Genomic DNA, 88,250 nt, shown 5'->3' with positions numbered 1-88,250 from the left:
TCAACATCCGTGAATATCGCGTCACGGGCCCGGCGCGGCTGCCGCGGCTGGCGGTGGAGGAGGCGGTGTATCCGTATCTCGGGCCGGGGCGTTCGGCGGATGATGTGGAGGCGGCGCGGGTGGCCTTGGAAAAGGCGTATCACGACCGCGGTTTCCAGACGGTTTCGGTGGTGGTGCCGCAGCAGGATCCGCGGCGCGGGGTGATCCGGCTGGAGGTGGCGGAGGCGAGGGTGGGGCGCCTGCGGGTCAATGGCGCGCGGTTTTTCCTGCCGAGCCGGATCAAGGCGGACGCTCCGTCGCTGGCGGAGGGGAACGTGCCGGACATGAAGCGGGTGGAGAAGGAGATCGTGGCGCTCAACCGTCTGGCGGACCGCCGGGTGACGCCGGAGCTGCGCGCGGGGGTGGTGCCGGGGACGGTGGACATCGATCTGAACGTGGAGGACAAGAATCCGCTGCATGGTTCGCTGGAGCTCAACAACCGTTACAGTTCGAACACGACGCCGCTGCGGTTGAACGGGTCGCTGAGCCATGGCAATCTCTACCAGCTGGGGCATACGGGTGGTTTCAATTTCCAGGTGGCCCCGGAAAACACGGATGACGCGAAGGTGTTCTCGGGTTATTATCTGGCGCGGGTTTCGGACAGCGTGAGCCTGATGCTGCAGGGCACCAAGCAGGACAGCGATGTGGCCATCGTCGGCGGCTCGGCGAGCATCGGCCGCGGCCACACGGTGAGCCTGCAGGCGCTCATCGACCTGCCGTCACAGGACAAGTTTTACCAGACGCTGTCGCTGGGCCTCGACTACAAGCATTTCTCCGACGAGGTCGTTTCCCTGGGGAAGAAACAGTTCACCATCGATGAAACCGCCATCGAGTATTGGCCGCTTTCGGCGAATTACGGGGCGACGTGGCTGGCGGAGAAGGCGTTCACGGAGGCGAATACCTCGCTGAACCTGCACCTGCGGGGCATCGGCAGCGGGGAGAGGGATTATGCGAACAAGCGTTACAACGCGGACGGGAGTTATGTGTTCCTGCGCGGGGATGTGGCGCACACGCGCGATCTGCGGGATGATTCGCAGCTTTTCGGCAAGGTGCAGTACCAGCTGGCGGACAAGCCGCTGGTGAACAACGAGCAGATCTCCGGCGGCGGCCTGGGGACGGTGCGGGGTTACCTGGAGGCGACGTCGCTGGGTGACAACGGTGTCTTCGGCACGGTGGAGTACCGCACGCGGCCGCTCACCGGCGGGTCCGAAGCGAAGCCTGGGACGACGCCCAACGAGTGGCGGTTCCATGGTTTCGTGGATGCGGGGCTGGTGGGGATTTATGACCCGCTGCCGGGCCAGCGGAAGCGTTTCGGTCTGGCCAGCGCGGGCGCTGGGACGCGCTTCAAGTTCGCGGATCATTACAACGGCTCGGTGGACCTGGCCGTGCCTTTCATCAGCCAGACGGACACGGAGTCCGGAGACGTCCGGGTGACCTTCCGTGGCTGGGCGGACTTCTGACCACCCCTTGCCCGCATCCGCCGACCTCCTTCATTTTCCTCATTTTTCCCACATGAAACATCCCGCCCTCATTCTCCCCGTTTCGCTTCTGCTCGCCCATGCAGGCATCGCCGCCGGCGATGCCGGAGCCGCGTGGTGGAACCCCGCCTGGACGAAGCGCCAGACGCTCACGCTCGACACCTCGGGTGACGCCGCGGCTCTTCCCGGATCGCCCGGCACGGCCACGGTGCTGGTGCGTTTGTCGGACGGGAACTTCCCGTTCGCCAGCGCCCGCGAGGATGGCAGCGACCTGCGCTTCATCGCCGCGGACGGGAAGACGGCGCTCAGCCACCAGATCGAGAGTTATGACAACCTGCTCAACGAGGCGTTCGTGTGGGTGAAGGTGCCGGACATCGGGGCGTCGGGGAAGACGACGATCCATCTTTATTCCGGCAATCCGGCGCCGGACGCCGGCCCGAAGGCGGCCGAGGCGTATGACGCGGACACGGCGCTGGTCTGGCACTTCGCCGGACGTGGCGCGGCCCCGGCCGACACCACGGGGAACAACAACAGCGCGACGGCCCCGGCGACCACGGCGGAGGGCTCGCTCATCGGCAACGGCCTGCGCCTGCTGGCCACGCCGGTGACGCTGCCCCAGTCGCCGTCGCTCGAGTGGAAGGCCGGCCAGGCGCTGACGCTCTCCACCTGGATCAAGCCCGCCGCGCTGCAGGACAACGCGGTCCTGCTCAGCCGTGGCGAGGGTGCGTCCTCTTTCCAGCTCCTGCTCAACCAGGGGGTGCCGGTGATCAGGCTCGGCACGCAGGCCAGCGCCGCCGGAGCGCCTGTCGCGGCGAATACCTGGAGCCACCTTGCGCTCGTCGCGGATGGCGCGAAGCTGCAGCTTTTCGTCAACGGCGCGCCGTATGCCACGCTTGCCGCCGGCCTTCCCGCGCTGGCGGCGCCGATCACGCTCGGCGCGGAGAACTCCGGGTTCGCCGGCGAGGTCGACGAGTTCACGCTCTCCACCACCGCGCGTTCCGAGGCGTGGATCAAGCTGGCCGCGGTGAACCAGGGTTCCACGGACGCGGCCCAGCGGACCGTGGTGCTGGGAGCCGGCGAGGGCGGCGAGGGCGGCGAGGGCGGCGGCGAGCAGAGCCACCTCATGGAGCACCTCTCGCTGTTCGGCGACATCGCCAACAACATGATGTTCGACGGCTGGATCGCCATCGGCGTGTGCGCCATCATGATCGTCATCGGCTGGACGGTGGCCGTCCGGAAATTCCTTTATCTCAACTCGATTGAAAAAGGCACCAAGGTCTTCCTCGAGCGATGGAAGCACCTGTCCACCGACCTGACCGCGCTCGACCACGGCGACCGGTCCAGCATCAGCACGCTCGGCGGCAAGACCGGCGAGGACGAGCAGCACCTCATCGAGAGGTCGCCGCTCTACCACATCTACCAGATCGGTTCCGAGGAGATCCGCCACCGCCTCGACAAGGGCGACGCCCGCGGGCAGGGGCTCAACGGCCGCTCCATCCAGGCCATCCGCGCCAGTCTGGACGCGGGGCTGGTGCATGAGAGCCACCGCCTTTCCGACGGCCTGGTCTACCTGACCATCAGCATCGCCGGTGGTCCGTATGTCGGCCTGCTCGGCACCGTGGTGGGTGTGATGATCACCTTCGCGATCATCGCGAAGTCCGGCGAGGTGAACGTGAACTCGATCGCGCCGGGCATCGCCTCCGCGCTGCTGGCCACCGTGGTGGGCCTGGTGGTGGCCATCCCCGCGCTGTTCATCTACAGCTACCTGAACGGGCGGATCAAGAACTCGCTGGGCCTCATGCAGGTCTTCATCGACGAGTTCGTCGCCAAGATGGCCGAGTTCCACAGCCCCGCCGCCGGCGCGGACACCAACGGAGGTTCTTCTCACTGAGGACAGGTCCCATAGGACCCATGGGACCTATATCCTCCTCTTACCATCAACCATCAACTTCCAACCCTCAACCTCTTCCATGGCCTCCGCCGACGACAAAAGCTACGACGACATCAACGTCACCCCGATGGTGGACCTCTATCTGGTGCTGCTGCTCATCTTCATCATCATGACCACGGCGGGCGTGCAGGGGGTGAAGGTGAACCTGCCGAGCGCGAGCAAGGCGTCCTCGCCCAAGCTGGAGGCGCCCAAGACGCAGGCCATCACCATCGACAACCAGGGCAACATCAAGCTCAACACGTTCACCGTCACGCTGGCGGACCTGGAGACCAAGCTCGCCGCCATCAAGGCCGCCACGCCGGAGGTGCCCGTCGTCGTCCGCGGCGACCGCGCCAGCCAGTACCAGGGCGTCATGGACGTGCTCGACGTGCTCGGCCGCGTGGGCATCACCCAGATCGGCCTGGCCACCCAGCCGCCGAAGTAGAAGCACTGAATCACAAGCATTGAATTCGAAACGAAGAACAGGCCTCCGCCTTCTTCCTCCAACTCTCAACCATCAACCATCCACTCTCCACTTCCTCCCACATGTCCCCACGCCCGCCATTCCCGCCGCCCGCGCGCAAGCCGTCCAAGCACCGCTTGCTGATCGGCATCATGCTCGCCGTCGTGCTGGTGGGGGGGCTCTTCTCCTTTTTGCTCAACGGTGGGAAAAACACGCGCAAGGCCGTGCCGCGCCAGGAAGTGGTCACCATCACGCTGCCACCGCCGCCGCCGCCACCGCCGCCGCCGCCGCCACCGAAGGTCGAGCCCCCGCCACAGGAGGACAAGCCGGAGGAGGAGCTCGTCGAGGAACAGCCCGTCGACCTGACGCCGCCGGACGAACCGGCGGAGGCCCCGCCGTCCGAAGACCTCGGCACCAACATCACCGGCGGCAACGGTCCCGACATGGGGCTCACCGCCGGCGGGGGCGGCGGCCGCGCCGGAGGCGGCAAGGGCGGCCTCGGCGGCGGGAACAAGTACGCCCGCTACTCGCTCTCCGCCAAGACCTCCATCGAGAACGCCCTGAGGAACGACCCGGTCACCCGCAAGGCCGTCATCAGCGGACTGACCCTCGAGTTCTGGCCCGGCGCCGACGGCACCATCACCCGCGCCCGCATCATCGGCTCCTCCGCCGGTTCGGATCTCGACCAGGCCGTCAGGCGCGTCCTCACCGGCCTGCAAACACCGCCCGCGGCCAGCGCCGCCGAAATGCCACCCTCCGTCAAAATCCGCATCAAAGCCCGCAAGCCCGGCAACTGACACCTTTTCCCGTTCCCCATGTCTTCCATCCGCCCCATCGCCGCCACCCTTTTGCTCGCCCTCGGCACCCCGCTCCACGCGCAGGAACCCGACATCGGCAGCGCGCCCGCCAACCCCTCCGAAGACGTGCCAGCTACGGAAACTCCCGTACTTCCACCCGGAGCCGCGGAGGAGCAGCCCGCCGCCCCCTCCACCAACGTCACCGTCAACCTCATCGCCCGGCTCGTGGAAAAAGGCATCCTCGGCAAGGAGGAGGCCGCCGCCATGATCCAACAGGCCGAGGCCGAGGCACAGCAGGCGCTGCAAGCCCAGCAGGCCGCCGCGGCCGCCGCCGACATCGCCGCGCTGCCGCCCGAGCCCACCGCCGACGAGATGCGCGTCAGCTACATCCCCGAGGTGGTGAAGAACAACATGCGCGACGAGATCAAGCAGGAGCTCCTCGCCGAGGCCCGCGAACAGAAATGGAGCGAGAAACGCTACCCGGAATGGACCGATAAATTCCGCCCCTTCGGCGACCTGCGCGGCCGTTACGAAGGAGTCTATTTCGGCGAGGGCAACGACAACACCGGCGCCTTCCCCAACTTCAACGCCATCAACACCGGATCGCCCTTCGACACCTCCGGCACCCAGTTCTCCCCGCAATACAACGTCGACCAGGACCGCGAGCGCACCCGCCTGCGCGCCCGCGTCGGCACCGACATCATGCTCGGGGACGGCTTCAACGGCGGCCTGCGCGTCGCCACCGGCGACACCAACAGCCCGACCTCGCCCAACCAGACGCTCGGCGGCTCCGGCGGGAATTTTTCCAAATACGCCATCTGGCTCGACCGCGCCTTCCTCAGCTACGACGCCGGTCCGGGCGATGGCGAGGAGCTCGTCTTCCTGATGGGCCGTTTCGACAACCCCTTCCTCTCCAGCGAAGTCCAGTGGGACGACGACCTCGGCTTCGACGGCCTCGCCGTGCGCGGGAAAGTCAGGCTCAACGACAAGGCCGGCACCTTCTTCACCGCCGGCTACTTCCCCGTCTACAACACCGACTTCAACTTCGCCTCCAACCAGCCCTCCAAGTTCGAAAGCACCGACAAGTGGCTCACCGGCGCGCAGATCGGCATCGACTGGAAGATCACCGACGACCTCACCGCCAGGTTCGGCATCGCCTACTACGACTTCAGCAACATCTCGGGCAAGCTGTCCGACCCCTACACCCCGCTCACCGCCAGCGACGCCGGCAGCACCGACGGCACCCGGCCCGGCTTCGCCCAGCGCGGCAACACCTACATGGCCCTGCGCGACATCGTCCCCACCGCGGCCAACGACTTCGGCACCAAATACCAATACCAGTACTACGGCCTCGCCTCCGAATTCCGCAACCTCACCATCACCGGCAAGCTCGAATACGACGCCTACGACCCCGTCCGCCTCGCCCTCGCCGGAGAAGTCACCAAGAACATCGCCTTCGACAACGGCGCCATCGGCAAAAAGGCCGTCAACAACCGCGGTCCCGGCTCCGCCGGCAAGGCCGGCGAGTTCGAAGGCGGAGACACCGCCTGGAACCTCGCCTTCACCGTCGGCAAGCCCGCCATGGAACAATTCGGCGACTGGCAGGCCGGCTTCGGCTACCGCTACGTCGAGAGCGACGCGGTCGTCGACGGCTTCACCGACTCCGACTTCGGCGGCGGAGGCACCAACGTCCAGGGCTTCCTGCTCGGCGGCAGCATGGCCGTCAGCCCCGCCGTGCGCGTCGGCCTCAAATGGATGAGCAGCGACGAGATCATCGGCTCCCCGCTGAGCACCGACACCCTGCAGTTCGACATCAACGCCAAGTTCTAACAACCGGTCATGAAACTCCTCAAAGCCATCCTCCTCCTCGGCGCCGCGCTGCCCTCGCTCCTCCACGCCGCCGAAGAACCCGATCCGGGCCTCAAGCTGCGCGAGCAGCTCCGCGCCGTCACCCTCCAGCTGCGCACCGCCCAGACCGAGGGAGCCAACGCCCAGGCCGCCGCCGCCGCCGCCGACCAGAAATCCAAGGACCTCGCCGCGAAGATCGAGACGCTCGAGAAACGCGGCGCCGCCCTCGAAAAGAAAGCCCTCGCCGACAAGACCGCGTCCGAGCAATCCACCGCCGCGCTTGAAAAGAAGGTCGCCGACCGCGACGCCAGCCTCGCCCAGCACAAGGAAGCCCTCCTCAAATGGAAGGACGGCTACGAAAAAGCCGCCGCCACCGCCACCGCGAAGGAACAGGAACGCGCCCGCCTCGCCGGAGAACTCACCGCCGCGAAAAACACCCTCGCCGACCGCGAGCGCAAGAACATCGCCCTCTTCAACACCGCCACCGAGATCCTCGACAAGTTCGAGAACTACTCCCTCGGCAAGGCCCTCGCCGCGCGCGAGCCGTTCATCGGCACCACCCGCGTCAAGGTCGAGAACCTCGTCCAGGGCTACAAGGACCGGATCCTCGACAACCGCATCGCCGCCCCCGCCGCCGGCAAGGCCCCGTGACCGTGACATGCCGGAAAGCATATCTTAAAAACATATCATTAAAAGATGACATAAAGATGACAAAAACATGATGAAGGTGATCCAAGGCCGCCCCCGGCGGCGGATCATCCGAGTTATGGAAAGACAGGGCGCGCGCTCCCCCGCCGGAGCCCGCGCTCTTCCCGCCGGAAACAGGGAAAACCATCACACCCCGCCACCCGCCATCCGGCGGAAGCCCCTCCGCCGATCACCGGCCATAAGTCACCCGGCCACCGGCCACCCGGCACCCCTCCAACCACCGCCGCCCGACGGCACCCACTCTCCACCGCACCCCGGCCCACCAGCATGAAACCCCGCCGCCACCACCGCGCCACCGGCCTCTTCGGCACCACCTTCAAATACGGCGTCCCCGTCTTCATCGGCTTCACCTTCGCCATCACCGGGCTCACCGCGGACGCCGGAGACATCCTGCGGGGAGGCAGCCCGCGCTCCGGGAAATCCGCGCGCGCCACCGCCGGCGCGCCCACCCCCGCCGCCACCGACGCCGCGCGCGCCAGCGCGAAAGACACCCTCGCGCGCACCACCCGGACCCTCGCCGCCGTCCGCAACCTTCAGAACGCCGCGCGCGACGCCGCCATCCGCAACGGCGCCAACAACCTCGGCAAGAACCCCAACCGCCCCACCGTCACCCTGCCCAACGTCCCCAACGGCCTCGGCGCCGGCGGGCTCGACCTCGGCACCGTCACCGGCGCGCACAACCCCGTGCAGGCCGTCAAGGACGGCAGGACCACCGTCACCATCAAGCAGACCACCCAGCAGGCGCTGCTCGGATGGAAGACGATGAACGTCGGCAAGAAAACCACGCTGAACTTCGACCAGAAAGCCGGCGGGGCGGACGCGGGCAAATGGATCGCCTTCAACAAGATCACCGACCCCAGCGGCAACCCGACGCAGATCCTCGGCAACATCAAGGCGGACGGCCAGGTGTACATCATCAACCCGAACGGGATCATCTTCGGCGGCGGCAGCCAGGTCAACGCGCGGGCGCTGACGGCGTCGAGCCTTCCGATCAACGACAACCTCATCGGCCGCGGCCTGCTCAACAACCCGGATCGCGAATTTCTGTTCAACGCCCTCAACGCCGGACTTGCGGCCAACACCAGGGTGGGAGACGTGACGGTGCAGAAGGGGGCGAAGATCACCACCTCCGTTTCCGCGGATGGAAACGGAGGACGCATCATGATCGTCGGCGCGAATGTCACGAACAGCGGAACCCTCTCCAGCGCGGCCGGCCAGACGATCCTTGCCGCCGGATTACAGGTCGGTGTGAACGCTCACGACAGCAAGGATCCCAGCCTGCGCGGACTGGATGTTTATGTCGGGGCGGTGGCGGACACCACCTCGTCACTGACTCCATACGCGGGCACCGTCATCAACGACGGCATCATCGAGATCGCACGTGGCAGCACCTGGCTTACGGGGAAAAACGTCAACCAGCTTGGAGTCATCAACAGCACCACATCGGTTTCGCTCAACGGACGGATCGATCTCATTGCCAGCTATGATGCGGTTTCAAACAAAGGGACCGCATCCGCCGCCGCCATACCATTCCTGTACCGTTCCACCGGCAGCGTCACGCTGGGTGAGGGGAGCATCACCCAGATCCTGCCCGAGTATGACAGCAAGGCGACGACCGTCGGCACCGAACTCGCGCTGCGTTCCCAGATCAACCTGCGGGGCAGGACCATTCATCTGGCGAGCGGCTCCACCCTCCTCGCGCCAAACGCCGTGGTATCACTGCACGCGGGAAACTGGGTTTACGCGCCGTCGTTGTTCACTTCCACCTTCGTCTCCTCCGGTGGCCAGGTCTATCTTGACCAGGACTCCGTCATCGACCTCGCAGGAACAAAAAACGTTTCCGTCTCCGTCACCCAGAATCTCCTGACGTTGGAACTGCGTGGTTCGGAACTCGCGCCGGCTCCCTTGCAGCGTGATGGGAAGCTGCGCGGCCAGACCATCACCGTGGATATCGGGGAGAGAGGGAACTTCGAAGGGCGGGACTGGATCGGCACCCCTCTGGCGGATGTGTCCGGCTATGTGGGACTGGTGGAGCGGACCGTCGGACAGCTGACCACGGCAGGCGGCACTCTGGACATCTCCGCGGGAGGCTCGGTGGTGGTGCGGGAAAACGCGTCCATCGATGTCTCGGGCGGCTGGACGAACTTCGAAGGAGGAGTGGTGAAAACCACCCAGGTGGTCAGCGGAGGCAGGATCGTGGACATCGCGGATGCCCGTCCGGACCAACCCTATCAAGGCATCTACGACGGTACCAACACCGTGACGAACGCCAAGTGGGGGGTATCGAAAACATTCAGCCACGCTCTTGCTCCGTCCGGCGCGCACTACCGCGAGGGATACACCCAGGGCGCGGACGCCGGGAAGATTTCCATCAGCGCCCCGTCCATGGCGCTTGATGGCAAGCTCACCGGCAAAAGCTACAACGGTCCCACCCAGTCCCGCGATACGCCGACCTCCAGCAGCCTGCCGCTGTCCGGTTCGTTGACACTGAATTTCCGCGGGCAGGATCCGGCGCACATCGGGTTTCCCGTCAATTTCCCATCTCCTCCGAAGATCGTTTTCGGAAATCCGGTCGACCAGGCACCCGCGGCCGACTTCACGGTGGACGCCAATGGAAACCCGCTGGAACTCGAGGCGGACCGCAAGGAGAACGTCCATCTTTCCACCGGGCTCACCTCGGTCGACGGCTTCGGGAGGCTGACCATCCGCAACGAGGGCGGCAGCATCATCGTGCCGGAGAAGATCAATCTCGATGCCGGGACCGGCGGCTCGGTTTCATTCACCGCGGGAAACATCGAGATCAACGGCAGCGTGACCGCGGCCAGCGGCACGCTTTCTTTCAACGCGCTGAACCTTTCACCGTATGACGTGGCATTGCGCCTGCCGGACGATCCGTTGCCACTGCCGAACCCCGGTCGCGGGATCTTCACCCTCGGTGCGAACGCCCGGCTGAGCACGGCGGGGCTGGTCACGGACGACCGCTTCCTTAAAATCGGAGAAGCTCTGACCCCTGCCTCGCCGGATGGTGGAAAAATCACCATCTCCGCGTTTTCCGCCGATCTGAACGAGGGCGCGGTCGTGGACGTATCAGGCGGCTACGCCATGACTTCCTCCGGCAGCGGGAGATATGGAAACGGTGGCAGCATCGCGGTCAAAACCGGCCAGGATCTCACCCTGCCGACAGTGCTCGGCGGCAATCTGAAACTCGGAGCCACCCTCCTCGGCTACTCCGGTGCCAAGGCGGGCGCGCTTTCCCTGCAGGCCCCCCAGGTGCAGATCGGCGGCACCACCACCAATCCGGACACGCTGCTGTTGGATCCGGAGTTTTTCAACCAAGGAGGCTTCGGGGACTTCACGCTCACCGGACTTGGAGTGCAGTCGGATACCTCGGTTCCCGCCGTTCATGTGACGGAGGGCACCGTGATCCGCCCTGTCGCGAAGAGTTTTCAGGTGAATCCGACGGGTGGAAAGCTGACGCTTGATGTGATCCAGGAAGTGGTGGGCGAACGTCCGGCGGTGAGTGTCAGGCTGGCGGCACCCGGCGTGAGCGAAGGCGGGGGACTTCTGGTGAGGGGCAGCGTGCTGGTGGACGAGGGAGCGGTCATCGATACGGATCCCGGAGCGACCATCTCCCTCACGGGAAACACCGTCACCGTGCTGGGCAAACTCCATACGGCGGGCGGCAACATCGTGGTTGGCGGTGGGAGCAACACGGCAAACATCTTCGGCGATACCACCAAGGCACGGACCACGACCTACCTCGGCTCGAAGAGTGTATTGTCCACCGCAGGCACTGTCGTTCTGACACCGGATGCCTATGGCCGACGGACCGGCAAGGTGCTTTCCGGAGGAAACATCACGCTCACCGGCAACATCGCGGCCGCGACGGGTAGCGTGCTGGACGTGTCCGGAGCCAGCGGAAAACTCGACATCCCCGTGGCGTCCTCCGCCCCGGGGGCGAGCGCTCCCGTGCCGACCAACAGCGGTCTGACCCTCTCGCCGGAAATCCTCGCCACCGTGAGGACTCAGGTGGACAGCAACGGCGGAAACATCACGTTGAGCGGTGGGCAAATGTTGTTCTCCGATGCGACACTGCTTGGCAACGCGGGCGGCAAGACCGCGCTCGGCGGATCACTCAAGGTTTCCTCCGGCAGGTTCTACGCTCTGGGAGAGGTCCCGCTGCCGACAGACGCCAGCCTCGTGGTTTCACAGACGGGTTTGAACATCGATCCCGACCTGCCGGACAACAGCTCCGCCATCGGCCTCACCGTTTCTCCGGGGCGTCTTTCACGCGGATATTTTTCGGTTGATTCCTTCACCAACGGAGGATTCGACTCCCTGGCGCTTGACGGCGTCGTGGAGTTCAAGGGCAAGGTGGACATCGCCGCGCGCGGCCAGATCAGCGTGGCGAACGGCGGGATATTGTATGCCGATTCCGATGTCAGTCTGACGGCGTCCCATGTGAAACTCGGGCGTCCCATGTCGGTGCCTGTTCCGGTGGGAACCCAGTTGAGCCCGTTCCAATTGAACGGTCTGGCCTACGCGGTGGCCCCTACTTTCGGAACGGGAAAACTGAGTGTGAAGGCGGACGTCATCGACGTCGGGGATCTGGTCCTGCGCGGCATCGGTCAGGCCGGACTCACTGCGGCGGACGGCGATATCCGTGGCTACGGCACGTTCACCATCGCGGGGGACCTCACGCTCAAGGCCGGGCAGATCCATCCGGTCACCGCGAGCGATTTCAATATCTTCGCCTATGACTATCAAAACGGTGGTTTGCGGAGAGGCTCCGTCACCATCCAGAGTTCCGGTACCCGGAACCTGCCCCTCTCCGCGGGGGGGAATCTCCGGATTATGGCCTCCGAGATCGTCCAGGGCGGTGTGCTCCGCGCGCCCTTCGGCACGATCACACTCGGTTGGGATGGCACCGGCACCGCTCCGAAGGACCTGCTGACAGGAAACGCGCTGGCGGTTCCCGTGACGAAACACCTCACTCTCTCCTCCGGCAGCACCACCTCTGTTTCCGCGGTGGACCCGGCGACAGGGAAGGGGATTGTGATTCCGTATGGTATCAATACGGATGGAAACTCATGGATCGATCCCCGGGGAGTGGACATCACGGCGTCGGGACTGCCGGAACGGAACATCGTGCTCGCGGGCGAGGATGTTTCCACGTTGACCGGCTCTGTCATCGATGTGCGCGGCGGAGGAGATCTCCACGCCTACCGCTGGGTGCAGGGATTGGGAGGGCCGACGGATATCCTCGCTTCCAACACCAGCTTCGCTATCATTCCGGGCTACGACTCAAGCGTCGCGCCGATCGCGGATTTCAACGCCGCCGCCGGTGGGGGCTATGCGAACGGCACGCTCAAGGCGGGCGATAGGATCTATCTGAACGGCAGCAAGTCGCTGCCCGCCGGATATTATACGCTTTTGCCCGCCAGATACGCGCTGCTGCCGGGAGCGGTGCTCGTTTCACCTTCCACGAACAACGGCGCGGGATCGATCGAGATGCCGGACAAGTCCAGCGTGGTGTCCGGTTACCGTTACAACGACCTGAACAGCGACCGGGAGATCCCCACGCTCTCCACCCGTTTCGAGGTGGCGACCTCCAAGGTCGTCCGGGCCCGGGCGGAATATGAAGACTACCTGTCGAACTCCTTCCTCGTGGAGAGCGCGGTGAAACTCAACAAGGACATCCCGCTGCTGGCGAAGGACTCCGGTTCGATCCTCTTCAAATCCTCCGGCTCCATGACGCTGCTGGGTTCGGTGGCATCGGCATCTGTCACGGGTGGCCGCGGTGCTTCGGTGGATATCAGCACCGCGAGGGATATCGTGATTTCCAACGGTTCCGTTCCCGCCGCGGCGGGCGTGGTCGCATTGGATGCGAACGCCCTGAACGCCTTCGGCGCTGAAAGCCTTCTCATCGGAGGATATCGGACGAAGTCGGCAAGTGGCACGAAGGTGACCTCGGTCACCGGGAATCTGGTGATCGACAACAAGGGCACGTCCCTTTCCGCGAACGACGTGATCCTCGTATCCAACGACGATCTGACATTGAAAGACGGGGCACGGGTGGAAGCCTCGGATGTATCGCGCCGGGCGGCGGTTCCTCTGTCGATCACCGGCAACGGCACGCTGCTGCGCGTCACTTCGTCGGATTCGGCATCGGTCAGCCGCACCGGTTCCACCAGCTCCGCGCAGCCCCAGCTCACATTGGGCGAGAATGTCTCCATCTCCGGTGGCTCCCTCATCCTCGATTCCTCCGCAGGCATGGAACTTTCCACCACGGCGGACCTTGACGCCGCTTCCTATGCGGTGAACAGCGGCCGCATCAGTCTGCAGCTCGACGGCTCCGGAAACCTTGGCGGTGTGGACGGACTGGTCCTCTCCGGCGGGACGCTCGCGGATCTTCAAAAGGGAAAATCACTCTCGCTGCTCAGCTATTCATCCATCGACATCTACGGGACCGGGAGGATCGGCTCCGAAGGACTCTCTCAGCTCACGCTCAGCGCCGGCTCTGTCCGTGGGTTCAACCAGAATGACGGCAGTGTTTCCTTCAACGCCGAGAACATCCTTTTGAACAATTCCGCGAATTCCGCTGCTTCCGCGGCATCCGCTCCGTCGGGGGGGACCTTGGAATTCAACGCCGCCACCATCCGTCTCGGGGCTGGCGAGCTCGCGATCCGCCAGTATGACGAGGTGGTGCTGGACGCTTCCCGAAATGTGCTCGGCTCGGGCACGGGCGGCCTGACGGTTCAGAAATCCCTCTCCATCCATACTCCGCTGCTTGCGGGACTGGCGGGTGCCAAGCGCACCATCACCGCGGGAGGGAAAATAGACCTTACCAGCTCCGGTGACGCCACGTTCACGGGTGATCCCGGCTCGTCACTCTCTCTCAAGGGTTCGAGCATCAATGTGGACACCGCCATCTTCCTGCCGAGTGGTTCACTGGAGCTGCTCGCCACCAGTGGCGATGTGACGGTCTCCGGCCATCTCGATGTCTCCGGCGTGAGGCAGGATTTCAGGGATGTCAGCAGATATACGAATGCTGGAAGCATCAAGCTCGCATCGGAGACGGGAGACGTGGTCCTGACCGAGGGATCCACCGTGAACGTGGCGGCCCACGCAGGTGGTGGAAATGCCGGCATCCTCCAGATTTCCACTCCGGCAGGCCGGTTTGTTTCCGATGGCAGCTTGTCCGGCAAGGGTGGGAAAAATGGCTCGAACGGCGTGTTCGAACTGGATGTGAAAAATCTGGCATCCGTATCCGCATTGAGCGACTCGCTCACCTCCGCCTCCCTCACCGGCAGTCAGAGAATCCGGGTGAGAAATGGAAGCGTGCTCATCGACGGCATCGTCAAGGCTCTGGATTTCTCGCTCTCCGCCGACCAGGGATCGATCACCGTGACCGGAACGGTGGACGCGTCCGGAGACACGGGAGGCTCCGTGCGGCTCACGGCGAACAATGATGTGATCCTGGCCGATGGCTCGACCATCACGGTGGCGGGCAAGGATTTCTCCGCCGCCGGCAAAGGCGGTTCCGTCACTCTCGAAGCCGGTTCACAGCGCAACGGGGTGGCGGGCGCCGGTTCCGTGGATATCCGCACGGGCTCGGTCATCGATCTGTCCGTTGCTTCGAAGGTGGCGGGGGACGCGGTCACCCTGGGCAGCAGCGCGTCCGAAGGGAAATTCAGTGGCAAGCTGCACATCCGCGCTCCGCAGATTTCCGGTAACAAGGACATCGCGGTGGGCGCGCTCAACGGCACCATCATCGATGCTTCAAGCATTCTAGTGGAAGGTTACCGCATCTACGATCTCACCTCCGGCGGAGGCGCGATCACGACGGCGGTGAGAAACGGCATCCACACGGACGCGCAGTCATTCCTCGGCGCCGCCGGCACGGGCAATGCGAATTACACCGCCATGACCAACCGGCTGCTGGCGAACAACGGCGGCCTCGGGTCGGTGTTTGTTCTCGCCCCCGGTGTGGAAATCATCAACCGCACCGGAGACCTCACGCTGGGAAGTTCCACCACCTCGGTGGCGAATGACTGGGACCTCGCCACGTTCCGTTACGGCGCGAAGAGCGCGGCGGGTGTGCTCACCCTGCGGGCCGCCGGAAGCCTGAATTTCTTCAGCGCGCTCAGCGATGGTTTCACTGTCAGCACCACTCTCCCTGCGAACAATGCCACGCGGCTGTGGCTGGCCAGGCCCACCACGCAGAACGCCCTGTTGCCTGTCAACATGCAGTCGTGGTCCTACCGCCTCGCCGCGGGTGCGGACCAGACGGCGGCGGACTTCAGCGAGGTGCTTGGCGTGAACGCGCTCGGAACAAACGCCGGATTCCTCAAGCTCGGAAACAACCGCACGAACACCGCGACCACCTCGGGCACCGGCGCCACCACAAGCAGCGCCATCGCGAACACCGCCACAGCCACCTCGAACGGTTACCAGGTCATCCGGACCGGCAGTGGTGACATCGAGATCCATGCGGGCCGCAGCGTGCAGCTTCTGAACCAGTTCGCCACCATCTACACCGCAGGCACACGCGTGGCGGATCCCACGCTCGGCGGCACGTTCGATCTTCCGAGTCTCAGCCAGAACGGCATCGACTCCAGCCTTGGAGCGGTGCAGCAGTCGAACCCCGCGGCCTACACCATCGCCGGGGGGAATGTCTCGATCTTCGCCGGCCAGAACATCGAACACCTCACCCGCAACAGCGCGAACGAACTGGTCGCGGATTCCCAGCTCCAGCTTCCCAACAACTGGCTTTACAAGCGCGGTTATGTCGATCCCCTCACCGGCGAGTTCGGCACCAACCGCTGGGGAGAATCCGCATCCACGACATGGTGGGTGGATTTCACCAACTTCTTCCAAGGCGTCGGCGCGTTGGGCGGAGGGGACGTGACCATGGTCGCGGGCAACAATATCAGCAACGTGGACGCGGTGATCCCCACGAACATGAGGTCGACCGGCTTCACCGACGCCACCCGCACCCACAAGACGACTCCGGGAAATGCGACCTATCTTGAAACGGGAGGCGGAAACCTCACCGTCCGCGCCGCCAACGACATCGACGCGGGTGTTTATTATGTGGAGCGCGGCCATGGCGAACTCACCGCGGGCGGGAGCATCCATACCAACGCCACCCGATCCGCTGTCGCCAACGGCGTGACCGGCAACGCATACACCCAGCTTCCGACGACGCTCTTCCTTGGCAAGGGTGGCTTCGATGTCAGCGCGAGCGGTGACGTGCTGATGGGACCGGTGGCGAATCCGTTCCTGATGCCCGGCGGCTTGAACAACAGTTTCTGGCAGAAAACCTATTTCTCCACCTACGGGGAGGACAGCCAGGTGAATATCTCCTCCCTCGGTGGCGATGTCACGCTGCGGCTCCACACGACGATACCCGGTCAAACGCAGGGAGTCGCGGACCACTTCCTGCAACTGTGGATCACCAACAAACAACTGCTGTCCACCAATTCCGCCGCCAACGCGAAACCGTGGCTCCGCCTGAGTGAAAACCAGACCAGCCCTTTCAGAACGCTCGTCTCGCTGGCTCCGGGAACCGTGCGGACCACCTCCTTCAACGGAGACGTGAACCTGGTGGGGGATCTCACACTGTCGCCCTCGTCCAAAGGCACCGTGGAAATGCTGGCCTCCGGTTCCATCAACGCGCTCCAGCCGAACGGAATCTCCACCGTGAAAGGAGTGGTTTCCCAGATATGGGGGGCTGCGACCATCAATCTCTCGGATGCCGACCCGACATCCATTCCCGGATACCGTTCGCCGTTCGCGTATCATGTCATCGCCGGGGACAACCCGAACGCCGCCAGCGTCACCAGCACCGAGAGCGATTTCCTCGGCTTCATCGACGATCTCTTCGAGGAATCCGGAGGAACCAACGCCGTGTCGGAAACCAAGCAGGCGCTGCATTCTCCCGGACTGCTTCACCGCGACGACACCACCCCCACGCGCCTGTATGCGCTGGGAGGAGACATCTCGGGTCTCACCTTGTTCTCGCCGAAGGCGGCGCGGGTGCTTGCCGGGCAGGACATCCAGGACGTTTCCCTTTACATTCAGAATCTCCGGTCGGGCGATGCCAGCATCGTCAGCAGCGGGAGAAACATCATCCTTTCGAACTCCAACAGCCCGCTCCGCATCGCCGCAAGCAGCATCGGAAACGCCACGAACTTCGACAGCAGCCCGCTCGCCGGAGACATCCAGGTCAGCGGCCCGGGAACGCTGCAGGTGCTTGCGGGAGGCAACCTTGACCTGGGAACGGTTCCGGGCAGCAGCGATGGCACGGGTGTCGGGATCACCAGTATCGGCAATGCGAGGAATCCCTACCTGCCATTCGAAGGAGCGAACCTTGTCGTTGGAGCGGGAATGGGCGAGGCAGGCAGCCTGGCGACGGGCAAGCTGAATTTCGCCGAATTCATCGAAAAATACGTCATCACGGAAAAGGGCGCGAAGTATCTGAAACAGATCGCCCCGGGAGTCGATTTCCAGGCACAGCCGGAAGAAGAACAGGCCCGGCTGGCGCTGGAGGTCTTCTATCAGATCCTGCGTGATGCCGGTCGCGACTACGCGAAAACCCGCAACTACAAGGCTGCCAAGCTCGCGATCAAGGTGCTCTTCGGCGATGACAGCTATGCCGGAGAAATCCTCTCCAGGGGACGCGACATCCGCACGGCCAGCGGCGGAAACATCGACATCATCACCCCCGGTGGTGGTGTGGCGCTTGCGGAGACCGCCATCGGAAATCCCTTGTCGCCACCCGGCATCATCACCGCCAGCGGAGGAAATATTTCCATCTTCGCACGGAATGACATCAGCATCGGCATCGGGCGTATCTTCACACTGCGCGGGGGGGATGAGATCCTGTGGTCGTCGAAGGGCGACATCGCCGCGGGATCTTCTTCGAAGACCGTCAAGTCCGCGCCACCCACACGCATCCTCATCGATCCCCAGAGCGCCGCAGTGCAGACCGACCTTGCCGGACTTGCAACAGGCGGGGGCATCGGCGTGCTCGCCACTGTCGCGGGAGTCAAACCCGGGAACGTCGATCTCATCGCGCCGGAAGGCACGGTGGACGCCGGTGATGCGGGCATCCGCGTCAGCGGAAACCTCAACATCGCGGCGAACCAGGTGCTGAACGCGGGCAACATCTCCGTCAGCGGCAACAGCGCGGGAGCGGCGGCACCCGCCGTATCTTCTCCTAGCATCAGCGGTCTGACCGCCGCCTCGAACTCCACCGCCGCAACCAACGCAACCACAACCGGAACCGCTGCGAACGAGGCGCGCAACCAGGAAACCACAGAGGTGGTGGAAACCCCGTCGATCATCTCGGTGGAGATCATCGGCTACGGCAGCGGAAGCGCTGGGGAAAGCGATGCGGACAAGGAGGATGAGGAAGAAAAGGAATCCGGGGAGTGAACATCCGGGGCGGGACACGCCGCCTTCCTGATCCGGGTGCGCCGGAGGCTTTTTGTTGGTTTCATGATGGGACCGGCTGACGGGCCTGGGTGCGTCTTTCACGAAGGCCTTGCGGATGGTTGAAAAAATGGCGGGATTTTTTCGTCAGGTTCGGAGAGTATCCGGAATAGAAGAGCGATGAGCACCACACCCGAGCACGACCCCCCCTTCCGGGAGAGCGGCGTTCTCGCGGCGGAAATCGAGGAGTTGCGCCCGGCCCTGATGGCATACGTCATGTCACTTCTGGCGGACCGGGACGCGTGTGACGATGTGGTGCAGGAAACCTGCCTGTTTCTCTGGAACCGCCGTGAGGAATTCGAGCCGGGGACGAATTTCAAGGCGTGGGCCTTCAAGGCGGCGTGGTTCAAGGTGCTCACCCACCGGCGCGAGGCGCAGCGGCGGAAGGTCGTCAGTTTCTCAGAGGAAGCGCTGGAGCGTATCTCCAAGGCGGCCGAACAGTTTGCGGACGATGTGGATCACCGGCTCGCGGCGCTCCGCGACTGTGTGTCCGGCCTTTCTTCGGACAATCAACGGCTGCTGAGATTGAAATATCTCGACCGCATTTCCTTGACCGACCATGCGAAGAGCCGCGGCCTCAAGCCGAACCAGATTCAAAAAAGCCTGTCGCGGATACGGATCGCCCTCCGTCACTGCGTCGAAACCCGTCTTGCCTCCAGTTATGAATAGCCGCCCGCCCCAGTCAGAATTCCGGAATTTGGTCGATCGTCTGCACGACGGTCCGCCGTTGTCCGGGCAGGAGATGGCCCGGCTGGAGGAGTTCCTGCTGGATGACGACGCGATGGCCTATTATCTGGCGGTGAGCCAGCAGGAGGCGCTGCTGCCTTCGGCAATTCCCGCATCCTATCTGTCACCGGTAGAACGGCCTGGGGAAAGGGGGCTTCCCCGCTTCGTCTGGATCGCGGGTTCGGTCGCGGCGGCGTGTCTTGTTTTTTTCGCAGGTCTGGGTTTTGGACGCCGTCTTGAGAAACCGCAGGGAAGGACCGCCGGTTCTCCGGCTCCCGTCGTGACTCCTGCCGACATGTCCCCGGCGCGGATCACCGGCATGGTAGGGGTGGAATGGAGGGACGAGGGCGGGCATCCGCACATCGATCTGAACGCGGGATCGAACGAGATTTCCATCAAGTCCGGCCTGGTGGAGGTCACCTACTCCAGCGGGGTGCTCGTCACCTTGGAGGGACCCGCTGTGTTTCGTGTGGACGGTTACGAATCCGCGACGCTGGAGAGCGGCAAGCTCTATACCACCGTTCCTCCCGGGGCGGAGGGATTCAAGGTCCACTATTCCGGTGGCACGGTGGAGGATCTGGGCACGGAGTTTGCCATGGATATCCACCCCGACGGTAGCACGGAGGTGGGTGTGTTTCTGGGGAAGGTGAAACTGCATTCATCCGGCCGGGAATCGATCATGCTCTTCGAAAACCAATCCCTCGTGCAGTCGCCGGACGCGGCGGAGCCTCTCCAGCCGGTGCCGCTCGACCGGCAGAAGTTCGTAGACCGCCTGCCGGCCCGGGATTTCCGCTGGGAGGTGAACTCACCAGAGGCGAAGGAAGTCTCCTTCGACGTCACCCACCTCGTTTGGAAGCCTGCCAAATACCGGGCGATCTTCAAGTGGATCAACGGACCGGATGCGGTGGTTCTGAAAAACGTGAGGCTCTGCTGCGATTCCAAGGTCGTGGCTTCCGACGATCACCCGGGAAGCACCGGCATCCTGAGATTTGTTTCCGACAACATCTACACGCTGGACATCGGTCCGGAGGATTACATCCGGGGGAACTGGACGGTGGTGGCCGAGATCGGCACCATGGATCGTGAAGGCGGGAGGTTGGTCGAGTCGGCACCGCCGTTCAGCAGCCGTGGCATCCTCCAGTTCGAGGAAGGACTGGTGACCGAGGCCGGTCCGTCGCAGTTCATGGGCCGGTGGTCCTACCGCCATATGGGGGATTCCTTCACCCGGGAATTCCACCCGGACGGATCGGTGTCCTTGGAAAAAAACGGTGTCAGCGAAAAAATCTCCTGGGCGGACAGCCGGTGGACGGTGGAGAGCGGGATTCTCAAGGTGACGCTGCCGAAGAAGGGGCTGGAGGAGCGGCACGTCCTGCGTGATCTGGACACATTGATCTTCAGCAGCAACCCCTACGAGAATGCTGTCAAGTCCTCGGCAGACTGAAATTATCACAAAATAATCGGTCAGCACCTGCGGGGAACGGGAATAAAGGCGTGTCAGACTGATGGCGCGCGTCCGTTGGCAGTGAGCTGCGGACGCTGAAGTCATCGGTCTGGGAAAAACACCCACCCATCGAAGATGAAAAAACACCTCCTGTTTCTCTCCGCCGCCTGCCTCGTGATCCCGGTAACGGCGGAGGCCGCGCTCATTTCCCACTACACCTTTGACGAACTCACCGGAACCACCGCGGTGGACAGCGGACCCGCAGGTGCGGATGGCCTGATCGGCTCGAACGTCACCCGCGGCACGGCGGGCGTGTTCGGCACGGCCTTCACCTTCAACAACGACGCCTCACAGAACGGCATCGTGGACATGGCGGACGCCGCCACCTTCCCCTATCTCGTCGCCAGCCAGGCTGTCACGATCTCGGCCTGGATGAAATGGACGGCCGCGGATGCCCGGGACAGCGCGATTTTCCTCGGAAACAACACCGGTGCGAACCGCTACATCGACGTGGGCACCACTTCGGCCGGCAAGATCTATGGCCGGTCCCGTGATGCCGCGAATTCCGCCACTCCTTTTCCTGATCTGGTGCTTGGCACCAACCTGAACGACGGCAAGTGGCACCATGTCGCCTATACCTCGAATGCGGCGACTGATGTGACCCAGCTTTACATCGACGGTGTCCTGGCCGGGACCACCACCACTCCGGCGTTCACGTTCACCACGTTCAACAACTTCGAGGTCGGTCGCTTGGGACGCAGTTCCCCGACAGATGCCTACTCCGGATCCGTGGACGAACTGAGGATCTACGACTCCATCCTGCCGGCGGAGGATATCGCGCTTCTCGCGGTGCCCGAGCCGGGCTTTTCCGTCCTTTTCGGAGCGGGCGCGGTAGGTTCCCTGCTGCTGCGGCGCAGGAGCTCCAACCGGGCCTCCCTCTGACGATTCTTTCGAGGGCAGGTGACGCGGCACCATCCGGATGAACCGTCGTCCGCCGGGTCATCCTGCCCTCGGCTTTCCCTTTCATCCCTTTTACATGAATTCCGTATTGAAACACCTCGTCGCGTTTTTCGCGATTTCCTTTACCACCCTCCCTGCCGCCACGCCTCAGGAACAGGCGGCCGCCGCCCTCGTCCAACGCATCCTGCCCGCGGAGTCCTCCCGGTTCATCTGTGAAACCGTGCCGCCGGAAGACGGGCGCGATGTTTTCGAAATCGAATCGCGCGACGGCAAGGTCGTCCTGCGCGGGAACAACGGAGGGAGCATCGCCTCCGCCCTGAACTGGTATTTGAAATACCACTGTCATCGCGACGTCTCATGGTGTGGTGACCAGCTTGGCCTGCCGGATCCGCTTCCGGTGGTGCCTGAGAAATTCCGCAAGGTCTCACCCCACACCTACCGCTACGCGTTCAACTATTGCACCTACGGCTATACCATGGCGTTCTGGGATTGGGAGCGCTGGGAGCGTGAGATCGACCTCATGGCCCTGCATGGAATCAACACGCCGCTCATGGCCACCGGGGCGGAGGTGGTCTACAGGAACGTCTATCGGGACCTGGGCATGTCGGCGAAGGACATCGACTCCTTCATCGCCGCTCCGCCGTTTTTGCCGTGGTTCATGATGGGGAACATCGACGGGTGGGGAGGCCCGAACCCGCGGGAATGGTATGACCGCCAGGAAGCTCTCCAGAAGAGGATCATGGCCCGCGCGCTGGAACTCGGGATGAAACCCGTGCTGCCGGCCTTCGGCGGGCACGTGCCCGCCGCCTTCGCCCAGAAATTCCCGAAAGCGAAGGTCGCCAGGCTCAAGAGCTGGAGCGGATTCCCAGGAGTGCATGTCCTTGACCCGGCGGATCCGTTGTTCCGCCAGATCGGTTCGCGTTTCGTGAAGGAGGCCACGAAGCTCTACGGCACCGCCCACCTGTATTCCGCCGACACCTTCAACGAGGTGGATCCACCGACGGATGACCCGGAATATCTCAAGGGAATGACACGGCAGGTCTATCAGGCCATGGCCGACGCTGACCCCGAGGCGGTGTGGTTCATGCAGGGGTGGCTCTTCGTGCACAGCAAGTTCTGGACGAAGCCCCGGATCGACGCGCTGCTGTCCGGTGCGACGGAGGAGCAGATGGTCCTTCTCGATCTTTTCGCCGATGGGAAATCCCAGTGGAAGCGCACCGACGCCTTCGCCGGAAAGCCGTGGCTCTGGTGCATCATCAACAACTGGGGCGGCAAACAGGGAATGTACGGACGTCTCACCGAGGTGGGGGTGAAGATGCCGGAACTGCTGAAAAGCGGCACGGCGGGACGGCTCTCCGGCATCGGCACGCTCAACGAAGGCGGTGAGAACAACCCCATCGTCTACGAGCAGATTTATGAAATGGCGTGGCATGACCAGCCGCTGGATCTGGAGGCGTGGGTGGAGGAGTTCGCATGGGCGCGCTATGGAGTGAAAAACCAAAACGCTCTCGACGCATGGAAGCTGCTCTCCAGCACGCTCTACGACTGCCGGGATCTCCGCCATGGTCCGCAGGGAAATTTCCTCGCCATGCCACCCTTGCTTGCCGAGGGCGGTGGCAGCTTCGTCCGCGGACCGATCTTCTATGACACCGCGAAGATCCGCGAGGCGTTCCGCCTTCTGCTGGCGGCTGCGGACGAGCTGGGGGAGAAGGACACCTACCGCCACGACCTTGTCGATGTGGGGCGTCAGGTGATGTCCGACATTTCCCAGCAACAGTTGCACACGGAACTCAGGGCGGCCTTCAATGCGAAGGATAAGGAGCGGTTCAAGCGCTCCTCGGAAATCTATCTGCAAGCCATCGTCGATTGTGACCGGCTGCTCAGCTCCCACAGGATGTTCCAGTTCGGGCGCTACCTGAAATACCCCGCCTCGGCGGGCGGAACCGCCGCGACGAAAGCCCAGTGGACGAGGAACGCGTGCCGCCTGATCACCTTGTGGGGGGGCGAGGACAACTCATTGTTCGGCTACGCCCAGCGCCAGTATGGCGGACTCATGCGCGACTACAACCTGAGAACCTGGAAACTCTATCTCGACGCCGCTGCCAAGGGATTGCGGGATGGCGGGAAAATGCCCTCCGGTGAGATGGTGCGCGAATTCACCGAAAAATGGATCGCCGAACAGAAGCAATTCCCGGTGGAAGCGGAAGGGGATACGGTGGCCGCGGCCCGCATGATCTGGGAGAAATACGCGGCGAAGGCGACGGCTGTGGCGGGGCCCAAGGCACCGCTGCAGATCAATGACCGGGAGTGAAACCGGAGGATTCCGCGGCATGTCCGCTCCGGGACGTGCTCTGGTAACATGAAATGGGAAAATTTTTTCCGATATCGTGTCAGCATTGTTACGGACCGGGAATTAACTCGTGTCAGATTGATGGCGTGGAATCCGTTTGTCGGCGGATGGCCGCGCCTTCGGTCCTTAAAACCAAAGCGCACGAATGAAAAAAACCATCCAGTTCCTCGTGGTCACCGCCACGCTCACCCTCGGTGTGGCGAAGGCCACTCTCGTTTCCCACTTCACCTTTGACGAAACCAGCGGCACCACCGCGGCCGACAGTGTCGCAGGGGGAACCCCCGGGACGATCGGCACGAATGTCACGCTCGGCGCGGCCGGGAAATTCGGCACGTCCTTCACCTTCAACAACGACGCCACCCAGAACGGCATCGTGGAGATGGGGAATGCGACAGCATTCGCAGCCCTCACCGCCAGCCAGAAGGTGACCGTTTCCGTCTGGTTGAAATGGACCACTCCGGGCGGTCGCGACTGCGCGGTTTTCCTCGGCAATGATACCGGTGCCGCCCGTTACATTGATGTCGGGACGACGTCCGCCGGAGCGGTCTACGGACGCTCGCGGGATGCCGCCACCACCGGCGGCGCCTTCGCGGATATCGCCTTGGGCACGGGATTGAATGACGGCCAATGGCACCATGTCGCCTACACCTCGAACGCCGCGACCGACGTGACCCAGCTTTACATCGATGGCGTGTTGGTCGGTTCCACCAGTTCGCCGGCGTTCACTTTTCCGGCTTTCAACAATTTTGAAATCGGCCGTCTCGGCCGCTCGTCGCCGACCGATGCGTATGCCGGATCGGTGGATGAACTTCGGATCTATGACACCATCCTGTCCGCCAGCGACATCGCCGGGCTCGCGGGGATCGTCACGAATGATCCGATCCTCCAGGTGGAGGACACCAGCTCGTTCATCAACAAGGGCAAGCCACAGGTTCTTTCGATTCCTTTCTCCAATCTGGGGACGGCCCAGACGCTGAGCCTGTCCGGTCCGACACCCATCGCCATCGGTGGGAACAACCCGGAGAATTTCACCGTTGCCTCCTACGACAACAGCCTCGCACCCGGTGCCTCGGGCACGATCCTGCTCAACTTCACCCCGGCATCCTCGGGTTTCCACTACGCGACGCTCACCATCGCTTCCAATGACGCGCTCCACCCCATGAAAGAGGTGTATGTGACGGTAGAGGTGAGGGACCCGGTTGCGCTGGCCGCCCCGACGTCGCTGGATTTCGGCAGTTTCACCACCGTTTCCCAGCCCCAGACCAGGACGCTCACGATTACCAATGACGGGGAGAAAACCGACCTGCAGGTTTATGACGGGGTGGTATCGGGAAGCCTGGCGTTCTCCATAACGAACCAACTGCCGCTCACCATCGCGCCCGGCCAGCAGGCCAATATCACGGTGACATTCGATCCGGCTGGAGCGGAGGGTGGCTTCCAAGGCAGCCTGTCGATCTTCACCGATGGTTATGTCGGAGGTTCCCTGTCCATCCCGCTTTCCGCATCGGTGAAACTGGGCGATCCGAACGCGGCCCTCGTCTCCCACTTCACCTTCGATGATTCCGCCAGTCCCGGCAATGACAGCGGCAGCTACCACAATCATGGCACGCCCGTGGGTGACGCCCGAAACACCTCATCCGCGCGCATCGGCTCCGGCGCCCTGCTTTTGGATGGCGCGGGGGATCTGATCGATCTCGGAACCGCCTCCGGACCGTCCTACACGTCGCAGCTCGTCGATGACGGGGATGGTTTCACCGTTGCCTGCTGGGCGGCTGTCCCTACCACCACCGTTTCGGACCGCGTGCGCTTTTTCTCAAGCTATACCACTGGGACGACCGCCGAGGGCTGGGGTGTGGGCCGCAGGAACGGCTCGAGGGTTCTGGCTGCCACGACTTATGGCAAGGTCGACTATCTCACGCCCGCCAACTCGGCACCCGTGGCGGGAGCGTGGCACCACTATGCCTACGTTTTCCGCCAAGTGCCGGTGAACCGCATCGATTTCTATGTGGATGGTGTCCTGGCGGGCTCCCAGACTTCGAACAACTCCGGTTTCAACGATGCCTCCACCATCGGCTTTGCGATCGGGGCGCTGGGCAGGACCGCGTCGTTCGAAGGATTCGACGGCCGTCTGGACGATCTGCGGATCTACGACAGGGAACTGCAGGCGGCAAACGTTTCCGACCTTTACACCAGCGCTCCGCCGGAGTCCGGCTATGGCGTCTGGGCGGCCGGGTTCGGACTGAATCCCACCGGTGACGGCGCCCGCCTTGCCGATCCCGATGGCGATGGTTTTGCGAACTCCGTGGAATACCTGCTCGGGTCCAATCCGGTTTCCGGTTTGTCTTCGCACCGTCCCGTCGTCACGAGGGGTGGGGGAAATCTCGTCGTCATCCATCGCCGGAAAACCGCGGCTGTCGCGGAAGGATGGGTGGACCAGGTGGAATACTCGGATCTTCTCAACGCGGGTGGCTGGGTCACCGCGGTGAACGGAGTGGGCGGTGTGACGGTCGGCACGGTGGCCATCGATGCCGAGACCGAGGAGGTCACCACCACGATCCCAAGTCCGGGAGACAAACGCTTCGCAAGAGTCAAGGTGATCGCCCCCTGAGACATCGTGGATCTTGCGCTCCCCCATGGCCGCGTCGGTTCCCGGCGCGGCCAACGGGATCAATAAGTCACCACCCGATACGCCCGGGTCACCCCAAGGCCGATCTGAGATCCGCCGCAGCGTTGCGGGCGCTGGCCGGTGGATCGGGCACGAAGGTGAAATCATCATTCATCGCGGGAGAAAGGATGTCGTCGGCGGTGGCGCTGTCGAGCGCGACGGGTGCGGGCTCCTGATGGCTGGCAGCCACCTTGCTTGCGAGGGCCAGGGCGGCCAGGGCGGCAGGGGGTGCTCCGGAGGAACCTTGCAGACCGCGCGGCAGGCTGTTGATGGGTTCCACGTGCGGGATGGTGGCGGCTTCCGGGGTGGCTTTCAGCTCCTCGAATTTCCGCGCGGTTGCGAGCACACGTGTCTCGAGAGAACCAACGGCGCTGTTGTATTGCTCAACGGCATTGCCCAGCGAGCGGCCGACTTTTGAAAAATGCTCGGCAAGTTTGGCAAGGCGTTCGTGCAGAGTACGACCCAGCAGGGAGATCTCGCGGGCGTTCTCGGCGATGGATTCCTGTCTCCAGCCGTAGGAAACCGCCCGCAGCAGGGCGATGAGCGTGGTGGGGGTGGCGAGAATGACACCTTGGTCCACGCCGCGTTCGATGAGACCGGGATCGCTTTGCAGGGCGGCGGCGAAGAAGGATTCGCTTGGCAGGAACAGCACGGTGAACTCCGGCGTCTGGGCGAACTGCGCGGCATAGTTTTTCGATGAAAGCTGCTGGATGTGTGTCCTCACCTGGCGGGCGTGGCGGTGCAACGCCTCCTCGCGGGTCACGTCGTCATTCGCCTCAAGCGCGTCCAGGTAGCCATCCATCGGCGTCTTGGAGTCCACGACGATGGTTTTTCCACCGGGCAGGCGGACGACGAGGTCGGGGCGGAGCTTTTTCCCTTCGTCGGTGGTGGCGGTGTGCTGGAGTTCGAAATCGCAATGCTCCTGCATCCCGGCGAGTTCCACCACACGGCGGAGCTGGATTTCCCCCCATTGGCCGCGGCCGGTCGGCTGGCGCAGCGCCTTCACCAGCGAGGCGGTCTCGCGTTGGAGGCCGAGCTGGCCCTCGCCGAGCGCGCGGACCTGCTCGCGGAGTTCCGAATACGCGCCCTCGCGGGATTTCTCGATTTCGCCGATACGCATCTCGAATTTCCCGAGCGACTCGGCCATGGGCTTGACCAGTGTCTCGATCGCGAGCTTGCGCATCTCGATCTCGCCCTTCGCTTCCTCCGTCTGGGTGGCGAGCGATGATTTCGCGAGATGGAGGAACTGCTCGGACGAGGAACGCAGGGCATCGGCGGAGAGGGCCTTGAAGGTGTCCGTGAGCTTGGTTTCCGCCCGCTCGAGGATGGCCTGTTTCTCGGCGGCCGCTTTTATTTCGCTGTCGAGGCGGGCGCGGAGTTCGGTGAGCTGGTTGCGGAAGGTCTGGGCTTCCTGTTCGTTGCGCTGGGCCTCGGAAGTGGAGTTCGCGAGACGTGCTTCGATCTCGGCGGCGCGTCGTTCCTCGGACTTCAGACGCTCGGCGGCGGCGGAGATTCTCCCTGATGCGACAAGACGGGTGAGGATCCAGCCGATGAAAAGTCCGGCAAGAGCGGAAATGATCTGGGGAATGTAGGGAGCGAGTTCGGGTGGCATTGTGGTTTTGTCCTTGCGGGGCGCGGCTGGCTCGGTTTCGTAGAGGCGTCGCCGATTTCATTCGTGCTATCGGATGGTCCGGCGATACGCAAATCAAACTCCTCTAATCATCATGGCACACACACTTCCCGAACTCGGCTACGCCTACGACGCGCTCGAACCCCACATCGACGCGAAGACGATGGAAATCCATCACTCGAAGCACCACCAAGCCTATATCACCAATCTCAACAACGCCATCGCCGGCAAGCCCGAGCTTGAGGCGAAATCGATCTGCGAACTCATCAGCGACCTCGCATCCGTGCCGGAAGACATCCGCGGCGCGGTCCGTAACAACGGCGGTGGTCACGCGAACCACAGCTTCTTCTGGAAAGTCATCGCCCCCGGCGGTGCGAAGGCTCCTTCCGGCGATCTCGCCGCCGCCATTGACAAGGCGTTCGGTTCGTTCGACGCGTTCAAGGAAGCGTTCGCCAAGGCCGGTGCCACCCGTTTCGGCTCCGGCTGGGCATGGCTCGTGAAAAAAGAAGATGGCTCGCTCGCCGTTTCCTCCACCGCGAACCAGGACAGCCCTTGCATGGGCACCGCCGTCGCCGGCACCGAAGGCAAGGCGATCCTCGGTCTGGACGTCTGGGAACACGCCTACTACCTCAACTACCAGAACCGCCGCCCCGACTACATCTCCGCCTTCTGGTCGGTGGTGAACTGGGACGTCGTCGCGGAGAACTTCGCGGCCTGATTTTCCTGGCATTTCCCGAAGCGCGTCCGCCTTATCCGGGGCGGGCGCGTTTTCGTTTTTCCCATTCAAGGAAATCGGTGCTAACCCTTGTCCGTGAGTTCGCCCCAATGTCCAAAAGAGCCGCAAGTCGCCCATGAGGAGATTTCTGACAAGGAGGTGCGCGAACAGGAAATCTTCGAACTGGAAAGCCCCGACCATTCCCTGCTTTCCGGCCCGGATTCCCGCATCCGCGATCTTGCGACGATTTTCCGCGTCGGACTTGATCTCATCCGTGGCTTCCGCGCGCTGCATTTCTCCGGACCGTGCGTCACGATCTTCGGTTCCGCGCGGACGAAACCCGGCAGCCGTTATTACGAAATGGCGCGGAAAATGGGCGAGGCCTGCGCCCGCCTCGGCTTCACCGTGATCAGCGGCGGCGGCCCCGGCATCATGCAGGCGGCGAACCAAGGGGCGTTCGAGGCCGGCGGGCGGTCCATCGGCGTGAACATCGAGCTGCCCTTCGAGCAGTCGTTGAATCCCTACGTGCAAGGTTCCGTCACCATGCGCTACTTCTTCACCCGGAAGGTGGTGCTCATCAAATACTCCTACGCCTTCATCGTGCTCCCCGGCGGGGCGGGCACGCTTGATGAGATGTTCGAGACGATGACGCTCATCCAGACCGGGAAACTGAAGGTTTTCCCCATCGTCCTCATGGGCAAGGATTACTGGCAGCCGCTCATGGACTTCGTCTATCGGATGGCGGAGGAGGGGACCATCAGCCCGGATGATCCCGATCTCATCTTCTTCACCGACGACATCGAGGACGCCACCGCCCACCTCCAGCGCCATGCCGTCCGCCAGTTCGGCCTGCGCAGGAAAAAACAACAGGAACCCATCAAGCTTCTGGGTGAGAAAAAACTCGGCGAAACGTAAGACGCCTTACGAAGAGGTTGCCCTCCGCGCCTCACCTCTCCATCCTCCGCCGCATGAGCTACGCAGAACGTCTCCAGAAGCGGATTGAGAAAACCGGTTCCCGCCTTTGTGTCGGGCTTGACCCGAGGCCGGGCGACGGGGGGGCGGCATTCGCGAAAAATTTCCTCACGCAGGTCATCGAGGAGACCGCGATCTGGGCGGCCGCCTACAAGCCGAACATGGCCTACTTCGAGGCGATGGGCATCGAGGGGATCAAGCTGCTCGAGGATCTGCTCGCCGCCATGCCGTCGGATGTCCCGGTCATTCTGGACGCGAAGCGCAGCGACATCGGCGAAACGCAGAAATACTACGCCCAAGGCTATTTCGCCGGTTGGAACGTGGATGCGGTGACCCTGAACCCGTTCCTGGGCTATGACTCCATCGAGCCGTTCCTCGATTGGGAAGGGAAGGGGATCTACCTGCTCGCCGTCACTTCGAATCCCGGTTCCGCCGATTTCCAGCGGCAGAAGCTCGCGGACGGTCGTTCGGTTTTCGAGCTCGTCACCGCGCTTGGCGATCGTGCGAAGGCGGAAGGCCGTGCCACGGATGTCGGCTATGTCGTCGGCCTGACGAATGCGGCGGATGTTTTGGAAAAGATTCCGGACGCACCGCTTCTCGTCCCCGGTCTTGGCGCGCAGGGCGGGGATCTCGCTTCGCTCGCCGCAGCAGGGCGCTCCGCACCGGATGTCATCAACGTCTCACGGGGCATCCTCTATGCCGCCGACGAGCGTGGTTTCGGCAAGCGCGCGCGCGATTGGGCGGAAAAGATCTCCGCGGCCTACGGAAAATAAACACGAGGTTTTCGATGCAACCCGGCGTCATGTGGGGTAGTATCAGGGGACAGTGCACAGCGAAGAACCGTACTCCATGAAGCCGATGCCCGCCCGGTATTCAGGTCTGCTTCCCCAGAAGGGCTGGCCCGGCCGGAATCTCAGCTTTCTCCGCCACCGCATCGTTCCGGGCATGTTCCGGCGGCGGGATGGAAACGTCCTGGAACCGGTGCTTTCCCCACCGGATTCAGGGAAGGTGAGGGTCACGTGGATCGGACACGCGTCATTCTTCCTCCAGTTCGCCGGACACTCGGTGATCGTGGATCCGAACTGGGCGAAATGGCATGGCCCGGTGAAACGCCAGCGCCATCCGGGACTGGACCTCCACGGGGTGCCGGAGGTGGACCTGGTGCTGGTCACCCACGCCCACTTCGACCACCTGCACAAGCCGAGTCTAAAAATCCTCAAGGCCCGCGAAGGGATCGTCGTGCCACGCGGCAGCGCCACGCTCGTCAGACGGCTCGGATTTCCCGCGACCCACGAGATGAAGATCTGGGACGCGCTGAATTTCACGGAGATGGAAGTCATCCACACGCCGTCGCATCATTGGGGCGCACGCTTCATCCATGACACCCATCGGGACTACGGCGGCTACATCGTCCGTGCGGGCGGGAAGAGCGTCTTCCATTGTGGAGACAGCGCGTATTTCGACGGCTTCACGGAAATCGGCAGACGGTGCGACATCGATATCGCGCTCATGCCCATCGGCGCCTACGGATCCCCCAGCGGCCGAGACGTCCACATGAATCCCGAGGAAGCGGTCCGCGCCTTCGCTGATCTCGGGGCCAAGGCGATGATTCCCATGCACTATGGCACCTTTCCGCTGGGTAACGAGCCGCTTAACGAACCCGTCGAGCGCCTGCTCATGGAAGCGGACCGGCTCGGCATCAGCGACAAGATCATCATTCCCGAAGAAGGTGTTGGCATCGAGTGGTGAAGAAAATTGAGGAACAAATCCGGGAAACGCGTATCCTATCATCATGAACCGCCGCCTCGCCCTCGCATTGCTGTTTCTCATTCCCTCGTTAGCTTCCTGCGAACCCGAAAAAGTCATGTCCGAAACCGACAAACAACCAGCCAAAATGCCCGCAGTCCCCGAGGGTGCGGAAGTCGCCACACTCGGAGCGGGGTGCTTCTGGTGTATCGAGACAGCCTATCGCCAGCTCGACGGCGTCATTTCCTCCACCTCCGGCTACATGGGCGGCAAAACGAAAAATCCCACCTATGAGGAAATCTGCACCGGCGACTCGGGGCATGCCGAGGTGGTTCACGTCGTGTTCGATCCGAAGAAGATCAGCTACGAAAAGGTCCTTGCCTGGTTCTGGGATCTTCACGATCCCACCACGCTCAACCGCCAGGGGAATGACGTTGGAACGCAGTATCGTTCGGCGATCTACTATTACTCCGCCGCGCAGAAGAAGACCGCCGAGGCCTCGAAAACCGCCGCACAGGCGAATTTCAAGGATCCCATCGTCACGGAGATCACCAAGGCCGGCGAGTTCTATCCGGCGGAGAACTACCACCAGAACTATTACAACCAGAACAAGTCGAAAAATCCCTACTGCCGTTTCGTCATCGAGCCCAAGTTGAAGAAACTGAAGCTCGACCACTGAGCGGTATTTGCGGCGGTGGAATGAAGCGGATCGTTCCCTGGGAATTTCGTGGGATTGTTTCAGCTTTCTTGACTTTTTGACTTTTTTCGGGAACTCCTTGGGCCGGTAATGGCAAAACGATCTGTCACAGGAGTGAAGCTCAAGCGTCTGGAGGCCCGCACACGGGCCATCCAGGGGGCCTTCCGGCTCTCGTTCGTGGCCTTCTGTGTGTCGATCGGCTTCGTCGTTGTCGCCACGGCGTTTCCCCAACGCCGGGATCTGGTAAAGCTTGAGGAAAAACTCAAGGAGACCCAGCAACGTGAACGGGCCGCGATTGCCGAGCGCGAGTATCACCAGATCGAATATCGCGCCTTGCGGGAGGATCCCGAATTTTTGGAAATCCACGCCCGCGACCGCCTCGACTATTACCGCCCCGGCGAACGCGTCCTGAAATTCCGCCGCGACTAGGCGACCTGGGGAACTCCGGATCAGGCATGCCGCCGCTCATGGGCAAAAAAAAGACCCCGCCGGTCTTGGCAGGGTCTTTGAAAAGCGCGGTCCGTGTCAGACGATCAATCGTATTTCGGCGTCGAGTGCTGGTGGAAGTAGCCATCACCGGTATACATCTTGCCGCCATAATCAGGCAGCGGGCCGGCATCGGGAGGCAGCGGGATATTGCCGACGACGGAATCTTCAGGCTGGGAATAGGCGATGTTCACCGGAGTGCCCACCTTGACGAGGCGGAAAAATTTCGGGGCGAGATTCTCGTGCATGCGGATGCAGCCGTGGGTGCAGGGCTGGTGCTTCACCCAACCGGTGTGGAAGCCGTAGTTTGGCTTGAATTCGCACCAGTAGGGCATCGGAGTGCCCTTGAATGAGTAGCCGGCCGGCTTTTTGCTGAGCATGGTCTGCACGGTGGTATCGCCCTTGTAGGCGTAGCCGTGGGTGTTCGCGCGATGCTTGTGCTCCTTGTTGAAGATGGTGAAGTTGCCCTTTGGCGTGGGGGTGCTCGGTGTGCCGATCGACACCGGCATGGCGAGCAGGATTTGCGAACCTTCCATGACATAGGTGCGCTGCTTGCTGAGCGACACCTTCACCCGCACGGCGGAGGGGTTGGCGGGCAGTTTGGTTGGGAGGTCATATTGGTGGTAAGCCGCCAGTCCGATGCCTCCGTTTGGAATCCTGGTACAGGAAGTGGAGAACATGGCCGACACGGCGGCGGCCGCGAGGATGAGGGATAGTTTGAGATTCATGGTGTTTTGAATTGCCATGAAGAATCACGAATGCGGGAGAGATTGCAAGCCGGATGGATGAGGATGTGTCCGGTGGTCCATGACCGGCGGGCATCCGCCCCCACTACTGCCGCACCCGTTCCCACGACTCCACCTTGCCGCCTGTGAACCAGACCGAGCCGATGCGGTATGGGACGAAGGCGACGTCCGGGCCGATGCCGTAGCCGTAATGCGAATAAGGGCCGTAGCCATACGGACCGTAACCGTAGGGGCCGTAGCCTGTGAAAAGGTCGGCGGAGTAAACGGGGCGCGAGCCGACGTAGTCCCACCGTTCGGCGGGCCTGCCGTTCCGCGATCCTTCATAGCGCTGCTCCGCATTTCCCCATGCGAGCACGACGGCTTCCGGGGACATGCCGGGTGCGAGTTGTCCCTGCCTTACCAGATCCTGCTGCTTCGGGCTCAGCCTGGCGAACGCCTGGGGATTTTTTTCAATGCGGGTCTGTGGAGTGGACGGCGCGCAGGAGGTGAACGCCCAGCCCGCGAACAACGCGATGAAGATCGGTTTCATGGGACCAAGCTACCCGCAGCCATGCCAGGATGCAATGTTCTGAAACATCATTTTCATTCTCCGCGGAAACGAGCTTGCCAACTGTGAATCCGACGCAGCAATCTTCCCCCGAACGTTGCCCCGATTTAATCCCATGTCAGAACTTCTTGAAGATGATGATCTCACCGCAGCATTGAGAAAATGCCCAGAGTGGGACTACGAAAAAAAATCCATCACCCGCACTGTTGAGTTCGAGGAATTCATGGATGCGATTGATTTTGTCAACGACCTCGCCGAGATCGCCGAGGAAGCCCAGCATCATCCGGACATCACCATCAAGCACACGAAGGTGACGCTCAAGCTCACCACACACGACGCGGGCGGAGTGACGGATCTGGATGTCGAACTCGCCCAGCGGGTGGACAATCTGGTGGACTGATCCGACAGGGAATCCATTTCCACGCAGCACGGTCTCCGCGACCGCGCTGCTTTTTTGTGGCTTGGTCCCTATGTCCTTGCCCGGGGGCGGGATCGCCGGTTTTGTTGGAGGCATGTCCGACACCGCCGCCGCCATTCGATCACGTCCCCGTCAGGTATGCGTTCTGGGAAGCGCGGAACCGGGTTCCCAGGCTTATGAACTGGCCGCCGCCGCAGGAGAGCTTCTCGCAACGCTCGGTATCACGGTGGTCAGCGGTTGCGGCAGTCCGGCCACACGGGTGGCCGCGGAGCGTGCGCTCGGGGCAGGGGGGACGGTGGTCAGCATCGTTCCTTCGGATGACATCGGTTTGGAAGACTGGCCGTGCAGCGTGCTGATTCCCTGCGGCATGGGAGATGCGAGAAATCTTCTGATGGCGCTGGCGGGCGACGCCTGCCTGGTGATCGGCGGTCGCGCGGGGACGATCTCGGAGGTCTGCCTTGCGTGGCTCCATCATCGCCCGCTGCTGCCACTCACGGGTTGCGGCGGATGGTCGGACCAACTTGAGAGGAATCCTCCCGACGAACGAGGGAATTCGCCGATCCTTCCTTGGGGATCGGTGGAGGAACTGCGGACACGGTTGCTCGAACTGGGCTTTGTGGAAGTCTGAGGACGGGATCTGTGATCCACCGGTCCTTATCTGGGAAGCATCAGTTCGTCTTCCTTGAGACCCGTCAGGTTCTCCAGCCCTTTCAGGAGACGGCGGAGGGTGAAGAAGAGGAATATCAGGATGGGCACGCCGATGACGGCGAATCCCCAGCCTGTGATGCTGCCCATGATGGTGTTGTATTTTTCGAGGGCGTCCACCGCGTTCGCATCGAAGCCCCGGAAAAACCATTGTGCGAGGCCGAGGTTCATCAGGGAGCTGAGGAAAAACGAGGTGGCGAAGAGTTTCGTCGCACCCAGCAGGAGCCGGTCATACGCCGGCTGTGCGGAAATCTCCGCGACGCGGTTTTCAATCTTCGGGATGTCGAAGATGGTGTCATTGTAGAGAAACACCCGGATCAGCGGTGAGGCGGTGCGGTGGGAGGTGAGGATGGCGATGCCGAGCACCAGCGGGATGAGCGCCTCCTTGATGCCGAAAAGCAGGCCGGCGTTCGGCTTCACCGTTCCGTCCTTGTTCCAGAGGTAGATGGTCAGGCCCCCGGAAAGAAGCACCGAGATCAAGCCCAGAGCGGAGAACAAGTTGAACTTCCTGGTCTTGATGAATGCCCATATGCCGTATCCCAGCGGCAGCGCGAGCGCGACGGCCATCGCATAGACCGGCCCGATGTGCCACGGACGCGCGACCTTTCCGAGCTTCTCCTGCAGCGCGGGATCCTTGCTCAGGTAGCTGAGAACCAACACCGGGATGACGACGTTGATCAGGATGTTCGCGAGCGGATGTTCTTGCGGTGCTTTTTTGTCGGACATGTTGCTGCCAAGGAGACAAGCAGTCCCGCGTTGCCGTGGAAATGAGAAAAACCGCTGCGAATCCGATTTGAAAGTTTCTCTTGATAACCCGATGGAAACTCCTTCGTTCCCTATGGTTAATTCCATGAAAAAATCCGCCATCCTTCTTTCCGCCGCCTTCCAAGCCGCCTCTTCTCTTTGGGCCGCGCTGCCCGCGCGGGAGGATGTCTTCTCCATTGGCATTTACTCGCCTCCTGAGCACAACCTCGTTTCGCGTGATTTCATTTTTACGGGCCTTCCCGACTATCGGGAAATCGACCGGGCCGCGATGGTAGATTACCCATCCCACAAAACCGCCGCTACCCAGCATGGGGTGATCGTGCTCAAGGACAAGTCGGTGCTGTTCTTCGAAACCCGTTCGCCGGATTACCTGCTGGTCGTGGATTCCGCGAATCGGTCGACGTATTATCGGTTGGCGAAACCGGTCCGCGCGAAGTTGGAGTGCCCGCGGCCGGAGAAGAATCTTGCCGACATGGAGTTTCCCAAGCCGGATGAAATTTTCTGCGTGGCCTTGTTTCCGTGGAATCAAGGCAAGCAGTTCCGCCCGGAAACCCTGGTCCAGACGCTTCCCAAGTTCCGCCTGCTGACAAAAAATGATGTGCCCGACCTAGCCAGTTCGTCACAGATGGGGAATACCGGCCGCATTATTTATACTCCCGCGGAGTGGATGACTCCGGCCGGCCGCGCGGCGGATGTGCTCAATGGAGTGATCGTCATGAAGAACCGGGCGGTTTTGAAGTGGATCACCTGGTCGCCGACGGCCCTCGCTTTCCAGAACCACCGCCAAGGGAGTTACTACGTGATCAGCCGCTGATGAAAAAAGCGGCCTCCGTGAGGAAGCCGCCTTTTCGTGAATCAATAGAATGAATGAGATCAGACGGTTCCGAAGATCGTCTTGCCGGTGGACTTGAGGTCGTCACAGGCTTCCTTCATGCGGGCGCAGAGGCCTTGCTCGCCTTTTTTCAGGTAGGAGCGCGGGTCGTAGTTCTTCTTGTCGCCGACTTCGCCGTCGATCTTGAGCACGCCTTCGATGTTCGCACAGATGTGGGTGACGATCGGGCGGGTGAACGCGTATTGGGTGTCGGTGTCGATGTTCATCTTCACAACGCCGTAGTCGAGGGTCTCCTGGAGGTCCTCGCTGGATGTGCCGGAGCCGCCGTGGAAGACGAGGTCCATTTCGGCTTCAGGGCCGTATTTGTCGGTGACCGCCTTTTGTCCGTCGCGGAGGATGGATGGCTTGAGTTTCACCGCGCCTGGCTTGTAAGAACCGTGAACGTTGCCGAAGGTGGCGGCGAAGAGGAAGCGGCCGATGGGCTTGAGGGCTTCGTAAACCTCCACCATGTCCGCAGGCGTGGTGTAGAGTTTCTCGATAGGAAGGCCGGAGGTGTCGTGGCCGTCTTCCTCACCGCCGACGCAGCCGGCTTCGACTTCCAGGATGATGCCGAGTTCGGCGCACTCCTTGAGGAGGGCTTTGGAGATTTCGAGGTTTTCCTTCAGGTCGACGACGGAGCCGTCGAACATGTGGGATTGGAAAAGAGGGCCCTTGCCTTCGGCGATGCGCTTGCGGGAGGCTTCGAGGAGCGGCTTGAGGAAGCCTTCCACCTTGTTCGGGTGGCAGTGGTCGGTGTGGAGGGCGATGAGCACGTTGTGCTTCTCGGCGAGAAGGTGGCAGGCTTCGGCCAGCACGATGGCGCCGAACGCGGCGTCCTTGACGCCGGTGCCGGAGGCGAACTCGCCGCCACCGGTGGAAACCTGGATGATCCCGTCGGATTTCGCTTCGGAAAACGCCTTGAGCGCGCCGTTGATGGTGGGCAGCGATGTGACGTTGATGGCAGGGTAGGCGTAGCCACCTTTTTGGGCGGCGTCCAGCATGGCGGCGTATTGCTCAGGAGTTGCGATTGGCATGGGGCGGATTCCATAACGAACCCGTACCGGAAGGACAAGCGGGAATACTGGGAAATCCTCGCAACGGGCGGCTTGTGGCTTGCCAACCGATCCTCATCCGGGTTGTTTCTTGACCAGCCCGATGACTCCGTCCGAAACAATCGTCTGTAAGCCCACGCCCTGGTTTCTCCTCCGCGCGGTGGTGATGTTGCTCATGTTCGGGGTTTTTTCCGTGCTGTTCTATAAGGACGGTCTGACCGGTTACCGGAAAAAGAACGAGGTGTTTTATCTCAACAAGACCTTCGAACGCGCCGCCAAGGAGGATTTCTCCAAAATGAACGCCGGCGGCACGCTCACCGCCGCGGAGTGGAAGGCGTATGCGGAGAAGCAGTCCGTCCTGTTTCCGGAAGATCCCTACGTGCTGCCCGCGGATATTAAGCTGCCGATGCCGTGGCCCGCCGTGCTGCACGACTATGAGCGAATGAAGCCGTTGCAATGGAACATCTTGTGGCGCGAGTATTCCAAGGAGCACGGTCTTGCCGCCTCACCGCCGGAAGAGGCTTACACCGCACAGAAAATCCGCGAGCAATGGATCGTCTTCTACATCTGTTCAGCGCTCTCGCTGGTCGCCGCGTTCATCCTTCTCCGCACCCTCCGCCGCACGATTTCCGTGGATGGCGAGGCCGTCACCACCCAGCAGGGCAGGCGCGTGCCGTTCGGGGATTTGAAAAAACTCGACCTTCGCAAGTGGGAGACCAAGGGGCTCGCCTTCATCGATTACGACGGCGCTTCCGGGAAAGGGAGGATCCGCATCGACGGCCTCACCTACGGTGGATTCAAAAAAGAGCAGGACGAGCCGGCCGAACGCCTGATGCAGCGGATCCGGGCACATTTTTCCGGGGAAATCATTGAATACGCCCGCGTCACGGAAAATACCCCGGCTGACGGGGAGACGAAGCCCGGCTGACCGAAATTTCCGCCGCCCGCGCTTTTCCGCCTTCCGATTCGTTTTCGAGGTTGCCAAGTGCCGTCAGCAAGCGATAACCAAGCCCAACGCCAACCCCAACCCTCAACTATAGCAACTCATGTCAGAAAAAAGTATCGAAGCCCGTGTAAAGGACATCATCGTGGACCAACTTGGCGTCAACGCTGATCAAGTCACCCTCGAAGCAAAATTCGTCGAAGATCTCGGCGCCGATTCACTCGACACCGTCGAGCTCGTGATGGCATTCGAAGAGGAGTTCGACATCGAAGTGCCGGACGAAGAAGCTGAGAAGCTCCAGGCTGTCGGTGACGTCGTCACCTACATCACCAGCCAGCAAGCCTGATAGCGGTAGGCGGACGCTTTGTGAAAGGGCGGGCTCCTAGAAAGGTGTCCGCCCTTTTCTTTGCAATTCGCCACAGCCGGGTGACAATTCACCGCACATGCACACACCGGACGACATTCAATACGCGCTGGAAACCACCAAGGTTCTTCACGAGCCGGACCGCCGCATTGATACCTTCGGAGAGACGCGTTTCGAGTTCCAGCTCATCAGCGAGCTCATGGACCGTGCCGGCGAGGTCCGCATCCGCACCGGGGAGGTGGAGGCCATGCGCCCGCGCATCCTCCGGCCCGCGGCCTATAACGAGGTGAAGCTGGAAGGCTTCGACCCGTCCGCCCGGGCGCGGTTCGACAAACTGGTGGAAAAACTCCGGGCCGAGGGCAAGGACCTCGCGTTCCTCCAATATGGTTTCCAGTTCAAGCGTGGGCATGTTCACGAGGAAATCATCCACGACACCCTGGACTCCGTGCGCGAGCGCGTGCTGGAGGACATCCGCAAGACGGGAAATCCCGCCCGCGCCGTCATCGAGGGTGTGGACGACGCGTGGGAAATCTCCATTCTCAAATTCTCCTTCGAAATGATCCTCCGCTCCCATGAGATCAATGCCTTTGATTTCAAGCGCCGCGGACTTATCTGATCTCCCATGAGCCTTTGGACGGTTTTCAAGCTATTCGCCGCGTTGGGTGTCATGGTCGTCATGGCCTTCACGGGAGCCCTGGCCTATCACATCCTCGTCGCGCCGCTTGACGGGCTGTTTGCGAAAATCATCCCGAACCCGGCCGAAGTCATCGGCACGCAGCCGGACGCCGACTTCGCGAAGATGCTTGATTCCACCGAGCTTCCGGACATCGATCCCGGTGAGAAGGCCTTCCAGAAAGCCCATGAGCTGCTCGCTCTCGGCGAGCTCGCCGAAGCCCGCGAAAAGCTCACCGCCATTGTCAACGTTTACCCGACCTCCTCTGCCGCGCCCACCGCCCGGCGCATCGTCGGAGAGATGAACCTTGATGAAATCCTCTCGACCAAGCGGATGGAGGGAAAAAAATCCCACATCGTCAAGAGGGGGAACTCCTTCCTGGGCATCGCCAGCCAATACAAGACCACGCTCGACATGATCATGTTCCTGAATGGCATGATGGAGCTGAAAAACATCCAGCCCGGCGAGGAGCTCATTGTCATGCCGCTCGAGTTCCGCCTGCTCATCGAGCCGCAGCGCAAATCGATCTCCGTTTGGGATGATGGAAAGTTCGTCCGCGAGTATCCCATTCTCCACATGGCCGCTACCCCGCCGGCGAAGGGGAAGACCACCATCGCTTCAAAAGCCGCCGAACTCGACGGCCATCGCGTGCAGCCGCAGTCGAAGGACTACCGGGCTGCCGAAAAGGTCATCCAACTCGCGAAGCCCACCCTCCAGATCCGTGGTGCCAGCGGCGCCGGTGAGGACGCCCCCCGGGGCATCGTCATCCGCTCGCAGGACATGGAGGAGATCAGCCTGCTGACCCGGGTGGGCAACGAGGTGGAGATCCGCTGATGACGAGGCGGTTGGACTTCCCGCGCTTTTCTCCGATCCCACAGTTGAGCTGAGCCGGCGCGGCCGGCTTTCCGCATTACTCCATTTTATCTCTTGCCCCGGGCGGCTGGCCGGGTGGAATAGAGGCGCAATGGCATACCTTGACGAAAACTTTCTGCTCTACTCTCCGACGGCCCGCCGGCTCTTCCATGAAGTTGCGAAGGATCAGCCGATCATCGACTACCACTGTCACCTTTCCCCCCGGGAAATCGCCACCAACCACCGCTGGGCGAACATCTCCGACATCTGGCTCGGTGGAGACCACTACAAGTGGCGTCTCATGCGTGCGAACGGTGTGGACGAGGATCTGATCACGGGTGACTCAACTCCGCGCGAGAAATTCCAGGCGTGGGCTGAGACCGTGCCCTACACGCTGCGCAATCCCATCCACCACTGGACGCACATCGAACTGCAACGCTACTTCGGCATCGACAAGCTGCTGACACCAGCCACCGCGGACGAGATCTGGGACCGCACGAACGCCACCCTCGCGGAGGCGGATTTCTCCACCCACGGGCTGTTGAACAAATTTGATGTGCGGGTGGTGGGAACCACGGATGACCCGGCGGATTCACTTGATGACCACCTGGCCATCGCCGCCTCGGACTTGAAGACACTGGTCGTCCCCACCTTCCGCCCGGACAAGGCGATGCTGGTGGATCGCCCGGACCTGCTCAATCCATGGCTGGCGAAACTCGAGGCCACGGCGAACACCTCCATCGTCCATTTGTCCGACCTCTTGTCCGCGCTACAGAAGCGGCATGACGATTTCCATGAGGCGGGCGCGCGCCTGTCGGACCACGGGATGGATTGCCTGCCTGCCCAGCGTTGCACGGACGAGGAGGCGGCGATGATCTTCGAGCGCGCCCGTTCGGGCAAGGCGGCGTCCGCGGACGAAAAGGAGAAGTTTTCATTCTATCTCATGGTCTTCTTCGGCCAACTGGATGCGGCGAAGGGCTGGACCAAGCAGCTTCATCTTGGAGCGTTCCGGAACATCAATTCGCGCATGGCCGGAAAACTCGGGCCGGACACGGGCTATGACACCATCGGCGACACCCGTCAGGGCGAAGGGCTGGTCTCGTATCTCGACGCGCTGGCCAGCAGCGACTCGCTGCCGAAGATCGTGCTCTACAACCTGAATCCCCGGGACAACTACCTTTTTGCCTGCCTCACCGGAGTCTTCCAGGACGGGACTGTCGCGGGGAAAATCCAGTTCGGTTCCGGCTGGTGGTTCCTCGATCAGAAAAACGGGATGGAACTCCAGCTCGACGCACTTTCCGCGACCGGACTGCTCTCGCGCTTTGTGGGCATGCTGACCGATTCGAGGTCGTTCCTGTCCTTCCCCCGCCACGAATATTTCCGCCGGATCCTTTGCAACCTCATCGGCGGAGAGGCCGACCGGGGAGAACTGCCGGATGACTTCGAGGCGCTTTCGAAACTTGTAGGCGATATCTGTTTCGGAAATGCCAAGAGGCATTTCGGGTTTGATGTCTGATGCATGAAACGAATCCGGGCTGTCATGGCCGGGATCAGGAGGAGCGGCGACAACGTCGCTCCTCCGGCGGAAGAGATGTATACGAAACGGATTCCACTTATTGCGGCGACTCTGGCGGCAGCCGCGTGGTGGTGATGTTGACCTTCAGCGAGCTGCCCACACCGGAAAGCCCGCTGAAGCCGCCGGTCACCGGCATCACCCCGCGCGGGTGATGGCTGACCCCCACGGCGATGTGTCCCGGACCGACGCGCTTGCCAATGGATGGATCGTAGCCGGTCCACCCGTGGTCCGGGAGATAGACTTCCGCCCAGGCGTGGGTCGAGCCGCGGCCGACCTTCGAGTTCGCGCTTTCCAGATAGCCGCTCACGAATCTGGCGGGATAACCGAGCGAGCGGCTGGTCTCGATCATCAGCACGGCCATGTCGCGGCACGAACCGGAAGCGAGGCGCAGCGTTTCAGAAGGGGATTGCACGCCCGTTTCCTCGCGTCTGTTGTAGCGGATGACGCGGTGGATCAGAATGGCAAGATCGTCGAAAATCGCGCTGTTAGTCCCGGGCGAGGGCGCGAGGCCGGTTGAGGAAAACCATTGGCGGAGTTGCCCGGCCTCCGGCGGGTAGATGTATTGGAGATACGGCGTGGCGGCGAGTTGTTCGATGCCGGACACCAGGGAGGGATGGGGAACATAGATCGGCGGAGCCTTTTCAACCGCTGCCGGCGGGACGCTGATGGTGAACTCGCTGTGAATCCGCAATTCGTCCGCCGTTTCCTCGAAGGTCGCGACGGCGATGGAGTTGTCCAGAAGGTCCCTGTGCCAGCGGATCTGGGATGGCGGATTTGTCGTCAGACTCATTGAGTGGAGCCGGATATCGTGTCCCTCGCGCGGTCGTAGCACCAGCCGATGGGTCAGGAAACGGACCGGCTGGGTGTAAGTGTAGCTGGTTTCGTGGATCAGTTGGATCCGCTCCCACGTTTCCGGCGGGGCATTGAAAATTTTCATGGGAAGGTTTTGCTACAGGAGGGCGATCGCCTCACCCGCATTTGCCAGGCTGTCCCGCGTGACAGGGGTGAAAGCCGGATCCAGGCACTCGCACTTCACCACGCTGAGCGTCAGTTCCGGATTGCCGAAGATGGTGCAGACCGCGGTATCCGCCGCATCCCGGCCGGTGGTGATGCGGACGAGTCCGTTGAGGGGAGCCAGGCGGGTGGCATCGAAGATATACCACCATCCGTCGATGAAGACCTCGAAGCAGGCGTGGAAATCCGGCGGCTGCAACTGATAGGCGTAACAGGTGGCGTAGCGGGCCGGGACATTCAGCGCGCGGCAGAAAGCGATGGCGAGGTGGGCGAAATCCCTGCACACGCCTTGCCGCTGGTCCAACGTGTCGATGGAGGATGAGGTTTCCCCGGAGCTCCCGCTCACATAAGCGATGTTCTCATGGATCCAGTCGCTGACAGCGGAGGCGATGGCATAAGGGCTGCCCAGATGGCCGAAAAGTTCCTGGGCTTTTTCCCTGATTCGATCCGACTGGCAGTAACGGCTTGGAAATAAAAAGGGGATCGCATCCGGTGCGAGATCTCCAGGGCTGTCCACATGGAGCGAATCCACCGGGACGATACGCACCGAATTGCTGACGTCCGCTTGGTATGAGACTTTCAAGTTTCCCGGATTCAGGGTTTTCAAGCGGGAGAACCGGTTCATGCCACCCGTCAGGGTGAATTCTTCGATTTCAACAAACGGATCAACTGACAATGCCTCTTTGGCGATATGTTGGCCACCGGTTTCGATGCATTTGACAGCGAAGAGGAAGGTGGCCGGACCGTGGAGCAGGTAGTCGAGTTCGCAGGTGACGTGGAAATTCATGGGAGTCGGGTTGTGGGGAGAATGAGAAACCGGGTGGTGGAACCTGACGGTAGACCTCATGTACAACCGCGGATGAGGAAAAGTCCCAGCAGGACCGGCACCGGAACACCGATCAACCAAAGCAGGATCCATCCCACTTTTCCGGATTGATGTTTGAAATGACGGGCAACCGACGATTTGTGATTGGAGTTTGTTTTCATAACATCAACTGGTTCGCAGGTGATGTGCCATCAGGTGGATAGGTTGTTATCCATTGTCTGACAATGATATGCATGTTTTTTTGACGCGACGCCTACGCAAGAGATGAGCAAGCTGCATCAACGATGGATTGCATAATGCGCGGACCACTTTCATGCGACTGCCTCGGTGGGACGGATCACATGAAAAGCCAGTCTCTCAACCGCGGCCGCCATGGTGGTGACGACATCGTCCGCTCCCGCTTCACGAAGTTGTGAGGTGACTTCCGCGGTCTTTTCTCCCGCGCCCCATAAACCGACGATGATTTTCAATGCAGGGAAACTCGCGCGCAGCTTCGCTGAAAGGTAGCGGGCCTGGCTGCTGGAACTGGGGGCGACCACGGAGATGCAGACCGCGTCTGGCTGGGATTCGCGAACCCAGCCTACCAGCTCCCCGGAAACCATTTTCGCGGAACCATTCTGGGCGGTGTGGCCGCCTTTCCGCAGGAGGTGGCCAAGCATCTCTCCGGCAAGCTGGTCACGATGGGCCCTGACGGGAACGATGCAGACGGCGGCGGTCATTTCCTTTTCCGAATCCCGCAGATCCACCTCATCCCGCATTTCGAGTTCGTTGAGGATGTCGCCCAGTCCGCGTTCGATGAAATCCAATTGCTCGGTCTCCAGAAGTCCCGCCCGATGGTCTGTCTCGGCGGCGGTGATGACGGGGACAAGCACGGAATCGAACAAGGAGGCGGTGGAGTTCGCCTTCAGATAGTGGTCCACCAATTCCATTTCATCGTGCTCCCCGGCACGGTGGAGTCGATGGTAGCATTCCTCCGCAGGAGTGAGCGGTTCTTCATCGCTCAGGATGATGCTGAGAAACGCCAGCCTCGGGATGTGCCGGCCCATTACGACGAGGCAGACGGTCAAGGGGGTGGCCAGTACCAGCCCGACCGGACCCCACAGCCAGGTCCAGACCAGCGCGGCGACGATCAGGGCGATGGGCGTCACCCCCGTGCTCGAACCATACAGCCACGGCTCCATCACATTGTTGCTGAAGAGCTCCAGGCCGATGAAAAGGCCGATGGTCAGCATGGGTGCCATCCATCCGGGGGACACCGCCAGCGACAGAAGGATGGGAAATCCGGCCGCGATCCACGGACCCACATAAGGAATGAAACGCAGGACGGTGGAGAGCGCGCCCCAGAGGATGGCGTTCGGCACTCCGATGAAATACAATCCTATCGCCACCGGGATCCCGTAGGTCACATTCACGACCAACTGCATGAACAGGTATCTCGAGACCCTCGATCCGGCGTCGTCCATCGCCCTCGAGGTCGCGCTGATGCGTCCTTGGCCGATCAAACGGATCATCCGGTTTCGCAGGTCCTCCCGCTGCAGCAGCATGAAGACCAGCAACAACACCACCAGGCCCGCCGTGCCCAACGGGCCTAAAACCGGGGTGACAACCTCCTGCACGAATTCCACCCGCTTGTCCTGGCCGCTCACCACCTCCACCGGCATGGGCGGCTGGTCTTCTTTTTTCAGGGCTTCCGGTTTGAGACGGGTTTCGGAGTTGCCGGATCCTGGGAGGTCTTTTTTCAGCTCCTCCATGGTCTCGGAAATCCTGGTGAACGGACCTTCATTCGGTATTTGAATGGAGCGTAGCTTCGCACGGATGTTTTCCTTATATCCGGGGAGCTGGTTCGCGAGATCCACCGCCTGCCGTGTGAGGACCCAGCCGGCGACTCCGGTGGCGGCGAACATCATCGCCACCACGCTCAGGACGGCTCCGATCCTGCCGATCCATCTCTGGAGCCGGTTCACCAACGGTGTGAGCATGAAGGTCAGCAAGGCGGCCAGCGCGAGCGGCACCAGCAGTTCCCGACCGAAATACAGCGCGGCGATGATGGCCGCGCTGAGCAATACGTTCGAAATGGTTGCCAGAGATTCGGCTGTGGGGACTTTTTTTGTCGGAGGTGTCATGAGAGGGTCAGGATTCGTGTTCGTTCCGTATCACCAGCTCTTGAAGTGTTGAGACATGGTGCAGCACGGCCGGGAGCAGGTCTTCCCGGATGAGCTCCTTGCACTCCGGCCCCACGTTCTCATCCAACAAGGCGTTTTCGTAGTCGTCGCGGTCCGCTTCCTCTCCCTTCAAAAGAGACTCGATGGCGGATCGAGGGCCGAACAGATTGGCAGCTCCCTGCGCGACCGTGGCGACAAGTCCCCAAGCTCCGGAATTTTTTTCCGGCTCACCACTCATGTCCCGGACATTGGCGGAAAGGAGGTTTGCGGAACGGGAGTGATCCTTGCGGATTTGCCTGAGGATTTCGTCCGCATCCGAATGGGTGTATTTGTCGATGACCTGTGTGTAAGTCTCGACGGCCGACAGCTCCCCCCGCAGGAGCCGATTGCAAATGCAAATACAGCGGTCATGGATGTGGGCGGTGTGGTACATGGGTGCTGCGGGATCGAACGGGATTTCCATCGCAGGAAAGGTGCCAAGCAAAAATCGCTTGAATGGAACTAACAGGGTCTATCGAAGTCACTGATTTTGCAACACCGGTTCCGGCTTTCGTTGCGTTTCGCAATGGTTGCCGGGACTGGCTTCCATTCCGGACATCATGAAAAAATGTGCCGAAATGGTTTCTTTTCAATCTTGAAAAAATGCGTAATTATCCCAGTAGAAATACGGCATCTCTTTTTTCAGGTCTCAAAGCGGCTCGGTACGGATTCTGCCTAATTTGATTGACCCCCACCGAGTGAAATATTATCAATCTGATTCAGATACCCCCTTTTTTTAATCATATGAAAATCATCCCAACCGCTTCTCTGGCAGTGATTTCTCTCTTCTTGGGGGCTTGCGATCAAGGCGAGCGCCAAGCGGCGTGGTGGGGCGCTGAAAAGGAACGGGTTGAGCTGGCCCAGCAGGTGGAGCTCGCAAAATACCGGTTTGACCGGTTGCTCGGCTCCGAATTTGAAGATCTTGAGAAGATTCGCGCCGCTACCGAAAAGACGGCGACATTGCGGAGGTCTTTGGAATCCAAGAAGGTTCTGGCTGCCGCGGAGGTGGAATCCCTGCAGGAGCAGTGGGCGGTTTTCCGGAATGACATGATTCACGGCCAGCGCCAGCGGGCCATTGGCAAATCCTTCGATAAAATGGTCCTGGCTTCCGGGCGGAGTTTTGAAAATGTGTCCGTCTCAGCCATCACGGATTCTGGAGTAACAATCCGTCATTCGGATGGCTCCGCGCGACTGCGCTTTCAAGATCTGGACGTAAGGCAGCGTTGGCTTTTCGGACTGGAGGAGGATCTGGCGATCGCGGCTCACCAAAAAGAAGTTCAAAACGCCGCCGAATACGAAAAATGGGTGGATGCCCGCCTTGCTTCCAATATGGAAAAGAAAAAGCAGGAGGCGGACGCCGCGCTAGAGGTGGAACTCGCCGCCAGCCGTGCGAGGACCAACCTGTTGGCGAGCCAGACAGCTTCGGCGGACACCGGTCCGTTTTCCCGGTCATCTTCCGTGGGAGATTCAACCTATTATCGTTCTTCCCGCACCTATCGCTCTTATTCCAGGCCCACTTATTACCGCTCATACAATTACTGTGCGCCGGTGGTCAGCCGCTGCTATTATCCATCCCGAGGAACCATCCGGGTGGGGGCTGGCAGGGCGGCACGCGAGTCGAGCACCCTGAGTGGCAGGCCCTACAATTCTTACGTTCCATGAAATTCCCCATCCGCTCCAGCAGTCTTGCCGTGATTGTCGCCCTTTGCTGCGTATCGTGCAGTGATCCCGCACTTGTCGAAAAACGTGAAAAACAGAAGGCCGAAATCGCCCGTCTGAAAGGTGAGCTCGCGTTGATTACTGAAAAGCTCAAGAGTCTTCCTCCTGATGTTTCGGAACAACTGGCCGAGGCCAAGAAGCTGTCCGAGAAACAGACAGGCGAGGTGACCGCTCTCGAAACGGAGATCGCGGCCCTGGAGACCAAGAAAAAATCCCTCCAGGCCGAGTTCGACACCTACAAGCTGAAATATCAGGTTAAATAACCCCCCAATCTTTAATTCAATACAGATATGTCTTTCAGTGATATGATGTCGAGCGGTCGCGGTCCCGGAGTGATCGGGATGGTGATGGCTCTGGCGGTTTTGCTCGGATTTGGTGTTTTGTTCATGTTTGCCTTCGATGAAGGGTTCCAAGGCGGAGAACTGTCCGACGAGGCGCTCATCGTCCAACAGGGCAAGGAAATCGACAGCTATCGCATGAGCATCGACAAGGGGCAGCAGAAGCTGGACCTGACTCCGCAGCGTTTGAAGGACTCGAAGGAGGTCTCCCGCCTGGGAGTGGAAAGCCAGACTCTCCAGCAGAACATCGTTTCCCTGACGGACAAGGAAAAGGCGACCGAAGCGGAGATCGTCGAAAAGAGAAAAGCATTCGATGCATATAAGGACGAATACCGGGCTTATGTGAGGAGCAAGGCGAAGGGAACGGAGATGGAGCAGCTTGTGACGCAAAAGGGCGTTGTTTATAAAGGCGTCATGATCAGGGACGTGACGGCGATCGGTATTCAGATCCGCCACGAAGAAGGTCAGAAGCGGGTTGATTACGAAGATCTTCCGGCCGACATGCAGGACTATTATCAGTTCGATGCGGCCCAGAAGGAGGCCGAGATCGCGAACGAGGAAACGGTTCGGAAGACCCACAATAAGGACGTGCTGGAGGCGGACAAGCTCGCCGAGATTGAAATGGGCAAGCAGCGTGAGCGTGAAGCCCTGCTCGATAAGGAAAAGAGGCGGCGCCAGATTGCAGGCAAAGAAGCGGATATCAACGCGCTTCAGGCTGAGATCCGTGCGCTCGGCGCCGAAATCGACCGGTTGGCTGGTAAACCGAAAAGCGGCGGTCCTGGTCTCGACAAGACAAAAGCTCTCAACCGTACCATCAAATCGAAGCAGAATCAGATCGCCGCGATTCGCGACGAGATCCGGCTGATGAGGGCATCGCTTTAACTCGTTCTCACAGATGCTATCTTCCGACGAGCATTCGGGGTTGTTCACCTTCATGGTGGGATTGATCGTTCTGGTCATGGCCGCGGTGGGGCTTTCCCTGCTGATGGACCGGCGTTTCCAGTTCTCCAGCGGCGTGGCCGAACTGCGGCGGGAGGTCAAACTCAGCGATGCGGAAATCTCCGAGTTGAAGAACAAGCTGGAAGATGGCAATCAACGGCTGGTCGAGTATGGAACGAAACTCCATGCGGACTCCCGGAGTCATAAGGAACTGACTTCGAAGTGTGACGGTTTGAACCTCCGCCATGCGGAATTGGTGAAAACCCGTGATGAGGCGCTTTCATCCGTGACGGCGCTGGACGGCAGATTTTCCGATTATCGGGCGGATTACCGAACCGCGACATGGCTTGCCGCAGTGGGTGAAAACCTGGGCACGCTGACGCTCCGCAGCGGACGTTCCTACCAGCAGGCCGTCATCCGCCGGGTGACGGATGTTGGTTTGGAAATCAACCATGTGGATGGCATCGCGAGAGTCCAGGGACCCGAGCTGGATCCGAAATTCCAGGATCGTTTCCAATGGAATGACGAGGAACGCCGGTTGCGATTGAAGAAGGAGAGTGAAAACTTCGACGCCCACACGGCAAAGACCGGAACAGAAGCTGAAGCAACTCCTTCCGGCGAGCGTGATGTCCGGCGGGCGAGATTGGCGGAAGAGAATCTCAAGCGAAGCAATCTCCGGCAGAATGTGAGGAATTGGAAAAACAAGGTCAACAAGCTCGTCGCCGACCATGCCGAAGCTTCCTCCCGTTCGAATTACGGCAGCAAATCAGTGCCCGGCAGCCTTGAGACATGGGATGCGAAGGCGAAGAGACTGAGCGCGGAACTCAAGAACGCGCGGGCGGCATTGGCGATGGCGAAGTCGGATTTGGCGATGGTTTCCCCCAATGACACTCTCCTTGCGCCGGAACCGGAGTTCTGACTGTCATTTCGGCAATCCTCGAAAATCCGGATTGCCCTGCCGCGTTGCTTCGCGTGAAGTCCACCCGTGCGATACGAACCGATTTCTCCAGCGTTTTTCATCCGTAACCGCGAAAATCTCCGCGGCCTGCTCAAGCCCAACAGCATGGTCATTCTCCGTGCGAACGATATCTATCCGACCAATGCGGACGGCACGATGGCGTTCAAACAGAACAGCGATCTCTTCTATCTGACCGGCGTCGATCAGGAGGACACCACGCTCGTTCTCATGCCGGATGCGGTGGATCCGAATGAACGGGAAATCCTCTTCGTCAAGGAGACCAGCGAGCTTATCGCCATCTGGGAAGGAGAGAAACTCAACAAGGAGCAGGCCCGTGCCGCCACGGGTGTCGAACGCATCGAGTGGTCCGGCTCGTTCGACGGGTTCCTCCACCGCATGGTTCCGCAGGTGGAGCACATCTATCTGGCGACCAACGAGCATCTCCGCGCCAGTGTCGTGGTGGAGACCGCGAACGCGCGCTTCATCAAGGATTGCCAGTCGCGCTACCCGCTGCACCGCTACGAGCGCCTCGCTCCGTTGCTCCACCGCCTGCGGATCACGAAGGACCAGGAGGAGGTCAAACAGCTCCAGCGCGCCTGCGACATCACGGAGGCCGGATTCCGCAGGTTGCTGGGCTTCATCAAGCCCGGAGTGGGGGAATGGGAGATCGAGGCCGAGTTGTTGCACGAGTTTGTCCGCCGGGGGTCGCGTGGTTTCGCCTACGCTCCCATCATCGGCACTGGAAAAAACGCGTGTGTGCTCCACTATGTGGAAAACGACAAGATCTGTCAGGATGGCGACATGGTTCTGATGGACGTGGCCGCCGAGTATGCGGGGTGGGCGTCCGACCTCACCCGGACCGTGCCGGTGAACGGCCGGTTCACCAAGCGCCAGCGGGATGTGTATGACTCCGTCCTGCGCGTTTTCCACGGAGCGAACGGCATCCTCCGTCCCGGCAACACGCCGATGGAATACCAAAAGCAGGTCATCGAGCTGATGGAGCGAGAGCTTGTCCATCTGGGGCTTTTCTCTGCGAAGGAGGCGGCTGCCCAAGGGCCGGACAAGGCTCTCGTGAAAAAATATTTCATGCACGGCACCTCGCACCATCTGGGGCTGGACGTGCACGACGTCTGTCCGCCGCACGAACCTTTCGCGGAAGGCATGGTGTTCACCATCGAGCCGGGTATCTACATCCGAGGAGAGAACATGGGCATCCGGTTGGAAAACGATGTGGTCATCGGCAAGGACGGCAACTTCGACCTGATGCGGAACATCCCGATAGAGGCGGAGGAAATTGAGGAATTGATGAATGCCGGCCGCTGATGTTCGAAATCGGCCTGCGACCTGCTAGAGATGCCGGACCATGATTGGCATAGTATCGGGATCGGGGCTGGGGGCGTTGGCGGATGCGGTGGAGATTGAAAGGGAGGTTCCGTTCCTGGAAGCGGGGCTTCCCATATCTTCCGTGCCGGGACATGCGGGAGCGTTTGTCTTTGGCAAACTCGCCGGCAGATCCGTGCTTCTGATGAAAGGCCGGCTCCACCTCTACGAAGGCTACGACGCGCGACAGGTCACCGCAGGGATACGCTGGATGGTGGCACAAGGAATCAACAAACTCATCCTGACCAACGCCGCCGGCACGATGAACAACGCCTTCGCTCCCGGCACATGGATGATGCTCAGCGATCATCTGAACCTCACCGCGACATCGCCGCTCGCAGGCGCTGATTTCACCGACATGTCCGTGGCCTACGACGCCGCATGCCGCGCCGATTTCCGCACCGCCGCGATCGTCTCCGGCATGACGCTTCATGAAGGCGTGTATGCGGGCCTGCGTGGTCCGCAATATGAAACTCCCGCGGAAATCCGCATGCTCCAGTCCATGGGGGCCGACGCCGTGGGCATGAGCACCGTGTTGGAAACCATCCAGGCACGTTCGCTGAAAATCCCTGTGGTGGCCTTTTCGTGTCTGACGAACTGGGCAGCTGGACTCACAGGAGCCCATTTGGATCACAAGGGAGTGCTGGAAACCGGCAGGCAGGCGGCGGATGAGATGGCCTCGCTCCTGAAGCAGGTGTTGGGGGAGAAGCGGTGAGGGAGAAGGGTTTGGTTGTTTGTGCTCCGGCTATCCGGGTGGCCGGATCTCCGGTCGGTGAAACGGGTGTGAAGGCCGGGAAATCGCCGGCCGTTGATGTGGATGAGCGTTGATGGCGGAAGATATGGATGTCCAGTCATCATCGGACACGGAGTTTTTCCCGGTTTGATGTTGCGCCGTCGCAGAACGGGTCAGCCGGAGTCGGACCCTCCGGTTGTTATTTTGCTGCGGGTTCGAGTCTTCCGGATGGAATCACCTCCCTTGGCTGGCTTTCGCTGGACCATTCGAGGCGGGTGTTCGCTCCGCCGCCGTCCTCGTAGTATTCGAAGGTGATGGGATATTTTTTTCCGGCCTCGAGCTTGATGGTTCCGGTGTAGGTCTGGTCGTAGTCATCCAGCCATTTGTCGATGACGGGCTGTTTGTCGATCCACAGCCTGCGGCCGTTGTCGGACTTGGAGTGGAAGGTATACGTTTCGGAATAAAGCGGGGTGATGAATCCCTCCCAGCGGACGGAGAACGTGTCGTTTTCTATCAACGGGTCCGGCGAACCATTGCCCCAATTGAAGGAGATTTCAGGATCAAGGCGGGTGAGTTTCTGGTCCGTGAGGTCGCGGTTGTTGTAGTAGCTGCCGGTCAGACCGTGGATTGGGGTGGAGCTTTTCGCGACTGCGGCGGAGTCCAGCGTGACCTGGCCGACGTCGCCCTCGTCATTCTGCCAGGCGATCTCGTTTTTCCCGGCCTTGAGCTGGAGATTTTCCCCTTGGAACATCCACACATCCCAGTTCGTGGTGCGGTGGAACTGGGTGCGTTTGATCTTCGCCCCGTTCACATACAGCGAGAGCGTGCTTTGGGCGGGGGGATAGATTTTCGGGAACGACTGTTGTTCTCCCTCGACCTTCACACCATTCGCGTAACGGAGGATCACGCGATAGACACCCGCCGCCGGGACGTCCGCGGTGAAGGTGGCTTTGGCTCCTTTTTTGGAAAAGCCGTCCACGTAGCCGGTGCCGGTGAAGTTCTTGTTGGTGGATGCCTTCGCCGCGTCACCGGAGAGTTGCCAGTCCTCGGCTTCGTAGAGCTCGCCCATGCCGGGATCGCCGGAGGGGTTTTCCAACAAGGAGGTGGGGCTGGCAGCCGTGCCGAAGTCCGGCGTGTCGTCCTCCTTGAAGGTGAACTTCTTGATGTTGATGGCGCGCATGCCGTTGTCGTCGGCGTTGAAGATCTTCGAGTGATACATCACCCAGTTCTCCTTGCCATCCGGAGAGGTGGTGAAGCTGGCGCGGGATGGTCCCCAGACATCGTCGGTGGTTTTCAGGAGGGTGCCCAGGGGTTTCCACGATTTCTTGTCATCGATGGGTCCGGCGTCCGGGGAATAGATCAGCGCGGAGAGCCGGTAGTCCTTGGAGGCGAATCCTCCCTCGGCGCCGGTCATGATCAGCTTGCCGTTCCTCAGGATGGCACGCGGACCCTCGGCGTGCAGTCCGATCTCCTTGCGATGAGCGGTGATCCTGGTGGGACTGTCCATCGGAGCCATCACGGCACCTTCCACGATCTTGTCCGCCAGCGATCCCCAGAAGGCGTAGAGCTGGTCCTTGTACGTCACCACGGTGATGTCGTTCGCCTGCGCGTTGCCGTGCTCGTCCCCGGTGAAGAGCACGCCCCTGTTGGTGAATCCGTCCAGCGGGTTGTCCGTATTCGCCTGCAGGACGACGGCCATGTGCTTCCAGCCCTCGGATCTGACGTCCGCGCAGAAGTAGATGTACCATTTCCCCTGGATGAAGTGAAGCTCCGGAGCGAAGACGCGGCGGTAGTTGTCGCCATCCTCCCAGACCTTCACCTTCTCCCCGCGCTCGGTGAGGGTGGGGGACTTGGAAACATAGACGGCCGTCGGCTCCGACGGTCCGGAACTGCACATGTAGTAGCTGTTCTCGTGACGGATGACCCATGGATCCTCTCCTTGGTAGAGCGGGTTGTGGAAGGCGGACTGCGGCTTCGCGCTGGCGATGAAGGTCATGGCGAGGGACAGCGGCAAGAGGGTGTGAAGAGGTTTCATGGAAATGAAAATGGGCGTGATGCGCCAGGTCGGACGCAGGGATTCACAAGGTGGTCGGGCGCGGGAATACGGGCAAGTTTGAAATGGGGGACATGGGACGTCATGGTCGGCTAAACCGGCTTCTCGGATTTTTTCAAAAGACGCGTGGAGGCCGCCAAGAATCTCGGTCATTTCATGGGAATGTCATCGCCTCCCTTTTAGAGGACATGGATCCGCTGGGGTGGCTTCCTGTCCCAAAGAGCCGGGCTTGGCCGGGCCGACGGGAACTATTCCTGGATGATCGGCCGCATATCGCACCGGAGCGTGGATACCGCGTACCAAAAAAGTCGCGATGTGATAAATTCCAAACGGAATGACAAAGGATGCGAGGCACAAAACCGACGGAAGCCAGGTTGACGAATGTCGTGTCGCTTGAACCAGGCCGGTGTTGACGGATGAGATGCCAGCAAGCCCGAAAAAAGTCGCCATCAACTGAAGAACCGACCTGCGGCCAAGGATGTAACGTTTGTCGCGATACTCGGGGAGAAAACAGCCGACGATGAAAAACGCGGATGCTGCGATGGAGTAGGTGGCCACGAAATACCAATCCGAGACCCGGGGAATCAGGGCTGAGGCACAGAGCCAGCAGGCGAACGCAAGGAGGACCAGCGATGTTCCTCCGATCCTGCTATGGACAATGTATTTCATGATCAGGTTTGTGATTGAATGCTTGTCACGGAGCCGGTTGGCGGGATGCATCGCCGCCCTTGCCGGCACGTTCCCGGAGGGTGTCTATCGCCGCGAACCATTTCGCCAGAGGCGGGTTTCCCGCGACCTTGTCCTTCGGAATGACATAGTCCACCCATTCCTCGGAATAGCGTTCGGGCATTTCGTCGTAAACATGGATGAGATGGTGGATGGAGGTCTGCCGGTTGTCGGATTTTTTGCCCCGGTATGCCTCGATGCCGGGAATGGCGTAGAAATCTTCGAGTATCTTCAAACCTTCGGCATACGGTAGATTGATTCTGTTGGATTTCGCGGATCCCTGCGAAAAAGTGGCACGATCTCCGTTCAACATCACCCCGAATGCGTCATCCGTGCCGACAGAGCGAATGGATCGGATCATTGGTTTCTCCGGAACCCGGGTTTCGGAAACCGGAGTTGCCGCGCGTGAATCGAGACCTTCCTGTTTGCAGGCAGCGAGGGAGAGACCGATCAGCAATGGGATGAGGGCGGCACGCATTTCCGGTGAACGCTCGAACGTGGGAAATCCGGGCGATGATGGCCAGTCCAAACGCGGAATAGGGGACTTCTTCGGGGGAGGGGGATGACAATGCGATCCCGCCCCCTTTGTCGGGGGGGGGGATCGTGCCTGGATGGCGTCCTGGGAAACTTCGCCGTTGCTGCCGGGTCAGCCTGAGTCAGACCCTCCGACTTGGCTGCTTCAGGTAGCTGGTGAACCGGGGGAGCTTACTTCTTTTCCTTCCGTGCCAGCGGCTTTGGCTCGGCTTCGGGGTGGCGGGCGAGGATGGCTTGCATCTCCTTGACGACTTCCGGTTGCTTCGTGGCAAGGTTCTGTTTCTCGGTGGGGTCTTCCTTGTAGTCGTAGAGTTCGAGCTTGGCGGTGTCGGCGGGGGCTCCGGGGACTTTCCACTCGACAAAGCGGTAGCGCTCGGTGCGGATGGCCCGGCCGATGCGGCCCTCGCCACGCGGGAAGCAGTGGTAGGCGTGATCGCGCAGTCTCACGGAGGGGTCCTTGAGCACGGGAATGAGGCTGACTCCGTCGATGGGCTGCGGAACGGAAGGTTTTGGCAATCCAGCAAGCTCGGTGACCGTAGGGTAGATGTCCACGGTCTCGGTGAGCTGGCGGGTGGAACCGGGTTTCATACCGGGGGCGATGATGAGCAGCGGGATGTGGTTGGCCTGCTCGTAATTGGTGTGCTTCGTCCAGTAGCCGTGGTCGCCGAGATGCCAGCCGTGGTCGCCCCAGAGGACGATGATCGTGTTTTCCCAGAGTTTCTGGCGGTCCAGCTCATCAAGCACGCGGCCGAGCTGGGCGTCCATGTAGCTGGTGGCGGCGTAGTAGCCGTGGATGAGCTTGCGGGCATTCTCATCGTCGACCTTGCCGTTGTCCGGGATCGGTTCGTAGTTGGTGATCTCCCCGCCTTTTTTTCCAGCGAGAGGTGGAGCGTCCTGGGGTGGTTTGGTGTTTTCTGCGAGTTTGAATTTCGTGGGGTCGTGCATGTCCCAGTATTTCCTCGGCGCGGTGAAGGGCAGGTGCGGCTTGGTGAAGCCGATGCCGAGGAAAAAGGGCGTGCCTTTCCGTTCCGCCGCCGCCTGGAGGCGCTTGATACCTTCATCCGCGATGCGGCCGTCGGAGTAGGCGTTGTCCGGGACATCGGCGATCTCCCATGCGGCGCCTTTCGGAAGCTGGCCGATGCGGCCGAGTTCCTTGTTTGAAAAATAGGCCTCCTCGCGGGTCAGCCTGCCCCCGGCGGAGCTGGCGGGGTCCGCGTATTCCACGACTTTTTCAGTGATGGTCGGGACGGACCATGAGGCGGCGTCGTCGCTGTTGCCATGACCGGAGTGGAGGATCTTGCCGACGGCTTCGGCGCGGTAGCCGTTGTTCATGAAATATTGCGACAGGGTGACGGCATCCGGCACCGCCTTGCGGAAGTTCTGCGAGAGGTCGTAGATGCCGAGCGAGGTGCTGCGCGAGCCGAGCATGAGGTTGTTCCGCGAGGCGGAGCAGACGGACTGGTTGCAATAGGCGTAGTCGAAACGCATGCCGCGGGCGGCGAGGCGGTCGAGATTCGGTGTGACCGCCAGCTTGTCTCCATACGCGCCGATGGTGGGCTTGAGATCGTCCACACAGATGAGAAGGACGTTGGGTTTTGATTTTTCCTGCGCCCCGAGGTGGGGTGGCAGGGCCAGGAGGGCGATGAGACAGGCGGCTTTTTTCATGGTCGGTCGGACGTGTCGTTGGAGATGGTGGATTCGATATTCTGCCGTGGGCGGCTGGAATGGTTTGTTTCTGGGGGAGGAGAGGTGAAAATCGGACGGTGCTTCAGTTACCAAGGGGTTCGCGTGGTGGTTTTCATGGCGGGAACCGTTCCGGATGTGAAAGTGGGAATGAAGCGGTGAAACGAAGGGGTAATCGGGCAGCCCGTAGTGCTACCCTCCGTTGGCGGAGTCTTCCAGAATCACACGCACGTCGTCGGTGGATGCTCCGGCGTAGAAAATGAGTTTCACGGTCCTTCTGTCGGGGGAGAGGGTGACGCTGTCGGGAGGATTGAGCCTCTGGCTGAGTTCGATGCCCCGGAGCGGATCCGGCCATCGGGCGGTGGAAAAGACAGGGTCGCCATGGGCGAGGGGTCCGTTCAGGCAGGAAATCGCGAGGACCGGCCGGTCGAAGGTGACCTCACCCTCGAAACACAGGAAATGTTCCTCGCTGATCACTCCCACAGGATTGTAGCGGATGAGGAAGCTGCTCAGCCGCTTTCCGGAGACCGGGGACAAGGTCCGGACTTCGCCGCTGATATCACCGGGCAAGGTCCCCGGTTCGGTGATTTCGGCCTGGATCTCGTGATCAAAGGGGATTCCCCGCCGCTCGGGGATGACGAGGATGTGTTTGTCATTTTCCAACAGCGCGAGTTTCTCCGCCGTATCGGGAGGAGCGGGGATCACCGCTCCACGGGTGGTGAGGATGCCGTTTGAAAAAGGCCAGGTTTTGGTGAACGCGGAAGGGTCGAATGCCACGGCGCGCATCGCTTGGTCCATGCTGGACTTGATCGCGGCTCCCTCCTCCAGCCGGATCTTCTCATCGCCTTTCTCCACCTCCACCAATCCGTCCAGCACCATGAACTCCGACTTGCCATCCTGGGTGGTGGTGATTCCGAAGGAGGTGCCGAGGTCGGTGAGGACGGCGGATTTCGTATGAACCTTGAAACCGTGCGCCGTGTCCGGGCACCAGCCGTTCATACGGCCGGATTCCAGTTCGATCGCCATGCCGGAGACGACCTTGAGCTTCATCGGCCCTTCGACAGCGGCGACGGCACCGTTCTTGAAATCGAGCCGGACGAGGCCGCTCGTTTCCTCGATCACGGTGCCCGAGTAGATCGGTTTCGAGGAAATCACCTGGTTGTCGTGGTTCATCCTCAACAGCAGCGCGACCCGCTCGCCCCGCGGGGCGGGATTGTAAAAGAAGTGAAACCCGGCCAGCGTCAGCACCGCTGCCGCAGCCAGGCCTTTGACCATACGGCCACGGGCCACCCGCCGCTTCACCCGCCGGGCGAACGCGAATTCCCCCTCCTCGGCGATCCTGATGACATGGCTGGCCGTGCGGCTGGCAAAATCTTCTTCCTGCCGCGCCGCCAGGTGCAAGGTGGAGGAGATGTCCAGGTGGCCGGCGATCCTGCCGAGCAACGCGGGGTTTTTGTCGATGAGTTCCATCAGCCGCGCATGCCCGGCGTCATCGAGCGTTCCCTCCATGAGGCGTTCGATGAGATCGATGGTTTCGCTTGGGATTTTCTCGGCCATTACCAGTGGACTTCGATGGGTTTCCCGCGCAGGCACTCGGCGAGCGACTGGCGTGCGTGAAAAAGCAGTTTCCTGACGGCGGCCGGTTTCATCGCCATCTCCTGGCCGATTTGGAAAGAGTTCATGTTTCCGAAGTAGCGTGCCTCGATGACGCCACGGGTTTTTTTCGTCAGGTGGCCGAGGCAGGCGCGCAGGGCTTCGAGCGTCTCCGGAGGCATGGGCGGAGGAGGTGTGGATGTCTGCGCGTCCTCCGCCTCCACGAGAAGCTTGGTGAGGTTGTGGCTGAACAAACGTTCGCGCCGGTTGAGTTTGGCGGTTTCGTTCAACACCAGGTTTTTCGCGACGGTTCGCAGCCATGCCCCGGGATTGTCCACGGCGAGGAACTCATCCCACTTCCGATAGACGACGAGGAAGGTGTCCTGCGCGATGTCATCCACCCACGCGGGATTCACCCCGAAGCCGCCGATGTAGTGGCGCAGGCTTGAGTGGTGCTCCGCGATGACGCGGGTGAATGCTTCTGAGTCCGGCATGCGATTCGTATATTAATGTCGCGAACCGGAGATGTGTTCCCGGAATGCGGTTAAATTTTCAAAAACGCGTCCACATCGAGGAAATCCTGGCCGTGGATGATGTGCTCCAACAGCGGAACGCCGGTGAGATCCTCCACCACGCCCTTGTTCGTGATCATGGCGGTATCCATCTCGTCCTCCAACTGGTTCAGCACGATGCCCGCGCAGGTGAGTCCCTTGGCCCGGATGGCGTTCACGGTGAGGATGATGTGGTTCAAGGCGCCAAGCTTGTTTCCCGCGACGAGGACGACGGGCAGTTTCAAATCGGCGGCGAGATCGGAGACGCGGTAATTGGCGGCGATGGGAACCTCCCAGCCGCCCGCCCCTTCCACGACCACCTGTGCGTGTTTTCCGGCGAGGTTGTGGTATCCGGCGATGAGTTCGGCCGGATCGACGGTCCGGTTCTCCAGCATGCCCGCGACATAGGGGGCGAGGGGGGTATTGAGGGAAACCGGGTTGATTTCATCCAAGTCCACGCCGCCCGAGACTTCGGACAGGATGGTGGCGTCTCCGCGGTCTCCGCAGGAAACCGGCTTGTAGCCGACGGCATCGCGGCCCTCGGCGCGCAGGCTTTCGATGATCAGGCGGGTGACATAGGTCTTGCCGACGTCGGTATCGGTGCCGGTGATGAAAAAACTCATGGGGAAGGGGTGGCTTGCCGGGGCGGCGGGGTCAAGGCGGGTGAGTGACAAATTTGCCTTTTTCCACGGGGCGGGTCCGTTCATGCTCGCGGCACATGACAGCAGATTTCCTGGTGATCGGCGCGGGTGTGGCCGGACTTTCCTTTGCCTTACGGGCCGCGAAACATGGTTCGGTGATCGTACTGACCAAGGGCGACGCCTATGAGTCGAACACGGCCTGGGCCCAGGGAGGGATTGCTTCCGTCTTATCTCCGGACGAGCGTGACGCCGGAGACACCGAGGAACTGCATGTGGCGGACACGCTGGATGCGGGGGCGGGGCTTTGCAAGGAAGAGGCCGTGCGCACCATCGTGGGCGAGGGGGCTGCGGCGATCGAGGACCTCGTGGATTACGGGGTTTCCTTCGACCAGGAGAATGGCCATTTCGAGCTGGGAAAGGAAGGGGGGCATTCACACCGCCGCATCCTGCACACCCGGGACACCACGGGCCGTGAAATCGCCCAGGCACTGATCGAAACCGCCCGCAAGACGCCGAATCTCACTCTTTTGGAAGATCACTTTGTCATCGACCTCATCACCACGGCCAAGCTTGGCGCGGCGGTGGACGATCGCGTGATCGGAGCGTATGTGCTGGAGACAAAGACGAACGAGGTGAAGGTCTTCCGCTCGGACCGGGTGGTTCTTGCCGCCGGAGGTTGCGGAAAAGTCTATCTCTACACCACCAATCCGGACTCCGCGACCGGTGACGGGGTGGCGCTCGGCTGGCGCGCGGGCGCGAGCATCGCGAACATGGAGTTCATCCAATTCCACCCCACCTGTTTCTACAACCCCGGCGCGACCGGTCCGGAAGCCAGGTCCTTCCTCGTCAGCGAGGCGGTGCGTGGCGAGGGTGGAATCCTCATCAATTCGAAGGGTGAGGATTTCACGAAAAAAATCGATCCGCGTGGTTCACTCGCCCCTCGTGACATCGTCGCCCGTGCCATCGACCGCGAGATCAAGCGCACCGGTGCGTCCTGTGTTTACCTGGACGTGACCCACAAGCCGAAGGGTTTCATGAAGGAGCGTTTCCCCTATATCTATCAGACGCTGCTCAGGTTCGGGCTGGATTGCGAAACCCAGCCGATTCCTGTAGTTCCCGCCGCGCATTACATGTGCGGGGGCATCCTCACGGACGTGAACGGGAAGACTTCCTTGCGGGGGCTTTATGCCGTGGGGGAGGTCGGCTGCACCGGCCTGCATGGAGCGAACCGCCTTGCTTCCAACTCGCTGCTGGAAGGAAACGTCGTCGCGCGCCGCGCGCTTGAGGAAATGATGCGCATGCACCCGCCGGGAAAACCGGTGCCGGAAACACCGCCGGTTCCCGAGTGGTCGCATGGCGACACCGCCGAGCCGGACGAACTGGTGGTGATCTATCACAACTGGGACGAGATCCGCCGCCTGATGTGGGATTATGTTTCCATCGTCCGCACGGACAACCGCCTGCGCCGCGCCACCGCCCGCCTGCGGAATTTGAAAAAGGAAGTGCGGGAATTCTACTGGGGCCACCGCGTGAACGCCGACATCTTGGAACTGCGGAATCTCGTGGCGGTGGCTGGCCTCATCGTCGAATGCGCCACCCGCCGCAAGGAATCCCGCGGGCTGCACTACACGCTGGACCATCCGAACACGGACGAGCGGCTTTGCACGGACACGGTGATCAGGAAGTTTTAGGTATTTGAAACGCGCCAGTGGGAATGGCGCGCGCATCGTGGCGGCGGCTCCCAACCGCCATGCTGCTTTCCCATAAAATCCATAGAACCCATGGAGCCCGTGCGTCCGGTTGTTTCGTAGGGTTTCCTTTGCGCATGACGCCGGTTCGCGCGAATGAATTCCGCGCTCCCGGTGTGGTCAGTCGAGAATCTGGGCCAGCACGTAGGGAAGGATGCCTCCCGCGCGATAGTAGTCTTTTTCGACCGGAGTATCGATGCGGACGATGACGGGGACGTCGAAACTCTCGCCGGTCGACGGGTGGACCTGAAGGGTCGCGGTCTGCATGGGTTTGAGGTCGTTGTCGATGCCGGTGAGATCGAATATGGCGTCGGCGAGGTCCTTGATTTTGTCGTAGTCTTCCTTGTTGACGAAGTTGCAGGGCAGGACGCCCATGCCGACGAGGTTCGAGCGGTGGATGCGCTCGAAGGACTTGGTGATGACGGCCTTCACCCCGAGGAGGTTGGTGCCTTTCGCCGCCCAGTCGCGTGAGGAGCCCATGCCGTAATCCTCGCCACCGATGATGATGGTGGGGATGGTGTCTTCCTGATAGATGGCGGCGGCGTCGTAGATGGCCTTGGTTTCGCCTCCGATGCTGGTGACACCGCCCTCGATGCCGGGAACCATGAGGTTCTTGATGCGGACGTTGGCGAAGGTACCGCGTGTCATGACGCGGTCGTTGCCCCGGCGTGAGCCATAGGAGTTGAAGTCCGCGAATCCGACGCCCTTTTCCCTGAGGTAGCGTCCGGCGGGACTGTCCATCTTGATGGCTCCGGCGGGCGAGATGTGGTCCGTGGTGACGGAGTCCGCGAAAATACCGAGAGGCCGGGCGCCATGGATTTCCACGATGTCACGCGGGGCGGGGCTGAAGCCTTCGAAGAACGGAGGTTCCTGGATATAGGTTGATTCGCGATCCCACTCGTAGACGTCGCCGGTGGAGGACTTGATTTCGTTCCACTTCGGATTTTGGTCGGAAAATCCGGTGTAGAGGCGTTGGAAAACGTCCGGTTTGAGCGAGGAGGTCATCGCGTCGGTGATTTCCTGCCCGGATGGCCAGATGTCGGCGAGGAACACCGGCTCGCCCTTCGGCGTTTTGCCCACGGGCTCGGTGGCGAGGTCGATGTCCACCGTGCCTGCGAGGGCGTAGGCAACCACGAGGGGTGGGGACATGAGGAAGTTCGCTTTCACCGACTGGTGGACACGGGCCTCGAAGTTGCGGTTGCCTGAGAGCACTGAGGCGGCGACGATGTCCTCGGCTTTCACAACGTCTTCAATGCCGGAGTCCAACGGGCCGGAGTTTCCGATACAGGTGGTGCAACCGTAGCCGACTGTCTGGAAGCCGAGTTTGTCGAGTTCCTCCTGCAGGCCGGTCTTGGTGAGATAGTCGGTGACCACGCGGGAACCGGGTCCGAGCGAAGTCTTGACGGACGGGTTCACCTTGAGACCGTAGGCGTTGGCCTTCTTGGCGAGGAGGCCGGCGGCCAGCATGACGCTGGGGTTCGAGGTGTTCGTGCAACTGGTGATGGCTGCGATGAGGATGGAACCGTGGCCGATCTTGTCAGCGACGCCATCCTTGCTGTTCACGTGGACGACGGCGGTCTTGGATTCGGTTTTGGCGAAACCACCCTCCGCGACAGGAGCGGCGAGAAGTTCTCCCCATTTGGCCTTGAGGTTGTCCACATCGATACGGTCCTGCGGACGCTTCGGTCCGGCGACGCCGGGTTTCACGGAGGAGAGGTCCATTTCGACAACCTGGGTGAATTGGAGCGCGTCCTTTACGGTCGGGATGCCCCACAGCCCCTGGGCTTTGTAGTAGTTTTCGACGGTGGCGCAGAGTTCCGCGGAACGGCCCGTGCCCGCGAGGTAGCCGGTGGTGACCTCATCGATGCCGAAGAAGCCCATGGTGGCGCCGTATTCCGGTGCCATGTTGGCGATGGTGGCGCGGTCGGGAAGGCTGAGCGCCTTGGCACCGGGGCCGTAAAATTCGACGAATTTGCCGACGACCTTGGTTTTCCGCAGGATTTCGGTGACGAGAAGCACGAGGTCGGTGGCGGTCACGCCGGTCTGGAGTTCTCCGGTGAGGTAGACTCCAACGACTTCCGGGACGAGGAAGGTGACTGGCTGGCCCAGCATGCCGGCCTCCGCCTCGATGCCGCCCACGCCCCATCCGACGACGCCGAGGCCGTTGATCATGGTGGTGTGGGAGTCGGTGCCGACGAGGGTGTCCGGGTAGTAAACTCCGTTTTTCTCAAGCACGCACTTGGCGAGATACTCGAGATTCACCTGGTGGACGATGCCGATGCCGGGAGGAACGACCTTGAAGGTGTCGAAGGCTTGTTCGCCCCATTTCAAGAACTCGTAGCGCTCGCGGTTGCGGTGGAATTCCAGATCCAGGTTCTTTTCAAGGGATGCGGCCGTGCCCGCGTAATCGACCTGCACCGAGTGGTCCACGACGAGATCCACGGGAACGAGCGGTTCGATCATCTTCGCATCCAGGCCCATGCCATGGACGGCGGAGCGCATGGCGGCGAGATCGACAAGAAGAGGAACTCCGGTGAAATCCTGGAGGACGATGCGGGCGACGACGAACGGGATTTCATACTCACCGGGTACCGCGGCGTTGTAGCTCGCCAGGTTGTTGATGTCTTTTTCGGTGACCTTGAGGCCGTCGTTGTTGCGGAGAAGGGATTCGAGAACGATCCGGATGGAAATCGGCAGCTTGCCAAGGTTAGGGAAACCTTGTTCGGAGAGCGCGGGGAGGGAGTGGAACCTGCCTTCGACTCCTGAGCCGGTCTTGAAAGTCCTGAGAGTGTCCATGGGGGACTACCTACAACAGTAGTCATGAATCTTCCAGAGGCATTCCGCATTCTGCGTAATAAACTCTCAGGCCTCCCATAGACCCAACGGTTATGGGAGATGCTCTTCTCAAGGAGCGGTGATCTCCGAATCGCCGTGTCGATGAGAGGCCGATGATTTGCGGCATTCGCCCATCTCGTCGTCATCTCTTGGGCTGGGGCGGATCGGAGTCCGCCCCTCCTTGATTCATGGGCATTTATGCTCGATCTCCTACCCTTAAAAGACCGATACCAGTTCCTTCACAGGAGGGGCGAAGGTGGTGAGGTCGATGCCTGTAACGGCGGATTTGTATTCCTCCAAGCTCGGAGTGCGGCCGAGGATGGCGGAGAGGACGACGACAGGGGTGGAGGAGAGCAGGGACTCGCCCTTTTTCCTGTCGGAGTCTTCGACCACGCGGCCTTGGAAGAGGCGGGTGGAGGTGGCCATGACGGTGTCGCCTTTTTCGGCCTTCTCCTGGTTGCCCATGCAGAGGTTGCAGCCGGGTCGCTCCAGATACATCATGTTCTGATATTCGGTGCGGGCGACGCCTTTGGGATCGTTGTCGTTGAATTCGAAGCCGGAATACTTCTGGAGGATGTCCCAGTCGCCTTCGGCCTTGAGTTCGTCGATAATGTTGTAAGTCGGCGCGGCGACGACAAGAGGAGCGTTGAATTCGACCTTGCCATAGGTCTGTTCGAGGTTCCTGAGCATCTTGGAGACGATCTTGAGATCTCCCTTGTGAACCATGCAGGAACCGACGAAACCGAGGTCGACCGTTTTGCTACCTTCGTAGTAGGAGAGGCCGCGGATGACGTCGTGGGTGTAGCGCTTGGACACATCCTCGTTGTTCACGTCGGGGTCGGCGATCATGGGCTCGTCGATGATGTCGAGGTCGACGACCATTTCGGCGCGATACTTGGCATTGGCATCCGGTGCGAGGGGCGGCTTGGAGCCGGACCGGATTTCAAGGATGCGGTTGTTCGCCTTGTCGATGAGGCCTTGCAGCACATGGGTCGCGTTGTCCATGCCCTTGTCGATCATGATCTGGATGCGGCTCTTGGCGGTTTCCAGCGATTCGATGAGGGTTTCGTCCTGAGAAATGCAGATGGAGGCCTTGGCCTTCATCTCGGCGGTCCAGTCGGTGAAGGTGAAAGCCTGATCGGCGGGAAGGGTGCCGATGTGGACTTCGATGACGCGGCCTTGGAAGACATTGTCACCGAATTTTTTCAGCATCTGCGCCTGGGTGGCGTGGACGACGTCGCGGAAGTCCACATGGGGCTTGAGAATGCCCTTGAAGGTGACCTTGACCGACTCGGGGATGGGCATGGTCGCCTCGCCGGTGGCGAGGGCCAGGGCGACGGTGCCGGAGTCGGCGCCGAAGGCGATGCCCTTGGACATGCGGGTGTGGGAGTCGCCGCCGATGGTGATGTCCCAGTCGTCCACCGTGAGGTCGTTGAGGACCTTGTGGATGACGTCGGTCATGGCGTGATAGCCGTCCTTCGGGTCGCGGGCGGTGATGAGCCCGAAGCCCTGCATGAAGGACATCAGCTTGGGGATGTTGGCCTGGGCCTTCTTGTCCCAAACGGAAGCGGTGTGGCAGCCGGATTGGTAGGCGGCGTCGACCGTGGGCGAGATGACGGTTGCCGCCATCGCCTCAAGCTCCTGCGAGGTCATCAGGCCGGTGGTGTCCTGCGAGCCGACGATGTTGACCTTGACGCGGACGTCCGAACCGGCGTGCAGGGTCAGGCCGGGAGTGGTGCCGACGGCATTGCGGTTGAAGATTTTTTCGACGGCGGTGAGTCCCTGGCCCTCATGGGAAATTTCCTTGGCGGGAGCGAAAACGGCGGGTGTTTCGATGCCCAGCGTTTCGGCGGCGAAGGTCTGGAGCTTTTTACCGAAGACGATGGCGTAGGAGCCGCCCGCCTTGATGAACTCGAGCTTCTGCGGGGTGAAAGCGGAGGAAACATCGGCCAGCACCTTGCCATTTCCGTAGAGCTTTTTCTCTTTGGTATTGATGGTAAGGATGGTTCCGGTCTCGACCGAGTAGACCTGCTCCAGAACGGGATCCCCGTTGTCGTTGGTCACGATCTTGCCTTCGGCGTCGGTTTTCTTGACCCAGTTCTTGAGATCGAGGCCGATGCCGCCGGTGACGCTGACGGTGGTGAGGAAGATGGGGGAGATGCCGTTGGTGCCTGCGACGATCGGGAAGAGGTTGACGAAAGGCACGTAGGGGCTGGCCTGTTTGCCGGTCCAGAGAGCGACGTTGTTGACGCCCGACATGCGGGAGGATCCCACGCCCATGGTGCCTTTTTCCGCGATGAGCATGACGCTCTTGTCGGGGTGGAGCCTTTGCAGGGCCTTGATTTCCGCCTGTGCCTCTTCGTTGATCATGCACTTGCCGTGCAACTCGCGGTCGGAGCGGGAGTGTGCCTGGTTGCCGGGAGAGAGAAGGTCGGTCGAAATGTCACCTTCGGCCGCGATGTAGGTGACGACCCGGACTTCCTCGGGAACTTCCGGGAGCTTGGTGAAGAACTCGGCGGCGGCATAGCTTTCAAGAATGTCTTTCGCGACCGGATTGCCGGCGTTGTAGGCTTTTTCGAGTCGCGAGGTGTCGGCGTCGTAAAGGAATACCTGGGTTTTGAGAACCTCGGCGGCCTGCAGGGAGATTTCGGCATTTTCGCCGAGAGCGAGGTTGAGGAGGGTGTTGATGGAGGCTCCGCCCTTCATGTGGGAGAGCAGCTCGAAGGCGAAGGGGGTGGAGATTTCCTCCACGACCGATTTGCCGAGAATGATTTCCTCAAGGAAACGGGCCTTTTCGCCAGCCGCGCTGGTGGTGCCCGGAAGAGTGTTGAAGATCAGGAAATCGAGCGATTCCTTGCGATGTCCGTTGGAGGGGTCCTTGATCTGGGCGATGATCTCAGCCGTCAGTTCGCCGCTATCGATGGGTTTGGGGTGCAAGCCTGCGCTTTTGCGTTCCTCAATTTCTGCCAAGTAGTCTTGATATAGCTGCATGTTCTTAAATCGATCGATAGGAATTCACTGGGAGATCAGGCCGCGCCGGGAGACAGGCGGCCGGGTCCGGTCATGGGGTGGAATCTTGCTCCGGAGCCGGTGGTGAAGGAGCGAGATGGGTTCATGAGCGGATCGTTGTGAAAAATGGACGGTGGTTTGTGACCGTCGCTGGAGGTGGTGCGGAGAGTGTGATGGCGTGAGGGATTTGTCAAAATCGATAACCCGGAGATTGCGGTTTGATTTCGGGAAAGGGGAGTTGCTAGCTTGGGGGCATGCGAATCTCACGGATCTGGATGGTGGCGGTGCCTTGCGCTTGGCTGATGGCGGGTTGCGGCGGGGTTGGATCCGCCCCGAATTTGGGAGATATTCCAGCAGGTGACGAGCCAGCGGAGGGAGGAATTGCCGAAGTGCCGAATCCCAACCCGGCGATGGCGAAGAAAAGCGGAAAGCCCCTCTCGCAGCTCCAGCGCGGTCACGAGACCTACATGCTGCGCTGCGGGGAATGCCACCGCTACATGCTGCCGCAGAACCTGGACGTGGACGAGTGGCAGGATGCGATGCCGAAGATGATCAAGCACGCGGGCTTGGAGAGCGCGGATGAAAAGGCGGTGCTGGACTACGTGGTGGCGGTGAAAACGGATCGCGGGGAATGACTCCGGCTCTCGAGCTGCTGGCGTTCGCCGGGGTGATGGCGCTGGGGCAGTTCAGCCCGGGACCGGACATGATCCTGCTGACCCGGACGGCACTTAAGCTCGGAGCCCGGGCGGGGGTGGAAATGGCCCTTGGAATCGCCTGCGGGCTCACTTTTCACTCGGTGATTGCGGTGGCCGGTGTCGCTTTGGCGCTGGAACGGTCTGCGGTGCTGCGGGTCGCGTTGCATTGGCTGGCGGCGGCGTATCTGGCTTGGCTGGCGATCGGGATCGGCAGGGAAATTTTCCGCAAGGAGGAGTCGCAGGAGACGGTGGTGGCGGATACGTCGCGTGGGCCGTTCGTGCGGGGATTGCTGTGCAACCTGCTGAATCCGAAGGCGGCGATTTTCCTCGCGGCGGTGAGCGCCCCCTTTCTCAAGGGGGCGCGGCCCGACTGGTGGCCGGTGACCATCTGCGGAATCGTGGTGGTGCAGGGCTGCGTGCTTTGGTCGCTATGGGCGGTGCTCCTGCAATGGGGGCCGCTGCGGATCGCCTACGGAAAATCGGTGAAATGGATCGATGGGGCGTTCGCCGTCGTCCTCATCGGGCTGGCGTTGCGGCTGGTTTGGGGATGACGCGGTCCACGACGGGTGATCGGGCCCATCTACAATAAGTGTTCGACGGTCGGTCGTTCGCAAGTCGATGATTTTCAATCGTGTGTCAGTACCCGCAATCGTCTTTCACCGATCTCTCACGCCTGTTGCACCGCCGATGCGGCCGCCGGATCGAGGATGAACTGTGCCGAAGGATGGTTCTGGAGATAGGATGCCGCCACCCGGGACGACACCGGTCCACAGAGGGCGCTGCGGACGATGCGGGATTTTTTGGAACCCCATGCGAGCAGGGAAATCCTGCGCGCCTTCAAAATCGTCCCGCAGCCCATCGTCACCGCGTGGGTTGGCACGTTTTTCAACCCGTTGAAACGATCCGCCACATCCTCGCGGGTCGTGTCGCTCAGTTCCACCCGGTGGGTCCGCGATACCGGGGAGGTCCCGGGCTCGTTGAAGCCGATGTGGCCGTTCCTGCCGATGCCCAGCACCTGGTAGTCGATCCCTCCCGCCTTCTTGATCATGCGCTCGTAGCTGGCGCAGTGGGCGGTGACGTCCGGATCCGCGATGTTCCCCGAGAGGAAGCGGATGTTTTCCGGCGGCAGGTCCACATGATCGAAAAAATGCCTCTGCATGAAGGAGCGGAAGCTGTGGGGATGGCTGCCGGCGAGGCCCATGCATTCGTCGAGATTGAAGGTGACGACGTTCTTGAACGACAGGCCTTCCTCCCGGTGCTGGTAGATCAGCTCGGCGTAGAGGGGCAGGGGGGAAGCCCCCGCCGGCAATCCGAGCACGGCGGTGCGGCCGAGGATCGCCCGCTCACGGATGAGCTGCGCGATCTCCGCCGCCACCAGCGCGCTCGCGGAGTCGGGGTTTTCAAAAACCCGGAAACGTGCGGTATGGGACATCATCCGGCTGGGTCGTTTCTCAGGCTTCGATCTCGACGATGAGGTTGATCTCCACCGCCACATTCAGCGGCAGGGACGCGGCGCCCAGCGCGGTGCGCGAGTGCCTGCCCTTGTCGCCGAAGATTTCCACCAGCAGCTCGGACGCGCCGTTGATGACCTGGGGGTGTCCGTAGAAATCCGCCTCGGAGTTCACAAATCCGTTCAGCGCCACGATCTGCTTCACCTTGTCCAGCGAGCCGACCTCGTCCTGGATGACGGCAAGACGGTTCAGGATGATCATGCGCGCGCCTTCCTTGGCCTCGTCGATGGAGACATCCGTAGGCACCTTGCCGATGACTTTCTTCTCACCATCGATCGGCAGACCTCCGGAGAGGAAAAGCAGGTTGCCGCTGCGCACGCAGTTGACGTAGGCGGCGACGGGCGTGGGGACTGCGGGCAGGGTGAGGCCGAGGGCGGTGAGTTGATCTTGGACGGACATGGGTATGGTAGGGTCAGGGGGTATGGGGAAAATCATCGGTCAGCAGCGAGACGAGCTGCCTGCCGCCGTTGGTGAGGGTGGCCTTGTTGCCCTCTCCGGAAATGAGGTTCCGGGTCATGTAGCGTTGTGGCACGGTGGACGGGCGGACGGATGTCACGACCGGCACGGTCACGTCGCGCTGGCTCCGCTCGAAGGCGAGCGGCAGGCCGGTGGCGCTGAAGCTGATTTCCCACGAAGCGGCGCCCTGTGTGTCGCCTTTGACAATCCATGGGTAGCGTTTCACGAACTCCGGCGGGGTTTCCTTCGCCGGCACGGCCACCTTGAAATAGACCGGCGTGGAGGCGATATACTGGCTGAACTGGAGCTCGGGATTCGCCTTGTGGTCGAGGAAAAACCGCGCCGCGTCCGCCCCGCAGATGTTCATGCCGTTGAAAAGTCCGTGGTAGTTCGTGCCTCCGCCGAATTGCTGGTGCCACTCCATGTAGCGCGAGCTCATGAGCATGCCGATTTCCAGGTGGCAGTGTGCCCGCGTGCGGTCGATCCCCGCGCCGGTGTAGCCCATGCGGCCGATGACGGAGCCCGCCTTCACCTCGTCTCCCGGCTTCGCGGTGATTTCCGCCAGGTGGGCGTAGAGCGAGATTATCTGGGAGTTCTCCCACGAGTGCTCGATGACGACGTATTTTCCGTAATTGCTGCGCCCCGCGATGGGACTCACGTAAACCACGCGCCCGTCCGCGATGCTGGAGACCAGGTCCAGCGGATTGCCCGCCTTGTCCCGTTTCACCGGGGAAATGTCGATTCCTTCGTGGAATTTCGTCAGCAGCACCTCGCCATTCACGCGGATGGCCGTGCGCACGAGGCCGAACGATCCCGCCTCCCAAGGCTTCGTCTGCTGCCCTTCGAAATTCCGGTCCACATACATGTAGAAGCGGTCCATCTCACCGGTGAAAAGGTGGTGGTTCTCGGTGGGCAGGCGGAGGTCGATGGGGGCTGCGGCCGTGACCGTGGCCAGGGAAAGCAGGGAAACAAGCGTGCGGAACATCGTGAAGCGGTTGATTCTTCGTGAAGGAGCGTTATTTCTTCTTCTTTTTCCCATTTGCTCCGGTGCGTGGGAGCTCCTCGTCCAGCAGTGTGATGTCCGCCAGGGTCACGCCCTGCCAGATCACCACCACGCCGTCGTCCACCTGCTTGTCGATGAGAAAACCGTTCACCACGTTGCCGTTGACCTGCGAGATCATCCATTTGCCCTGGTTCGCGTTCGTGATCGCGGACAGACGGGCGGCCGCATTGCTCTTCAGCCTCACCACCACGCCATAGTCACCCGCCTCGGACGGGAACGGGCTGAAGGAAACGATGTCCTTGGTGCCGATCTCCGGCATCCGGCGGAAGTAGCGCTGCTGGCCGTTGGCAAGCTGCGGGAAAATCATTTTCGGGTTGTCCGTCGCCTCCGTCTCCATGTGGAACGTGATGGACGCCTTGCTCTCCTTCTTCCCGCTGGCGAAGGCGGAGGGAGCAAGCGCAAGGAAGGCCAGCATCAGGAAAGCGGCGAAGCGTCGGTTCATGCCGCGAGTGAAGCACAACCGGACGATCCCGGAAGAAAAAACTGAGAGACCCGGACATTCCCGGCGGAGGAGGATCTGCGAAAGATGAATGCGATCGATGATCGACGAATGAAAACTCCTGCCCTCGTCGATCATCGCCCGTCCATCATGGGATCATAGATCCACGTGATCGATCAACCGCACCTCGCCGTAAAACACCGCCGTCGCCAGCACCGCCGGACGCACCAGATCCGTCACCGGCTGCAAGGTCTCCGCATCCACCAGCGACAGGTAGTCGATCCGGGCGAGGGGGGATGCCTCGATCTCCTCCCGCGCCCTAGCCAGAATGGCCTCCACATCGCCCAATTCCGCCGCCGCCTTCAGCGTCCGCAGGATGCGCGGAGCGTCCGCCCGCTGCTCCGGGGTGAGCCGCGTGTTGCGGGAGGACATCGCCAGGCCATCCGCCTCCCGCATCGTCGGGCAGGAGACGATCTCCACCGGCACATCCAGATCCCGCACCATCCGGCGGATGATCGCCAGTTGCTGGAAATCCTTCTCCCCGAAAACCGCCACGTCGCAACCGCTCAGCAGGAAAAGCTTCAGCACCACCGTGCACACCCCGTCGAAATGCCCCGGCCGCGCCGCCCCGCACAGATCCCGGGAAAGCAGCGTCTCCGTCACCGTGACAGACCGGTCCGGGAAATACATCGAATCCGCCACCGGCGTGAACACCACATCCACCCCCGCCGCCTCACAAGCCGCCAGATCGCTCTCCATCGGCCGCGGATAAGCCTCCAGATCCGACGCCCGGTCGAACTGGATGGGATTCACAAAAATCGAAACCACCACCGTCCCCTCCGGTCCTGAGATCTCCCTGGCTTTGTGCATCAACGAGATGTGGCCGGGGTGGAAGGCTCCCATGGTCGGAACTAATACGCGTGGACCGGGCGAATGCTTCAGCACATCCCCCAAGGCACTTCCGTTTTCGGCAATTTTCATGCCTCGGGGTATTCCCGAAAGGTGGCCGTAGCAAGTGTGGGATAGGTAGTTCGCCCTATTCTTTCATTGGCCACAGATTCCGACAGTCTGACCTATGGTAAAAGCAGACGCTGTGTCTCTCCCTCCTGGAAGTTGAATATTTGAAACTAGCAACTTAACCTGCCGGCAACTTTCCTTTCTTCCAGTCCACACGGTTGTTGTTAATTTCCGCGTTCGGAAATAGTTTCCGCCTTTAGAAACTCCGCCGGATTTCCCCAGCATGGCATCGCCTGATCCTCCTCCTTACACCATCACCCCGGCGATCCTTTCGCTGGTGGCGGAAATTGCCGGGGAGATGGGACGCATCGGTGCTTTGTCGGGTGCTGCACAGATTCCCAAGCTTCGTCGGGAAAACCGTATCCGCAGCATCCACGCCTCGCTGGCGATCGAAAACAACACGCTCAGTCTAGATCAGGTCACCGCCTTGCTTTCCGGCAGGCGAGTGCTCGGTCCCGCCCGCGAGATCCGGGAAGTGGAGAACGCCTTCGCAGCCTACGAAGTAATGCCCTCGTGGAATCCATCTTCCACGAAAGACCTCCTGGCAGCCCATGGGCTCATGCTCTCCGGTCTCGTGCCGGATGCCGGTAAATTCCGGACCCGATCCGTGGGTATCGCCCAAGGGAAACAGATCGTCCATCTGGCACCTCCTGCCGACCGCGTGCCGGGTCTGATGAAAGACCTGCTGTATTGGCTCAAGCGCACAGACGCACATCCTCTCATTGCGGGCTGCGTGTTCCACTACGAACTGGAGTTCATCCACCCCTTTGCGGACGGCAACGGCCGGATGGGCAGGCTCTGGCAAACGCTGATTCTTAGCCAATGGAATCCGCTCTTCGCCTTTCTCCCTGTGGAATCCGTCATCCGCGATCGGCAGGCCTCTTACTACAAGGTTCTCGCCAACTGCGACAAGGCGGGAAACTCCACCGCCTTCATCGAATTCCTGCTTGGAACACTGAAAACGGCACTCAATGAAGCGGCCGCTTCCGAACCTATTGCCGCCGGAAAAAGCACCAAGTTGGCACCAAGTCGGCACCAAGTCTCTATCCTGCGCCAATGCCGCGTCGAAACCGCCATCGGAGCCCTCATGGCCATCGCGGAACGCAGCGACCGCACCAAATTCCGCAACCAGATCCTCAAGCCTCTTCTGGATGCCGGATGGGTGGAAATGACCCTCCCCGACAAGCCCAACAGCCGCCTCCAAAAATACCGGACCACCCCCGCAGGACAAGCGGTATCAACGTGACTTCAAGTGAAGCAGGCGTCCACGTCTTTGAGCCGGCCCACATGATAAGGCGCGTTCAGTGATATCTGACGCGCCTTTTTTCTATATGTTGAATTTGGTTTCTTTACACCGGCGCTCCAATTTCCATTTCCGGATATAGCAGCTCGATCAACCCCGCCCTCACCTCCGGGGGGCAGGTTTTGTGGTTGGTGACGGGATCGTGGAAACGGACGACCGGGTCCGGGTGGGGGCTGTGTTCCCAGGAGACGAGGGGGAAGCGCAGGGTTTTGCGGAGGTGGGCTTCGGCGGATTCGTGGAGGGAGTCGCGGATGCGGTCGGAGTTGAGGACGACGACGGGGCGTTTTTCCTTGGGTGTCCGGCAATCGGCTTCCAGCTCGATGCGGTCCGGCTTCGGTGAGGTCCGGAGTTCGATTCGGGTGACGGCGGCTTCGGGCGAGTAGCCTTCGAGCCTGGCCTGGACCGCGGCGGGGAGCGTGAGGATTTCGCCAATGGTGGGGCGTTGATCGAAGTCGTGGGACCAGGTGGCGAGCGGGGTGAGTCCGTCTTTCAAGACGACGGTGGCTTGTGGGGTGTGTTGTTGGTTTTGCATGATGTTGTTTCTATTTGGGTTGTTGATTGTTATGTGAGAGGGCTGTGGTTCTTGTTTTTCACCGCAAAGTCGCCAAGGTCGCCAAGGGTCGCGAAGGAAGAGATTGAGAGCTTTGTTTGATGTCTGCTGGTGTGCCATGTCGCAGGCTTGGTATCTTTTTCAACTTTGCGTTTCTTTGCGGCCTTTGCGACTTTGCGGTAAAGTCTGAAAGCCGGGCAGCCAGACTGTTGGTATGGATCGTGGTGGTGGTTCAGGTTTCCTGTTTGCGGACGGCGATGATGCGCATGCGGCGTTGGCCGATCGGGGTTTCCCATTCGACCATCTCTCCAACTGGGCGGCCAAGGACGGCGGCGGCGATGGGGGTGAAGATGGAGATATGGTCGAGGTCGATGTCCGCCTCATCCGGCATGACGATACGGAACTTGTAGTAGTCCTGCGAATCGAGCGGCGAGATGAGGGTGGTGTGGTCGCCGATCTCGACGTGGGTGAGCAGTTTCTCACCCGCTGTCGGCGGTCGCGAGGATGCGAGGAGGTGGTTTAGCCTGTCGGCCTGTTCCGGATCGGGATAGGGCGGCCGGGAGTTGCGATGGATGATGGAATGGAGGCACGATTGGTCGGCCTCATTGAGGAGAATGAGTGGTTTCACGGGAAAGATTGTCTGTGCGGCGTGGGCGGAAATGCCGCCACGTCACGGGGTTGGGAAATATATTGGTTTTTCCAGACAACCCCGGCTTGCGCCTGTTCACGGAGGTTGCCTTACCAAGCCCGGAAGGCGGACAGTCGATGCGCGCACCAACCCTGCGGCAGCACCGCGGGTGCGGGCCGTCCAAGCTGGAGTTGTTTGTTCGTTGAGAAACGCATCGCTATCAATCACGGTTGAATTCGTGTTGAAGTCAAATGGATTTTTTGAAGAAAGTTGAGGGTTGGGAGTTGATTGTTGATAGCAAGAGAATAGGGAGGGAGTTGATGGTTGGGAAATATCGAGTGTATTCGTAGATAATGGTGGAGAAGAAGTCGGGAGTTTGATGTTGGAAGATTTATTTATGGCCGCGCTTTTATTGGCGTCTTCATGGAAGGCGGATCGGTGTTTGCGACTCTTTGTTCCACGGCCTGGCGCGTTCCCGACTTACTCCATTCGGGGAGGGGACAAGGGGGGCGTTTTGTTGGCAGACTGGCGGGCATGTCGTTGCGGATCGTTTTTATTTTTTGTCTGGCCGTATGGGCGGCGGCTCTGCCGTGTGTGGCGAAGCCGGTGCTCTACATCATCGGGGATTCGACGGTGCGGAATGGCACGGGCGGACAGATGGGGTGGGGGGATCCGCTGGTGGATGAGTTCGATCCGGCGAAGATCACGGTGATCAACCGCGCGATCGGCGGGCGCAGCAGCCGCACGTTTCTCACGGAGGGACGGTGGGACGCGGTGATGGCTCATCTGAGACCGGGGGATTTCCTGCTGATGCAGTTCGGCCACAACGATGGCGGGAAGCTCAACGACGAACGCTGCCGCGCTTCGATCAAGGGTATCGGGGAGGAAGCGGAGGACATCGTCCGCGTGACCGACCAACAGCCGGAGACGGTCCATAGTTATGGTTGGTATCTGAGGAAATATATCACGGAAGCGAAGGAGAAGGGCGTCACTCCTATTGTCGTTTCACCCATTCCCCGCAACATCTGGAAAGAGGGCAGGATCGGCAGGTCCGACAGGGATTACGGTGGATGGGCGAAGCAGGTGGCGGCCGGGGAGAAGGTGCCGTTCATCGATTTCAACAACCTGCTCGCGGACCGCTACGAAGGCATCGGCCAGGAAAAGACCGCCGCACTTTTCGCCGGCACGGACCACACGCACACCGGGCCCGCGGGGGCGGCTTTCAACGCGAAGGCGATGGCGGGTGCGATCCGTGGGCTGGCGGATTGCCAACTCGGCGCCGCGCTTCATCCGGCGGACCTGTGGCTGCCATCGGTTTTCTCGGACCACATGGTTCTACAGCGCGGCATGGCCATTCCCGTATGGGGCCGGGCGACAGCGGGGGCGGAGGTAACCGCGACTCTTGCAGGGAAATCCGCCACAACGAAAGCTGGCGATGACGGAACATGGAAAATCGAACTGCCATCACTGGACGCGGGCGGACCTTACCAGCTCAAGGTTTCATCCGGCGCGGCGACACGTGATTTCAGCGATGTTCTGGTCGGCGAGGTGTGGCTTTGCTCCGGGCAGTCGAACATGGATTTCACGTTGGCGAAAACCGCAAAGCGGTCCTTTTCCGGTGCGACCGACTGGGAAAAGGAAGTCGCCGCTGCGGATCATCCCCAACTCCGCACGTTTTCCGCGGAGTGGAAGATGAACGAGTTCCCCCAGCGGGACGTGCCGGGGAAGTGGACCATCTGCACTCCTCAGACGGCGGGTGATTTCTCGGCGGTCGCGTATTACTTCGGCAGGGGATTGCAGGAACGCCTCAAGGTGCCGGTCGGTCTCGTGACCTGCGCGTATGGCGCGAGCACCATCGAGTCATGGATACGTGGGGAGACGCTCGCGGCGCATCCGCAATTCAAGGATCTGTTGAAAAATTTCAGCACGAAAAACCGGACATTCCGCGACGATCCAAAACCCTTCCTCGACTACGGTGTGGCGCTCGCGAAATTCAAGGGCGGCAAGGCACCGAAGAATCCCGACCCATTCCAGGACCAGCACAATCCTTACGTCCTGCACAACGGCATGATCTCGCCGGTCGTGCCCTACGCCATCCGTGGGGCGATCTGGTATCAGGGCGAGTCGAACATGAACACCCGCAAACTCTACGCCGACCTGCAGCAGTCACTCATCGAGGACTGGCGGGACCTGTGGGGAAATCCGGATCTGCCATTTTACTTCGTGCAGCTCGCCGCCCACAAGACGCCCTCTGTGGAACCCGGCGGCGGCCAGCTCACCGAGATGCGCGAGGCACAGGCGAAGTCCCTTGCCATCCCGCACACCGGCATGGTCGTCACCACGGACATCGGTGACGAAAAGGACGTCCACCCCCGCAACAAGCTGGACGTTGGGAAACGCCTGGCCCGTCTCGCGCTGGTGAAGACCTATGGAATGTCCGGTGAATCCAGCGGTCCGATCTTCCGCGAAAGTGCGGTGGAAGGAAACCGCATCCGAATCAGGTTCGACCACACCGGCGGCGGACTGGTGGCGAAGGGTGGCACACTGGGGCAGTTCGCGATCGCGGGCGGCGATGGCAAATTCGTCTGGGCGGATGCGGCGATCGAGGGGGACGGCGTGGTTGTTTCCAGTCCCTCGGTTTCCTCGCCCACCCAGGTCCGCTACGCGTGGGGGGACAACCCGGCAGGCGCGAACCTGTATAACACCGAAGACCTGCCCGCAGCTCCGTTCCGCACGAACCCATGATTCCCCGCCTTCTCTATTTCTCACTGCTGGCCATCCTGCCCGCCGCCGCACAGATCCCCGCGTTTCCCGGAGCGGAGGGGTTCGGCGCCTACGCCACGGGCGGTCGTGGAGGTGATGTCTACTATGTGACCAATCTGAACGCCAGCGGGGCGGGCTCGCTGAGGAACGGGGTCGAGACCGCTCCATCGAACGGACGGACCATCGTCTTCGCCGTCAGCGGCTACATCCCGCTGCCCGGCGGGATCGCGTTCCGCATGGTGCGGAACAAGATCACCATCGCGGGGCAGACCGCGCCCGGGGATGGCATCGGATTGAGAAACGGCACCGTGCGTGTCTCGGGAAACAACACGGTGCTGCGGCACCTCCGCATCCGCCATGGGAAGAACGGCAGCGGCGGGGACTGCATCGACCTGGACAGCAGCGCGTCGAACAGCATCATCGACCACATTTCCATGATGTTCAGCACGGACGAGAACATCTCGTTTTTCAACAGTGCCCTGGACAACTTCACCATGCAGTATTCCACCAGTTCGTGGGGCATGGAGCGGCACAACGCCGGAGGATTGTGGGACCTCAGGAACGGCTCCTGCCACCATACCCTGTGGGCGCACCACCGCACCAGAAACCCGAAGGCCCGTCCCGCGATGCTGGAGTGGATCAACAATGTCACCTACCACTGGCGGAACGAGGGATTCATCATGGGGGATTCCGAAACCCCGGCGAACTGGAAGGCGAACGTCATCGGGAATTACTATATCTCCATCAATGATCCTGACACGGGCTATTCATTGAGAAACAAGGGGCTCACCAAGGCACGGGTCGCCTCGAACAATGTGCCGAATTTCAGCCTGTATCTCGCGGACACGCTCCACGACGCGGACGGCGACGGCGTGCTGAACGGCACGGACAAGGGGTATGGCATCGTGGATGGAGCGGAGTTCGCACCCGGCGATGCCGTGGGGGCGAACCGGTATTACAAATCCGCCACACCCTTTCCCGGAGCCACGGGCGGTTCCGCAGTCAGGATCGACGGTCCGCTCACCGCTTACAAGAAGGTGTTGTCCGCGTCCGGTGCGTTGCGGCTGGATGCGAACCACAGCGGACTGTTGCGGGACGAACTCGACACCCTGTTGGTGGACAGCGTGGTCAACCAGCAGAGCATCCTCGTGCAGAAGGATGGCAACATCGCGGGAGAGACCACTCCGGGCAATGGAGAGGCGAATCTCGCCAATCCTCCCTATAACATCACCAACTATGGCTTCGGCACGTTGAACGGCACCACGCCTCCCACCGATGTCGATCTGGACGGCATGCCGGACGCATGGGAGTCCACCCTCAACGGCGTGAACGGAATGGCCTACAATGTTTCCGGAGACGATCATAATAACGTCTTCACCGCAGGCCAGCTCGGCAACACGTTTTTCCCGGCCGGCACACCCGTTGGCTACACCTACCTTGAGGAATACCTGCATTTCCTCGCGGTGCCGCATGCCACGGTTGTGAAGAATGTCGCGGGCTCGCCCTCGTCGCAGACCGTCAACCTGCGGAAATACACCGAGGGATTCACCAAATCTCCGGCCTACACTGTCAGCGGAGTGGTCAATGGCACGGTGCTGCAGTTTCTGGCCGACGGCACCACGCCATCCGCCACCGGGCCGGTGGTGAAATTCATCCCCACTCCGAACGCCACCGGCCGAGCGGGATTCCTGTTCACCGTGGTGGATGCCGACGGCAGCCAGTGGACGCAGCAGTTCGCACTGCTCATTTCCTCTGCCTCAGCGCCGCGCGACCTGATCTGGAACGGCGACGGTTCCACCAACGCCTGGAATGACGCGGCGGCGAACTGGAAACAACCCTCCGGTGCGCTCACGGCTTTCGCCACAGGGGACACGGCGCTTTTCGACGACCGCGGCTCCGCGACACCCGCTGTGAACATCACCACGTCGCAGACGTCCGGTTCGGTACTGGTGACGGGGACGAAAAACTACACGTTCGGCGGCAGCGGATCACTCGCATCCACCGGCACGCTCACCAAGGCGGGGGATACCAAGCTCACGCTCGCCACGCCGGTGAGTTTTTCGCTTGGAAGTTTTCTCAATGGCGGGGAGACGGTCCTCAATCCTGGCGGCGGTCTGGCAGGCGGCACCATCCGTTTTTCCGGAGGGAGCACGCTTACCTCCGCATATGGAAATACGACGCTGGGGATCAACCCGAACATCCAGGTGGACGCCGGATCGGTGGGGAACATCAACCTTTCCCAACGCGTCGAACTGAATGGTTCGTTGTCCGGAGGGGGAATTTTCAACATCTTTTCACCATCAAACCTCGGAACGGAGGGGCGTGTGTATCTCGATGGTGCCTCCGCGGGTTGCACCGGAACGGTCAATCTTTCCGGTGGCGCGACATCTCCGGGCAACGCGGGGCGGATCGCTTTCAGGGCGAATGGCGGATCCTTCAACGGCTTCGGCAGCGCGAGGGTGAACCTCTCCGGCATCGATCTCTTCACCACGAACAATTCCGGAGGGAACACCTACCCCATCGGCCAACTGGGCGGTGATGCGAATTCGCGCCTGAGAAGCAACTATCTCAACGGAGGCGGCGCGACCACGTGGTCCGTCGGTGGTCTGGGCACCTCCTCGACCTTCGCGGGAGCGATCATGGATGGCACGCGCGCGGATGGATCGAACAGTCCGACCCTGCTGACGAAAACCGGTGGAGGCACCCTTACCATCACCGGAACGAACATCCACAGCGGTGCGACGACCGTCAGCGGAGGAACGCTCGCGGTGGATGGCGCGTTGTCCTTGTCGCCTGTCACCGTGGGCGGCGGTGCCACGCTGGTGGGGAATGGAACCTTCGGCGGGCTGGTCACCATCAACAGTGGCGCCCGCATCAATCCGGGAAACTCCGCGACACCCTACCGGGCCCTTCCCGCGAATGGCGGACTCACCGTGTCTTCCGGCACGCTGGTTTACGACCTTTCCTCGAATCCGGGCGGAACCAATGACAGGATCACCGTCGCCGCCGGCACTTCCACGAATCTCAGCGGCACGGTGAATTTCCAACTGAACTTCGTCGACGGCTCCCTCGGGGCGGGTGTTTATAATCTGATCGACGGGGGTGCCACGCAATCCGTGAGCGGGTTGACCATGGTGCCGGTTCTTCCTGCTCCGACCGGGACCACTCGCCAGACATTTTCGCTATCCCGCCCTTCGTCCGGCACCACACCGGGTTATGTGAAACTCACCGTCACGGGAAACGCGGGCAACCTCACATGGACCGGTGTCAATGGCGGAATATGGGACCTGAACGCGACCGCAGGCAACTGGTCCGGCGCGTCACCCGATACTTTCAGCAATCTGGACCTGGTCACGTTCCCGGATGGCGCGGCGTCCGGATCCGTGAGCCTGGCCGGCACGTTGCAGCCGGCCCGTGTCACCGCGGCGAACAACACCTTGGCCTACACGTTGGGCGGATCAGGAGTTCTCGGCGGCGTCGGAGGATTGATAAAAAGCGGGGGCGGTATTTTCACGATCGGCAACAGCGCCGCGAACACCTTCAGCGGAGGAACCACGCTCAACGCGGGGACCCTCAGGTTGGCGAACACCAACACGCCTCTCGGCACCGGCGTTATCGCTGTGAATGGCGGCACGCTTTCATTTCCCTCGGCCATCTTCCTTTCTAATTCCATGGTGTTCACAGGGAACAGCAGGATTACCAACACCGGCGGGAATTCCGCGATCCTGAATCCCACAACAGGCACGCTGTCCAGTGTGGGGAATGCCAACATCGATCTCAGCGGTGTCGAAGGCATCCTGAGCATCAACGGTCCGATGGATGGTTTTTCCGGCACGCTTTCATTCGGTTCCGGTTCGGGAACGGTCCGGCTCAATTCGAACAGCAGCGCCGCGGCGGATGTGAACTTCGGAAGCGCGGACACCCACTTCGATCTCGGCACCGGTTCCGCCTATCTGAACAACCGGAACGGAGGCATCGTCATCCACCTCGGCGCGGTTTCCGGTGGTGGGAACACGCATCTCGACGGTCGTCAGAGTGGCAGTGGAAATACCGTCACCACCTACGTTGTCGGCGGGTTGGATACCTCCACCACGTTTGCGGGAACGATTTCAAACGCGGGAGATCTCTCCGGCCTGGATCTGGTCAAGACCGGCAGCGGGACGTGGACGCTCGGTGGAAATTCGAATTTCACAGGCGGTTTCCGGATCGAATCTGGCACGCTGGCCATCGCGGGAAAGACGATTTCATCGGCTGAGACGACCGTCGCAGAGGGCGCCGCACTCGTTTTGTCAGGCGGAACCTTTGGGGCGGAATCCGTCGGTGGAAGGGGCCTCATTTCCGGTCATGGCACGATCGCCGCGGACCTGAATCCGGACGGGGTGGTGATCGGGCGGGGATTCGCCACTGGCACGCCGGGCACTCTCGTGGTTACGGGGAACGCGAGCTTTGACAGCTCCTCCGTCATGAAACTGCGCGGCGGCGTTTCATCGGACCTTTTGGCGGTCGCGGGCGATTTGCAGCTTGCGGGGAGTATCCAGATCGCTCTCGCACCGGAGACCACCTTCGGACGTTATCCATTGCTCACGTGCGGTGGCGAGCTTTCGGGCGACGTTTCTCTAACAGGTGTTCCGGCGGGTGTGGACGCGCATCTCTCCCTGAGTGCTCCGGGGCGGGTGGATCTTGTCATCGATGACTCCGATGAAGACGGTCTGCCGGATTCATGGGAGGCGTTTCATTTCGGAAATCTTGCCAGGCTCCCGGACGGAGATGATGATGGAGACGGGCAGGACAATGCCGTGGAGTATCTCGCGGGTACGAATCCCTCGAGCGGAATCTCACGCTTCGCCGCGACGCTGTCGCCGCTGGACGACACCCGGTTCGCCCTCTCCTGGCCGAGCATTCCCGGGAAAATCTATCAGATCCAGACCAGCGGCATCCTGCTCGATGGTTGGAGCCCTCTCACCACTGTTCCCGGTTCTGCCGCTCCTGCGAAGAGCACCAGTTATTCCGTGGTCAGGACCGGAGGGGGGATGTTCTATCGTGTCGCCATCATCCCCTAGATGGGAGTTTGGTAATGGCGATGCAGGGGCATCCATCATTGATCAGACGATACCCATACTCCTTTTTGGTTAATTGTTGATCATGCGGGGAGTGGATTGAATCACCACATTGGAAATCGACCGTATCAAAAAACCTATCGGATTTCCCCCTCATTCCATGAAAACCCGTCAATCGTCTGTACTTCGTCCGCTTGCCCCCGCAGGTTTCCTATATCTCTGCCTTTCCGCGCACGGCGCGACGGTCAACAAGGCGGATAACGCCACAAACCTGAATCTATCGGGAGCATGGCTCGGTGATGTGGTTCCCGGGACGGCGGATGTCGCGGAATGGAACAGCGCGGTGACAGGCGGAAATTCCACCATTCTCGGAGGAAACCTGTCATGGAAGGGTTTGAAGGTGGTTGATCCGGGGGGAGACGTGGGCATCGGATCCGGAAGTGTGCTCACCCTGGGGTCGTCAGGGATCGACATGAGCGCCGCCACCCGGAATCTGGCTATTGGAAGTGGTGTGACATTGCTCCAGAACACTTCGCAGTCATGGCAGGTGGGCAATGGTGTCCAACTGACGATCGGCGGCACATTGACAGGGGGTGGCGGAGGGGTGGCGAACCTTTCCACAGCGGGCAGCGGACTGATCAACGTTTCCAGCGGCACCACCACCTCGCGCCTGTCGTTCGCGACCTTGAACGGTGTGGATGTCGCGGCGCTCGATGCTTCGAAAAACGTGGTGAACGCCACGTCGGTTTTCACCTATGTCAATCCCGCCGGAGGAAACTCCAGCGGAACGGTGGTGGGCATCGATGTGCAGACGACGACGGCGGGATCGACCCAGGCCTACCGCCACAGCAACAGTCTCACCCTTACCAACGGCGTGCGTTTCAATGCGGCGAACACGCAGGCCTCGAGCTGGACGGTCGATACCTCGTCGGCCGGGCGTCTGGGCACCCTGCCACACATCATCGTCACCTCCAATGTCGGAGCACAGGATATTTTCTACAATGGGTCGGGCGGGTTGCGCGCCGGTTCCAATGGAGGCGAGCTTTATCTCCACCAGTTGAACACGAGTGGAAGACTGGTTTTCAATACAACCATCATCAACAACAACTCCGCCTCGTCCCTGACGAAAACGGGGGCTGGCACCGTAGTGATCGCCTCCGCGAGTGGTTATTCGGGTGTCACGCGGATCAACGAAGGAACGTTCCAGCTCGGAAACGGGGGGACCGTGGGATCGGTTGGCAGCACCTCCATCATCAACAATGGAAACCTGTCTTTCAACCGCACGGATACCTATGCGGCCGGTTACGTCGTTTCGGGGATCGGGTCGCTGGTCCACGAGGGCACCGGAACCCTGACCCTGACCAACAACAGCACCTACACCGGAGCCACCCTAGTCAGCGCGGGTACTCTGCTGGTGAACGGTTCGCTCGGCAACACCACGACCGTCGTGAACGGCACGGCGACCTTGGGTGGGACGGGAACCCTCGGTGGTTCGGTGACCGTGGCGTCCACCGCGTTTCTTGCGGCAGGTGACAACGGAATCGAGTCGTTGGGAGTCGGCTCGGCGGTGATCAACGGCCGCCTGCTCACCCAGTTCGATGGCACGGGCGCGGGAACGATCGATCTGCTGGCTGCGGCGGGAAATCTTGATATTTCCAACGCGACCCTGGACCTGTCTCTGGTTGGTGGCGGTGCGGCGCTGGATGACGCAGCCTATGTTTTCGCGAGCTATGGTTCCCTGACGGGTGCGGCGTTTTCGTCGGTGCTGAATCTGCCTGGCGGTTATCAGATCGATTATGCGTTCGGAGGAAACAACATCGCATTGGTCGCTGTTCCGGAGCCCGCGGGTGTTCTTCTCGGTTCGTTGGGATTGCTGGCCGTTCTTCGTCGCCGCCGGATATGATTTTTCCAGGGTATATATAGTATGGGTAATAATGGAAAAGCCCGGCAGGGGGACTGCCGGGCTTTTTGCTGGTCGGAGGCGTCGTATGCGGGACCCGGACCCGTCCGGAGACATTTCAACCGGCACGCTCATGGTCCTCCGCCCGGGGATGGGATCACCGGACCGCGGATCCGATGCGCGAAAAGAAGGCGAGAGCCAGGACCGCCGCGGCGAGCAAGCCGAAGACTCCTTCAAGACCGATGAATCCGGCGACGAAACCGATCGCCGCGGGCCCGGCAAGAATACCCGCGTAACCCATCACGCTGATGGCGGAAATGGCGAGATCCTTCGGCATGACGGTCTGCCTGCTGGTGGCGCTGAACAGGACGGGAACCAGGTTCGCCGCTCCCAGGCCGATGATGGGAAAGCCGATCAGTGCGGCTGTCGCGCCGGGAGCCAGGATCAGCCACACCAGCCCGGCCGACGTTAGAATCGACCCATGGAGGAGCATTCTCTTGCCGCCCCAGCGTGCGGTGAGCCGGTCACCCGTCAAGCGTCCGATGGCCATGGCCAGCGAGAACAGGGCGAAACCGGTTCCTGCCAGGCTTTCGGGCATCCCTCTCTCCTCTTTGAGGAGCACGGCGCTCCAGTCCAGGAGAGAGCCCTCCAGCAGGAAGATGATGAAGGTGAGGCACCCGATCAGGAGGACGACGCCCCGGGGCCTGACGAAAAAAGGCGTTCCCGCTTCCGGCCGCGTCGCAAGCAGCCGTGGAGCGGCAATGAGCACACAGGCAGCACCCAGCACCGAAGCCGACAGTGTGGCCATCCATGGAGGGACGCCGTTTGTGAGCAGGAGTGTCATCGCTCCCGAACCGGTCAGGCCGCCGATACTATAGAAACCGTGGAAGTTCGACATCAGCGGGACACCCGCACGGTGTTCCACTTCCACCCCATGGATGTTCGCCGCCACATCCACCGCCCCCAGAGAGGCTCCGAACAAGGCGAGGGTGACGGACAGCTGCCAGGGAGTTGTCACGACCGACAGAAGGGGAAGCACCAGGGCCAGCGCGGTCAATCCACCGAGGATGACGGCGCGGCTGCCGAACCTGCCTGCCAACCCGCCAGCCACCGGCATGGCCGAGACGGAACCCGCACCCAAAAACAGCAGCATCATGCCAAGACCGGCCTCGTCCAGGCCGAGCTTCGCCTTGGCGTAGGGCACGAGCGGCGCCCAGCAGGCGACCCCCATTCCGGCGACAAAAAAGGCGATGCGGGTGGCCAGACGAAGACCGGCCAGTGTGTCGTTGGAAGCCGGAGAACCGGTGGCATTTTGGTGGGAGGGTGAATTCATGTGAAGGGCGGATACGTCGTTGGAACGCTGCCATACGATGGAGCGTCCCTTCCGTGGCTCAAACGCTTTCTGCCGTTGCGTTTGAGGGGGAATTGCGAAAATAAAACGCCGCCCGCCCGGCCAGTCATTCTCATGACGTGGCCGGAGCGGGCGGCGCGTTGTTGATTCGTATCCGGCTTGCGGTGGTCTCGGACGCGTCGCCGCGGTTGCTTATCGTGACGCGGGGCGACGGCGGTTGTTTCCGCGCGAGGCGTTGCTGTAGTCGCGGCCTTCGGCGCCACGTCCACCGCCACCACCATTGCGGTTTCCTCCGCCTTGACGTCCGCCACCCTGACGGCCGCGGTTTCCGCCGCCCTGCACCATGCCGCCGCCGGTGCGGAGACGGAGGTGACGGTCGGCGAGGGCCTCGTCGTGCCACTGGTGGTCGTCCCAGCGCGGGACCGGCATCTTGATGACTTTCTCGATCTCGCGCAGGAACTCGCGTTCATCTTCCGCGCAGAACGAAACCGCGCGGCCTTCCGCTCCGGCACGACCGGTGCGGCCGATGCGGTGGACGTAGGCTTCCGGCTCGTTCGGCAGGTCGAAATTCACCACGAGACCGACGTCTTTCACGTCCACACCACGGGCCGCGACGTCGGTGGCGACGAGGACCGGGGTGAGGCCTTTCTTGAATTTTTCCAAGGCTTTCTCGCGCTGTGCCTGGGACTTGTTGCCGTGGATGGCTTCCGATGGGAAACCGGCCTCGCAGAGACTCTTCGCCAGCTTGTTCGCGCCGTGCTTGGTGCGGCTGAAGACGATGGTGAGCTTGCCTTCCGTGGCTTCCGCCTGGCCGCGCAGCAGTTGTTCCAGCAGATGACGCTTGTTTTCCCGATCGAGGAAGCACACCTGGTGGTCGATGCGCTCGGCGGTGGTGGTGCCGGGATCAATGGTGACGCGCGAGGGATTGCGCAGGATGGTGTGGGCGAGCTCCACAATGGTCGGTGCCAGGGTCGCGGAGAAGAACAGCGATTGGCGGTACGGCGGGAGCAGGGAGACGATCTTCTTCACGTCGCGGGCGAATCCCATGTCGAGCATGCGGTCCACTTCATCCAGCACGAAGAACTCGACGCCGGAGAGGTCCACTGCCCGTTGCTCGATGAGGTCGATGAGGCGGCCCGGTGTGGCGACAAGCACGTCCACGCCTCCGCGCATCGCGGAGACCTGCGGGTTCTGGCCCACGCCGCCGTAGATGAGCGTCTGCTTGAAGCGGATGTGCGCGCCATAGGTGCTGAAGCTCTTGCCCACCTGGCCGGCCAGTTCGCGTGTCGGTGCCAGCACGAGCGTGCGGCACTGGCGCGGCTTGACCTGCTTGGGCCGTTCATTGATGGCGTGCAGGATGGGCAGCGCGAAACT

The 88,250-nt window shown here is 61.3% G+C and carries 66 protein-coding genes (1 of these 66 only partly in view); 39 read left to right on the top strand and 27 right to left on the bottom strand.

Annotated elements, in window-relative coordinates; genetic code table 11:
* The 12 genes from JIN84_RS22905 to JIN84_RS22850 all read left to right on the top strand — a co-directional run.
* Nucleotides 1-1,499 (top strand): ShlB/FhaC/HecB family hemolysin secretion/activation protein (locus JIN84_RS22905; RefSeq protein ID WP_200350193.1); only part of this gene is annotated, 1,499 nt, incomplete at its 5' end.
* 52 nt (nt 1,500-1,551) lie between these two features.
* The gene (locus tag JIN84_RS22900; RefSeq protein ID WP_200350194.1) at nt 1,552-3,408 is read left to right on the top strand and encodes a MotA/TolQ/ExbB proton channel family protein; all 1,857 of its coding nucleotides are present in this window, start codon (nt 1,552-1,554) and stop codon (nt 3,406-3,408) included.
* A 79-nt stretch (nt 3,409-3,487) separates the two neighbouring features.
* Complete coding sequence (locus JIN84_RS22895; protein WP_200350195.1) at nt 3,488-3,892, top strand: ExbD/TolR family protein; 405 nt, start codon at nt 3,488-3,490, stop codon at nt 3,890-3,892.
* 101 nt (nt 3,893-3,993) lie between these two features.
* Nucleotides 3,994-4,707 (top strand): energy transducer TonB family protein, encoded by a 714-nt coding sequence (locus JIN84_RS22890; RefSeq protein ID WP_200350196.1) that lies wholly within the window; start codon nt 3,994-3,996, stop codon nt 4,705-4,707.
* Nucleotides 4,708-4,725: 18 nt separating this feature from the next.
* Nucleotides 4,726-6,537: a putative porin gene (locus tag JIN84_RS22885; RefSeq protein ID WP_200350197.1), complete on the top strand. Its 1,812-nt coding sequence runs from the start codon at nt 4,726-4,728 to the stop codon at nt 6,535-6,537.
* A 9-nt stretch (nt 6,538-6,546) separates the two neighbouring features.
* On the top strand, nt 6,547-7,206 hold the full coding sequence (locus JIN84_RS22880; protein WP_200350198.1) for a hypothetical protein: 660 nt from the start codon (nt 6,547-6,549) through the stop codon (nt 7,204-7,206).
* Nucleotides 7,207-7,530: 324 nt separating this feature from the next.
* Nucleotides 7,531-18,705, top strand: coding sequence for a filamentous haemagglutinin family protein (locus JIN84_RS22875; RefSeq protein ID WP_200353426.1), 11,175 nt, complete (start codon nt 7,531-7,533; stop codon nt 18,703-18,705).
* Nucleotides 18,706-18,882: 177 nt separating this feature from the next.
* A complete protein-coding gene (locus JIN84_RS22870) occupies nt 18,883-19,431 on the top strand; it encodes a sigma-70 family RNA polymerase sigma factor (protein ID WP_200353425.1) in 549 nt (182 codons plus the stop codon).
* A gap of 28 nt (nt 19,432-19,459) precedes the next feature.
* The gene (locus JIN84_RS22865; RefSeq protein WP_200353424.1) at nt 19,460-20,929 is read left to right on the top strand and encodes a FecR domain-containing protein; all 1,470 of its coding nucleotides are present in this window, start codon (nt 19,460-19,462) and stop codon (nt 20,927-20,929) included.
* A gap of 135 nt (nt 20,930-21,064) precedes the next feature.
* Complete coding sequence (locus JIN84_RS22860) at nt 21,065-21,871, top strand: LamG domain-containing protein (protein WP_200353423.1); 807 nt, start codon at nt 21,065-21,067, stop codon at nt 21,869-21,871.
* A 94-nt stretch (nt 21,872-21,965) separates the two neighbouring features.
* Nucleotides 21,966-24,200, top strand: coding sequence for an alpha-N-acetylglucosaminidase (locus JIN84_RS22855; RefSeq protein WP_200353422.1), 2,235 nt, complete (start codon nt 21,966-21,968; stop codon nt 24,198-24,200).
* Nucleotides 24,201-24,384: 184 nt separating this feature from the next.
* Nucleotides 24,385-26,847 carry a LamG-like jellyroll fold domain-containing protein gene (locus tag JIN84_RS22850; protein WP_200353421.1) on the top strand — a complete coding sequence of 821 codons (2,463 nt, stop codon included), beginning with the start codon at nt 24,385-24,387 and terminating at the stop codon, nt 26,845-26,847.
* 88 nt (nt 26,848-26,935) lie between these two features.
* On the opposite strand, the gene rmuC is transcribed toward JIN84_RS22850, so the two are convergent.
* Nucleotides 26,936-28,516: a DNA recombination protein RmuC gene (gene rmuC, locus JIN84_RS22845; RefSeq protein WP_200353420.1), complete on the bottom strand. Its 1,581-nt coding sequence runs from the start codon at nt 28,514-28,516 to the stop codon at nt 26,936-26,938.
* Between the two features lie 112 nt (nt 28,517-28,628).
* Here rmuC and JIN84_RS22840 point away from each other — a divergent pair, with 112 nt between their 5' ends.
* From JIN84_RS22840 to JIN84_RS22815, 6 genes are all read left to right on the top strand, one after another.
* Complete coding sequence (locus JIN84_RS22840) at nt 28,629-29,252, top strand: superoxide dismutase (protein ID WP_200353419.1); 624 nt, start codon at nt 28,629-28,631, stop codon at nt 29,250-29,252.
* Between the two features lie 93 nt (nt 29,253-29,345).
* Nucleotides 29,346-30,164, top strand: a complete 819-nt coding sequence (locus JIN84_RS22835; RefSeq protein WP_200353418.1) for an LOG family protein — start codon at nt 29,346-29,348, stop codon at nt 30,162-30,164.
* Nucleotides 30,165-30,217: 53 nt separating this feature from the next.
* Nucleotides 30,218-30,994: an orotidine-5'-phosphate decarboxylase gene (pyrF, locus tag JIN84_RS22830; protein ID WP_200353417.1), complete on the top strand. Its 777-nt coding sequence runs from the start codon at nt 30,218-30,220 to the stop codon at nt 30,992-30,994.
* A 76-nt stretch (nt 30,995-31,070) separates the two neighbouring features.
* On the top strand, nt 31,071-31,970 hold the full coding sequence (locus JIN84_RS22825; RefSeq protein ID WP_200353416.1) for an MBL fold metallo-hydrolase: 900 nt from the start codon (nt 31,071-31,073) through the stop codon (nt 31,968-31,970).
* 43 nt (nt 31,971-32,013) lie between these two features.
* The gene (gene msrA, locus JIN84_RS22820; RefSeq protein WP_200353415.1) at nt 32,014-32,646 is read left to right on the top strand and encodes a peptide-methionine (S)-S-oxide reductase MsrA; all 633 of its coding nucleotides are present in this window, start codon (nt 32,014-32,016) and stop codon (nt 32,644-32,646) included.
* 108 nt (nt 32,647-32,754) lie between these two features.
* Nucleotides 32,755-33,093, top strand: a complete 339-nt coding sequence (locus JIN84_RS22815; protein ID WP_200353414.1) for an FtsB family cell division protein — start codon at nt 32,755-32,757, stop codon at nt 33,091-33,093.
* A 104-nt stretch (nt 33,094-33,197) separates the two neighbouring features.
* Here the strand turns inward: JIN84_RS22815 and JIN84_RS22810 are convergent, their stop codons facing one another.
* Nucleotides 33,198-33,878: a L,D-transpeptidase gene (locus JIN84_RS22810; protein ID WP_200353413.1), complete on the bottom strand. Its 681-nt coding sequence runs from the start codon at nt 33,876-33,878 to the stop codon at nt 33,198-33,200.
* Between the two features lie 103 nt (nt 33,879-33,981).
* Nucleotides 33,982-34,425 (bottom strand): hypothetical protein, encoded by a 444-nt coding sequence (locus JIN84_RS22805; protein ID WP_200353412.1) that lies wholly within the window; start codon nt 34,423-34,425, stop codon nt 33,982-33,984.
* Nucleotides 34,426-34,558: 133 nt separating this feature from the next.
* Between JIN84_RS22805 and JIN84_RS22800 the strand changes: the two genes are divergently transcribed.
* Together JIN84_RS22800 and JIN84_RS22795 are read left to right on the top strand one after the other, a co-directional pair.
* Complete coding sequence (locus JIN84_RS22800) at nt 34,559-34,843, top strand: 4a-hydroxytetrahydrobiopterin dehydratase (protein WP_200353411.1); 285 nt, start codon at nt 34,559-34,561, stop codon at nt 34,841-34,843.
* A 112-nt stretch (nt 34,844-34,955) separates the two neighbouring features.
* Nucleotides 34,956-35,489, top strand: coding sequence for an SLOG cluster 4 domain-containing protein (locus tag JIN84_RS22795; protein WP_200353410.1), 534 nt, complete (start codon nt 34,956-34,958; stop codon nt 35,487-35,489).
* A 26-nt stretch (nt 35,490-35,515) separates the two neighbouring features.
* Here the strand turns inward: JIN84_RS22795 and JIN84_RS22790 are convergent, their stop codons facing one another.
* Nucleotides 35,516-36,292: a VC0807 family protein gene (locus JIN84_RS22790; protein WP_200353409.1), complete on the bottom strand. Its 777-nt coding sequence runs from the start codon at nt 36,290-36,292 to the stop codon at nt 35,516-35,518.
* A gap of 124 nt (nt 36,293-36,416) precedes the next feature.
* On the opposite strand from JIN84_RS22790, the gene JIN84_RS22785 reads away from it, so the two are divergent.
* The gene (locus JIN84_RS22785; protein WP_200353408.1) at nt 36,417-37,145 is read left to right on the top strand and encodes a hypothetical protein; all 729 of its coding nucleotides are present in this window, start codon (nt 36,417-36,419) and stop codon (nt 37,143-37,145) included.
* A gap of 59 nt (nt 37,146-37,204) precedes the next feature.
* Here JIN84_RS22785 and fbaA read toward each other — a convergent pair whose 3' ends face one another.
* On the bottom strand, nt 37,205-38,236 hold the full coding sequence (gene fbaA / locus JIN84_RS22780; RefSeq protein WP_200353407.1) for a class II fructose-bisphosphate aldolase: 1,032 nt from the start codon (nt 38,234-38,236) through the stop codon (nt 37,205-37,207).
* Between the two features lie 211 nt (nt 38,237-38,447).
* On the opposite strand from fbaA, the gene JIN84_RS22775 reads away from it, so the two are divergent.
* From JIN84_RS22775 to uxaC, 5 genes are all read left to right on the top strand, one after another.
* Nucleotides 38,448-39,182, top strand: coding sequence for a hypothetical protein (locus JIN84_RS22775; protein ID WP_200353406.1), 735 nt, complete (start codon nt 38,448-38,450; stop codon nt 39,180-39,182).
* Nucleotides 39,183-39,300: 118 nt separating this feature from the next.
* Nucleotides 39,301-39,543 carry an acyl carrier protein gene (acpP, locus tag JIN84_RS22770; protein ID WP_200353405.1) on the top strand — a complete coding sequence of 81 codons (243 nt, stop codon included), beginning with the start codon at nt 39,301-39,303 and terminating at the stop codon, nt 39,541-39,543.
* Between the two features lie 97 nt (nt 39,544-39,640).
* Nucleotides 39,641-40,177: a hypothetical protein gene (locus JIN84_RS22765; protein ID WP_200353404.1), complete on the top strand. Its 537-nt coding sequence runs from the start codon at nt 39,641-39,643 to the stop codon at nt 40,175-40,177.
* A 6-nt stretch (nt 40,178-40,183) separates the two neighbouring features.
* Nucleotides 40,184-41,068 carry a LysM peptidoglycan-binding domain-containing protein gene (locus tag JIN84_RS22760; protein WP_200353403.1) on the top strand — a complete coding sequence of 295 codons (885 nt, stop codon included), beginning with the start codon at nt 40,184-40,186 and terminating at the stop codon, nt 41,066-41,068.
* Between the two features lie 130 nt (nt 41,069-41,198).
* On the top strand, nt 41,199-42,602 hold the full coding sequence (uxaC, locus tag JIN84_RS22755) for a glucuronate isomerase (protein WP_200353402.1): 1,404 nt from the start codon (nt 41,199-41,201) through the stop codon (nt 42,600-42,602).
* Nucleotides 42,603-42,699: 97 nt separating this feature from the next.
* Here uxaC and JIN84_RS22750 read toward each other — a convergent pair whose 3' ends face one another.
* The 4 genes from JIN84_RS22750 to JIN84_RS22735 all read right to left on the bottom strand — a co-directional run bounded on the left by JIN84_RS22750 (nt 42,700) and on the right by JIN84_RS22735 (nt 47,127).
* Nucleotides 42,700-43,599, bottom strand: coding sequence for a transglutaminase family protein (locus tag JIN84_RS22750; protein WP_200353401.1), 900 nt, complete (start codon nt 43,597-43,599; stop codon nt 42,700-42,702).
* 12 nt (nt 43,600-43,611) lie between these two features.
* Entirely contained in the window at nt 43,612-44,463 is an 852-nt protein-coding gene (locus JIN84_RS22745) for a transglutaminase-like domain-containing protein (RefSeq protein ID WP_200353400.1), read from the bottom strand.
* A 350-nt stretch (nt 44,464-44,813) separates the two neighbouring features.
* The gene (locus JIN84_RS22740) at nt 44,814-46,625 is read right to left on the bottom strand and encodes an AI-2E family transporter (RefSeq protein WP_200353399.1); all 1,812 of its coding nucleotides are present in this window, start codon (nt 46,623-46,625) and stop codon (nt 44,814-44,816) included.
* Nucleotides 46,626-46,632: 7 nt separating this feature from the next.
* Nucleotides 46,633-47,127, bottom strand: coding sequence for a DUF2383 domain-containing protein (locus tag JIN84_RS22735; RefSeq protein ID WP_200353398.1), 495 nt, complete (start codon nt 47,125-47,127; stop codon nt 46,633-46,635).
* 320 nt (nt 47,128-47,447) lie between these two features.
* Between JIN84_RS22735 and JIN84_RS22730 the strand changes: the two genes are divergently transcribed.
* The 6 genes from JIN84_RS22730 to JIN84_RS22705 all read left to right on the top strand — a co-directional run bounded on the left by JIN84_RS22730 (nt 47,448) and on the right by JIN84_RS22705 (nt 52,752).
* Nucleotides 47,448-48,365, top strand: a complete 918-nt coding sequence (locus tag JIN84_RS22730) for a hypothetical protein (RefSeq protein WP_200353397.1) — start codon at nt 47,448-47,450, stop codon at nt 48,363-48,365.
* Nucleotides 48,362-48,685, top strand: coding sequence for a coiled-coil domain-containing protein (locus JIN84_RS22725; protein ID WP_200353396.1), 324 nt, complete (start codon nt 48,362-48,364; stop codon nt 48,683-48,685). The genes JIN84_RS22730 and JIN84_RS22725 overlap by 4 nt, the downstream gene beginning before the upstream one ends.
* 84 nt (nt 48,686-48,769) lie before the next feature.
* Nucleotides 48,770-49,642, top strand: a complete 873-nt coding sequence (locus JIN84_RS22720; RefSeq protein ID WP_200353395.1) for a hypothetical protein — start codon at nt 48,770-48,772, stop codon at nt 49,640-49,642.
* A 13-nt stretch (nt 49,643-49,655) separates the two neighbouring features.
* Nucleotides 49,656-50,618, top strand: a complete 963-nt coding sequence (locus JIN84_RS22715) for a hypothetical protein (protein ID WP_200353394.1) — start codon at nt 49,656-49,658, stop codon at nt 50,616-50,618.
* A gap of 66 nt (nt 50,619-50,684) precedes the next feature.
* Nucleotides 50,685-51,980: an aminopeptidase P family protein gene (locus JIN84_RS22710; protein ID WP_200353393.1), complete on the top strand. Its 1,296-nt coding sequence runs from the start codon at nt 50,685-50,687 to the stop codon at nt 51,978-51,980.
* 40 nt (nt 51,981-52,020) lie between these two features.
* Nucleotides 52,021-52,752, top strand: coding sequence for a purine-nucleoside phosphorylase (locus JIN84_RS22705; RefSeq protein ID WP_200353392.1), 732 nt, complete (start codon nt 52,021-52,023; stop codon nt 52,750-52,752).
* 217 nt (nt 52,753-52,969) lie between these two features.
* Here the strand turns inward: JIN84_RS22705 and JIN84_RS22700 are convergent, their stop codons facing one another.
* The 7 genes from JIN84_RS22700 to bioD all read right to left on the bottom strand — a co-directional run bounded on the left by JIN84_RS22700 (nt 52,970) and on the right by bioD (nt 60,533).
* Nucleotides 52,970-54,805 carry a PA14 domain-containing protein gene (locus tag JIN84_RS22700; RefSeq protein WP_200353391.1) on the bottom strand — a complete coding sequence of 612 codons (1,836 nt, stop codon included), beginning with the start codon at nt 54,803-54,805 and terminating at the stop codon, nt 52,970-52,972.
* Between the two features lie 183 nt (nt 54,806-54,988).
* Complete coding sequence (locus JIN84_RS22695) at nt 54,989-55,492, bottom strand: hypothetical protein (protein ID WP_200353390.1); 504 nt, start codon at nt 55,490-55,492, stop codon at nt 54,989-54,991.
* Nucleotides 55,493-55,517: 25 nt separating this feature from the next.
* The gene (locus tag JIN84_RS22690; protein WP_200353389.1) at nt 55,518-56,027 is read right to left on the bottom strand and encodes a hypothetical protein; all 510 of its coding nucleotides are present in this window, start codon (nt 56,025-56,027) and stop codon (nt 55,518-55,520) included.
* A 227-nt stretch (nt 56,028-56,254) separates the two neighbouring features.
* Entirely contained in the window at nt 56,255-57,748 is a 1,494-nt protein-coding gene (locus JIN84_RS22685; protein ID WP_200353388.1) for a sulfatase, read from the bottom strand.
* A gap of 210 nt (nt 57,749-57,958) precedes the next feature.
* Nucleotides 57,959-59,323 carry a FecR family protein gene (locus JIN84_RS22680; RefSeq protein WP_200353387.1) on the bottom strand — a complete coding sequence of 455 codons (1,365 nt, stop codon included), beginning with the start codon at nt 59,321-59,323 and terminating at the stop codon, nt 57,959-57,961.
* Nucleotides 59,323-59,853: a sigma-70 family RNA polymerase sigma factor gene (locus JIN84_RS22675; protein WP_200353386.1), complete on the bottom strand. Its 531-nt coding sequence runs from the start codon at nt 59,851-59,853 to the stop codon at nt 59,323-59,325. Before JIN84_RS22675 ends, JIN84_RS22680 begins: the two co-directional genes overlap by 1 nt.
* A 50-nt stretch (nt 59,854-59,903) precedes the next feature.
* Entirely contained in the window at nt 59,904-60,533 is a 630-nt protein-coding gene (gene bioD, locus JIN84_RS22670; protein WP_200353385.1) for a dethiobiotin synthase, read from the bottom strand.
* Nucleotides 60,534-60,628: 95 nt separating this feature from the next.
* Here bioD and nadB point away from each other — a divergent pair, with 95 nt between their 5' ends.
* Nucleotides 60,629-62,242, top strand: coding sequence for an L-aspartate oxidase (nadB, locus tag JIN84_RS22665; protein WP_200353384.1), 1,614 nt, complete (start codon nt 60,629-60,631; stop codon nt 62,240-62,242).
* 177 nt (nt 62,243-62,419) lie between these two features.
* Here the strand turns inward: nadB and acnA are convergent, their stop codons facing one another.
* Both acnA and JIN84_RS22655 read right to left on the bottom strand, forming a co-directional pair.
* Nucleotides 62,420-65,095 carry an aconitate hydratase AcnA gene (gene acnA / locus JIN84_RS22660; protein ID WP_200353383.1) on the bottom strand — a complete coding sequence of 892 codons (2,676 nt, stop codon included), beginning with the start codon at nt 65,093-65,095 and terminating at the stop codon, nt 62,420-62,422.
* A 255-nt stretch (nt 65,096-65,350) separates the two neighbouring features.
* Entirely contained in the window at nt 65,351-68,125 is a 2,775-nt protein-coding gene (locus JIN84_RS22655) for a bifunctional aconitate hydratase 2/2-methylisocitrate dehydratase (RefSeq protein WP_200353382.1), read from the bottom strand.
* Nucleotides 68,126-68,397: 272 nt separating this feature from the next.
* On the opposite strand from JIN84_RS22655, the gene JIN84_RS22650 reads away from it, so the two are divergent.
* Both JIN84_RS22650 and JIN84_RS22645 read left to right on the top strand, forming a co-directional pair.
* The gene (locus tag JIN84_RS22650) at nt 68,398-68,778 is read left to right on the top strand and encodes a hypothetical protein (protein ID WP_200353381.1); all 381 of its coding nucleotides are present in this window, start codon (nt 68,398-68,400) and stop codon (nt 68,776-68,778) included.
* A complete protein-coding gene (locus JIN84_RS22645) occupies nt 68,775-69,389 on the top strand; it encodes a LysE family translocator (protein ID WP_200353380.1) in 615 nt (204 codons plus the stop codon). The genes JIN84_RS22650 and JIN84_RS22645 overlap by 4 nt, the downstream gene beginning before the upstream one ends.
* Before the next feature lie 116 nt (nt 69,390-69,505).
* On the opposite strand, the gene JIN84_RS22640 is transcribed toward JIN84_RS22645, so the two are convergent.
* The 5 genes from JIN84_RS22640 to panC all read right to left on the bottom strand — a co-directional run bounded on the left by JIN84_RS22640 (nt 69,506) and on the right by panC (nt 73,288).
* Nucleotides 69,506-70,273 (bottom strand): 6-phosphogluconolactonase, encoded by a 768-nt coding sequence (locus tag JIN84_RS22640; protein WP_234043651.1) that lies wholly within the window; start codon nt 70,271-70,273, stop codon nt 69,506-69,508.
* A 16-nt stretch (nt 70,274-70,289) separates the two neighbouring features.
* A complete protein-coding gene (locus JIN84_RS22635) occupies nt 70,290-70,748 on the bottom strand; it encodes a RidA family protein (RefSeq protein ID WP_234043650.1) in 459 nt (152 codons plus the stop codon).
* Nucleotides 70,749-70,761: 13 nt separating this feature from the next.
* Nucleotides 70,762-71,790, bottom strand: a complete 1,029-nt coding sequence (locus JIN84_RS22630; RefSeq protein WP_200353378.1) for a M23 family metallopeptidase — start codon at nt 71,788-71,790, stop codon at nt 70,762-70,764.
* Between the two features lie 31 nt (nt 71,791-71,821).
* Nucleotides 71,822-72,310, bottom strand: coding sequence for a DUF2059 domain-containing protein (locus JIN84_RS22625; protein WP_200353377.1), 489 nt, complete (start codon nt 72,308-72,310; stop codon nt 71,822-71,824).
* Between the two features lie 153 nt (nt 72,311-72,463).
* Nucleotides 72,464-73,288 carry a pantoate--beta-alanine ligase gene (panC, locus tag JIN84_RS22620; protein WP_200353376.1) on the bottom strand — a complete coding sequence of 275 codons (825 nt, stop codon included), beginning with the start codon at nt 73,286-73,288 and terminating at the stop codon, nt 72,464-72,466.
* Between the two features lie 259 nt (nt 73,289-73,547).
* Between panC and JIN84_RS22615 the strand changes: the two genes are divergently transcribed.
* Nucleotides 73,548-74,570, top strand: a complete 1,023-nt coding sequence (locus JIN84_RS22615; protein ID WP_200353375.1) for a Fic family protein — start codon at nt 73,548-73,550, stop codon at nt 74,568-74,570.
* Between the two features lie 103 nt (nt 74,571-74,673).
* On the opposite strand, the gene JIN84_RS22610 is transcribed toward JIN84_RS22615, so the two are convergent.
* Both JIN84_RS22610 and JIN84_RS23465 read right to left on the bottom strand, forming a co-directional pair.
* Nucleotides 74,674-75,159: a hypothetical protein gene (locus tag JIN84_RS22610; protein ID WP_200353374.1), complete on the bottom strand. Its 486-nt coding sequence runs from the start codon at nt 75,157-75,159 to the stop codon at nt 74,674-74,676.
* 250 nt (nt 75,160-75,409) lie between these two features.
* Entirely contained in the window at nt 75,410-75,805 is a 396-nt protein-coding gene (locus tag JIN84_RS23465; RefSeq protein ID WP_200353373.1) for a GreA/GreB family elongation factor, read from the bottom strand.
* 534 nt (nt 75,806-76,339) lie between these two features.
* On the opposite strand from JIN84_RS23465, the gene JIN84_RS22600 reads away from it, so the two are divergent.
* From JIN84_RS22600 to JIN84_RS22590, 3 genes are all read left to right on the top strand, one after another.
* A complete protein-coding gene (locus JIN84_RS22600) occupies nt 76,340-78,550 on the top strand; it encodes a sialate O-acetylesterase (protein ID WP_200353372.1) in 2,211 nt (736 codons plus the stop codon).
* The gene (locus tag JIN84_RS22595; protein ID WP_200353371.1) at nt 78,547-83,628 is read left to right on the top strand and encodes an autotransporter-associated beta strand repeat-containing protein; all 5,082 of its coding nucleotides are present in this window, start codon (nt 78,547-78,549) and stop codon (nt 83,626-83,628) included. The genes JIN84_RS22600 and JIN84_RS22595 overlap by 4 nt, the downstream gene beginning before the upstream one ends.
* A 157-nt stretch (nt 83,629-83,785) precedes the next feature.
* A complete protein-coding gene (locus JIN84_RS22590) occupies nt 83,786-85,528 on the top strand; it encodes a beta strand repeat-containing protein (RefSeq protein WP_200353370.1) in 1,743 nt (580 codons plus the stop codon).
* A 154-nt stretch (nt 85,529-85,682) separates the two neighbouring features.
* Here the strand turns inward: JIN84_RS22590 and JIN84_RS22585 are convergent, their stop codons facing one another.
* Nucleotides 85,683-86,858 carry an MFS transporter gene (locus JIN84_RS22585; protein ID WP_200353369.1) on the bottom strand — a complete coding sequence of 392 codons (1,176 nt, stop codon included), beginning with the start codon at nt 86,856-86,858 and terminating at the stop codon, nt 85,683-85,685.
* Nucleotides 86,859-87,068: 210 nt separating this feature from the next.
* Nucleotides 87,069-88,250 carry the 3' portion of a DEAD/DEAH box helicase gene (locus JIN84_RS22580; protein WP_200353368.1) on the bottom strand. It continues 168 nt past the right edge of the window, so 1,182 of the gene's 1,350 nt are visible here — the last part of the coding sequence; the start codon falls outside the window, past its right edge; it ends in the stop codon at nt 87,069-87,071.

The sequence above is a fragment of the Luteolibacter yonseiensis genome (assembly GCF_016595465.1).
Classification (GTDB): Bacteria; Verrucomicrobiota; Verrucomicrobiia; order Verrucomicrobiales; family Akkermansiaceae; genus Luteolibacter; species Luteolibacter yonseiensis.
Note: the sequence above shows the minus strand (reverse complement) of the source record. Positions and strands in the feature narration are given on the sequence as shown.

Coding starts and splice junctions, on each gene's coding strand:
- JIN84_RS22600 (WP_200353372.1), top strand. CDS start 76,340: ATGTCGTTGCGGATCGTTTTTATTTTTTGTCTGGCCGTATGGGCGGCG.
- uxaC (WP_200353402.1), top strand. CDS start 41,199: ATGGCATACCTTGACGAAAACTTTCTGCTCTACTCTCCGACGGCCCGC.
- JIN84_RS22765 (WP_200353404.1), top strand. CDS start 39,641: ATGCACACACCGGACGACATTCAATACGCGCTGGAAACCACCAAGGTT.
- JIN84_RS22675 (WP_200353386.1), bottom strand. CDS start 59,853: ATGCCGGACTCAGAAGCATTCACCCGCGTCATCGCGGAGCACCACTCA.
- JIN84_RS22715 (WP_200353394.1), top strand. CDS start 49,656: ATGCTATCTTCCGACGAGCATTCGGGGTTGTTCACCTTCATGGTGGGA.
- JIN84_RS22895 (WP_200350195.1), top strand. CDS start 3,488: ATGGCCTCCGCCGACGACAAAAGCTACGACGACATCAACGTCACCCCG.
- rmuC (WP_200353420.1), bottom strand. CDS start 28,516: ATGCCACCCGAACTCGCTCCCTACATTCCCCAGATCATTTCCGCTCTT.
- JIN84_RS22585 (WP_200353369.1), bottom strand. CDS start 86,858: ATGAATTCACCCTCCCACCAAAATGCCACCGGTTCTCCGGCTTCCAAC.
- JIN84_RS22615 (WP_200353375.1), top strand. CDS start 73,548: ATGGCATCGCCTGATCCTCCTCCTTACACCATCACCCCGGCGATCCTT.
- JIN84_RS22750 (WP_200353401.1), bottom strand. CDS start 43,599: ATGAAAATTTTCAATGCCCCGCCGGAAACGTGGGAGCGGATCCAACTG.
- acnA (WP_200353383.1), bottom strand. CDS start 65,095: ATGGACACTCTCAGGACTTTCAAGACCGGCTCAGGAGTCGAAGGCAGG.
- JIN84_RS22815 (WP_200353414.1), top strand. CDS start 32,755: ATGGCAAAACGATCTGTCACAGGAGTGAAGCTCAAGCGTCTGGAGGCC.
- bioD (WP_200353385.1), bottom strand. CDS start 60,533: ATGAGTTTTTTCATCACCGGCACCGATACCGACGTCGGCAAGACCTAT.
- JIN84_RS22645 (WP_200353380.1), top strand. CDS start 68,775: ATGACTCCGGCTCTCGAGCTGCTGGCGTTCGCCGGGGTGATGGCGCTG.
- JIN84_RS22875 (WP_200353426.1), top strand. CDS start 7,531: ATGAAACCCCGCCGCCACCACCGCGCCACCGGCCTCTTCGGCACCACC.
- JIN84_RS22840 (WP_200353419.1), top strand. CDS start 28,629: ATGGCACACACACTTCCCGAACTCGGCTACGCCTACGACGCGCTCGAA.
- JIN84_RS22785 (WP_200353408.1), top strand. CDS start 36,417: ATGAAAAAATCCGCCATCCTTCTTTCCGCCGCCTTCCAAGCCGCCTCT.
- JIN84_RS22760 (WP_200353403.1), top strand. CDS start 40,184: ATGAGCCTTTGGACGGTTTTCAAGCTATTCGCCGCGTTGGGTGTCATG.
- nadB (WP_200353384.1), top strand. CDS start 60,629: ATGACAGCAGATTTCCTGGTGATCGGCGCGGGTGTGGCCGGACTTTCC.
- JIN84_RS22725 (WP_200353396.1), top strand. CDS start 48,362: ATGAAATTCCCCATCCGCTCCAGCAGTCTTGCCGTGATTGTCGCCCTT.
- JIN84_RS22635 (WP_234043650.1), bottom strand. CDS start 70,748: ATGTCCGTCCAAGATCAACTCACCGCCCTCGGCCTCACCCTGCCCGCA.
- JIN84_RS22640 (WP_234043651.1), bottom strand. CDS start 70,273: ATGATGTCCCATACCGCACGTTTCCGGGTTTTTGAAAACCCCGACTCC.
- JIN84_RS22825 (WP_200353416.1), top strand. CDS start 31,071: ATGAAGCCGATGCCCGCCCGGTATTCAGGTCTGCTTCCCCAGAAGGGC.
- JIN84_RS22590 (WP_200353370.1), top strand. CDS start 83,786: ATGAAAACCCGTCAATCGTCTGTACTTCGTCCGCTTGCCCCCGCAGGT.
- JIN84_RS22795 (WP_200353410.1), top strand. CDS start 34,956: ATGTCCGACACCGCCGCCGCCATTCGATCACGTCCCCGTCAGGTATGC.
- JIN84_RS22860 (WP_200353423.1), top strand. CDS start 21,065: ATGAAAAAACACCTCCTGTTTCTCTCCGCCGCCTGCCTCGTGATCCCG.
- JIN84_RS22720 (WP_200353395.1), top strand. CDS start 48,770: ATGGCTCTGGCGGTTTTGCTCGGATTTGGTGTTTTGTTCATGTTTGCC.
- JIN84_RS22650 (WP_200353381.1), top strand. CDS start 68,398: ATGCGAATCTCACGGATCTGGATGGTGGCGGTGCCTTGCGCTTGGCTG.
- JIN84_RS22705 (WP_200353392.1), top strand. CDS start 52,021: ATGATTGGCATAGTATCGGGATCGGGGCTGGGGGCGTTGGCGGATGCG.
- JIN84_RS22805 (WP_200353412.1), bottom strand. CDS start 34,425: ATGAAACCGATCTTCATCGCGTTGTTCGCGGGCTGGGCGTTCACCTCC.
- JIN84_RS22610 (WP_200353374.1), bottom strand. CDS start 75,159: ATGCAAAACCAACAACACACCCCACAAGCCACCGTCGTCTTGAAAGAC.
- acpP (WP_200353405.1), top strand. CDS start 39,301: ATGTCAGAAAAAAGTATCGAAGCCCGTGTAAAGGACATCATCGTGGAC.
- pyrF (WP_200353417.1), top strand. CDS start 30,218: ATGAGCTACGCAGAACGTCTCCAGAAGCGGATTGAGAAAACCGGTTCC.
- panC (WP_200353376.1), bottom strand. CDS start 73,288: ATGAAAATTGCCGAAAACGGAAGTGCCTTGGGGGATGTGCTGAAGCAT.
- JIN84_RS22885 (WP_200350197.1), top strand. CDS start 4,726: ATGTCTTCCATCCGCCCCATCGCCGCCACCCTTTTGCTCGCCCTCGGC.
- JIN84_RS22690 (WP_200353389.1), bottom strand. CDS start 56,027: ATGCGTGCCGCCCTCATCCCATTGCTGATCGGTCTCTCCCTCGCTGCC.
- fbaA (WP_200353407.1), bottom strand. CDS start 38,236: ATGCCAATCGCAACTCCTGAGCAATACGCCGCCATGCTGGACGCCGCC.
- JIN84_RS22850 (WP_200353421.1), top strand. CDS start 24,385: ATGAAAAAAACCATCCAGTTCCTCGTGGTCACCGCCACGCTCACCCTC.
- JIN84_RS22745 (WP_200353400.1), bottom strand. CDS start 44,463: ATGAATTTCCACGTCACCTGCGAACTCGACTACCTGCTCCACGGTCCG.
- JIN84_RS22595 (WP_200353371.1), top strand. CDS start 78,547: ATGATTCCCCGCCTTCTCTATTTCTCACTGCTGGCCATCCTGCCCGCC.
- JIN84_RS22810 (WP_200353413.1), bottom strand. CDS start 33,878: ATGAATCTCAAACTATCCCTCATCCTCGCGGCCGCCGCCGTGTCGGCC.
- JIN84_RS22655 (WP_200353382.1), bottom strand. CDS start 68,125: ATGCAGCTATATCAAGACTACTTGGCAGAAATTGAGGAACGCAAAAGC.
- JIN84_RS22890 (WP_200350196.1), top strand. CDS start 3,994: ATGTCCCCACGCCCGCCATTCCCGCCGCCCGCGCGCAAGCCGTCCAAG.
- JIN84_RS22685 (WP_200353388.1), bottom strand. CDS start 57,748: ATGAAAAAAGCCGCCTGTCTCATCGCCCTCCTGGCCCTGCCACCCCAC.
- JIN84_RS22880 (WP_200350198.1), top strand. CDS start 6,547: ATGAAACTCCTCAAAGCCATCCTCCTCCTCGGCGCCGCGCTGCCCTCG.
- JIN84_RS22625 (WP_200353377.1), bottom strand. CDS start 72,310: ATGAACCGACGCTTCGCCGCTTTCCTGATGCTGGCCTTCCTTGCGCTT.
- JIN84_RS22680 (WP_200353387.1), bottom strand. CDS start 59,323: ATGGCCGAGAAAATCCCAAGCGAAACCATCGATCTCATCGAACGCCTC.
- JIN84_RS22695 (WP_200353390.1), bottom strand. CDS start 55,492: ATGAAATACATTGTCCATAGCAGGATCGGAGGAACATCGCTGGTCCTC.
- JIN84_RS22870 (WP_200353425.1), top strand. CDS start 18,883: ATGAGCACCACACCCGAGCACGACCCCCCCTTCCGGGAGAGCGGCGTT.
- JIN84_RS22740 (WP_200353399.1), bottom strand. CDS start 46,625: ATGACACCTCCGACAAAAAAAGTCCCCACAGCCGAATCTCTGGCAACC.
- JIN84_RS22700 (WP_200353391.1), bottom strand. CDS start 54,805: ATGAAACCTCTTCACACCCTCTTGCCGCTGTCCCTCGCCATGACCTTC.
- JIN84_RS22800 (WP_200353411.1), top strand. CDS start 34,559: ATGTCAGAACTTCTTGAAGATGATGATCTCACCGCAGCATTGAGAAAA.
- JIN84_RS22855 (WP_200353422.1), top strand. CDS start 21,966: ATGAATTCCGTATTGAAACACCTCGTCGCGTTTTTCGCGATTTCCTTT.
- JIN84_RS22735 (WP_200353398.1), bottom strand. CDS start 47,127: ATGGAAATCCCGTTCGATCCCGCAGCACCCATGTACCACACCGCCCAC.
- msrA (WP_200353415.1), top strand. CDS start 32,014: ATGAACCGCCGCCTCGCCCTCGCATTGCTGTTTCTCATTCCCTCGTTA.
- JIN84_RS22900 (WP_200350194.1), top strand. CDS start 1,552: ATGAAACATCCCGCCCTCATTCTCCCCGTTTCGCTTCTGCTCGCCCAT.
- JIN84_RS22730 (WP_200353397.1), top strand. CDS start 47,448: ATGAAAATCATCCCAACCGCTTCTCTGGCAGTGATTTCTCTCTTCTTG.
- JIN84_RS22790 (WP_200353409.1), bottom strand. CDS start 36,292: ATGTCCGACAAAAAAGCACCGCAAGAACATCCGCTCGCGAACATCCTG.
- JIN84_RS22630 (WP_200353378.1), bottom strand. CDS start 71,790: ATGTTCCGCACGCTTGTTTCCCTGCTTTCCCTGGCCACGGTCACGGCC.